The organism is Bacillus cereus group sp. MYBK139-1, assembly GCF_051916915.1.
Taxonomy (GTDB): Bacteria; Bacillota; Bacilli; order Bacillales; family Bacillaceae_G; genus Bacillus_A; species Bacillus_A pacificus.
Window position 1 is genome coordinate 57,672 of the sequence record NZ_JBQAHO010000002.1, and the last position, 113,004, is coordinate 170,675.

The window sequence follows — 113,004 nt, forward strand, 5'->3', positions numbered from 1 at the left end:
CCCTGAAATTACGCTAGAAAAAGTGTGGCTCAATTTCCCACCAGCTTACGTCTTTAGCTGTAAAAAAGAGCTAAGGAGAGCATATGCATAATGGAATTACATGAATTATTATCTTATATTGAACAATACGGTTATTGGGCTTTATTTTTCTGTTTATGGTTAGGTATTATCGGTATGCCAATTCCAGACGAAATGATCGTAATGAGTGGTGGCTTTGTCTCTTCACTAGGGATATTAAGTGGCATTCCTGCATTCTTATTAACATATTTAGGCGTTGTATCTGGGCTATCGCTAGGTTATATATTAGGGAAAATATTTGGTACAAAAGTACTTCATAAGCTAATGAAAAAGAAAAAGGCGAAATATCTTTTGAAATCTCAACAAATGGTAGAGAAATATGGTCATTATGCGTTAGTTACAAGTTACTTCATACCGGTTGTAAGACATATCGTACCGTATGTAGTTGGGATGAATAATATGTCATTTAAGATGTATGCTTTGTATTCTTATACGACAGGATTTGTTTGGACACTCGTTTACTTTGTGCTAGGTTCTTTATTTGGACAACATATTGAAAGTATTGTCGCAGTTGCGATAGAGTATGGTGTGTATTTTGGCGTAGTTGTCGTTTTGGTTGTCAGTTTGTTTTATGTAAAAAGAAGTGCAGTAGTTAGTAAATAGAGGGGCTGTTCCAAAATACATTTTTGGATGGCCTCTTTTGTTGTTTCTACTGTCAGTTTTTGTCGGTAAGTCGATATTCCTTGTCGAAACGTCGATATATTGAAAAAATCGTTGATATATTTTGAGTTGTGTTCGATATATTTGAAAAATCGTCGATATAATTTCATGTACCTAGATGTGATGCCAAATTTCTTCTACATTAAGAAAAAGTTAAGAAACTGTACGAGTTTTTATTTGCGCTAAAAGGATTAGCGACAGTTATTCCGTATGAAATTGCAGTTCCGTTATTAATTAGCATCGGTGTGTATAGTGTTATTTACATTGGTTATTATTACGTAACGATTTGTTCTTATTTTAGGATTGTTAGTAAATAAAAAATGGATTCAAACTAAAAAAGCGTAAGAGAACATAGTGTAAATGATGTTCTTTTACGCTTTTTTATCATTATTTATATCCTAAAATATGCTCAATCTCATGCAAACTTAATTTACTTGCCTTAGCAATCGTTTCAAGTGGTATACCAAGATCATACATACTTTTAATCATTTGAATTTTTCCTTGTTGAACCCCTTCTTTTCGCCCTTTTTCTATACCTTGTTCTAAGCCCTTTGCTAAGCCTTTTTCCATGCCCTTTTCCATACCCCTTTTCATACCTTCTGTCTCTGCATGGGCGAATTTTGCGGCTTCATCCATTAAAACTTTCTCCCTTGCGTCATAGGCTTGTCGGAAAGAGGAATCTTGACTCATACATTCCCACTTGTTTATTGCTTTTTGTAAAATAGGGTCTTGGTTCATAGCAATATCCTCCAATAGTTTAGTTAAGTGTTCATCGTCATTTGCTGAAAGCAATAAAAGCCAACGAACAAATGGATCTTTCCACGGGTTTACTTTTTCTTCATGCCATTGTGTTGTTAACTTTGGAATTTCTATAATGTGAATCTCTATGTCATCACTCAAGAGTTTATGTTGTTGTGTATTCCATAACGTTCCAGTTGTATGAAATTCTTTGTGATCTAAAAACATTATAAAGTTCAATAAATTAATGGTAATGGTTTTACGAAGTGCACTGTAGGGCATACCTTTTTGTAACTGAGATGTGTATAATTTTCCCCAATAATATAAACTGCGTTTCATCATATCGTGATTATTATTAAGCTGTATTTCTACATTTACTTTTGTCCCTGTGTCTAATGTTGCTGAAATGTCTAGAATTGATAATTTATCATTTGCGTGTTCTCGGTGTAAATGTGGATCTTCTAATTGTAGAGAAGCAATAGGTGACTCTAAAGACTCTTGTAACATCGCGTTTAAAAAGGCAATGAGAATATCTTCACTACCATTCGTACCAAACAATTGTTTAAATGCAAAATCAATGCGTAAATTCACTAATTGTTGGTTGAACAAAGTATGTCCTCTCCCTTATATAAAGGTGCTTCTTTCCTTCATTTTATCTAAAAATAACTAGAGGATGCAAATAGACCCTTCTGCTATTTTTGAGTAGGATTATTATAATGTCAGAGGTAAGTGTAGCTATGTTATACTCTAGTGAAATTGAAAAGTTTATATAGAGGTGAAGATGATACATATGCAAAAGGATATTTTAAAACTATTAGATAAAAAACAAAGTAACTATGAATTTCCTGCCTTTGATAATGAATATATGGATATTTCACAAGTGAAATTCTCTCTTTTCTTTAAAGATAATAAAGATTGGTTAATGGTATTTCAGGTTGTCGGTGTAGGTTCATTAGGTGTATGTAATGATATTCAAGTATATGGAGATAGAATAAACCATTCAATTGGTGATGATGGAATTTTGCAATTAAATGATGGAGATTATGAATTATTTGATGATGAAGGTAATTTTATACCGGATATTTATACCGGCAGTTTAAAAATTCGCGAGCATCATTTTGAATATCAATTTACAGAAGAAGATTATGTGAATCATGGAATAGAAGTACAAACGATAGAGTCTTATCCAACATATTTCATGCGTATGCTTGCTACTAAGGATGAAGCTCGAAAATTAGTATGGTGGGATAAAGAAGAAATTTTAGAAGAGTGCGGTTTAGAAGGTGATTGGGAAGTAGCGTATGAAACGGAAGAATGGAAACATGTTGAAGACGAAAAAGTAAGGGAAAATGAATTCTTCCAATCAGTAGCCGCTGCAATAGAGAAGAAAGATCCAAGTGTTATTGTGAATAAGAACGCTAATACACATTGGAAAAATTGGGTGGAGTTTGATTACGAAAACTCATATTAAAATATCTTTCTAATAAAAAAAGACGAGCTAAAATGTTAAAACTTTAGCTCGTCTTTTTTTATTACACAACCGCAGGATTATAAATCATCGTAAAGTGCCCTTGTAATACTTCAATATGACAAGGTGTATGCAGTGAGCTTTCTCCATCTGTATCTACTTCTTTTTCTTCTTCTGTTTCAATATGAATGGATTTCGCTTTTACGTGGAAGATGTCATTTTCGTTTGAGTCTTCAAATAGTTTCTTTCCGATATAATCTTTAAATGCTTGAATACCTGTTGATTTTACGACGAAAATATCAAGTGTTCCGTCATCACATTTTACGTTCGGAATAAAGGAAGGAATACCGCCAAGATATTCACCGTTTCCAACCATAACAAGGACAGCTTCGTCTTCATATACTTGTCCGTCGTACGTGATTTTAACTGGGAATGTTTCAGCATTTTTAACAGTTCGAATAGTGCTTAAGTAGTAACCAATTTTACCAAGCTTTGCTTTCTCTTCTGCATCGATATTGTTTGATACTTCAGATACGAGTCCAATGCCCCAGAAGTTTAAGAAGTGTTGTCCGTTTGCTTTTGCAACATCAACTGGTTTTACATGTTCCTTAGTGATAAGTTTTGCTGCTTCTGCAATGTTTTGCGGAACGCCGAGTGTGCGAGAGAAGTCATTGCAAGTTCCACCTGGAATAATTGCAAGTGTAGGTCTAGTTTCAAGAGGCGCTAAGCCATTTGTGCATTCAAATACAGTGCCGTCACCACCAAAGACGATAATTAAATCTACTTTACTAGCAAACTCTTGGCAATATTTCGTTGCATCACCTTGCTTTTTCGTATGAAGGATATGTAAGTCAGGAAAAGTAGCCGCAAGAGGTGGTACGATTTTCGCCAAATTTGTATGTAAGTCGCCTTGTCCAGCTTTTGGATTTACGATGAGGAGTACTTTTTCAAATTTTGTCTTTGTCATATTTCATCTCTCCCTGTTTTTTGTAATGGAAAGAAAGGAGCTGTTCTCATGTATTTCAGAACAGCTTCTTCCTATTTAATAGGGTACTAAGATTATCAGTTATTGTCGGTAAGTCGATATATTTAAAAAATCGCCGATATAATTTGAGTTATGGTCGATATATTTGAAAAATCGCCGATATAAATTTCATGTACTATCGATTTTTTAAGTTATACGATTATTCCGTTACAACTGAAGCGATAAATGGTAAGTTACGATATTTTTCTGCACAGTCGATACCGTAGCCAACGATAAATTCGTCTGGAATTTGGAAGCCAACATATTCAGCTTTTAAATCTACTTTACGACGCTCAGGTTTATCGAGTAACGTACAGAATTTGAGTGCCTTCGGTTTATGCATAAAGAAGTGATCTTTTAAGAAGTGAAGTGTTAAACCAGAATCGATAATGTCTTCTACGACAATTACGTTTTTTCCAGTAATATTTACATCAATATCTTTTAATAGTTTTACTTTTCCAGTTGTTTCTGTTTGATTTCCGTAGCTAGATGCAGAAATAAAGTCGATTGTCACATCGTTTTTAATGTGACGAATTAAATCAGCAGCGAATACGAAAGATCCTTTTAATACAGCGATGACTACGATTTCTTCTCCTTCAAAATCACGTTCGATTTGAAGTGCTAGTTCTTTTACTTTTTCTTGTAATTGTTCTTCAGAAATTAAAGTGTCTTTTATTTCAATATTCATTGGAGTCCTCCTACAGTGTAAAACTTGCGAACATTTCGACTGTAAAGGATAGAAAGGAAAAAGTCAAAGAAGATATAAGTTTTTTACAAAAATACCCACAAAATAGTCAGATGATATGATATACTGATTACAATAAAGAAAACGCTTCCATAAAGGGTGATTATGATGAAAAAGAAAGAGTATACAAGTGCAACATTTATAAAAGCATTACTTTTAACAATTGTTCTTGGCTTGTTAGCTTACATAATTGATGTACCAGCGATTCGAATTTCACTAATTGGAATGACTTTAGTATTAGGCGCAATTTCTCATGGTATGATGTCGCAGCTACAAGAAGCTGGACTTGATGATATGAAAGATCATATAGATAAGAAATAAGAGACCTTCACATATGCATAGTGAAGGTTTTTTTGTTTCTTACAAAAATGTAAGGTAGTTGTAAGGGAAATCGATAGTTGCATAGTAGTGTTTTGGATAAACTATGGGTGTAAGGTAAAAGGCAAGCATATTTTAGGTAAATTAAGTTTTAGGCACTCTATATGTGAAAAAGGAGTAGGAGGGCATGGAGAAACGTTGGACGACCTTTTCTTTTTTAGCAACTAGCAACACTGTAATGCTAGCTGGCGAGATGGATTTTTTGCACTTGTTTGATCGAGAAGACGATCATTCTTCTTCTAAATTTACAATGAAATGGAATAAATGGAGCGAAAGTTGTAGGTTGGAAGAAGAGGCCCCTAACGAAGAGCAAAAAATTATTTTGACAAACCCTATTAAAGCGTGGGTTGTTCAACGTCGTAAGTGTAACGTCAAAAATCACTTAAAGAAAACTGAGCCGAGACAATTAGTTATCGCTCCGGCCCGTTCTACTTCTAAATCACGCGAAAGTAACATGTAAATAATTGAGACACACACCCGAAAAAACATCGTATATATTGCGATGTTTTTTTATTTTTCTACAATGAAATCTTTAAAATGAAATCTTTAAATGAAATATATTTTATCTGCATCTTATATTTATATCTCTTGTTTATTCTAGTGATACATCCGATGCGAAGTGATGTAAAACGTATAGAAGGAGAGAAATGAAATGAAAAAGAAACTATTACCAATCTGTGCAATGGCACTTTTAACAGTAGGATATTCTTCAGTAGCAAGCGCGGATACTGGAACAGTAACGAAGGAAGAAGTGGTGCAACAGCAGCAAGATAAGGCTAAAAAAGAAGAAGCAATTAAAGTACAGCAAAAAAATGAAGAAGAGAAAAAGCAAGCAGCACAAGCACAAGAAAAAAGTGACATGGCTAAAAAAGAGGAAGCGATAAAGGCCGTGCCAAAGAGTGAGGAAGAGAAAAAGAGAATTGCACAAGAACAGTTAAAAAATGATATAGCCAAAAAAGAAGCAGCGCAAGTACAACAAACAAATGCTGCAACGAAAAAAGAAGTAGCAAAGCCAGCCGTACAAGGTGAAAAATTACCAAATACAGCATCTAATCATGTAGCAATGATGGCACTAAGTGCATGTCTTGTAGGGATAGGGACATTATTTGGTTTGAATCGTCGCAATAAAGTTAAGGCGTAAATAAAATATTGTCCTATAAAGAATGGGATAATTTCATATATTAAAAATGGTAGGTTATTCCTACCATTTTTGGCATGGAGGGATAAAACATGAAGTTACTCAATTATATCGGTATCATATTAATGGCTATAGGACTATGTATGGGATCATATTATGCTATGGAATGGTATAAAGGAAAAAGCTCTGCCGGGCAACTAACGAAAGAAGAAATAAAGAGCCTTAACAACATACAACGTAATCAAATTTCACATGAAACTCCCGTAACTTCTCAAGTGCCTTCTTCTCAAACAGAACATAAAGAAGGGGAAAAGGTTGCACTATTAAATATACCGAAAATAAAGAAGAAGTTTTCTGTATATTGGGGAGCAGATGATGCAACGCTGAAAAAAGGGGTTGGCATGTTCGTTAGTGATGTAACGACAACACCATCTGGAGGAGGTCATACGGTACTAAGTGGGCACCGGGATACTGTATTTACAGATTTAGGAGAGTTAAAAGAAAAAGACACCCTTGTTTTAGAGTATGATAATAAAACGTACACATATGAAATTCAAAAAATATGGATTACCGATGCAGATGATCGTACTGTTATTATAAAAAAAGAAGAACCAATACTAACACTGACAACTTGTTACCCATTTAATTATATAGGGGATGCGCCAGATAGATATATTATCGAGGCGAAGTTAACTGCTAGTTATTCAAAGTGAAATTATAGTTTCTGAAGGCGGGAGGGAGATACATAAGTTATGTCAAAAAATATTTTAATTGTGGAAGATGAAGATATATTACGTGAAATATTAAAAGATTATTTTTTAAGTGAGCATTATATAGTGTTTGAAGCAAGAGACGGGAAAGACGCTTTAGTTGTATTTGAGGAAGAAGAGGTTGATTTAGTTATTTTAGATATTATGTTGCCGGAACTCGATGGGTGGTCCGTTTGCCGAAGAATCCGTAAAACATCCGAGGTTCCTATCATTATGTTGACGGCACGTGTAGATGAAGATGATACGTTACTTGGATTTGAACTTGGGGCGGACGACTATGTGACGAAGCCATATAGCCCACCAATTTTATTAGCAAGAGCAAAAAGGTTGTTAGAGAGTAGAAAAGTGACAAAGCAACTTTTAGAGAATGAAGATGATACATTATCGATTCATGGTATCCATGTCCATTTTCCGTCGCGTACTGTTACGATAGATAAAACAGATATTAATTTAACACATACAGAATTTGAAATATTAGCGTACTTTATGAAAAATCAAGGGATCGTTTTAACAAGAGAGCAACTCATTTCAAGAATTTGGGGATATGAATTTGCTGGTGATGACCGAACCGTTAATAGCCATATTCGTAATTTAAGAAATAAATTAGGAGAGAAAGCAAAGTACATTACAACTGTAGTACGAACAGGTTATAAATTTGAGGGGAATGTATGAGAAAAGGGATTGTACTAAAATTATTTATCCTCACAACAGCATTATGTATGTTAATTTTAGCGACGATATTTATTGGACAAACGATATTTTTTAAACAATATTATGCGAATAGAAAAGTGGAAGATATTAAATTGAATTTAAATTCCTTCGAAAAAAATTATTTGAACTATGCAGGAAGTGTAGAAGGAATTCAGAAGCTGGAGCAAGACTTTTTAAGAGAAAATAATACGTGGATTACGACATTAGATCAGAACGGGAATTTAAAACATGCAGATGATTTTTATTTTGAGGTAACGATAAATCGTTGGCAACAAAAGAGATTTGGACAACAAATATTCAAAATTCCCCTATACAATCTCGTCAATATAGAGGAGATTGATAATAAACCATCAAATCAGTTTTTAGGCCAAGAAATTTATTTTTCTGGAGTGAAAAAAGAAGATCGTTTTATTCCATTTTCTTTCTCTCTATCTAAGGAGAATTTAAATGGATTGAATAAACCGTTAGAAAAAGCATTTAAGGAGAAGATGAAAGCAGTTGGGGAACAAGTTGGTAAAGAAAAGAGGCCGGCTGTTCAGGAACCAGCTGCTCAAGAACTAGATGCTATCATAGGCGGACGTATTACGAAAGTACAATTCCCTGATGTAAAAGGACCCATAAATCCAATTTATAAAAATACTTTATTTTTGGATAGTATAAAAGAATTTCAAACAGATGTAGTACTAAAAGAGAGTAATCAAATCGAATATTCAACAAAGACAATGGACTATGAAAAAAATGATATAAAATATAAATTATTAATCAAGCCAACAAAAGAAAAAGATGGATCAGTAACTTATATATATGCGATGGCTTCTTTACAGCCTGTAGATGAAGCTGTACAAATGGTGCAAGATTACTACATTTACATCATTGCATTTGTAGTTGTTCTTATTTTTTTAGCGTCATTCTATTATTCAAAACAAATTGCAAAGCCGTTATTAAAAATAAATGATACAACGAAGAAAATAGCACATTTAGATTTCACAGAACAAATACCGATTACTTCAAAAGATGAAATTGGTGATTTATCGAAAAATATTAATGTATTATCAAATAAACTCCATTCCCATATTGGGCAGCTAGAACAAGATATTGAAAAGGAAAGAAAATTAGAGAATACGCGGAAAGAATTCATTTCTGGTGTTTCGCATGAACTAAAAACACCGCTCAGTATTATGAAAAGCTGTATTTCTATTTTAAAAGATGGAGTAGCTGAACATAAAAAAGAGTACTATTTTGGGGCGATGGAACGAGAAGTAGATAAAATGGATACATTAATTTTGGATATGCTGGAGTTAGCTAAATTTGAGTCAGGCACATATAAAATGAAAAAGGATCCATTTTATATCGATACAGTAATGGATGATATATGTGAACACCTTTCTGTAGAAATAGAGAAAAAAGAACTTCATGTTCATAAAAATATAGGTCCATTTGAAGTAGTCGCAAATCAAGGCCGGATTGAACAGGTCATCGTGAACTTCATTACGAATGCAATACGTTATACACCAAATAAAGAAGATATTATTATTTCTACAATAGATGAAAAAGATCGGATAAAAGTATGTATTGAAAATAAAGGTACTCACATTGAAGAAGAGCAATTAGATAAAATTTGGGATCGTTTTTATCGCGTGGATGCAGCTCGTCAGCGTTCACAAGGTGGGACGGGGCTTGGGCTTGCCATTTCAAAGAATATTTTAGAACTACATGATGCTGAATATGGGGCAGAAAATACAGAAGATGGTGTGTTATTTTACTTTTATTTACCGAAAAAAGCGTAGACAATATGATCTACGCTTTTTTAAATTATTTTCATATTATCTTTACCTAATCTTTATTTTTAAGCGATATAATCTGGTTAGAAAATGAGGTTATGTAAGGAGTCGATGAACCGTGCATAGCAATTGGCTAAGTATAATGGTATTTATTTTCTTTTGTGCATTTATTGTCTTTTTAATTGATATTACGATATGAAAAAAGAGCGCTTATTAAGCGCCCTTTTTTTGTGTATTCATTTGATAAGCACTGATGCTCTTGAATAAGCGTGGTGAAGTAAGGAATAAAAATATAAGTAAAACGGTACATAAAATATAGGAACCAATCATTGTACTACCATTTACGATTAATGAATATAGCACAGCTGATTGACCTTTCGGTGCATATTGTCCCCAGAAAATAATACCGGCAATAAAGTGACAGAAATAGCGAGCAAAGCTACCGATAAATGTAGCAAGGATAATATAAGCAAGGACTTTCTTACCTTCGTTTTGTTTTGATGAAGGTTTGTCTTTACGGCTACCTAAACTGGATTGTTCTAAGTTATTTTCATTAGACGTTAAAAGTGCTTTTTGAATTGGACGATAGAATAAGCCAGCAAATCCGATAAAAGCAAAGGCAATGAAGTACTCAATGAATGCTTGAACAGGTGTTAAAATGTAAGCATCTCCCACGACAATTTGTAATAGTCCCCAAACTAAACCACCTAAGAAAGCTGATTTAAAGCCCCAGCGGTATGCAATAATAAAAATAGGAATCATAGCAAATGAAATGGAACCGCCTGTTGGAAGTTTGATTGATAATGGTAAAATGTCGATGACCAGGGCGAAGGCTGCAAGAATAGCAGATTCGATCATCGCTTGTAAATTGGTGTTACGCATGTTGTCTCCCCCTAAATCCAAGTTGTACAAAAAAGAATAGATATCATAGGAGGATACGAAATACGTAAATAAAAAAGAGGTATGTATTTCGGACGTTTGCACAATCCCTGCGTTAGCATTAACTAACAGGTTCGAAGGGTCGGAACGAAGTGTTCCCTCTCAGCGGCATGGCTCCCCCAGTGATAACGAGATTCTTTATTTGCTATTGTTTATTGTAAGCGAAATGGATGAGAATGGCAAACGAATACAGTATGACAATAATTGAAATAGAATTGTAGCGAAATGTTAATAAATATGAAGCAAAAGGGTATAGTACAAGAGAAATTGGGTGTGGTATAATTTTTTTGAAAATAATTATCATTCTCTTCTGAGGGGGAAGGTTATGAGCTTAGTAGATATTAAAATTGGAGAGAAAGTGTTAGTAAAAAGTATTCAGTCTTTAGATCAGCTATTAAAGCGTAGACTAGCTGCTTTCGGTCTTGCTGAAGGAAGCGAACTTCGCCTGAAACAGAAAGCGATGTTTAAAGGTCCTTGTACATTGGAGTGTCGTGGACAGTTAATTAGTATTCGTCATTGTGACGCGAAAATGATAAAGGTGGAATTAGCGTGAATAAGGTAGCTTTGCTAGGGAATCCGAATACAGGAAAAACATCATTATTTAATGCACTTACTGGTTCTTATGAGTATGTAGGAAACTGGAGCGGTGTAACAGTAGAAAAGAAGGTTGGTAAATTAAAAGATAAGCAAGGAACATTAATTGATTTACCAGGTGTGTATGATTTAAATCCAGTTTCGCGTGATGAAGGTGTTGTAACAAACTTTCTATTAACAGAAGAATTTCAGCATATGTTAAATATTGTAGACTCTTCGCAGTTTGAACGAAATATGCATTTAACGTTGCAATTACTTGAATTTGGTAAGCCTGTTTCAATTGGTTTAAATATGATTGATGTGGCGAAGCAAAGAGGAATTGTCATTGATGTAAAACGATTATCAGAACTATTAGGTGTAACAGTCGTTCCTGTCGTTGCAAGAAGTGGAAAAGGCTGTGAAGAACTGCTTGCGACTCTTAAAGAAAATGACAAAAAAGAGAAAAAGCCATTCCATATTTCATATGGTGTACAAATGGATGAAGGAATTGGAGAATTAATTTCTCTTTTAGAGAAAGCGAATTACGAGCATCCGAGATGGTTAGCACTTCAATTTTTAAGTAATAACGAAGTAGTAGAAAAAGAAATGAAAGCATTACCAATTTATAAGGAACTCATAGCCATTCGATCTCGCTTAGAAGGAAAACTTGATTGTACGTTAGAAGAGCACATTTACAAAACTCGTGAAGCGTATATTGAAAAGTTAAAAACAAATGTTATGAAGCATGAGAAAGAAGGAAAAATTCCTTTTTCAGAAAAAATTGATAGATTAATTACACATAAAATTTTAGGACTTCCAATCTTTTTAGCAGTTATGTTTTTTATTTTTCAGGTTACGTTTACGTGGATTGGGACACCTTTATCCGATATGTTAGATGAGTTTTTTGGTGGACAGCTTACAGATTGGGTGACAGCTGGGCTTACAAGTGTTGGAGCTTCTGATTTTATTCAAGCACTCGTTACAGAAGGTATTATTGCTGGTGTTGGTGCTGTATTAGTATTCGTTCCACAAATCTTTGCACTATTCTTTTTCATTTCATTATTAGAAGACTCAGGATATATGGCGCGAATTGCAGTTGTTATGGATCGAATTATGGAGTTCTTCGGTTTAAACGGAAAAGCATTCATTCCGATGATTATCGGTTTTGGATGTAATGTTCCAGGTATTATGGCAGCGAGAACGATTGAACAAGAAAAAGAACGTTTACTTACAGTTCTTGTAACACCGTTTATGTCTTGTTCGGCACGTTTACCTGTATATGCATTATTTGCGGGAGTATTCTTCCCTCAAAGTCAGGCAACTGTTGTATTTTCTTTATATGTAGCAGGTATTGTTCTGGCATTACTTGTTACAAAAATTATGTCTCTTACCATTTTGAAAGCGGAAAAATCTATTTTCGTTATTGAACTACCTCCTTACCGCGTGCCACAAGCGAAAACGTTATGGCTAAGTACGTGGGAGAAAGGGAAGGGATTTGTTCGTAAAGCAGGTACATTTATCTTTGGTGGTTCTGTTGTCATTTGGCTATTAAATTATGCAGGTCCATCAGGATTTGGTGTTGATATGGGAGACAGTTTCTTAGCAATGATTGGTGGATTTATCGCACCACTATTTGCACCACTGGGCTTTGGAACGTGGCAAGCTGCAGCATCCCTTTTAACAGGATTTTTAGCGAAGGAAGTGGTCGTTTCTACAATGGCCATTATTTATGCGGTGAAAGAAGATGTGCTTGGAAATGTGATGGGAGCACATTATACAGCATTATCAGCTTATGCATTTATGTTCTTTATTTTATTATATGTTCCGTGTTTAGCGACAGTAGCCGTTATTAAACGTGAAACAGGATCAGCGAAGTGGACGATTTTCTCTGTCGTGTATCCACTCGTTGTTGCTTATGTATTAACGTTCATTATATACCAAGTTGGATCCTTACTCGGATTCTAGAAGGAGATGTATTGTGATGATGGTCAATATTATAATTGGAGCTATCATTTTTGGTTATGCAGCATACACGTTAGTTCATTTTGTAAAGAGAAGTAAAAAAGGAAAATGCGCGGCATGTTCTTTAAATAAGTCATGTCAGTCGAATACTTGTAGTCCGGATATGGAGCAAATTGCCCATAAATAGAAAAAAGCTTTGCGAATTTGAATTGAACCCAAAAAGTTAGACAAATATATTAAGCAGCTAAAAAGGATTGCCCTCTGTATTGCACAGAGGGCAATCCTTTTAGTTTTGTTTTAATTCTTTTGTGATTGTAGTAATGAATATAAGTTTCTAGTTCTTGCTTAAATTGTTTCATTTACCGCTTGTATTTTATCTTTTGAAGAAAATTTAGCCATAATGAAGTGCACCCCAATTGTTAATTATGTGTCTAACAATTGGGGTGCACTTCATTACAGGCAGTCTTTTTAATCTACTTCAATATCTCGGCCTTCTGTCATCACTTTATTTCTCCAAAGCAAAAGTAATCTCCTGAATTCTGAAGTTTCTAATTTACATTGATTATTTGGTGGGCTAATGTAATAATTAATCGCGCTTGTATATTTAGGTTCAATAAATACAGCAGCAGCATTGTATTCTAGTTCATAACTAGGGTACTTTCCCTCTACGACATGGTCTAAAACTTCTATGTATTCATCCGCTTCATCTTCATCTAGGTTTTCTATAAAGTCAGATACAATAGCAATTTCTTTTGGTAAACGAATTCTTAGTCCACCAAATGGGTCACGCCAAAATTCATGTGAATAATTCATTAATACAACCTCACTATCTTCTCGTATATTTTGGATAAGCAGTGGTAATTTCTCCATTTTCAATAATCATCTTAACCTTAAATCCAGAAGAAGTTTGTCCTACGTATTTATTTGGAGCGATTTGAACACGATTGGTATATGCTTCTTTAATAGAATCAACTACCTGGACTCTATTCCAATCCTTAGGGAAAAATGCACCTCCAATTGTTAATTATGTGTCTAACAATTGGGGTGCACTTCAGCTTTTTTTATTACTTTTTAATTTTTACAAGTTGAGAAGCTTCTACACCATTTTTTCCAGGGAATTCTTTACTTGGATCTTTATCGAATTTTAATACCCCAACAGATTTTTCATCACCTTTTACATTGCTGTAAGTTGCGTTATCAACAATTGCATACATATCTGTATATGCACGGCCACTACCGATAATTATGTTGCCTTCATATCTTAATTTTGCCCCATCAAGTGTAGCATTTTCTACTTTTTCTTTAGCAAATAATACACCTTGCTCTGCTGTTACAGCTGGTAATTTATCAAGTGGTTTCGTGTCGTCTTTTTCATCAACTTTGCTAAGTAACTCTTTTTTCACTAGTTCTTCACCAGTTTTCTTATCCATAACAAGAACTTTTTTACCATCTAATGTTGTCATTTTCATTTTATAGAAGTCTTTTTCTTTCACTTCTTTTTTATTTTTATCCGTAATTTGTTGAACTTGTTCTTCTGATCCGTACAGTACAAAGCCGTTTGCTTTCTCTCCTAATAAAGAACAACCTGATAATGCTCCGAATGAAATTGCTGCTGCTAATCCGATTCCTACTAATTTTTTCATGATGATTTCTCCTTTTATATGTTTTATAGTCAATACAATTTTTGTATTAGTTTTGAAATGATGAGAAGCTTGTTTGTCGCTTCTGGTATTAGTGTATAAGAAATAGGGAGACGTAACTATCGAGTTAGCTTACAGTAACATTACAATAATGTAATTTAGTGAAAGTACATAAAAATGAGTCAATTTTGAAGAGAATTAATGAGAATATATTAGGAATACAATGTTTTGTAGGTAATGTCATATTATATTGGCTGTATTTTGGAAATAACATGTAAGGACATATTAGTTTTGTTATAATAAACACATAGGCTGTAAAAATGAATATTCTTTACTGTGAAGGGAGATTCTTAAGTTTTCCAAGTAGTGAATTTGAAATATGAGGTATATCATAGGAGGAATTTAGATGTCTGTATTTAAACGATTAAGAGATTTAACAATGTCGAATGTATATTCATTAATTGAAAAAGCGGAAGATCCAGTTAAGATGACGGATCAATATTTACGCGATATGCAAGCGGATGTACAAGAAGCTGAGAAAAGTGTAGCAGCTCAAATTGCGCTTGAGAAAAAATTCAAAATATTATTTGAAGAGCAAGAAGCACTTGTGAAAAAACGTGAAGAGCAAGCTCATATGGCTGTTCAAGCTAACAACTTAGATCTTGCGCGCCGTGCATTAGAAGAAAAACAAAATGCAGAGCAAAAGATGAATGAGTATAAAGCAAGCTATGAGCAAAACAAAGTTGCTGCTGATAATCTTCGCCTGAAGCTAGAAGAAATGCGTAAGCAATTAACAGAGCTGAAAAATAAACGTGAAACACTTGTGGCACGTGTAAATGCGGCGAAAGCACAAAAGAATATTAATCAGGCGATGTCTGGGTTTGATTCAAACTCAGCAAAAGCTGGTTTAAGCCGTATGGAAGAGAAAGCTCTTCAATTAGAGGCTGAAGCAGAAGCAAGCGGTGAAGTGTACAAAAAAGAAAAATCATTAGATGACGAATTCGCAAGCTTAAACAAAAATTCTGCTGTTGACGATGAATTAGCTCGTATTATGAAGCAGTATGAGAAATAATATAGAATAGAGACAAATGAACCGACATGTCTAAACAAATTCATGTCGGTTTTCTATTATATTTAGAGGAGGTTTTGCAATGACATGGACAAATGTATTAGCCATGCTTGTATGGACTGGAGCGAGTGCAGTACTTTTATTTGCAATTATGTGGGTTGATTCGATTTTTACAAAATACAATGATTTAAAAGAAATAAAAAATGGGAATACAGCTGTAACAACTCGTTTCGTTATGAAATTATTCGCGCAAGGGTACATTTTATCTCAATCGATAACGAAAGCAAATGACTTATGGCAAGCGCTACTTGCATCAGCAGTTTCTTTCGTTATTTTATTAGTGGTAGAAATGTTTATCGAATTTGTGTTAAAGAAAATGGCTGGTTTAGATTTAGAAGAAGGTACGAAAGAAGGCAGTGTTGCTCATGCGATGTTGGCCGGATCATTACATATTGTTGGTGCACTTATTTTAGGTGCTTGTTTATAAAGAGAGAAGGAGGGGTAGCTCATGAGTTTATTTAAACGAATTAAAAATATAATGAAAAGCCCAGAACCGCCGAAACCAGAGAAAAGTTTGTTAACGTTAGCTCCTGGCGATATGGTTGAAGTTTCATTAGTCATGTATGAATTAATTGGGAAAACGAGTATGCATTCTCGTAAAGAAATTGTTTTAACACTGCAAGACGGAAAAGATATTCGTTATTTAAAAATTGAAGACCGTGAAAATACGTATTACAAATTATATACACCAATTGATGGTCGTTTAGATTCGATTGATGAAATTCCGACGACAATTGAAATGGATGATACAGAGTACCATATGGAAGAGCAATATAACGGACGTGTTGTTGTGATGGGGAAAACACCATTCTCAGCTTCAGAGGAACAGTATGTATGGGAGTTCCAATCGGATAATCGAAAATTATTACGTATTGAATGGCAAAATGGTCGCACAATGATGTATGAGGGAGAAGCAATTATTCCTGCTGATGTACAAATTATAAGAGCAACGTAAGGGGGCGTAATCATGTCAAACCGATTGTTTACCATGATTAAATCGTTCGTGATCCCTATACTTGCTATCGTTACATTACTTGTTGTTGCTGGATATGCCTTATCAGGTTGTCAGGGCGGGCAGACAAAGTCGATTCAAGACCGTTATCCGCTTGAATCTGTCGCAAAGGAAGGTAAACAAGAATCTTACGTGTATAGGGCCGCCAATCGGTCAGTTCCTGAAGTCGCAAAGGAACTCATGAATGAAAGAGAACCGAAGCAAGCATCTAAAGAAGACGAAAATCAAATGTTCCTCGTTTATTCTGATAAGATTTATAATCTGCAAAAGGATAAAGAGAAGCCATCTGATACGTTAATTGAAATAAGTAATAAAGAGTTTGTCCGTCAAAATTACCAACCGTCCTTCCTGCAAGGATATATTATGGGTAGTATATTAAATGATATATTCGGTTCGCGAAAATCATCGTACGGTGATTATCGCGGATATAATGACCGACAAAATCATAAACCAGTTATTCCAGAGAGACCGCCTACGAAAGAAGAAAAGAAAACCCCGCCTCCAATTACGAAGGAAGGGAAAGGATCTATCATTAAGCGTGGCGATAATGTAGATTCAAAATCTTCTGTAGGAGATACAGGAAGTATTACGAAAAAAGGAAGCAGCACGCCTCCGCCTTCTACTGGAAGCAAAGGGAAAATAACGAAAACACCAGGTGGTTCGAGCGGATCAGATGTGAAGCCGAAATCATCTATTAAAACGCCGCCAAGGAATACATCTCCTCCGAAAACGAGGGTCGGTGGTTCAGGAAAGATTACGAAGAGAAGATAGTAGAGAGACCGAAAAGTGGAATTTGCTTTTCGGTCTTTTTTTGTGGGAATTAATTCCTTATAGCTGGTACAATGAATTTATAAGGAGGAGATTATTATGACTATGTATAAAAGATTTAGTGTAATTATATTCCTCGTCTTATTCTTAAGTTTATTCATTAGCACAACGATGAAATTTCAATTTGTAGTAGGTATTCTATGGATACTATGTACATGTACTCTTTTTCTGTATGTTCCGCTTCGTTTCCAACAAGAAGTGCCCTTTCAAAAATACGTGGCATGGATTAAAAGTGGAGGAAGATGGGGGGAGTAAAAATATATCAGCGATTATTGGAATATATCGACTTACCGACAAAAACTGACAACAATAACAGAAGAGGGTGTGCCAGCATATTGGCACACCCTCTTTATTCATAATGATTAATGAATATCACGTTTCTTAAAGTTACCGCCTTTTACTTCTGCTACGTCATAAACTGTAATAAAGGCGTGTGGATCGATTTCATTAATAAGTTCTTTCATTTTACTTTCTTCTAAACGGTTAATTACACAAGAGATTTCTTTGAATTTCTCTCTAGAATAACCACCGTATACTTCGTTATATGTTGCACTTCGGCCTAAACGATCGCGAATGGTTTCTACCATCAATTCAGGCTCTTTTGTAATGATTTTAAATGCTTTCGAACCACTTAAACCAACTTCAACGATATGAATCACTTTTGAAGCAATAAAGTAAGCAATTGCTGAAAGGATAGCTCCTTGAAGACCGAATACTGTTGATACGAAAATAAATACGAACATGTTTAAGAATAAAATAAGGTCACTCGTTCCAAATGGTAACTTACGAGAAAGCAATACAGCTAGCATATCGATTCCATCTAATGCCCCGCCGTTACGTAATGCTAGTCCCATACCGAAACCGATGATAATACCACCAACAACTGTAACTAATAATGTATCGCCTTCAATAATAGCTGGTATACCATGCATGACAACGGTACCTATTGCTAATGAAGCAATCCCGATAATGGAATAAATCGCAAAGCTTTTACCAATTTGCTTATATCCTAACCAAACGAAAGGAATGTTAATAATTGCGATTAGAGCTCCTAATGGCAATCCAAATAATCTCGAACTAACGATACTTAAACCAGTCACACCACCGTCTGATACGTTATTTGGAATTAATACTGCTTCTAATCCGTACGCTGTGATAAATGCCCCAATAATAATCATCAAAGCTTTTGAAGCAATTTTTAGCTTATTGGGCTTGTTTTTGATAATTTTCTCCATGTAATTTCCTCGTTTCAAACTAGTTTCTTGTTTGTTACATCATTCACACCTAAATTTTATTTTAACATTTAATTTGAAAAAATTCTCCTTTAATGGATGCATGCAGGGAATATTATGACCATATTAACTTTAAAATATTTTTGAAATGAGTATAAGAAATCCCATCCTTTCAAAGGATGGGATGCTATTAAGAAATGATAAAACTAAGCACGGATAGGAATAAAGCGAAGCCTAAAATAGTTCCACATATTTTCATATGGCGCTTACGTCCCATCACAACAATTGCAACATACTCACGAATCATTGCATTAGGCCAGTAATAAAATGCAGTTTTTGATCCGATTCCTTGGCTATTAAGACCTGCTTGTCTTGCATATATACCAGCGCGGAATAGGTGGAAGTTATTCGTTGTAAAGATACTATTATACTTACCTTCAGGCTTTAAAGAATCCATAATTTCTTTAGAGAACAACATATTTTGATATGTGTTTACAGAGCGATTTTCTTGCACTGTATGTTCAAGCGGAATTCCTTTTTCAACAGCGTACTTTTGCATCGCTTCTGCCTCTGGAAGGCCTTCATCTGGACCTTGTCCACCAGAGAAAATAATTGTTGGTGGCGTATTTACAGCGGCTTGTTTCCAGTAAAAGTCGATTGCTTTATGAATACGACTGGCAAGTAAAGGTGGTACTTTATCATTAATTAATCCGCTACCAAGAACGATAATGAAATCTTGATTACGTCTTGGTCTGTTGAATTGGTATAAAAAATACGCGCTTAAGAAGTTAGATAAGTGTATAAAGAAATATACAGTTATAAGAGAAATTCCGCTAAAAATAGGTTGCAAATGTGGTGAGAACAAACTTGCTGGACTTATAAAAGGAAGTAATATCAATAATAAAATTCCTAAAGCAGCAATAAGTGTTAAACAGTTAGTAAAACGTCTGCCTTCTCGTTTCATTAAAATTCTTGCATTCAGAAATAGCCCAAACATTAAGGCAATAATACCGAAAGGAATCATAACGATACATGCTAAAATAGGTAAGACTATTATGTAGCCTAGGATAGTGTTACTTGAGTTCCAAGAGACAAGTATACAAAACAGAAGGAAAAAACAGATAAAGGCATTAAATAAAAACCCATTTATTATTTTTCGCGGATCCTTTAAGTAAGAGATAAGAAAAATAATAAACAATATAAGAGGAATGATTCCAAAATACATAAATATAGTACACCTCAATTTGTATAAGAATTTGACATACCTTTTATATTACATGATTTTATAATTGGAAATGAAAGAAAAAGGATTTTGAATTTTCTCAATAAAATATATGGATACATATGTTACAATGTATGTAAATCGATATATTAAAAGTAAAATGGTTGAAGAGGCACTCTATGGAGTGTCTTTTCTTTTTGGTATGTAATTATGCATATTATATTTATTTTCAAGTGAAGAGGATTAAAATATAAGTGGTAGACATACTTTATAAAGCAGAATTTAATACAAACATTTCCCTCTACTTTTTGTATCTAACAATCGTATAACAATAAATAATTCTGTTTTATAGTGTCTGTTTATGGAAGGTGTCTTCTTTGAAGGCCCTTTTTTTATTTAGTATAGAATGTTTTTACTGTTTGCATAGTGGAAACTATCTATACTAAACATTAGCAATCTTCCGTATAAACATTATCAATTTACTATATATTCCAGTGGTGTTAACCTACATATGAAAGGCTTTCTTTTTCAAAATATTACCCCTAATAAATTTTTGAAGAAGTCAACTGTCTCCAAAATTGCCATTCATGCTTAGCAAAAAAGAATCCTGCAGGATTCTTTTTTGTGTTCGACAGAATATGACAAAATACATTTGAATAATTTGTTATATTGTTAAATGGTTATTATGGAAAGAGAAGGAGACTTAAGTATGAGATTTAAGAAATTAATTTTAACAGGTGCACTTGTTGCAACTACAGCATTTACTTCAATTGGAACAGCGGAGGCAAGCGCAGGTTTTAAAGATGTTCCAAACGATCATTGGTCTTATAAAGCAATTATGGATTTAGCAAATAAAAACGTTGTTGCTGGATACGGAAATGGACTTTTTGGATTTGGTGATGATGTAACGCGTGAGCAAGTTGCAGCTCTTATGTTCCGTCACTTAAAACCGACAGTAAAAGAGCAGTATAACAATCCATATAAAGATGTTACGGATCGTTCAACTATGTTTAAAAAAGAGATTCTTGCTTTAACAGAGATGGGCGTATTCGTTGGAGATAACACAGGGAGATTCAGACCGAAAGATTCGTTAACTCGTGAAGAAATGGCACAAATTTTGACAAGAGGATTCCAATTGCAAATTAGAGGGGATCATAATTTCCCGGATGTAGATAGAAATGGATGGGCGAATCCTGCGATTACTGCAATTAAATCAAATTATATTACGGCTGGCACTGGTGATGGTACATTCGCACCTAAAATGCATGTAAGTCGTGAGCAATACGTTCAGTTCTTATATAATGCAACGTTACCATTTGAAGAAAGACCAGGAGCAAAACAACCGCAACCACAACCGAAACCGGAAGTGAAACCGGAAGTAAAACCAGATCCGAAACGTTTTGCTAATTGCAAAGAAGCAAACGATGCGGGATATTATGACATTACAAGAGATAGTCCATATTATGGTAAGCACTTAGACCGTGATGGCGATGGAATTGCTTGTGAGAAAAAGAAAAAAGGTAAATAAGAAAAAGCACTCAGACTGAGTGCTTTTTCTTATGGAAACATGCTATTTTTTTAGGCGCTTTTCATAAAATGAAAGTAAGGAAATGAAAGTAGGTGACAAAATGCCGTCAGTTGTGGAAGGGGTTATTATTGAAAACTGCAATGGAACGATTAATTTAGGAGATAAATATAACGTGCAGCCGATTGAAAAAACGAAAGCGTATAATGGATCGGGATCATCAAATACAGGAATGAAAGTACAAACATTTAGTGGTATTAGTACAGCAGATGTAGGGGATAGCGACGTGAATGATCAAGGAATACAGTTTACTTTATAGAGAAATATGTAAAATTGCATAAAATGATGACCTTGCCCTGTGCTACAATCTAGCTGTGAGCTGTTAATGATTCTTCTGTATTATAGTTGTTAGATTAGAAATATAACATCTTATCGAAAATCATACGTATAAAAAAGACACTTCAAACGAAGTGTCTTTTTTCATTTTAGTGATACCCTTTAGCAGAGTCTTTATGAATTTTATTTTTAAAGATACTGTAGCTCCAAAGTTGATAGCCAATAACAATTGGTACCATAACCATCGCAACGAAGAACATAATTTTTAAGTTTAATTGACTACCAGCTGCGTTGTATAACGTTGTACTATAAGCATCATTAATACGAGATGGTAACATTCTTGGGAACATACCCGCAAAGCCAGTTGTCATAAACATTGCGATTGTTAAGCAAACGAATGTGAATGCAAGACCAATTTTGTGTTTGTACACCATAATAAGTGCGAGTACACTCATTAACATTGCAAGTACTGGAAGAATGAATAGTACCGGATATTCTGTGAAGTTTTGGAATAAATTTGTACGATTTGCAGTTGCTACATAGAAAATAGCTAAAATGATAGCAGCTGCCATTGAAAATGGTCTAGCGATTTTATAAGCACGGTCAGATACTTCACCAGTCGTTTTAATCATAACCCAAAGTGCACCAGATACGACGAATATAGCAGTGAAGAACAGACCTCCTAAAATACCGTAATGATTTAGTAAGCTAAGTAAATTTCCTTCATAGCCATTTTTTCCGATTTGTAGTCCGTAATAAAGATTAGCAAATGTAACCCCGAATAGGAAAGCAATTAAGAAACTACCAATTGCAAATGCCCATTTACAAGTTTTTTGCCAAATTGGTGAATCATCTTTATGCATGAATTCAAGTCCAGCAGCACGAGCAAATAGTGCAAGTAATACTAAGAATAACGGTGTATATAAATAACTAAACATATTTGCATATGTGACTGGGAAGGCAGCAAATGTTGCGCCACCAGCTGTAATTAACCATACTTCATTACCGCCCCAGAACGGGCCAATTGCTTCTTGTAATTGATTTCGTTCTTGTCGGTCTTTCGTAACGAAAGGAAAAATCATTCCGTTACCAAGTGCATATCCATCAAGAATAAAGTAAACTGTCCAAATCACACCCCATAAACCAAACCAGATAATCGCAAGCATATCATGAGACATGAGCTACACCTCCCTCAGTAGCAGGTTCCTCTAATGCTGCTGGTCCTTTTTTTGCGAACTTCAGCATTAAGTATACGTCTGCGATTAAAAGTAAAGTGTAGAACAAGATTAAACTAATTAATGAAAACCAAATTTGCGGGACAGATATAGGTGATACAGATTCTGCGGTACGCATTAGTTTATATACTGTCCATGGTTGACGACCTACTTCGGCAACAATCCAACCAGCATTAATTGCGATATAGGGTAGTAAAACAGACCATATTGTAATTTTTAAGTAACGTTTTGAGTTTTCTAGTTTTCCTTTTCGGTTTAAGTAGAAACCGTACCAAGTTAATGCCATAAAGAACATACCAAGTGCAACCATTAAGCGGAAGCTATAGTACACGAGGTTAACATTTGGACGATCTTCTTTTGGAATATCTTTTAAACCAACAATTTCGCCATCAAATGAATTTGTATAGAAGAAGCTTCCTAACTTTGGAATCGTTAAGAATTCAAAGTTCTTCTCGTTTTTTACATCAGGAATTTGTACAATTGAGAAGCCTTGTCCTTTTCCAGTTTCCCAAACAGCTTCCATTGCAGCACCTTTAGCAGGTTGATATTTAGCTGCTGATACACCAGATTGATGTCCCATAAACGGTGTAATTGTTGCGGCGAATAAGCCTAACATTAAGCCAAACTTAAATGATTTTTTGAAGAATTCAACTTCATTTTTACGTAATAAGTGATAGGCACTAATGGCCATAACGAAGAAAGCACCAACAATATAACAACCAACTACAGTATGAAAGAACATATTCCAAGCATATGGATTCGTAACGAGTGCCCAGAAATCATTTAATTCAGCGCGGCCGTTACGTACGACGTAGCCAACAGGTTTTTGCATAAAGCCGTTTGCTGTAATAATCCAAAGGGCGGAAATATTTGTTCCAAGTGCAACCATCCACATACAGAAGGCACGGAACTTTGGTGAAATTTTGTCTTTACCGAATAACCATATTCCCATGAAAGTAGATTCTAAGAAGAAGGCAACGAGTGCTTCGATTGCGAGAGGGGATCCGAAAATATCTCCCATATATTTGGAGTACTCAGACCAGTTTGTTCCAAATTGGAATTCCATCGTAATCCCGGTTATAATCCCCATTACGAAGTTAATTGTAAATAATTTACCCCAGAAATTTGCCATTTTGCGGTATGTTGGATTCAATGTGCGGGCGTATTGAGTCTCCATACACGCTACTAAAATAACAAGTCCGATTGTCAAAGGTACAAATAAAAAATGATAAAAAACAGTAATTGCAAATTGAAAACGACTCAGTAACAGAACGTCGGACATAATAAATATTCACTCCTTTTTTACATTATCTACAATTAGTTTATAGTGAAAATACGTTTTAAATAGGGAGGACTTGTTACAAAGCTGTGTGTATATTTTGAAAGAATTATGTCGATTATCTGAAAATATCTTATTTTTACTATAAAGCGATATCCTTTTTGTGTTTTTCATATTTTGGTACACTATTTATGTAGTGTAAACGAGAGAAAAGAGGGTTCCTTACTATGAAGTCATTAGAAGAGATTTTGCAATACAATGAGAAATTTGTTGAAGAGAAAAAGTATGAAGAGTTTGTGGCGGGGAAATTTCCAAACAAAAAGATGGTAATTATTTCTTGTATGGATACAAGACTTGTTGAACTATTGCCGAAAGCGATGAATATGCGTAACGGCGATGTGAAAATTATTAAAGTAGCAGGCGCTGTTATTTCACATCCATTTGGAAGTATTATGCGTAGTATTTTAGTCGCTGTATATGAGCTTGGTGCTGATGAAGTATGTGTAGTTGGTCACCATGATTGTGGTATGGCAAAAATTCAAGCAAGCAGTACGATTGAGAAAATGAAAGAACGCGGTATAACAGAAGAGAAATTAGATATGCTTCGTTATTCTGGAATCGATTTAGAACAATTTTTGCGCGGTTTCTCTAGTGTAGAAGAAAGTGTAGAACATAGCGTATCAGTACTTCGCAACCACCCATTACTTCCGGAAGAAGTACCTGTTCACGGTCTTGTTATCGATCCTGATACAGGAAAATTAGATTTAGTTGTGAATGGTTACGAAAATTAAGAATGTACTTTGTCATCCTTTTTATCTGGGACAGGATCAAATCCTCCTGGATGGAAAGGGTGACATTTTAATATACGCTTACAAGTAAGCCAAAAGCCTTTGAGTGCACCATGCTTTTGAAACGCCTCTAATCCGTAATGAGAACAAGTTGGATAGAAACGGCAAGTTGGTGGTGTCATCGGAGAAATGAACTTTTGATAAAAGCGTATAATCCCAATAAAAATCTGTTTCATAACGATCTCCTTTTCAGCATATTCTTAAAGTATTATAGCACGACTGTACATAATACTTTACTAATGTGCATTTCCGTTATATCATATTGGATATAACGGAATTAAATTAAAAGCGGGAGAGATGTTGTATGCCATCAGTAGAAAGCTTTGAATTAGATCATACGATTGTAAAGGCACCTTATGTAAGACATTGCGGAGTTCACAATGTAGGTAGTGACGGTATTGTAAATAAATTTGATATTCGTTTTTGCCAACCGAATAAACAAGCGATGAAACCAGATGTTATTCATACGTTAGAACATTTATTAGCATTTAATTTACGTAAATATATTGATCGTTATCCGCATTTCGATATTATCGATATTTCACCAATGGGCTGCCAAACAGGATACTACCTTGTAGTAAGCGGAACACCGACAGTTCGAGAAATCATCGATTTATTAGAACTAACATTAAAAGATGCAGTTCAAATTACAGAAATTCCAGCTGCAAATGAAACGCAATGTGGTCAAGCGAAGCTTCACGATTTAGAAGGAGCAAAACGCTTAATGAACTTCTGGTTAAGCCAAGATAAAGATGAACTTGAGAAAGTATTTGGATAAAGAAAAACTGCCTGTAAAAGGGCAGTTTTTTTGTGTCATGATAATAAATAAAATTATATCGACGATTTTTTTAATATATCGAACACAACTTGAAATATATCAACGATTTTTTTAATATATCGACTTACCGACAAAAACTGATAAAAAAATCATCCCTATTTTATTACTTGCCTGTAAATGCGAAATTGCTCAAGATTTCATTCTATACGTAGCGAAGGTAGTTTGATATGAGAACGAAGAGCGTAAGAATAGACACGAAAAAAAAAGGAATGCTCATGGATTTTCGTCCGGATATAAATTCGTTAATTCCGACAAGAATAAAGAAACAACTGAGAATAAATTGTACGTATGGGAGAAGTGAGAAATGATCGGTAATCTGGATATAAGTGCAAAGAGAGAGTATGAGAAGCGTGAGAAGCCCTAAAACAATCCGTAACCAATTAGCATGTAATGTCCCCTTAAATAGATTATTTACCGAAATATTTCTGAGAAGCTAAGAAATAAAGCACCAGATCCAGCGAGAAAAGCAAATACACCACTAGATTTTCTATCTTGTTTTATTTCTCCTAGTCCTATAGTGAAAGCCATCAATCCTAAGAAAATGAACATGTAAGGCATTATTTCTCTATTACCAGTAAAATATCCATAGAGTACTATACATAATGCAATGAGTGCAAAAGTAATCCGTAATCCTTTTAACATGTACATTCCCCCTACTATTTTATATGGCTAATGATGAGAACGATCCAGGTGAAAACTCCAGCACCAATACAAATAAATCCTGTTCCGGAATCCTTTTTCTTTATTTGTTCAATAGCAATGAGAAACATTAAAGCTCCTAATAGAAATTGTGAAAGGGGGAGAAAGGTATTTTGCCCCGTATAGAGTCCGATTGCTGACATAATAATTACAGTGAGCGCGATTCCAATGCGAAGTATACGAAACATATTATGAATTCTCCTTATTATTTTTTGTATAAGGATTATCTTCTAGTTTATCGACGGAATGTTTATAAGCGTAGCCTTTATTAATCGTCATGACGGAGAGTACTAATATGACTAGGACGATTATAATACCGATAATTAATATTTTAAACATGGAATCCCTCCTTTTCTTTATTTTACATAATTTTGTAATTGATGAAAACAATAGAAATAAAAAGGATGAAAGAAGGGTGTTACATGGAGCAGAAAAAAACATATTATATATCAATAGCAAACGGTCAAATTTCACAAGTGAAGACAGCGGATACGTATAATTTTGAGATTTCCGCGAATGATGAGGAAATTACGGAGTTAAGAGAGTACTTTGATCAAGCGTATGTAGAGGATTTAGGTTCATTTGTACGCTCCCACGTTCCATTTGTTGAGTATCATCATGATTCAAATAATGACCGATATGATGAACAACTACAAAAAGCATATAAAATGATTTACGATTTAGGAAATCATGAGACGAAAGAATTAGTCGCGCAAATGGGAATAATCAATGGATTATAATTGGATAATATTATGCAGAAAAGCGAGAATATGCTACAATTTGTGGTAGGAAAAACTTGTAACCATCTATAGGGGAGTAATGGCATGTACAAATTTAAAGATTATTACCACAACACTGTACAATTATCGTTTGAACGTTATCCATTTTCTCCTGAGCCAAAGCATGTTTGGGTTGTATGCCGGTACGGGGATCAATGGTTATTAACGCATCATTTACGTCGCGGTCTTGAATTTCCAGGTGGAAAAGTAGAACTAGGGGAAACACCGGAAGAAGCGGCAGTTCGAGAGGTTCATGAAGAAACCGGCGGCATAGTTTCTGATTTAACTTACTTAGGACAATATAAAGTATCTGGAAAAGACAAAATAATCATTAAAAACATTTATTTTGCAACAATTAGTGCGGTAGAAGAACATACGCATTACGAAGAAACGAAAGGATCTGTTTTATTAACAGACATTCCTGACAACATTAAAACGGATAGAAAATTTAGCTTTATAATGCGCGACGATGTATTGGCGCGTACGATGAAACATATAGAAGAAATCGGCTGTTTTACGAAGTGAAGTGGCCGGTTTCTTTTTTTGTGTGTAAGATTAAATGTAAATATATCTTTACATTTTAGGAGGGGGAAGATGGATAAAAGGAAAGAAACGACTGTTACTGTTTCGATGGTTAAGTTAAATATCTATTCATTACTTATAATATTTGCGTTGGCGTTTGGAATTGGTTATTTGCATATATTTCTTTCAGGCGGGGTTCAATTTGAAATTACATTACCAACTATGTTTCTTTTGATTATTGGAATGATTGTTTTCGTTTGTATTCATGAAGCGATACATCTAATAGGATTTCGTTATATCGGAGGCGTACCGTGGAGTGAACTAAAATGGGGCGTCAATTGGAAATTAGGTGTAGCATACGCTCATTCTAAAAAAGAAATTACAGTAAAGCAAATGAAGAAAGTGTTAATGTTACCGTTTCTACCGACTGGAATTTTGCCAATTGTATTGGGAGTAGTTATGAATCTGGAGCCACTCTCATTTTTAGGAATTTTACTAACAGCGAGTTGTATCGGTGACATTGCCTTATATCAAAAAGTTTCAAAGTTTCCAGATGATGCGCAAGTTAAGGATCATCCGAGTAAACCGCAGTTTACAGTATATGAGTCATAAAGGAAGAGGAGGCGTCCGGGAAACGAAGCCTCCTTTTACTATTGTCTTGTTTTTGCCTCTATCTCTAAAAACGAAAGCACCTCCAACAAATCATCCACCACACGCGAATGCTCAAAATCACCCCAAAATGAATCTCTTTTCCAAACACCAAGAATCCCTACTTGTTCAGAACTCAGTATATCATTTTCAGGATGATCCCCAACGTAAAGACATTCTTCTGCCTTCACATCTAGCTTTTTTAAAGCTCGTTCGAAAATTTCAGGATGTGGTTTTTTTATTCCTTCCGCTTCTGAAACGAGAATTGTATTTGTATACGTATGTATGTTTAGTGCGCGAAGATTGTTCATTTGAAAGTCAGTAAAGCCATTTGTGATAATCCCAATTTTAATATTTTGTTGTGTTAAACGTTGAAGTAATTCATGCATGTTTTGGAAAGGGATACAATGATGTTGGAAGTTAGTAATGTAGTCGTGCAGCAGTTGCTCTGGTGTTAAAGTAGTAATGTTGTATTCGGAAAGGAGAGTAGCATATACTTTATCCTTCCACGTGTATCCATTATTATCTAGTTCGAGAAATCGAGAACAATACTCGGATTTTTCTATGTTCATTAAATGAGAGGTAAAACGATTATATTGATCATGAATAAATTGTTCTAAAGATTGACGACGATCTAATAGTGTTCCATCTAAGTCGAATAGGACTGCCCGAATCATAGGAAACCTCCTTACAATTTTTATAATTTATTATCGCATATTCGTTAAAAAATGATTATGATATTTTTGTAGAATGTATTAATGGAGGAATGTATGAAGAGACTGTATGGCAAGTTAGTAGGGGTTATCGTTGCAATCGGCTTACTAGCAGGGTGCGAGAGTTCTATGAAGAGTGTGAAAGAAAAAGAAGTTTGTAAAACAGAAAAAGAATGCGTGGAAATAGGAGATAAGAAACTTCAAAAGGTATATGAAAAAATAGATGGATTATCTGAGCTTGAAGCAGTAGAAGATTATGAAATAGAAGAGCATGAAAGTGCAGATATGAAAAAGGCAGAGCAGAAAAAAGAAGATGATGATGAAAATTACTTTTTTTTAGCTTCTTATTATATTGATGGTGATGAAATTGTAGATCCTTATTTTGAAAAAATAGAACGGAAACGTTTAAATAAAGTATTTGCTAATGATAAAGAAGCGAAAGAAGAGGTGCTACAACAACGTCAAGATAGAGGGTATCATGAAGATTTATGGGATATGTATCGCACGCTCATTCCAGCAAAATATCGCGGGAATATAACGGAATTTAATCTAATAACGGATGGTTATGACGGTGTTGTTGCTCACGTTATGCCTAGTATAGAGAATCCGAAAGACTGGACTCTTAGCTTAGATACGCTTGATTCTGCGGTAAATATTGATGAAGTGATGAAAACATTAATTCATGAGACGGCTCACGTGTTAACGCTCGGGCATAAGCAAATACCAGTAGATGAAAACTATGTAAAGGATTTTGAAGAGGATAAAGATATTTCGACGTACCGAAGTAAATGTGGAACTCTTTTCTTACAAGAGGGATGTGCGAAGGAAAACTCTTATATTAATCAATTTTATAATTCTTTCTGGAAGCCTATTGAGCAGGAGTGGACAGAAAAGAAAGTAGAAGAAAGTGAAGAAACGCAAATTGCATTTTTTAAAGAAAAGCATGATGAGTTTGTATCACAGTATGGAACGACAAATGTAGCGGAAGATATTGCAGATACGTTTACAGCATTTATTTTACAAGATTCCAAAAAGGTGAAAGAAGGATCGGAGTTAAAGTATAAAAAAATCGCCTTTTTCTATCAATTCCCTGAGCTTGTAAAAATGAGAGCGGAAGTGTTGGCAGGATTATATGATGTTTCGAAAACGATAGAACAACAAAGTGGTAACTAATGCGAGTTATATATGTTAGCTAAGAAAACGTAAAGAATTGTAGTTCTTTACGTTTTTTAGGTTGATAAAATTGAAAATTCTGTATTTTTAACAAAAAGAAGAAGGAACTATCACTATAAAATAGAATTAGTATAAAAATGTCACAATTTAGACACAATTATAATGCGCGTGTTATAGGGACTATAAGTTTACTCTCGAGGAGGTAATGAAACGTATGAAAACGATTCTTGCTGTCGCTGGTCTCATTTGGGTAATGTCTCACGGTTTTCCGATTTTTGAAGGGGAGCAAATTCGTAGTGCATTGGATAAAAAGTTTAATGATTATCATGTGATAGATCGAAAAGATAATGTCGTTACAGTACGTGTGAAAGATTGTTTCCATACAGTTACGGTTGCGGATGGAAATGTTAAAAATGAAACAAAGATGTGTGATAAAAAGTAAAAGAAAGAAGCTGACTATAGTCTATCGCTCTAAGTCAGCTTCTTTTTCGTTTCCCAATTAGAAGTTTTTCAAATGCCTCAACAAACACATACATAAGTGTTGCGAGGACGCACGTGAGTAGTACGCTCAGTAAGACAAGTGTGAAATTAAATACTTGGAATCCGTAGCTAATTAAGTAGCCAAGGCCTTGTTTAGAGACGAGAAGTTCGCCGAATATAACACCGACCCATGATAATCCAACGTTCACTTTTAACGTTGAAATAATGGCTGGGAAAGATGCAGGGAGAACGACTTGTTTATAACATTGCCATTTATTTGCGCCAAATGTGTCCATCACTTTTATATAGTTAGAATCGACTTCTTGAAATGCGCTGTAAATAACGAGAATGGTAATGATGATGGAAATGATTACTCCCATTGCAATCGACGAAGAAATATTTGGACCGAAGATTACAATGATAATCGGACCAAGTGCTACTTTTGGCATGGCGTTTAGGACGACGAGATATGGATCGAGTACGCGGGCGAGAAGTGGTAGCCACCAAAGGAAAGTAGCGATAATAGCTCCGAGCACTGTTCCAAGAATGAAGCCTAATCCCGTTTCAAGTAATGTCGTCCATATGTGAACCCAAAGCGAGCCGTCCATCCATTTACTAAGGAAGAGATCCCAAATGCTTGAAGGAGAGCTAAAGAGTAAAGGATCAATCCACTCTTTTTTACTAGCTATCTCCCATAGTGCAAAGAAAAGAATGAGTAGTAAAAGCTGCAAAGAGCGTGCTAACCATGTGCGCCTGCGTTCTTTTTTTCGAAACTGTTCATGTAGTTGTTTTATATTATCCAAGACGCTCCAGCTCCTTCCATATATTTTGGAAGAGGGATGGGAAGTCATGGTGGTGGCGTGATTCTAACGGTGATAGGGAACGGATGCTTTCTGGGACGATAAATGTTTTTGCAATTTTTCCTGGATTCGCTTGCAGTAAATAAATACGATCACTCATCGCAATGGCTTCTTCAATATCATGTGTCACGAGTAGTGAAGTTTTCTTATATTTGTGTAGTAAGCTGAAAACGAGATCTTCTAGTTTCAATTTCGTTTGATAATCGAGCGCCGAAAAAGGTTCATCTAGCAATAAAATTTTTGGGTCGGTAGCTAACGTTCGAACGAGGGCGGCACGTTGACGCATACCACCGGATAGTTCACGAGGATATTGCTGCTCTACATCATATAGACCGACTTGCTTTAAAAGCTGTAAAGTATGTTCTTTCGTCTGTTCATCGTAAATTTTTCGTATATGAAGTCCAAGCATAATATTTTCTTCAATTGTCTTCCAAGGAAACAAGTAGTCTTGCTGTAACATATATCCCATAGATGAAGTTTTCGTTGTAATGGGCTCACCATCTAAAAAGACGATACCTTCAATTGGATCAAGAAGCCCGGCAATAATGGACAGGAGTGTCGTTTTGCCACAACCACTTGGGCCGAGTATCGAAATGAATTCGCCTTCTTCCACTTGTAAGCTCATATCTTCGAGAATCAATTTGGCATTCTCTTTTGCGAAAAAGCAGTGAGAAACGTTACGTATTTGTAAAAAACTCATACACTTCGCCTCTATTTCTTAATAACGCTTTCGGCAATTTTCGTATTGACGAGCGCTTCATGTGGAACTTCTTTTTGTAATTCGCCAGCGTCTTTCATAATCGTTTGGAGCTGTTTCCATTCTTCAGCATCTAATAGCGGATTTGTCGCATAAGAGTGTTGCTTTTTATACCGTTCAATTACTTTTACTGTAATGTCTTTTGAAGTGTCTTTAAATAACGGAGAAACGGCATCAGCAATTTCTTCTGGGCTATGAGTATCAACCCATTGTTGTGCTTTATAGAGCGCCCGTGTGAATTTTTCAGCAGCAGCTTTATCTTTCTTTAAGAAACTTTCTTTTGCCATGAACGTTGTATACGGAACAGTACCAGATTCATTTCCAAACGAAGCGACGATATAACCTTTACCTTCTTTTTCAAATATACTTGCAGTCGGTTCAAAGAGCTGTACAAATTCTCCAGTACCAGATGCAAAGGCATTTGCAATGTTAGCGAATTCGATGTTTTGGATTAAATTTGTATCTTTGTGAGGATCAATGCCATTTTTCTTTAAAACGTATTCTCCAACCATTTGTGGCATGCCGCCTTTACGCTGTCCTAAAAACGTAACACCTTTTACGTCATTCCAATTAAAAGAGTCTAATTTTTTACGCGAAACTAAAAATGTTCCATCTGTTTGTGTAAGTTGTGCGAAGTTAATGACTGGGTCCTTTGCGCCTTGTTGATGAACGTAAATAGATGTTTCAGAACCGACGAGAGCAATATCAATCCCGCCAGATAATAGGGCGGTCATCGTTTTATCTCCACCAGCTGTTGTTTGGAGGTCAACATGTAATCCTTCATCTTTAAAAAATCCTTTTTCAATCCCGACATATAACGGGGCATAGAAGAGAGAATGGGTAACTTCGCCGACTCGAACATTTTGAGTTTGTTCTTTCGTATTTTCTTTTTTACTACTGCAAGCAGCAAATGTGAAGACAGCTAGTAACATGATACAAAAAACAGCTATTAATTTTTTCACTATATAACACCTCCTAGAAGTCACTCTACAAGCATGATATGTAGGTAAGTGCCCATATGTGAGTGTAGATAGCAGGAATTTTTTTGGGGATAAAGAAGTACAAATATAAGGGGTGATAAAATGGAGTACGAATATGATGATAGCGTACATTTACATCTTGATTATTTCGGAACAGAATGCGATATGGAATCGATTGCTTATAAGCGGAAGAATGAAGACGTGTGGGATGTATATTTTAATTTTGGAGCATACGGTCTTCAGAAAGATGGGATCGAGACGGGGAAATTTATGGACGAATATGCTGGTTATTACGTTTTTTCTGTACATGCTCGTGATCTTAGTTGGGAATTTGGAAGTGCTCAATTTGAAGAGTGGGTTTTGAAAAATCATATCGTAGAAAAATCGCTGCAAAAATAAGGAGGAATTTTGTGGTCGATTTTCTTATTTTCTTGTTTATTTTTGTAGTCGGGTTTTTTATTATGCAAGTGCTCATTTACCGATTTGCAAAGAAAAACATCCAAAAATATACAAAAACAAAATGGATTCATATGTGGCTAGAGATGAATATGAAAAAGGGTCCGAGATTAGATTTTTTTGATTTTGTAGTTATTGTACTCGTATGTATCGTATGGAAAATATGGCTGTTTCCTTTTATATAATACACATGCTAATGATTTTCTCTTTTATCCCACTTTAACGGGCAGTAAGACCCCCACCTCAAAATGCAGCGAAAACAAAGAAGTTAGATGGGGGTCGGGCTGCCCATAAAAGTCCGATTGGTGAGGGCTGATAATCAGTGGGGGATGAAGAAAACCCCCACTGATTAAAGTTTCACTTTATCCTGCATTAACGGGCAGCCCGCCCCCCACCTCAAAATTCAGCGAAAGCAAAGAAGTTAGGTGGGGGCGGGTTCTTTTGTTATAGTAATAGTTGTAAAAAACTTGCAGTTATAAGTAAAATAGTGAGTAGTATTGTGAAAGATATTTTGACAAATACAGAAACACATACATACAGAATTAAAGTGTGATTACAGAATGGACAAATTGGCTGTGTGCAAAGTGTGGGGTAATAAGAAAGAGGTCGTCCACCGTTGGACGACCTCTTTCTTATTATGCTTGGTTAGTGCGGAAGAATGGAAGCTTCTGCACAATGTGAATTAATCCGTATGCAAGAATTAAGCACATAAGGGGATTAATGAAAAATCCATAGCGATTAATTGCTAAGAATAAGTTTGAGAAGATAATGTAAATAATAGAACTTGCTACTAGCATCATAACGCGTTTATGTTTAAATGAATTTAGCATGAAGCAGAAGCTGCTCAAGAATGTACCGATAATAAACACTCTATGACATAGTTGCATAAAGTTATGAATACGGTATTGGTCTACAGCAGGAGCTGTTTTGAATAATTCAATTGTTTTACCGACAGTGAACCAAGAGAACCAATAAGTGAAGTCCGTCTTAAAGCCGTTCTTAATTAATTCTTTTGCGTATGCCCCTTTGTCATCTAAGCCTTTGGCTCTCATTTCATTTACTATATTTTCATATCCAATTTTATTAAATGGATCAGCACCGGCAATTAGTGGATCAGCACCTTGGGTTGAGAATAAAATAAATTGGTTGAGTGCTAAATAGTTACGAACAACCCATGCACCAATAATAAAGAAAGGTCCGATAAACCATAACAATCCGATTCGAATGGAGTCTTTAAATCCATATGTAAATAACACAACAAGAACAGGAATGAGCATCATTGGAGCTGGATTTGGACGGAACATAAGTAAAATTGAAACGACAATTCCAAACCATATATGGAATTTCACTTTATTGTATTTCCATGCGAGAACAAATACATATACACATAACGCTAATAAGAATATGGATGGAACTTCTGTTAGCAATGTACGGAAGTATGTATAGTTACTTGGATAAATAGCATATAAAATACTTGCAACAATTCCATAAATGTTTTTTTCGAACAATTCTTTTCCTATTAAGAATACTAATAGCACTGTGCATAGGTTCATAATCATGTTAATAACAGTTGCTACGTAATAGTAAGGAATTGATGTAATATCAGAAATAATCATAGCGCCAGCTAATAGTAATGGCTGACCTGGTGTAATATATGCATTTTTCCCTGGAACTTCACTAGGTTCTAAATACACATAACCAAATACACCATGTTTTAATAGTTGTTCAGCTGTTAACGAATAGTTAAAGGCATCATTTGCACCATATGTTACTTTGACTAACTCTCCATCTAATCCTGGCTGTTTTACTAAACAAAAAACGTGCAACAGGAAAGAAAGCGCCAAAATTGCATATACCGCTTTAGGCAAACTCTTAAACTTAGTAAGCAAAAATGAGCAACTCCTTTTTTATTAATTCTTTCGTATTTTCATGTGAAATCTTTAATAGTATTAAGGATTTCCAAAACATAGTTATTATATCATAAAGTGGAATGCTGAAATTAAGTTTTTCAAGAATGAGTAATTTGTATGCCACAATTTAACTGGTGATTAAGGGAATATTAAGACAATACATTTATGATAGAAGCAAGTATGCAGACGAAATATGTCATATATGTTATTTTTATAGAAGTAGTTCTTTCGATGCGGGGGAAATTAAGACATAGAAACGAGGGAATGAATTGAAGTATGGTTCTACACTTTTTGATCTTCCAAAAAGAAATATATTAATTTCTAGCATTATAAGTAGTATGGTGACTTTATTAGTAATAACTATGCTGTTTATGATTTTAAAGGTTTTTAATTTAGACATAATGAAAGCTCATTTAAATCAAAATCTTGTTTTAATTGTTATGATGATTTTCATATGGGGCATAACATTTTATATTTCACATTTTAATAAAAAAGAGATGTCTATACTTAGGGCATCCCTACGAGTGCATTTTATATTATTTTTACTAGCTCATACAGTAGCTTTATTTTATATTGTCATGCAAGTTAATATGAGTTTCATAGAGGCAATGAATTGGATTTACTTGTATAACATGCAGTTTATATTAAGTTTTGTAGCAATTTATGCAATATACATTCTTGTTTATAATTTAATAGGCAAGGTTTTTCTAAGTATGATTTTAACGAGCTGTACGTTAGTCATTTTAGGTATTGTGAATTATTTAAAGCTTATTTTTAGAGGTGATCCGCTGTATCCTTCTGATTTCACACAAATTATGCATATGCAATCTGTTATACCGATGGTGATGGACTATTTTAGCTGGAGTTATATTTTTGTCATTATCTTAAGTATCGTGGCTTGTATTGTAGCAGGGATATATATGAGAAGGTATATTCAAAATGTAAAGATTCATCTAGGAATTAGAGCCTTATTAGTAGTAGGATCTATTTTTGTTCTATATGCGTACGGTAATTTTGCGAATACATTCATGAATAAAGTATTTCAAAAATCAGGTGTAGATTTTGTTTTGTGGGATCAAAATGAGAACTATGCTTCAAATGGTTTTGTACTTGGGTTTATTAGCAATTTAGATACAACAGTTATGGAAAAACCAAAAAATTATTCTAAAGAAAATATGCTTCAAATAGCAAACGATATAAAAAAACAATATAGTGGAAATATAGGGAGTCAAAAGAAAAAAGAGAAACCGAATATTATTTTTGTAATGAGTGAATCGTTTTGGGATCCGACGAAAGTAACTAACCTTTCTTTTAGTGAAGATCCTGTACCAAATTTGCATCATTATATAGAAAACTTTCCTGGTGGACAAACTATTTCTCCTACATTTGGGGGAAATACGGCGAACGTTGAATTTGAGGCATTAACGAGTTATTCAATGAGTTTGTTAAAGCCAGGTTCTATACCATATCAGCAGGTTATTACAAATAAGAAAGAAATTCCATCAATCCCTACGGCGTTGAAAAAAGAAGGGTATTACACAAGTGCAATTCATTCATTTGGTCGCACATTCTTTAAACGTGATGATGTATATAAGGTGTTAGGATTTGATAAGTTTAATGCAGCTGATACGATGGAAAATGTAGATATTGATGGAGATTATATTAGTGATTTAGCGATGAGTAAAGAGATAATTGCTGAGTTAGAGAAGCAAAAACAACCTACATTTATTCATGCAGTTACGATGCAAAATCATTTTCCATTTACAGAGGGCCGATTTGGTGAAAACCTAATAGAAATTAGCGGGCTAGAAAATGAAGAATCAAAGGGAGAATTAGAGACGTATACAGAAGGGTTAAGACGTTCAGATGAGGCCCTTCAATATTTAATAGAAAAACTAGATAATTTAGATAGACCTACATTATTAGTATTCTTTGGAGATCATCTTCCATCATTAGGAACAAATAAATCTTTTTATAAAGAAAATGGGTATATAACGAATGAAAAAACATCGAGTGAACGTTTAGCGATGGCGCAAACGCCGCTATTAATGTACGCAAACTTTGATATGCCAAATGATAATTTAGGTGTAGTAAGTCCAATTTATTTTTCTAATCTTATTTTTGATTATGCAGGATTAAATAAATCTTTATTTTATCAATTTTTATCGGAATTTTACAAGGAAATACCGGTGCTTAGAGATGAATTAAAAGTTGATAAAAATGGAGAAGTAATCAATGATTTAACAAAGAAACAAAAAGAAATGTTAGAGCAATATAAAATGCTCCAATATGATTTACTCGTCGGAAATCAATATAGTAAAGATATCCTCTTTAAATAAAGTGAAACTTTAATCAGTGGGGGGGTTCTTCATCCCCCACTGATTATCAGCCCTCACCAATCGGACTTTTATGAGCAGCCCGACCCCCACCTAACTTCTTTGCTTTGCTGAATTTTGAGGTGGGGGTCTTACTGCCCGTTAAAGCGGGATAAAAGAAACAAAAAGAACTTGTATAACGATACAAGTTCTTTTTTATAGTATTTAACGGGGTAACCAGACAAGCTGGGTTTAGGGAGTATTACTTGTACATTTAGTATAAATGAAAATGTAATCGTTTTATCAGTTGATTTGTGAGAAATGTGTGAATTTTAACGTTTTTGAAAACTGCGTTCCTATCGATACGATTTGGCATAGGTTTTTATGAATGTAAAAACTTTATAAGTTCTTCGTTTAATTCATCCGCTTGATCGATTGGGGAGCCGTGACCACTATTGGTGAGAGGATATAACTGAGAATTTTTAATCCGCTTTTGCGTAAGTTCAGCGCTTTTGTATGGGATAAGTTGATCGTGAATACCGTGGAATATTTTTGTTGGCACGTTAATTTTACTTAAATCTTTCGTTACATCTTCATTTGCGGCTGCTTGCAATATTTTGATGAGAGCATAGGAAGCAGACTGCATACCGAGATAAGAAAACCATTCTAACGTAGCGGATCCTAAGTTTCTATTAAAAAATGATAAAGACACATCATTTAAAAATTTAGGCAGATTAGCATACATTTGATTAATGAGAGTATCTGCTTGTTCTTTTGGGACACCATAGGGAGATTCTTGATTTTTAACGAAAGAGGGGGAAACGGCATCGACTAATACAAGTTTAGAAATACGCTGACCATTATAGCGAGACATGTACCTAATAGAAAGGGCACCGCCTACTGAGAAACCGACTAATGTAGCATTTTCGACTTGAAGTGCTTCTAGGACAATGGCGATGTCGTCTGCTAAACGATCGTATGTGTAGCCAGTCCATGGTTTATCAGATTGCCCATTTCCGCGTATATCTATAGCGATGCAGCGGAAACCGTGCTGTGGTAATACGTTGAGCTGATATTGGTACATTTGATGATTTAAAGGCCAACCGTGAACGAAGAACACGGTTTTACTACCGGGACCGGGATTAACATCTTGCACAAAAATATGCACATCTTTCTCGACGGTAACAAACATGAATGAGCCTCCTATTCCTACGCCAGTAGCGTAGGATTTCGTTCTATTAAGATACCAAGATTTCCTTCATTTTTTACCATTTATATAAAATCTCTCCCACATAATATACGTATTATTGTTTATAATTTTTATGATTACATATCGTCTGAAAGTATCAAAACGTTGGGATGATTTTCCTCAAATGTTCGATTTATCTTTGTTTGTATAAGAAAATCATTTATTATAATAAATGGTATTCTTCGAGATATTATGTTGAAGGGGTGTTGAAGTGAAAGAAAGTTTTCTGTCATATAAAGAAGAAGAAAGGAATGCCAAAATCTTTTTGTGGGTGCTATACGTCATTGTTGTTTCATACCAAATTCTCTATGCAATCGTATTAGAAAATAAATCACTAATGGATAAGGGACATAGCATACTATGGCAAGTTATTTGCGGAACAGCAATACTCGGTGTAAATGTATATTTAATAAAAAAAGAGAAAGTGAATTTTGTTAAATATGCATGTGTATTTGCATACATAGGAATAGAAATTGCTAACATACTTTCGTATATGCTTTATAATAAGGCGGCATTTGATGGGGTAAATATAATAGAAATTATTTTCATCTTCTTTGTACCTATATTTTTAAATAAAAAATATTTTGTGTTTGTACTTTCGACTATTGTAGGGAAATATGTAATTTACTTATTTGTATTAAAGGAAGTAAAAGGATTTATGTACCTCATTATGTATACACTCATATTAATAGCGGCATACATCATTTTAAATCGATTTATACAATACCTTTCAGCAGTAAAGGAAAGTATTAAGATTGCTAGTGAATCACAAAAATTAGCAGTAATCGGAAAGATGGCAGCGACAGTGGGACATGAAATTAAAAATCCACTTGCTTCATTAAAAGGATTTACGCAATTACAACGAGAGAAGCATGAAGAGGACCCTATTTATAAACAGATGATTTTTGAAATAGAAAATATGAATAATATGATAAGTGAATTGATGGAAGTTGCTACATGTAAACCCTCTATTTATAAAAAACATAATATAGGTGAAATTGCATTACAAGCAGTAGCAATTCTTCGAGAAAAAATGAATGAATCTACTGTCCAGCTTATGTCTAATATCGAAGAAAAGATAATAGAAGTTGAATGTGATGAGCGAAAAATAAGAGGGGTCTTTCTATATGTCATAAAAAATGCTCTGGAGGCGATGGAGCAAGGTGGCACATTAGAGTTACGATTAGAAAATAAAGGACAAGATTATGTAATGCTAAGTGTAATCGATAATGGTTACGGTATTAAGAAAGAAAATTTGGCTCGTGTTACAGAAGCTTTTTATACAACAAAACAAGATAAAATTGGTTTGGGACTTACGGTAGCAGATCGAATTGTCAACGAACACCTTGGTACGTTACATATTTCAAGTGAAAGAGATAAGGGAACGAGAATAGATATTATTCTTCCAAAAAAGTGTGGAAATAATGAAGTACAAGTGGGAGAAAAGCTAGGGGTTACCATATGAATAAAGACGATATATTTAAAAATGAAGAAATGAAGGCGCTGAAAATATATTTAAGTTTATTTTTCATTATATTTTTTGTATACGATCTTGCCTACGAATTTATTGTACCTTTAATAGGAGGAGAGCAAGAAGGAGTAGGACAATTTGAAGATGGTTTAGGGTTATGGCTTTATTTTCTGATGGTGGTTTTATTTTGCATTGGAATATACTTTATGAAATGGAAAAATCCATTTGCAGTAAAGTATATTATTCTAATTGGATATAATCTATTAGATTTTATCCATAATATAATGATTTACTACGGTAGTGATGCTGAGTTTGATGGTGGGAATATAGTAGAAGGATTTTTTATTTTATTTGCCCCACTTTTTGTGAATAAAAGATATTTTTGGTTAGTTCCGAGCATACTTGTTGGAAAATATGCTCTTATAGGAATCATGATTCACTCATCACTCGTTTTAATCCCGATGGCATTATATAGCGTATTTACTATCATATGTTGGATTATGTTTTTAAGGTTCCAATCTTACGTTCGTACGCTTGAGATGATGAATAAAGAAATACAACAAACAGAAAAATTAGCAACTGTTGGGAAAATGGCTACAGTTATTGGTTCCAAAATTAAAAGACCTTTAGCCAATTTAGATAAATTTGTGAATAAGCAAGCGATTAAATATCCAGAGGATAAAATATATAGTGATATTATGAAACAAGAAGTAGAACGAATTCATACAATCGCTACAGAACTTAGTGGATTTGAGAAATCTAAATCAATAGAATCAGAAGTTCATAATATAGAAGAAATTATCGCTTATGTTATTCGAGTTATGGGGAAGCCTGCTTTAAATCAAGGTGTGCACATACAAGGTATTTATAGTAAAGACATACCATCGATTACATGCGATGAAAAACGATTAAAACAAGTATTTTTTAATTTAATTAAAAATGCGATTGAAGCAATGTCAGTTGGCGGAACGATTACGATTAAAGTGACTGTAGAAGATGCAATCATTGTTCAAGTTAAGGATGAAGGTTGCGGCATTCCAAAAGACAAAATCCCGAAGCTAAATGAAGCCTTTTATACAACGAAAGAAACGGGAACAGGTTTAGGCTTAGTAGTTACAGAAAAAATTATTAAAGATCACAACGGTAAAATGAGTTTTGAAAGTGAAGTTGGGGTTGGAACGACGGTGAAGGTTGTATTGCCGATATCATGAAAAGTTATTTTAAAAAGGGAGATCACTTATTTGAGAGTGAACTCCCTTTTTTTTTGAATAAAAATTCAAAATTGTTCACACTATTAGTGCAGTATATGGAAAATAAAATCCGAAATATGGTTATTTTGCAGTGAAAGTATATAATGAACTTGTCTGTTATTTGTTAACCCGAATCTCGGGTCTTTTTTGTGGAATAAATGGTTTTAAGTGTGAGTTTATAGATCAGTGATTAGGAAAATAGAATATACAGCACTGGCAGTAATTCCAGGGTTAATATAAAGGGATATAGCATCCCCTCTTGAAACGGGATTTCCAGTTGTAATGCTAGTCCAAGTTACAGTAGCGGGACCTACTGCGGGAGTAGGATTAAATACTTGAATTTGTCCCGATCCAGTATCCGTCGGTTTAATGGAAAATACTATAGTTCCGGTAATTTTGTCTGTGGTAGTTAAAGTAATAGTAGTTAGAATGTAACTGGAAGTAGGAGCGGTGAGGTTTGTAGGGACATTCCTGCAAATATCAATCGTATAAACAGTAGCAGGTAAGTTATTTACATTTATAGAAGCCGTAAACCCAACTATACTACCAGATCCAGCAGTGACATATGGAATAACATTAGAGTCAATTCCAGGGGAGCCCGCTATACGTTGAAAACCAGCATTTGTTCCTTGAAACACAATACTTTTTGCTGAAGCACTACCAGCGGATCCAGTGGGTCCAGTACTTCCAGTGATGCCGGTGGGTCCGGTGCTTCCAGCGGGTCCAGTACTTCCAGTGATGCCAGTGGGTCCAGTGCTGCCAGTAGATCCGGTGTTACCAGCAGGTCCGGTGCTTCCAGTAGATCCGGTGATGCCAGTGGGTCCGGTGCTTCCGGTAGATCCGGTGATGCCAGTGGGTCCAGTGCTTCCGGTAGATCCGGTGTTACCAGCAGGTCCAGTGATGCCAGTAGATCCGGTGTTCCCAGTGGGTCCAGTGCTTCCGGTAGATCCGGTGATGCCAGTGGGGCCGGTGATGCCAGTAGATCCAGTGATGCCAGTGGGTCCAGTGATGCCAGTAGATCCGGTGTTACCAGAAGGTCCGGTGATGCCAGTAGATCCGGTGTTACCAGTGGGTCCAGTGCTTCCGGTAGATCCGGTGATGCCAGTGGGACCGGTGATGCCAGTAGATCCAGTGATGCCAGTGGGTCCAGTGATGCCAGTAGATCCGGTGTTACCAGAAGGTCCGGTGCTTCCAGTAGATCCGGTGCTGCCAGTGGGTCCGGTGATGCCAGTAGATCCGGTGTTTCCCGCAGGTCCAGTGTTCCCAGTGGGTCCAGTGCTGCCAGTAGATCCGGTGTTTCCGGCAGGTCCAGTGTTCCCAGTGGGTCCAGTGCTTCCGGTAGATCCGGTGTTACCAGCAGGTCCAGTGCTGCCAGTAGATCCGGTGATGCCAGTGGGTCCTGTACCCCCAGTAGCGCCGGTAGCTCCAGTGGGTCCGGTGATGCCGGTGGGTCCGGTGATGCCAGTGGGTCCAGTGATGCCAGTGGGTCCGGTGCTTCCAGTAGATCCAGTGCTTCCAGTGGGTCCAGTGCTGCCAGTAGATCCGGTGTTACCAGCAGGTCCGGTGCTTCCAGTAGATCCGGTGATGCCAGTGGGTCCGGTGCTTCCGGTAGATCCGGTGTTCCCAGTGGGTCCAGTGCTTCCGGTAGATCCGGTGTTACCAGAAGGTCCAGTGATGCCAGTGGGTCCGGTGCTTCCAGTAGATCCGGTATTCCCAGTGGATCCAGTATTCCCGGTAGGTCCGGTGCTTCCAGTAGCCCCACTTTCTACTAAGACAATATAATCTGGAGATACATTAGGAAATCCTTGAGGTGCATCCTTTTTTACAACATAGCCGCTGCTCGTATAAGTAACAACTTGTCCGGCTTTATAGTTTGGAGCGGCTGCAAGATTAAAGGCGGTAGTACTTTGTAAACCAGCTCCTGTACCCCCAGTAGCGCCGGTAGCTCCAGTGGGTCCGGTGCTGCCGGTGGGTCCGGTGCTGCCGGCGGGTCCGGTGATGCCAGTGGGTCCAGTGATGCCAGTGGATCCGGTGATGCCAGAAGGTCCAGTGATGCCGGTGGGTCCGGTGATGCCAGTGGGTCCAGTGATGCCAGTGGGTCCAGTGTTCCCGTTAGAACCACTGGGGCGTCTGCCATCGCAACTAAAACAATTACGTGGGTACATGTATGTTCTCCTTTCTATATTTTGAAAATCTAGTTTTTAAAATAGAACTACTATATGTATATTAGGAATTCTATATTTTTGTGCGGTTGATTGTATAGTGTGTTTAGATTTTAACAGTAGGGTGAAAGTGTATTGTATATCGAATTTTTTTCTATTTTAAGTTTAGTAAAAAGAGATAGCTAAATTAGCTATCTCTTTAAAAATTTATAACCACCATTTTTCCTGTGGAACCAAAGTAACATCCACTTCAAAATTCTCTTTAAACCAATCATACATCAATGTTTCTTTCACTAAATATTCAGAGGCAGAGTGTGATACACCGATGAGTGACATATTCGTTTCTTTTACGTAATCCATAATGAGCGAGTATTTCTGTTTACCGTAATCATTGTCGATATGGCAATGGATTTCCCCTGTAATATATGCTTCAGCACCTTTTGCTTCTGCTTCTTTCATGAGAGAAACGACATCGCCACATCCCGCAATAATTGCAATTTTTTTGATAGAATCATGTTGTTTACCTTCGAAGTCTGTATAAGGAATATGGAAGAGATTTTTTAGACGCTTTTGGAGTGCTTCTGTGGATGTTTCATCTATTTCACAAATAAGGCCAACTGGCTCTTGTTCGGGGCCTTCATATGCAAAGCTGTCAACTACGTGAGCATGTAAGACTTTTGCAATTGAAATGCTCGTTCCATGCGTTTGATGAATATCCATTGGTCCGTGACATGTATATATAGAAAGTTGTTTTTCTTTTATCGCTTGCAAATATTTTTCAGGTATTGGAATAAAACCACGACCTGATTTTCCAAGCGGATCACCGCATTCCATTACAAGTGGGTGGTGCATAAAAAGTAAATCACCAGATGTGGATTGTGAAATGAATGTTTCAAGAACGTCATTTGTAGGAAAAACAGCTAAAAATACTTTATTTACAGTTTCAGCTCCTCGTATCATAAGACCGTTAAATAGCTCAATAAAATTGGCTTCAAAAAAATTTTGCCATGGAAATGGGATAGGATCATATACGGCCGGGATAAATCGACTAAAGGCACTGTCTTTTCCGTATTTTTCTATTTCGAATAAATGATTGAGTGATTGTTCTATTTCTTTTAAAGTTGGCATGTTATCCTCCTTGAATTAATTAGATGTTTTTGTTTTTCATAGCAAAATAAGAAGCGGATAGAAAACAAATAAAACCTAAAATCCAACCAATAGAAGGAGTATAGGGAAATATATGGTGTAATACTATACCGCTAGAAATAAAAAAGCTACCGAGTAGACCTAGGAAGATGGGGTATCGTAGTAATTTGAGCATGAGTGATACAACCTCCTTTACTACATACATTGTATATTGTTCATAATTTTCTGTATATATATTTAAAGAAAAATGATGGTACAATATATGAAGGATACGAGAAGAGAGGATGAAGATTAGAGTATGTACGTTACTGTAACAGAAGCAGCATATAAAAAGATTGTGGATACGATTCCAAATGAAGCGAAATATATAAAGTTATTTTACGATAATGAAGGTTGCGGTTGTGTAATGAGCGGAATTATCGATTTAGTAGCTGTAGCAGAAAAAGATGAGCGCGATGTGGATATTGAATCAAGCAAGTTTAGCTTTATCGCAGATCGCACAAAGCTTGTATTTATGGATGATAAGTTAACAGTTGATTGGCATGAAGGTGGAGGGACTTTTCAACTGAAGAGCCCGAGCCAATTTTATAATCCAAATATGAAGTTACATGTTCGAGTGTAGTAAAGGAAAGGTGGTTCCAAAATGTATTTTGGAACCACTTTTTTTATTGAATAAGCTGCTATTTTTGTCGTTTTTTGTTGATAAGTCGATATATTTAAAAAATCGCTGATATAATTCGAGTTGCGCTGATATATTCGAAAAATCGCCGATATAATCGGAGTTACGCTGATATATTCAGAAAATCGCCGATATAATTTCATGTACCAAAACGTTTCATACAATACAAAGGTTTTTTCACATAATGAAATGTACATATGATTGAATTTTCTGTATAATCATATTTGCGGAGGGGATACGCATGAGAAGATGGGGAATTGAATTATTAATTTTAGCAGTCGTTATTATTTGGGGGATTAATTTTACGATTGCGAAATATGGACTTTTAGAATTTACAGCAATTGAGTTTACTGCACTTCGGATGATATCGGCGGCACCGCTTATGTTACTCCTTACATTTTTTATTGAAAAGTCGGTTTATATGGAGCGCAAGGATATACCTAGATTAATTATCGTTAGCGTTGTAGGTATTGTACTGTATCAAACGTTATTTATGGAAACTGTTAAATATACATCCGCTACCAATGCCTCTTTACTCATTTCTATTTCACCTATTTTTACAACTGTATTTGCGATTATCTTAAAACAAGAAAAGTTTTCTTCTCGAAAACTTATCGGTTCGATCATTGCCTTTTGTGGTGCAGCCTTAGTTTTAGTAGCAGGGAATTCACTTGCTAGTTCCTTTTATGGAAATGGGATTGGACTCATTACATCAATATGTTGGGGGCTTTATCCTGTTTTAGCAAGTCCATTAATTAAAAAATATTCAGCGCTACGTGTTACCGCATGGTCAGCACTAGTTGGCGCGATTCCACTCTTGCTTTTAAGTGGACCATACGTATTTATAATGCCATTTCACATTACACATGGAATAACACTATTCGCTTTACTATATTCTATTTTCTTTGTAACAGTATTTGGTTTAGTGATGTGGTATGTTGGTGTACAAAAAATTGGAGCGTCACATACGATGGTATATATGTATATAACGCCACTTGTAGCTGTTTTATTTGCAGCTGTATGGGCAAATGAATATGTATCGTTTCAACAAATAATCGGTGGAATTATTATTTTCTTCGGTTTATGGTTTGTGAAATCGGAGAAAGTAAAAGTGCATTCTACTGCAGGGGAACCTATATCAAAATAGGAAAACAGATCACCTATGATCTGCTTTCCTATTTTTTTATTTTTGGTAAGAAGATGAGAAATAAGATAGCAGTAATAAGAGGAATTAAGTTTAAAAATGGAATACGGAAGAGTGTGATAAGAATAATACCCGGAAGAAGGACACCGAGGACAGCGTAGAAAATACTATGGTTTTTCGTGTACCAATACAATGAAAGTCCAATAAGTGCAGGGATAATGAGGTGAATGAGAGCCATTAAAAAATAAATCATTAGACGCCCCCTTTATTTGTGTACTTATTACATCATATCCGTATGTTCATAGATTGATATCAATTTTTTCATAAATGGACGAAAAATGTTTGGAAAAACGTCACAAATTATGAAAATATGATGTTTAAAATCTTGTATAATATTATTTTCTAAAAACATTTAAACAACATAAACATACCGTTTATGTTGTTTTTTAATTTGAGTGAAATGGGTTTAAGTAGTATGAACTTGAAAGAGGTCTTTTGTTGGATAGATAAAAATTACTGAAGAAGAGGAGAACAGCATGATTAGTATGTCGTTAAGGTCGTTTAAAATTCAATCGTATTATATACTAGGTTTTCTTTTGCTAGGCTGGATGGTAACACCGTTTTCAGCGCATTTTTTAGGTGCAGGAATTGGACTTATTGTAAGTATGTATTGCGTTTGGCTTTTAGGGAGACGAATTGAAAAGCTTGGAGATAGTATCGTAAAGAAAACGAAAGCACCGACGCTCGGTATGTTTAATCGTTTTGCGGCTGCTATTTTGGGCGCTATTATTATGTACGAAATTGAGCACCATATGGTTATGTGGGCATTTGCAGTAGGGATTATGGGCGGTTATTTTTTAATCGTCGTTAACTTAGGTTATTATAGTATGAAAGATGAGAAAGAATTAACGAAGAGCTGAAAAACTAAAAAGAAGCGGTCAGGGCCTGTTTTAACCCCATGCGATGTGAAACGAGAGAGATGTAGTGATAGGGATATAATATATATGCTCGAAGCCGTAATTTGTATGTGTAAAAATGAATTTACCCTGGAATAAGGGATCCAGCGATGAATAGTACAATAGGAAGCGAAACTTTTCATAAAATACAGGTTTCTGCTTCCAATAAGTTAACATAAAATCACGTAATAGTATGACCTTTATGTTCTTTAAAAAAGTTGGATATAATACAAAAAACTATTCCGGTAATTAGAATAATATATTTTATTGTTTCGCTTGTATGCTCAAATACATTAACGTTAAGCATTACAAGTCCCCAAAACATTTGAATCGCTCCGTAACTGAATAAAATTTTTCCTGTACGAGAAAAATTTTTCATAGACCTCCCCCTTTCCTGTATATGTAAATTGTATCATAAAAAAATAAAAAACGAATGATTATAGAATGAATTTTCTGTGATTTATCGAGAGAAATCATAGATGAAGAGAGAAGATATAGAAAGAAGCTTACGTAAAAAACGTAAGCTTCTTTTTTATGTAAGTGTGTGTAACCGTTAAGCCGCATTGGGTTTTGTCGGTGAGTACGCGAAACTTTACGGTTATACGACACTTATTCATATGAGTAAAGGGTGATTCCAACAGAAAGTTAGCACTTAAGCGATTGGGCCGCCTAAGTTAATAATGTCTTCAGATACGCTGTCGAACTTTTTGAAGTTAGCTTTGAATTCATTTGCAAGTTCGATTGCTTTTGCTTTGTAAGCAGCTTTATCAGCCCAAGTTTGTTCAGGCATTAACACTTCGTCAGGTACACCTGGTACGTGAAGTGGAACTTCAAGACCGAAGATGTCATGTTTAGCTGTTTCAGTTTTCGCAAGTTCACCGTTTAATGCTGCTTGAATCATTGCACGAGTGTAACCTAAGTTCATACGTTTACCAACGCCGTATTCGCCACCAGTCCAGCCAGTGTTTACTAAGAATACTTTCGCATCGTGTTTCTCGATTTTTTCACCAAGCATTTCAGCATAGCGAGATGCATCAAGTGGTAAGAATGGTGAACCGAAGCAAGTTGAGAATGTTGCTTGCGGAGATGTAACACCGCGCTCTGTTCCTGCTAGTTTACTAGTGTAACCACTTAAGAAGTGGTACATAGCTTGTTCTTTTGATAACTTACTGATTGGAGGCAATACGCCAGATGCATCAGCAGTTAAGAAGATAATTGTATTTGGGTGTCCTGCAACACTTGGCAGTACGATATTGTCGATCGCATGCATAGGGTATGCAGCACGAGTATTTTCTGTTAAAGTAGTATCGTTATAGTCTGCGATACGCGTTTGGTCATTAATGATAACGTTTTCTAAAACGGATCCAAATGTGATTGCATCGAAAATTTGTGGTTCTTTCTCGTGAGAAAGGTTTACACATTTCGCGTAGCAACCGCCTTCAATATTGAATACACCGTTATCAGACCAACCGTGCTCATCATCACCGATTAATTTACGGTTTGGATCAGCAGATAATGTTGTTTTACCTGTTCCAGATAAACCGAAGAATAGTGCTACGTCGCCTTCTTCACCTACGTTTGCAGAGCAATGCATAGAAAGGATATCTTGTTCAGGTAATAAGAAGTTCATAATAGAGAAGATTGATTTTTTCATTTCTCCAGCGTATTCTGTACCGCCAATTAGTACGATACGTTTTTCGAATGAAACCATAATGAATGCTTCAGAGTTTGTACCGTCAACAGCTGGATCAGCTTTGAAATTCGGTGCAGAAACAATTGTGAACTCTGATTCATGAGTTGTTAATTCTTCTTCAGTTGGACGAATGAATAATTGATGTACAAATAGATTGTGCCATGCATATTCATTAATAACTTGAATTGGTAGGCGGTAATTGCGGTCAGCGCCTGCAAATCCTTTGAAGACGAATAACTCTTCTTTCTCTTTTAAGTATTCTAAAACTTTCGTATATAATTTATTAAAATGTTCTTCAGAAATCGGTTGGTTCACTGCTCCCCAAGCAATTTTGTCAGCAACCGATGCTTCTTTCACAATAAATTTATCTTTAGGAGAACGTCCTGTATATTTTCCAGTTGAAGCAGAAACGGCACCAGTCGAAGTTAATTTCCCTTCATTTCGCATTAATACTTTTTCCACTAATTGCGGAACACTTAGTTGAATCTGTGCATTGCTTCCGTTCAATAATTCGTGTAAACCAATTTGGACATTCACAGTACTCATATTTATATACCATCCTTTTCATTTAATGAAATATTTCTCGTAATCCCCAACAAGAGTATAACACAATTATATAAATAATGTATACTATTTATTTCTTTTTGTTTGTGTGAATGCATTATTTCCTTATTAATATTTCATTTCAGGCGCACTGAGAAAAACTTTCAGGAAAATGTGAATATTAATTGACAAATGAATATCATTTCTTTAGTATAGGTTGGGACGGATACTCTCTTATCCCGAGCTGGCGGAGGGACAGGCCCGATGAAGCCCAGCAACCTCACTTGTATTGGTAAACACAAGTGAATAGGTGCTAAAACCTGTGCGAGGCTACAGGTCTCGAACGATAAGAGCGAAGGGCAAAAAGCAGTATGCAAGTAGCAAATTAAACCTTTCCTCTCTATTATGTAGGAAAGGTTTTTCTGTATGCTTGTGTGGGAGAATAAATGTATGTCGCAATCTGTGGCAAATTAAGGATGAGTTCCGTACAATATATACAATTACTGTAGGGAGGTTTACCACATGACAAAAAAACGTCATCTGTTCACATCTGAGTCTGTAACTGAAGGACATCCAGATAAAATTTGTGACCAAATTTCTGATTCAATTTTAGATGCGATCTTATCAAAAGACGCAAATGCACGTGTAGCTTGTGAAACAACTGTAACAACTGGTTTAGTATTGGTAGCGGGGGAAATTACGACTTCTACTTACGTAGATATTCCAAAAATCGTTCGTGAAACAATTCAAGGCATTGGTTACACACGCGCAAAATACGGATTCGATGCAGAAACTTGTGCAGTTTTAACATCTATCGATGAGCAATCTGCTGACATCGCTATGGGTGTTGACCAAGCGCTAGAAGCACGCGAAGGTCAAATGACTGACGCTGAGATTGAGGCAATTGGTGCAGGAGACCAAGGTTTAATGTTTGGTTTCGCATGTAATGAAACACAAGAGTTAATGCCACTTCCAATCTCGCTTGCTCACAAATTAGCTCGCCGTTTAACTGAAGTACGTAAAGATGATACATTATCATACCTACGTCCGGATGGAAAAACGCAAGTTACAGTTGAGTATGATGAAAATGGTAAACCAGTACGTGTTGATACTATCGTAATTTCTACACAACATCACCCAGATGTTACATGGGAAGAAATCGATCGCGACTTAAAAGAGCACGTAATTAAAGCTGTAGTACCAGCAGAATTAATCGATGGAGAAACAAAATTCTTCATTAACCCAACTGGCCGCTTCGTAATTGGTGGACCACAAGGTGATGCTGGTTTAACAGGACGTAAAATCATCGTTGATACTTACGGTGGATACGCTCGCCACGGTGGCGGTGCATTCTCTGGTAAAGATGCAACAAAAGTTGACCGTTCTGCAGCATATGCAGCTCGTTATGTTGCGAAAAACATCGTAGCAGCTGGTCTTGCTGAAAAAGCAGAAGTACAACTTGCATACGCAATCGGTGTAGCACAACCAGTATCAATTTCAGTTGATACATTCGGCACTGGTAAAGTATCTGAAGACGTACTAGTAGAACTAGTTCGTAACAACTTCGATCTTCGCCCAGCTGGTATTATTAAAATGCTAGACTTACGTCGCCCAATTTACAAACAAACAGCAGCTTACGGCCACTTCGGACGTACTGATGTAGATCTATCATGGGAACGTACAGACAAAGCTGCAGCTTTAAAAGAGCAAGCTGGTCTATAATATATGAAAAAAAGCTTTGCGCGGTGAGCGCAAAGCTTTTTTTATTTATAATTACGTTGGAATAAAGCGAAGAGTTCAATGTCATGCCAAGTGCCGTTGCGAAATATAGCTTCTTTACAAGTTCCTTCATGTTGAAAACCGAGTGATTTATATAATTTAATTGCTCTATCGTTAAAAGAAAATACTCGTAAAGAAAGGCGATGTAAATTTAATTCTAAAAATGCATAATTCAATAATAAGGTGAAAGCTTCCTTCCCATAACCTTGCCCCCAGTAATCCTTTTTACCAATATCAATAATGCATTCAGCGTTTCGATTATACGAATCAATATGAATTAAAGAAGTAATACCAATTGGAAGGTTCGTAGCTTTTTCTTCAATGATATAGCTCTTAGAGTTTGGAGAATGAATAAATTGCTGGCAAAGTTTTTCTGTATCTTGTAAGGAATATTTATCAAGGTTAAGTGTAGTTGAACTCATAACGTCTATATCATTATGCCATTTATAATACGTTAGAATATCATCTTCAGAAAACTTTCGTAACTGGATACGGTTTGATTCAAACAATGTAAACACCCCTTTTGTATTTACTGGTCTTTGTTCATTATCCCAACACACGAGCTACAATAAACTTGTCCTTCTAATTCAATATATTTTTTCATATTCGTCATGCCATTCGCCGGAAATGGCATATGAATCCACGCTTTTTCATACGTTTGTATTTCTTTCCCGCATGATTTACAAAGGATTGGTTTCTTCTTGAACATATATAATCAACCTTTCATTTGACGTGCTTTACCTGCGCAAAAGGCACTGCTTATTAAAAATAGTGTCGCAAATATAATGCTCACCAATGTCGCGTATGGGATTGCTCCTTTTAAGGAAAAGCCGACTGTGATTGAAGCGATGAATAAGAGGATGAATGTTGTTGTTAATTTTTTATAAAGTTCCATAATATGTAGACCTCCGATTTATTTGGTAGTGCAATTTTAAAAACTGAATTTTAATCTGTAGAAAATACCAAAAAGTTAAAGGTTAGCTAACGATGTGAAGTCTAGGGGGACAAGAAAGGATGTTTTCATTTTCCTTTTTGTGGGTTAGTATACTTAGATTGTATCATGGTGCATTATTGGTTTCATACATAATTGTGTAAAGATATGTATGATAAAATGAAGAAAAGTTTTTAAGAAAGGAAAGATAAAAAATGAGCGTAACCGAACATAAAAAACAAGCGCCAAAAGAAGTGCGTTGTAAGATCGTGACGATTTCCGATACACGTACAGAAGAGACAGATAAGAGCGGACAACTATTACATGAATTGTTAAAAGAAGCAGGCCATACAGTGACATCTTATGAAATTGTAAAAGATGATAAAGAAAGTATTCAGCAAGCAGTTTTAGATGGTTATCATAGAGAAGATGTAGATGTTGTATTAACAAATGGCGGTACTGGCATTACGAAACGCGATGTGACGATTGAAGCAGTATCAGCGTTATTACATAAAGAAATTGTTGGATTTGGTGAGTTGTTCCGCATGATTAGTTATTTAGAAGATATCGGAAGCAGCGCAATGTTAAGTAGAGCGATTGGTGGTACAATTGGGCGCAAAGTAGTCTTCTCGATGCCAGGATCTAGCGGCGCAGTTCGTCTTGCGATGAATAAATTAATTTTACCAGAATTAGGTCATATTACATTTGAGTTGCATCGCCAATGAGTAAGTGGGCTGGAATTGTATTAGCGGGCGGTATGTCGAGTAGATTCGGTGAGCCGAAAGCATTAGCAAGCTGGCAAGGTAGTACGTTTATTGAGCATATTTTGAAATTGATGACAAGTGCGCTCCAAGAAGTTGTAGTCATTAGTCACTCCGATATAAAAGAGCGAGTAGAGCAACTCGTACAAGTTCCTGTTATAGAAGATATTCCGCATTATAAAGGAAACGGCCCACTTGCTGGAATTGTATCAGGAATGGAATACATAGAAGCAGATTGGTACGCTATTATGCCATGTGATGCGCCAAATGTTTCGCATGAGTGGTTTACCATTTTATTAGAGCAAACAAGCAATGAATATGATGCGATTGTACCTATTATTAATGGAAGAAAACAACCGTTACTTGCAGCGTACCATAACCGCGTGAAAGAAAAGATTTATGCTTTGCTTCAAGAAGAAAAAAGAAGTATGGGTCAGCTTTTATCACAATGTAATGTGAAATATATTGCTGGTGAAGATGTACAAGCGCATGCAGATTGGTTTATAAATGTGAATACGAAAGAAGAATATGTGCAGGCTCAAAAAGACCTTTCAAATGAATGAAAGGTTTTTTTGTATACAGAAATTGGGGAACAATTACTGTATAAAGGTATGTGAGTAAGTTGATTTTAAGGGGAATTCTTAAAATCACTATACAGTTAAAACACTGTATAACCATATATTAATTTTTATGGGTTTTTATTACAAGTCTGTTTAGTTATGTTTATTTTTGTTATAATGAATATAGGAATAAATTGATATTTAACCTTGTGTATTATTTACCCGATTTTAATGGGCAGTAAGACCCCCACCTCAAAATTCAGGAAAAGCAAAGAAGTTAGGTGGGGGATCAACTGCCCATAAAAGTCCGATTGGTTCAACTAATAATCAGTGGGGGATGAAGAAAACCCCCACTGATTAAAGTTTCACTTTATTTAAGTAAAGTTTACAACTGTGTAATAAACTCCCTTCGTTTTTTGAAGGGAGTTTTTCTATTTAAGCAAGTAACTCTGATTCGTTATGCTGAAGGACTTCTTCATATTGGTTAAGCAAGCCACGAAAGATCTCATCCCAGCTTTTTGATTTCGCATAAGATGAAGCTGCTATTCCCATCTGCTCCAGTTTTTCTTCATTTTGTAATAAAGAATAAATGGATGATAGAAATGCGTCCTCATTTTTGGGCGGACAAAGAACTCCCGTTTTTCCATCTGTAATAATATTTTTAACCCCGCCACTATTTGCACCGATGACAGGTGTGCCGCATGCAAGCGATTCAAGTACGACATTTCCGAATGTTTCAGTAGCTGATGGAAATACCATGATGTTAGAACAAGCATAGGCTTCAGCTAAATCCACGCCTTGTAAATAGCCAGTAAACGTGACATTTGTTTTCGGAACATCTTCACGAAGACTTGTTGCTAGAGGACCGTCTCCTGCTATAAGCCAATGAATGTCGCTTCGAGTATGTGCAGATTTAACGATAAGATTTTGCAACGTATCAATATCTTTCTCAGGAGCAATCCGTCCAACATAGGAAAGGACGTACTTCGCTGTAATATTATATTTTTTTCGGAATAGGTCTGTATTGTAAGCTGGATGAAAGAGATTGCAATCTACACCACGTCCCCATATGGAGAGGGCCTGAAAGCCTTTATGTTTTAATTGATGTAATGTTTCAGGAGAGGGTACGAAATTTTTTTGCATATGACTATGAAACCATTTTAAATAGTTCCAAAGCATATTGGAGAGAAATTCGATTTTGTAATAGCGTAAATAAGCATCGAAATCAGTATGATAAGAACCGACAACTGGTATGTTTAACTTTTTTGCATAATATAATCCACAAAGTCCCATGTTGAAAGGTGTAGCAATGTGAATCATGTCAGGTTTAAAGGAAAGAAGTTCTCGTTTAATGCGTGGAGTAGGAAAAGAAAAGCGACATTCTGGATATAATATTGTTAACGGGATACTTCTCATCTTGTTGACATTCGCTACGAAATTATCTTCAGCTGTATGCTGAGGAGCGAAAACAGAATAGGCGATTTTTTCTTTCTGAAAATATCGTGTTAACCGCTCTAACGTTTTCGCAACCCCGTTCACTTGTGGCGTAAAAGTATCGGTAAAAATGGCGACTCTCATCATATCACTCCTTTATGTGAAAAGTGGGATGAATTGATAAAAAGAGATGATGCCAGAGCAAGTGCCGAGGCACATACCGACGAATACATCAGACGGATAGTGAAGCCCTAAATAAATGCGCGAAATACCAACGCATAATGCTAACGGTAATAGGAAAATAAGTAAGCTTGGATTATAGCAAATAAATGGAATAAAGACAGAGAAAACAGCTGTTGTGTGACCAGACGGGAAAGAGTGGTCTTGTAATGGATGGACTGGATATTTTGCATCTTGAATTGTTAAATAAGGACGTTTTCGTGGATACCATCTTTTTAATATTTGCACAGGGACATGGCTAATTGCTAACGAAATAGCAGTTGCAATTGCAGCTTGGTGCAAAGTTCCATCTGCGAAAATTAAAAAGAACAGTGTGAGTGCGATGGAGAAAGTCGCGCCGCCGATATGAGTAATATTGCTGAAAAAGACGTTTAACGTTTTTTGATCAAAGTATCGGTTAATTCCTTTGAAAATGTAACATTCTATTTTATACAGTCCACTGACCTTCATGAAAATTCTCCTCCCTCGTTTACATATATATGGAGATATTAGCTTTTATTTTAATAAGATTTTGTTGAGGGAGTAATAATGTTTTGTAAAGAAAAAGTTAGATTTTATATAAAAAAGCTGCCAGTGTTATGGCAGCGGTAAAATCATTTTTGTAGTGATTTATAATATTGACCTTTTTCAACGTATTGCGTGCGAATTCGCTCCATGTCTTTACGGTCTTCCTCTGTTAATTCACGAACGACTTTCGCTGGACGACCGAAAGCTAATGTGTTTGGCGGGATTTTCTTTCCTTGTGAAACGAGGCTTCCAGCACCGATAAAGGCTCCTTCGCCAATTTCAGCACCATCTAATATAATAGATCCCATTCCAATTAAAGCATCTTTTTTAATATGACAGCTATGTAAAATAACTTGATGCCCAACTGTAACGTCATCTTCTAAAATAAGAGGATACTGTGGGCTTTGGTGGAGTGTACATTGATCTTGTACATTTACCCGGTCTCCGATGATTGTTGGTGAAACATCGCCGCGTATGACTGTATTAAACCAAATACTTGATTCCTCGCCAACGGAAACATCACCTGTAATGGTAACGTAGTCAGCGATAAAAGCACTACTCGCAATTTTCGGATTTTTTTCTTTATAAGGATATATCATGTAAAGCCTTCCTTTCCTAGAGACTAGTTTCAGTGTATCAAATTATGAAAAAGAGTGAAATGGAGGAGGTTCGTATGTGGAATTACGAAGCGGAGGAAGCAAAGGCTGTAATAGTTATTGTACACGGAGCGATGGAATATCACGGACGTTATGAAGCCGTTGCGGAAATGTGGAATCATAACGGTTACCACGTCGTGATGGGAGACCTTCCGTCACATGGAACGACTTCAAGAAATAGAGGACATATTGATTCATTTGATGAATACATAGAGGAAGTTAAATTATGGGTGAAAGAGGCAAGAAAGTATAGGTTACCTATTTTTATATTCGGTCATAGTATGGGTGGTCTTATCGTTATTCGTATGATGCAAGAAACGAAGAGAGAAGATGTAGACGGTATTATTTTAAGTTCGCCATGTTTAGGCGTATTAGCTGGACCTTCTGCACCGCTGCAAGCTGCCTCAAAAATATTAAATATTATCGCACCAAAATTGCAATTTGCAACGAATCTTACAGTGGAAATGTCAACTCGTAATCATGAAGTGAGAGATGCAATGGAGAATGATTCATTGTTCTTGCGCAAAGTATCAGTACGTTGGTATAGTGAATTGATTAAGTCTATTGAAATTGCTCATAAGAAAATAGATGATTTTCCAGACGTTCCACTCTTGCTAATGCAAGCATGTGAGGATAAACTTGTAGATAAAACACGTGTCCGTACTTGGTTTGATAATGTTAAAATAAGTGATAAGGCTTTTAAAGAATGGCCGAATTGTTATCATGAGTTATTAAATGAGTATGAGCGTGATGAAATTTTGAATTATATTCAGTCATTTACTGAAATACGCATCAATAACATAATAGAAACAAATAAGTAAATTATTTGTACATTGAATAGAGGAGATGAAGGAAGAAGTGAACGTACCGAGTAATCCCATAACGCTCATGGCGAAAGTATACCGTGATGTGTTTCCGGTTGTACACCATGAGCTAGCGATGTGGAAAGAGCGTGCCTACCATATTCCGAATGATGAGCTTCATAGTCAGGCAATCGCAAGTATTGAGCATAAAACGTTTCATTGCGAGGGCGGTGGCATTTTAGCGCTATTAGCAAATGAACACCGAGAGGAATGTATTCGTTTTATCGTAGCGTATCAAACGATCAGCGACTATTTAGATAATTTATGTGATCGCAGTACATCACTTGATCCAAATGATTTTGCCGCGTTGCATGAATCTATGTTAATGGCATTATCACCTGAAGTAGAAGGTGGCGGTAATTATTATCGCTATCGTGATGATCAAGATGATGGTGGTTATTTAGACGAACTTGTTGAAACATGCCAAGATGTTTTAAAGAAAACGAAGCACTATGACAAAATTGCTCCTATTCTTCATGAACTTGCTTGTTATTATTGTGATTTGCAAATTCATAAACATGTAAAATTAGAAGAAAGAGAACCACGATTACAAACATGGTTTGAAGCGCATAAAGAAAATTTACCGGAGATGAGTTGGTTTGAATTTTCAGCATGTGCCGGTTCTACACTTGGAATCTTCTGTCTTGTCGCATATGCCTTTCATGATGAATTACATGATGAGGATATTGCGAAAATTAGACAAGGATACTTCCCTTACGTACAAGGACTTCATATTTTACTTGATTATTTCATTGATCAGGAAGAAGACCGTATAGGTGGAGATTTAAATTTCTGTAGTTATTACGAAAACGAGCAAGTGATATTAGATCGTATGAAACATTTTGTAGAAGAAGCAGAGAAGAGCATTGGTGACTTGCCTCATGCGAAGTTTCATCGCCTTATAAGCCGAGGATTACTTGGTATTTATTTATCAGATCAAAAAGTATCAGCACAAAAGAATATGCACAAAATGGCACGGCGCATTGTAAAATACGGGGGCCTCACTTCACGATTCTTCTATTGGAACGGGAAGATGTACCGAAAGAAAACAGCGCAGTGATGAAGAAAACCACTCATGTAGAGTGGTTTTTTGTTATAATATGGTAAAGGTGGTGGCGAAATGAAGCAATTGTTTCAAAAGCTAATAGTAGATATTGTTTTTTTAATAAGTGGTAGAAAAAAAGAAAATAGTAAATAAAAAGCATTTGTACACGGTAGTACAAATGCTTTTTCATTATGAGCGTATTTTTGAAAATACATATATAAGAAGTTCAATCGCAAAAATAACTAATACAGATAGTCCAAATAAAGGCATGACAGCGCCTAGTATAACCATCATGATAAAGAAAACGATTATGCTTTTCTTATCTCTTTGCTTTGGCGGTGCTGCTAATTTTCCTTTCGGTTTTCTTGCTAACCACATTTTTATTCCGTAATAAATAAGAAGTAATAAAGATAATGTCGTTAGTAAGCATAATATTTTATTGGGCCATCCGAATAAATGACCTTCGTGAAGCGGGATACCATAAGTGAACCATTGTGCAAATAAGCCATAATCACGATAGTCTGTTTTGGAAATGAGTTCTCCGCTATATTGATCAAAGTAAGCTGTTATTTCTTCATTTGGTGCCACATCCATGCCCGTAATACCAGAACCGCTTGATTTCGAAACGGTGAATACCCCTTTCGGATCAGTTGGTAGTGAGATAACGTATGGCTTCTTTATTTCAATTCCTTTTTGTAATGTATCAACTGAAACTGCTTTCGGTTCATTTGAATTCGATTCAGGAGGTGCTTCTTTTCTAGTTGCCCACGGCAATTCTTTTACCTTCGATTCAGGCGGTGCCATATACAATTTCGGATATCCGAGTGATTCATTTGACGATGCAATTTTATAAATTTGGTTACCCATAAATCCTGACCATGGCAATCCAGATGCAACTAACAAAACGAGAGGAATTGTAAATATAATACCGATAATAGAATGACGCCGTTTTGCTTTTTCTCGCTTATTGGATGCCGGTGTGTTTTTTAATTGGCGTATACTCATGTACAACCCAGTTACAATTAAGAAGATTGTCCAACATGCCGCAAGTTCTACAGTATAGTTAACGACAGTGCCACCAACTAAAAGAGAACTATGTAATTCCCTCATAATATTGGCAAACGTTTCACTTGCGTTTTGATCCCCAACAATTTGATTATTATTATCTAAATACACATATTTTTGTTGCCCAGTATACTCATTTGCAATCGTAAGTCTCGTATTATAATCCCCATCAAACTCACTAATTTTCGCCACACTATAATGTGGATATTTTTTCTCTGTTAAGGAAATAGAATCAGCCATTGAAATAGATTCTGTTTGAGCACTCTTCCCAAAATATAAATCTTTATAGATGAAATCCTCAACCTCTTCCCGAAATAAATACCCAATTCCGCTTAGTGACAACGTAATAAGAAGCGGCGTAATAAAAAGCCCAGCATAAAAATGCCAACGCCAAAAAATGTAATGAAGCGAACGATTTACTTTCATACTTTCAGTTCCCCTAACCTTCCCTATATGAATAACTACTTATTTAATATAGCGAGATTAAGTGTGATTACTTTGAAAGAATTGTGAAGAAAGTTAAAAGTTTGTGGGATTTTTATTAAACATAAAACACATTTCAGAAGGAGTGTTTTCTATGTTTATGAAGATTTCTTTATATTTGATAAATACATCCTAACAACCGCCTCAGCAAGACATTTAGCAGAATCAATAAAATCCTCACTTGCCACCACATTCAAATCGGTACATGCGATAATTGCCGTATCAACTTCCTCTCTCAATTGTAAAACGAGCGCATTCCACAATTCGCGAGCTTCTTCAACCTCCCCAGATTTAATATAAGTAATGATTTGATTAATCATTTCCTGCCATTTTTCATCATGAATGTACTGTATATCACGTTTTGTAATCCCATCTTGATAAATCCCAGCTTGAACAGTTGCTTCTGTTGCAAGAAGAGCGACTCTTTTTACGTTTTTAGGAATTGCTTGTAACGTTTCATCGACTATATTTAAAATCGGGATAGAAAGAGATTGCTGTAATTCTTCAAAATAAAGATGCGCTGTATTACACGGCATAGCGATAAATTCTACGCCAGTACTTTCGAGTTTTTGTGCCCCTTCAATAATCGCTTTTTTCATCGCTTCGTGATCAATAGGGCGATCCATATAAAATGGTGTTGGGCACGAATAAATCATCATATGAGGAAAGTCCATATCATGCTTTGCTCCGTATATTGTTTGGCACTTTGCTACAACTGTATCGACGAATGGCCCAGTTGATTTTGGTCCCATTCCTGCTAGTATTCCGATCATTGTTTCGTCTCCTTTAATATGTAATTAAAAACGTTTTTTGCGAACGATAAACAGAAACAAGGTAAATAATAAAAATGAATATACGATAGCCCAAGCTGTGAGCCATAGCGTGTGAGTCAGTATATTATATTTGTATTGTCCAAGCATGAGAAAGCTTTCGACAGGTGGTAAAAACCATAGTAACTCTTTTTTAAACCGGATAGATGCGATCGTTATAAGTAATATGAATGTAAGGCTAAGCCAAGCGGTGCTTGCTTTTGGAATCATATTTCTAGTAAATAAAGATGCGATTGAAATTCCAAGTATAGAGAAAGACATATGAGCGAGAAATCCGACTAGAAATAAAGAAACTGTCATTTCTTCATTAAACATTTGCAAAATAATTGGGTAGATTACGGATATAAAAGATAAAACAGTACAAATGAGAAGAGCCGTAATATATTTCCCTACATATAGTGCGGAAATATTATTTGTGTGAGAAATCGTAATTTGTTCTTGTACAGGATCTTCGGTATGAAAAATTGTGAGTGTAATCCAGGCAGATAATAAATAAAGTGCGAGTGCTGTTTCTAAATATGTCGGTACAATAGGAGTCGGTTTATATGCATATACAAAAAGTAAGCTCATGAAGTACATCGCAATAGGAGGGACGTACTTATACGATTTTGTATAGTCGAGAAAGTGATAACGAATAAGAGCAAACATAATAAACCTTCTTTCGATTTAAAAGTTAGGTTGTAGCAGTGTGATAGATGCTTTTTTATGTAATAAAAACTGAAGTATGTCATTTGTATATTCTTTTTCGATGTGCAATTGAATAAAGTTTTGATTTGAATTGTGTGCAACGTGTATAAAACCGGATTGTTTTTGTAGTTCTATCGCTGAAAATGTTTCGTGAACAATTGCTTCAATATAGACTTGTTCTGCTCCTTTTTGTGCAGAGATATTTTCTGTGATTGTATGATTTGCTAACGTCACAATTCTATCAGCGAAGTTTTCTAATAGTTGTTTTTCGTGACATGTAAATAACACGGATATACCTTGTTGTTTTAATGAGAGTAAAATATGTTCTAGTTCTTGCTGAGAGTTAGAATCGAGTCCAGAAAGCGGTTCGTCTAAAATTAATAAATGTACGTCCGTAAGTAATGCTTGCATAATGCCTGTTTTTTGTTTCATACCTTTTGAAAAGTTTTGTACAACGGAATGCCTTGCATGAAGTAAATGAAACTTTTCAAGGAGCATCGGAATTTTATCTTTTACATATTTTGTTGATAAACCGTGAATGCGACCGAGATGATATAGATAATCTTCTAATGTAAAACGAATCCCTTCAGGAAAATGTTCAGGTACATAACCGATTTGTATATGTTCTTTCCTTTGAATTGTCCCTGCCGTATGTGAAATAAAGCCTGCAATTATTTTGAGTAGAGTACTTTTTCCAGTCCCGTTCCCGCCAACAATGGCGAGTGCTTCTCCTTCTGGAATGGATAAATCAATGTTGTCTAGTATAAGTGATTTGCCATACTTCTTTTGAATTCCCCTTAGTTCTACTAGCAAAGTTCTATCCTCCTATACAGTGTATATATCCATTATATAGGAGAATAACAAAAAGACGTGCAATAAGTGCACGTCTTTTTTTGTTATGTTTTGTCGATAAGTCGATATAGTGTGTCGAATCGTCGATATATTCGGAGTTACGATAGATATAATTGAAAAATCGTCGATATATTTATCGCTTCTCAATCGCCACAATAAATGGCGGGTTATTTTGTTGGTTAATGAAGCCGTAGCGCAGTACGTGTGCTTGTTTTTGGTCTAATTCTTCGGCAAATTTGAGAACAGCGTCGCGTTCTACTTGTCCTTCTGGATGTCCGTGGTAAATAACAAGGACGATGATACCTTCAGGTGCCATTACTTCTAATAGTTGTTCGATTGCCGAAATTGTTGAGTTCGGTTTTGTAACGATATGCTTGTCTCCGCCTGGAAGATAACCTAAGTTGAAAATTGCGCCTGTTACTTTTCCTTTTGCATCTTCTGGTAGTACGGATAGAAGTGTATCGTGACTATCGTGAACTAAAACAGTGCGTTCGAAAAGTTCTTTTTCTTTTAGACGAGTTGTTGAGCTTTCAATTGCCTCTTTTTGAATATCAAATCCAAATACTTTTCCGTTATCTCCAACGATTTCAGCTAGGAAGCAAGTGTCATGTCCGTTTCCTAAAGTTGCATCTACAGCATAATCGCCTTCTTTTACTGCCGTTTGCAAGAGAGTGCGAGCAAACGGTAATACACGTTCTAATTTCATTTTTGTTTCTCCTCATTTGCATATTTTCCTTGCCAGCTTCCGCGGCGTACAAATTCTGCATCGATGGAATTTAATACTTCCCATTTATTTAAGCTCCACATTGGACCAATCATTAAATCCGGTGGACCGTCACCTGTGATACGGTGCACAATTATGTCTTCTGGAATCATTTCAAGCTGGTCAACAACGAGACTTACGTAATCTTTAAGAGAAAGGAATTCTAGTTGTCCTTTTTCATATTGCTTCACCATTGGCGTTCCTTTTAATAAATGAAGTAAATGAATTTTAATTCCTTGTACATCAAGCTTCGCTACTTCACGAGCTGTTTCCATCATCATGTCGTAATCTTCAAGAGGAAGACCGTTAATAATATGAGAACAAACTCGAATGCCGTGCTTACGCAATTTATTTACGCCTTCAACGTAAGAAGGATAATCGTGAGCACGATTAATAAGATTTGCAGTACGTTCATGAACAGTTTGTAATCCGAGTTCAACCCAAAGATATGTGCGTTTATTTAAGTCCGCTAAATATTCAACGACATCGTCTGGTAAACAATCTGGACGAGTTGCGATAGAAAGACCGACAACGTCTTTTTCAGCTAGAAGCGGTTCGAATTTTTCTTTTAATACGTCAAGTGGTGCATGTGTATTTGTGTAAGCCTGAAAATAAGCGATACATTTTCCATCTTTCCACTTTGAGCGCATTTTTTCTTTCATTTCATGATATTGCGTTATAACATCATCGCGGCGATCGCCAGCGAAGTCACCAGATCCAGCAGCACTGCAAAATGTACAACCGCCATAAGCAACTGTACCGTCACGGTTCGGACAATCGAAGCCAGCATCTAATGAAACTTTAAAGATTTTTTCACCAAATTCATTTCGTAAATGGTAATTCCACGTATGATAACGTTTATTGTCGTTTGTATATGGAAAAGGGTTTTGAACCTTCATTACTTTCCCTCCTAAGCCGAGTCAAAATGAAACAAAATCCATTATAACATACTCATAAGGTTCATATGGAAGGGACACACTAAAGGGGAATTGAAGCAAGGAGGGACAATTATGGCAGAGCGTCAATCACTTGAATCGTATATTACACAAGCGGAACAAGCGGTGAAATATGCGAAAGAACAACTAAATCTTGGTATGAGACAAGAGCATTATAATACGATGGAGTATTCGGATGCGCAGTTACAATTAGAACAAGCATATAACGATTTACAAACGATGCAACAACATGCAAATGATGAGCAACGTGAGCAATTAAATAGAGCACGTATGGCAATTCGCCAATTGCAACATCAAATGATTATTACACCGCACTAATAAGGAGTGAATGTAATGGCGAAACGTTCAGATCAAAATAATCCAGAACAAAAAACGCAAAATGGACATAACGCTGAGTTTTCAAATGAACTTGATCCAGTTGTTCAAGTGAAACAGCGCAACAGTAAAAAAGGACAACCTCAAAAATCGAAACAATCAGAGTAAACCAGGTCGCAATATGACCTGGTTTTATTTTGCTATATGACAATAATGTAAGATTTCTGTAAGGTTTGTCGATAGTTGTAAGACTACATTTCCAGTAGAGTAGGGGAGGATTAACTTTTGGACAAGGAGTTGCTATATGGGGAACAATATGACAAACAAACGAATTGATGAGTTAGATTACATTCGTGGCTTCGCATTACTGGGGATTATTTTAGTAAATATTCTTGCACTACTTAACATTAAAATCCCAGATCCTAATACAGTAGATGCGAGTTATCAAAGATTTCTATACTTATTTGTAGAAGGGCGTTTCTTCTCAATCTTCTCATTCTTATTTGGAGTGGGATTCTATATCTTTATCTCTAGAGCAATTGCAAAGGGGAAAAATGGATATGTTTTATTTTTCCGCCGCTTAGTTGCACTATTTATTTTCGGTTTGATTCATCAAATGTTTCAGCCTGGGGAAGCACTAGCGTTATACGCAATTTGCGGGTTAATCGTTTTACCATTTTATAAGGCGAAAAAACAAGTGAACTTAGTCATTGGTCTTATTTTGACAATAGCTTTTAGTGTAATGGGAGTTAAAGAATTATTACCACTTGGCTTAATTTTATTAGGGCTTGCTGCAGGACAATATCGTGTATTTGAAAATCTTACGCAGAACATAAAGAAAGTCGCTATTTTTACAGGTATTATGTTTGTTTTAAGCGTAATAGCTGTATGGTATCAATATGGGCACGTTCCTGCTGAACCATTTATAAATGGGATAGTGGAAATTGAAGATGGAACAGTGGATGCTGCAAGCCAATTTTTAAAAATTGGTATTACAGTTGGACCAATTATTTCAGCTTTCTATGTTGGAGCATTAATTTTACTACTTCAATTAAAACCAGTTCAAACATTGTTAGCGCCACTGAAATATTATGGTCGTATGGCTTTAACGAATTATATCGGTCAAACTGCAATGATTTTAATCGCAGGAAGTGTATTTAACTTTGAAGGTAACTTAACGTACATGCAGACGTTATATGTATGTATCGCAATTTATGCAATTCAAATTGTGTATAGTGTGATTTGGATGAAAATCTTTAAAATGGGTCCATTAGAATGGATTTGGCGTGTTATTACGTATTGGACGGTAACACCTTTAAAGAAATAAAGAGAGAAGTGGGCTGTTCCTTTTGTGGAACAGCTTATTTTTATTGTCATTTTTCGTCGATAAGTCGATATATTTTGAAAATCGCCGATATAATTTCATTTACCAATTCAATATGTTAATAGTATTAATAGCCAAGCTTACAAGTACACCTTTGTTATATTACAAAAGTGTAAGGTAAATGTAATGTTAACAAATAGCAGTTCGCCTCTAAAAAGCGCAAAATAGGTAATGGAAAAACAAGCGTAGGAGGATATATATGACGAAACCAGTTGTAGACGTGAAAAACGTTCAAAAAGTGTACGGTAAAAAAGGTGAGAATCAATCGCACGCATTAAAAGGTGTATCATTCTCAATTCAAGAGGGTGAGTTTGTTGGGATTATGGGACCATCTGGTTCTGGTAAAACGACATTATTAAATGTAATTTCAACGCTTGATAAAGCAACGGGCGGCGTTGTTGAAATTGCGGGAACGGATATTACGAAAATGAAGCAAGGTGAGCTTTCGGATTTCCGTTCACAAAAATTAGGATTCATCTTCCAAGACTTTAACTTATTAGAGAATTTATCTATTTACGAAAACATTGCACTTCCACTTTCTCTTCAAGGTGTCTCGTCACGAAATATTGGGCCAAAAGTAGAAAAGGTAGCAGATATGTTAGGCATTTCAGCAATTCTTCAAAAGTATCCATCTGAAGTATCTGGTGGACAGAAACAACGTTCAGCAGCGGCGCGCGCACTTGTGCATGAACCTGCAATTATTTTAGGGGACGAGCCAACAGGAGCGCTTGATTCTAAAAATGCAACGAGTTTACTTGATGCGATGACAAACTTAAATAAAGATCAAGGTGTATCTATTATGATGGTTACACATGATCCGTACAGTGCAAGTTACTGTCAGCGTATTTTATTTATTCAAGATGGTGAGCTATATAAAGAAATTCATCGCGGTGGTACGCGTGAAGAGTTCTACAAAGAAATTTTAGATGTACTTGCAGACTTAGGTACACAAAAAGCGTAAGAAAGGAGGCTCCAGTATGTTATTTAAACTTTCCATGTCAGGACTGAAAAGTAAGCTGAAAGATTACATCGTCTTACTTGTCGGCCTTGTCATGTCGATTTCAATTTTTTATATGTTTCAAACGTTAGCTCTAAATAAAGCGTTTATTGAATCTAACTCGGTTATTCAATCAATTGGATTTGTATTCCAGGCAGGTTCATTTTTACTTGCTATTATAACGTTCTTCTATATTTTATATGCGAACTCTTTCTTATTATCTCTTCGTCAAAAAGAGTTTGGTATGTATATGATGTTAGGAGCAAAAAAGCATAAAGTTACATTACTTATGTTTATCGAAACGATCGTATTAGGCGCTGCATCTCTTGCGATTGGTATTACAGTAGGTGTAGGACTTGCAGAAGGTATCGGTCAGTTATTAATGAAACAATTAGAATTTGCAGGTGAAGGTTATAAAGCATTTTATCTGCCATCTATGACTGTTACTTGTATCTTCTTCTTTGCACTATTTGTATTGTCAGCAATTATGAATAGTATTAAGTTATCACGTATTTCTGTATTGCAACTTGTACATGCAGATGCACAAACAGAACGTGTTGCGGTAAAAGGAAAAATGACAGGTGTAGTTGCATTCCTTGCGGTTATTTTATTAGGTATTGGATATGCATCGATGATAAATATGGAAACGTTAAGAGAAATGGGAATCCTTATTGCATTAATTACAACAACAGCTGGTACTTACATGCTATTTGGCTCACTTCTTCCAGTCATTATTAAAAAGTTAAAAAGTAATAAAAAGCGTAGTGAAAAGGGACTTAACGCTTTTACATTTGCACAATTAAACTTCCGTATTAATAGTTTAACAAAGGTACTTGCAACAGTAGCAATGTTAGTTGCGCTTGGAGCCGGTGCAATTTCAGGTGGTATGGCATTTAAAAATAACGTTATAAAAACGGTTGATGGATTTGAAATTTATGATTCGATTATTCATAATCCTACAGCTGAAGAGAAGAAAATTTTAGATGGTATATCATTTAAAAATAAAACTGAGTATCGTTATAAAGTAGACGACAAATATATTTATTATGTAAAAGAAGATTTAGAGAAACATAAACCATTTATTCGAGATGGTGTAGGTAAGGCAAGTTTCGGTAAATATAAAGAAGTTTCAGGAGAAGCTCCAGTAGGTACAGTAGCAGGAGCAGTGCAAGATCAAAATGAAAAAGCAATGCCTGAAGAATGGGAAGAGGCATTTAGAACAATTCAACCATACTATATATACAAAGATCATGCCGTTAAAATTGTAGATCAAAAAATGTACGATACTGTAAACGGTAAAGAAGGAATTGTATTTACTGGAAAAACAGATGATTTTGTAGCATACACAAAAGAATGGAAAAAACTTGACGAGTTGCAGCTAGATAAATATAAAAATGTAAAAGCTGAACAAATGAATAGTAAATATCAAATGTATGACATGTTCTACGGAGTTGCGAGTGGAACAGTATTTATGGGATTCTTCCTTGGAATTGCATTCTTAGCAATGATGGCAAGCTGCCTAATGTTTAAAATTCTTTCTGGTGCATCAAAAGATATTACACGTTATCAAATGCTTCGTAAAATCGGTGTGCGCCGTGAATTATTAACGAAATCCATTTATAAAGAGTTATTCTTAGTCTTCTTATTCCCAGCGATTGTAGGTATCGCTCACGTATTAGTTGGTATGAATATTTTCGGATTTATTTTAGTTGATCCGTACTTCCGTATTTGGGTACCAATCGTAATTTTCGTAGTTATTTATGCGATTTATTACTTCATTACAGTTCAATTGTATAAAGGAATTGTTCTTCCGAAAGAAGATTAATAATAAAAACCGAGCAAAAACGCTCGGTTTTTATTATTTTCAGAAAAAACACTTCAATGTTACTGAAATATATAATATAATGTAAGTAAGTAACATAATATAAAAGTAGAAGCAGCTGGAAAATGAAAGGAGGAATCCGATCTGTAGAAAGAGGCTGAACTTGTATCCCCCCTATTATTCCTACCCTTACTGTATTTGCACAATTATAAATTTCCAAACCTAAAAGTATATTGTAAAAATAATGGATAATACATGGAAATCTCATAGCCTGATAAGGTAAAATGGACAACATGATGAGAAAATTACCGTTCATAAGATGAGGAGAATACATGTATGGAAGTTGTAGAGGCATTAAAAGATATAAGCCAAATTGAGGCTATGAAAAAGTATTTAAAAGAGCACTCTCAGCGAGATTATCTTTTATTTGTTATTGGAATTAACACTGGATTAAAGATTACTGAGCTACTTAGTATGAAATTTGAAGAGATATTAAATGAAGATGGAACTGTTAAAGAGTTTTATTCTCTTCCTGTGAAAGATGAAAAGTTTAAACAAGATATTTATTTAAATACAAAAGTAAAAGAAGCACTTTTAGAGTACGTACAATCTATTGATGTGAAAAGAGAAAACTACGTATTTCAATCTAATAAAACGAAAAATTCAATTACGCGTCAACAAGCGTATCGTGTAATTCATAATGCTGCTGAAGCGGTTGGGATTGTTGGAAAAATTGGAACGAACTCAATGAGAAAAACATTTGGATTTCACGCGTACAAAAGGGGAATAGCAATTGCGCTATTGCAAAAGCATTTCCATCACGCGACACCGTCAGAGACATTAAAGTATTTGGGAATCTCAAAAGATGAAGAATTTAAAACAGAGATTGATGTAGATTTGTAAAAGCCGTAACTAAAAACTTTAGGAGGCGGAAATTATGAATATTAGAGAAAGTGAATTACCGGGCATTGGATGTAAATTTGAAGTTATAACAAAAGGTAATGAAAAAATGGTTATCGTTATTCATGATGATGGCCGAAGAGAAATGTATCATTTTGATGCGGATCATGATGAGAGTATTTCAAGCATTTCTCTTCGTGATTCTGAAGCGAGACAAATTGCGGCTATATTAGGCGGAATGGTATATAGACCACAAGCGTTAGACACGATTGAGATGGCTTTTGAAGGATTATCAATTGAATGGTTTAAGGTGGAAAATCATGCACCAGTCGTACAAAAAACAATTGGTAGCTTACATGTCAGAAAAACATATAACGTAACGATTATTGCTATTTTAAAAAAGAATATGAAGAAATTCTTTAATCCAGGTCCAGACTCTATTATTGAAGCTGGCGATATGCTCGTGTTATCGGGTGAAAGACATGAAGTGAAAAGAATTATTAATGAATTGCTTTCATCAGGAGGTGATTCATAATCGATGGATACTTTAATCTTTGAAGTTGGAACTGCGTTAGTATTAGTAGCTTTTGCAGCTATCCTCGCTGCGAAGTTAAAGTTCTCGATTATTCCGTTTCTCATTATACTCGGTATGTTAGTGGGGCCTCATGCCCCCGATTTAGGACTTATCGATTTAAGGTTTATTGAAAGCGGAGAAGTTATTTCCTTCCTCGGCCGTGTTGGCGTCATATTCCTCCTATTCTATTTAGGCTTAGAATTCTCAATAAAAAAATTAATTAAATCAGGAAAATCAATTGCTTTCGGTGGGACTGTCCACATATCACTTAATTTCATATTAGGTTTGCTTTATGGCTATGTGATGGGCTTCCCCTTATTAGAGACGTTAATTATTGCTGGAATCATTACAATTTCATCGAGTGCAATTGTTGCAAAAGTAATTGTTGATTTAAGAAGATCTGGTAATAAAGAGACAGAATTAATATTAGGAATCATCATGTTTGATGATATTTTTTTAGCTGTATATTTATCAGTCGTTTCAGGGTTAGTACTCGGTGGTGCCACATCATTTGTAGGTGCTCTTACATCGGTGTTAATCGCAGTAGGGTATATGCTACTATTCTTTGTAATCGCTAGAAAAGCTACGCCGTTCTTAAATAAAATATTAGATATTTCCTCAAATGAAATTTTTATTATCGTAATATTCGCTATTTTATTCTTCGTAGCAGGGTTTTCAGAAACGATTCATGTTGCTGAGGCAATTGGAGCGTTATTGTTAGGACTCGTCTTTTCTGAAACAGAGCATAGCGATCGAATTGAGAAGCTCGTCGTCCCATTCCGTGATTTCTTTGGAGCCATATTCTTTTTCAGCTTCGGTTTAAGCATAGATCCGTTTTCGCTTGGAGGAGCAGTCTGGTTGGCATTAGGAGCAGTTTTCATTACTCTAATCGGCAATTTTACTGCTGGAATGATTGCAGGACGTAAAGCCGGGTTATCCCATAAGGTTTCTGCGAATATAGGTTTAACACTCGTATCACGCGGGGAATTTTCTATTATTGTAGCGAATATCGGCATTGCCGGTGGCTTAATGGCAGCGATTAAACCGTTCTCTGCTTTATATGTTTTAATATTGGCATCGTTAGGACCGTTATTAACGAAAGAGTCTGGGAGAATATACTCGCTACTAGATAAGGTGTTTAAATGGAGTGCGAAAGAACGTGCAAAGCGAGAAAAGGAAGTTGGATAGTATAAATAAGGGGAGGCTGCATGAACTTCATGTAATCTCCTCTTTTTTTAATTGTTACTGCTGTCGCTTTTTGTCGGTAAGTCGATATATTTTAATAATCGCTGATATATTTCGAGAATCGTCGTTATATCTTAATAATCGCCGATATATTTTCAAACACCAATCAATATAATTTCATTTACCGACAAACCATTATCTGAATTTCATCAACTATTAATCAGTTGCCTTCCTATTTAAAAACGACTACAATTTTACTGTTATAGATGAACGAAAAAATAGAATAGGAGGGGAGACTATGCCAAGGAAAGTATGGCTATTAGTAGCTGGGATGATTATTAATGTCACGGGTGCTTCTTTTTTATGGCCTTTTAATACAATTTATTTGCATGATCACCTAGGAAAATCTTTATCTGTGGCCGGAATGGTATTAATGATCAACTCGCTTACTGGTGTAATCGGAAACTTGCTCGGCGGTGTTTTATTTGATAAATGGGGCGGTTATAAATCAACTTTAGTAGGGATTGTGATTACACTCGTATCGATTTTAGGTCTTGTGTTCTTCCACGGTTGGCCTTTATACGTTGTGTGGCTAGCGTTAATCGGTTTTGGTTCTGGAATGGTCTTCCCATCGATGTATGCGATGGTTGGTACGGTTTGGCCAGAGGGCGGAAGACGAGCATTTAATGCGATGTATGTTGGACAAAACGTTGGTATTGCGATTGGAACAGCGTGTGGTGGATTAGTTGCATCGTATCGTTTTGATTATATTTTCTTAGCGAACTTTATTTTATACTTTGTTTTCTTCTTAATTGCTTTTATTGGATTCCGTGGTATGGAAGACAAGAAAGAGCCAGGAGTACCAAAAGAAGTGGAAACGAAAAAAGGTTGGTCGCTTACACCTGGATTCAAAGCACTTCTTATCGTATGTGTAGCATATGCTTTATGCTGGGTTACATACGTACAGTGGCAAGGGGCGATTGCAACACATATGCAAGAATTAAACATTAGCCTTCGTCACTATAGTTTATTATGGACGATAAACGGAGCGATGATCGTTTGTGCGCAGCCGCTAGTTAGTATGCTAATTCGCTGGATGAAGCGTTCTTTAAAACAACAAATTATGATCGGAATCATCATTTTTGCGGCTTCATTTATTGTATTAAGTCAAGCGCAGCAATTTACGATGTTCCTTGTTGCGATGGTAACATTAACAATTGGTGAGTTATTCGTATGGCCAGCAGTTCCAACGATTGCAAATATACTTGCGCCAAAAGATAAGTTAGGGTTTTATCAAGGTGTTGTAAATAGTGCGGCGACTGTAGGGAAAATGTTCGGACCGGTCGTTGGCGGAGCAATTGTTGATTTATATAATATGGAAGTATTGTTTATAGCAATCATGGTAATGCTTGTAGTAGCGCTTATCGCAACGAGCATTTATGATAAACGAGTAAAAGTAGAAGAAACAGTTGAAGAAAAAATTGCAGTTTAGTTTGACGGAACATGTTCACATGTTTTAGAATATATTTAAATAAAACAACCTTTGGAACAAGGGAGATAGCTCGGCTGTCGTAAGACGAATTCGTTAGTTATTCATAGTAACGATTAACCGAGAAGCCCCGCTTTAAGCAAGCTCTTAAGAGATTCTAAGCGAAGGGTAGTTCACTTAACTCATATTTGTAATAACAGTGAGAAGGAGTAGTAGTAATAGAAGCTGGTTTAGAGAGTTGACGGTCGGTGCAAGTCAATCCACGTTTCGTTATGAACTCGCCTTTGAGTTGCAGTTGTGAAACTAATAGTAGCAATTGCCGTTAATCCACGTTACGGATCTAAGCGAATGTATATTTGTACATTAATTTAGGGTGGTACCGCGGGAATCTATAACCTCTCGTCCCTTTCTAGGGATGAGAGGTTTTTTGTATTTTGGGCGGTGAAAATAAATAGAATTTCAAGGAGGGTATCTCATGAGCTTTAATCATCAAGAAATTGAGAAGAAGTGGCAAGGGTACTGGGAAGAGAATAAAACATTCCGTACGCCAGATGAGACAGAAAAACCAAAATTTTATGCACTAGATATGTTCCCATATCCATCAGGTGCAGGCTTACACGTAGGACATCCGGAAGGTTATACAGCAACAGATATTTTATCTCGTATGAAGCGTATGCAAGGATATAACGTTCTTCATCCAATGGGATGGGATGCATTCGGTCTTCCAGCAGAGCAATATGCACTTGATACTGGAAACAGCCCAGCTGAATTTACAGAGCATAATATTAATACATTCCGTAACCAAATTAAATCATTAGGTTTCTCTTACGATTGGGACCGTGAAGTAAATACAACAGATCCAAACTACTACAAGTGGACACAATGGATCTTCCTAAAACTATTTGAAAAAGGCTTAGCTTACGTTGATGAAGTACCTGTAAACTGGTGCCCAGCACTTGGTACAGTACTTGCAAACGAAGAAATCATTGACGGTAAGAGTGAGCGCGGTGGACATCCAGTTGAGCGTCGTCCGATGAGACAGTGGATGTTAAAAATTACAGCTTACGGAGATCGTCTATTAGAAGATCTAGATGAGCTTGATTGGCCAGAAAGCTTAAAAGATATGCAACGTAACTGGATCGGTCGTTCTGAAGGTGCAGAAGTACACTTCAACATCGACGGTACAGACGAGAAGTTCACAGTTTTCACAACGCGTCCTGATACACTATTCGGTGCAAGCTACTGTGTACTTGCTCCGGAACATGCACTTGTTGCTGATATTACAACTGCTGAACAAAAAGAAGCTGTAGAAGCTTACATTAATTCAGTAAAAATGAAGAGTGATTTAGAGCGTACAGAACTTGCGAAAGAGAAAACTGGTGTATTCACTGGTGCTTACGCAGTTAACCCAGTAAATGGTGAGAAATTACCAATCTGGATCGCTGATTACGTTCTTGCAACTTACGGAACAGGTGCTGTAATGGCAGTTCCAGCTCATGATGAGCGTGACTATGAATTCGCATCAACGTTCAATCTTCCAATGAAGGAAGTTGTAAAAGGCGGAGACATTACGAAAGAAGCATACACAGGTGATGGTGCACACGTAAACTCAGCATTCCTTGATGGTTTAAATAAAGAAGAAGCAATCGCAAAAATGATTGAATGGCTTGAAGTAACGAGCGCAGGAAATCAAAAAGTAACATACCGTCTACGTGACTGGTTATTCAGCCGTCAACGTTACTGGGGTGAGCCAATTCCAGTTATTCACTGGGAAGATGGCACAATGACAGCTGTAAAAGAAGAAGAATTACCATTAGTTCTTCCGAAAACAGACAACATCCGTCCTTCAGGTACAGGTGAATCACCACTTGCTAACATTGACGAGTGGGTAAATGTTGTTGATCCTGAGACTGGTAAAAAAGGTCGTCGTGAAACGAACACAATGCCACAATGGGCTGGTAGCTGCTGGTACTACCTACGTTACATCGATCCAAACAATAGCGAAGCACTTGTAGATCCTGAAAAAGTAAAACAATGGCTTCCAGTTGATATTTATATCGGCGGAGCAGAGCACGCTGTACTTCACTTACTATATGCTCGTTTCTGGCATAAAGTATTATACGATATCGGTGTAGTTCCAACGAAAGAGCCGTTCCAACAATTATTCAACCAAGGTATGATTCTAGGTGAAAACAACGAGAAAATGAGTAAATCAAAAGGTAACGTTGTAAACCCTGATGATATCGTAGCAAGCCACGGTGCAGATACACTTCGTCTATACGAAATGTTCATGGGACCATTAGATGCTTCAATCGCTTGGTCTGAAAATGGTCTTGACGGAGCTCGTCGTTTCCTAGACCGCGTATGGCGTCTATTCGTTCAAGATAACGGTGAATTAAGTGAGAAAATTACTGATGCACCAAATAAAGAGCTTGAAAAAGCTTACCACCAAACAGTGAAGAAAGTAACAGAAGACTATGCAGAGCTTCGCTTCAACACAGCGATTTCTCAAATGATGGTATTCATCAATGATGCATACAAAGCTGAAACACTTCCGAAAGAATATGTAGAAGGTTTCGTAAAAATGATTGCACCAGTTGCACCTCACATCGGGGAAGAGCTATGGAGCAAACTTGGATACAATGAAACAATCACATATGCAAGCTGGCCAACATTTGATGAGTCTAAACTTGTAGAAGATGAAGTTGAAATCGTTGTTCAAGTTATGGGTAAAGTTCGCGCAAAACTAACAATGAGTAAAGACGCATCAAAAGAAGAAATGGAACAACTTGCACTTGAAGCAATTCAAGACCAAATTGAAGGGAAAACAGTTCGTAAAGTAATTGTAGTTCCTGGAAAACTTGTTAACGTTGTTGCAAACTAATTCATTCTAAAAAAAAGCTCAGAGTATGTATACTCTGAGCTTTTTTTGTGTAGAAAATAATCTCTGGATTACCTTAGTGTAAGTTTTCAATTATTCTATTACGTACAAATAAAAGAGCGGAATTCCCATACAGACAAACACCTATTTTTCTATAGGAAATATGATAAAAAAGGTAGGCTAAATTGAGTAGAAGAGGTGAAAGGAATGAAAGGGATGGACAATAATGCACCACATGGTTTTTTCGGAGGTGGTTCGGATAGTTATGAACAAATGATGTTAATGGGAGGAGCTGGCCAACAAGGATACGGTGGTATTCCGAGCTGGATGGGCGGAGGAGCAGGAGGTTTTCCGACATCGGTAGCTGGTATGCAAACTGGAATGCCCACATTAATGGGGGGCTTTTCGACATCAGGGGCTGGAATGCCTACAGTAACAGGAGGCTTTCCAACATCAGTAGCTGGCGTACAGACAGGAATTCCAGTAGGGGTACCAACTACATTCCCATCTTTCGTTGGAGGAGTACAAACAGGATTTCCTGTACCTGGAGTAGGTGTTGTGGCAGGAGGAGTAGGTGGTTATCCGCAAACTGTTCATGGTCATCATGTACATCACCAAGGCCAACACGGCCACCATGTACATCATCATCACCAAGGTCAGCACGGTCATCATGGTCATCACCATCACCAAGGTCAGCACGGTCATCATGGTCATCATCATCACCAAGGCCAACACGGCCACCATGTACACCACCACCAAGGTCAACACGGTCATCATCATCAACAACAAGTACATCACCACGGTCAACACCACATTCATCCGCAAGCTGTTCTTTATCAAACACATCAAGGCCACCAGCACGGTCACCATAGTCAGCATCACCATCAAGGTCAGCACGGTCACCATAGTCATCAGCATCACCATCAAGGTCAGCACGGTCACCATGGCCAGCATCACCATCAAGGTCAGCACGGTCACCATGGCCAGCATCACCATCAAGGTCAGCACGGTCATCATGGCCAACAAGGTCATCAAGGTCATCAAGGTCAACAACACCAACAACACCAACAATATCAACAGTATCAACAACAACAATCTTCTCCTTGGACAGGTGGAATTGGGGCAGGAGGAGCAGGGGCAGCAGCAGGAGCGGCTAGCATTAGTGGAGCAGCAGGACACGCGGGACACGTGGGTCATTAATGAATGGCAGAAAAAAAGACATAATAAAAAACTGCTAGGAAATCCTAGCAGTTTTTTTCAGCTTCTTGGCGTTGACGTTCGATTTCAGCACGAAGTTGTGGTTCTGGTGCTTGCCAGCCTTCAGGTTTTAGAATTTTGCCGTCGCCTTCGCGGAATCTTGGTTTCCCATCAGGGAATAGTTTTGCCATGTTTGCATTATTTACAATTTCGAATCCTTTATCAGGACGTACGCCCATTTCGGCAAACGTTCCGAATGCAAAGTAAATAAGGTCAATTAGTGCATCATATTGATCTTCAACAGTCGTTGCTTCTAGAAATTCTTCTAGCTCTTCTTGCATAAAACTCGCACGGATTTTTGCGCGTTCTTCTGTTAATTTTGTTGGAGTATTTGTCACAGGATGTCCGAATACTTCATGCATTTTCGCAACAAGTTCGTACCCTTTATCTAGACCTTTTTCGTTTGTCATGTTGTTTCATCCTTTCTCGCTTAGTGCCGAATCTCATTGTAACATAAGGTGATTATGAAATGAAAAGAACATCTTATAGAAAATAAGATGCTCGCCTGTTATTCTTCTTTCTTAATTAAAATGGATAAAATAAGATCGATGCCAAATATACCAACGAGTAACATTGGTATAACGACAAGTAAATAACGTGTGAAGGAAACATTTTTTAAGTATGTATGAGCAAATAAAAAGACGCCGAGAAATAAAATACCATTTAAAATAGGCTTTACTAATTTTTTAGACATAAGCTCCCCCATAAATATCTTCTCTCTCTATCTAAAATAAAAACTCCTCTTTCCGTTGTATCATGCTGGAGAGAGGAGTTCAATCATTTCTCATTCAATTACACCAGAATTTGTAATATTTACGGTGTATTTTATAGTAACCGGAACATCTTTGTACATTTGTCTCCACTCTTCTAATTTGAATGGGCGATAATGTTGCTTATATTTAGCACCTAGCCCGAGAGGATCGACGCCTAAAGACTTAAGTTGCTTAATTAACTTAGCAGCTTGTTTATCTAATTGTTTTTGGATGTTTTTTTCAATGTTTTTTGTGTTCTTGTTATTTTCTAAGTTAATTTGCTTCGATAGTTCTTGAATACGTGCATCAAGATGAACGTGAATGAAAAAAGAAGGCTTCCCGTTTTTAATTTTTATATCGTAAGTTGGAACAGAACGAATATTATTAATCATTACGTACGCGGAATCCGTTTTGAATTCATGTGAATCTAATTTATGTTTCTCTAATAGTCCTTTAAAGATGAACATATCTTTTTCTGCGATTTTCCCGATATATTTATCCTTTTTAAAAAGACCAATTCCGTTGATTTTTATTTTATCACCATGCTTCTTTAGAATGGGAATATAGTAGTCTTGCCCTTCTTGATAATAACGGAATGCTCCTACATGCAGATTATCTGTTGGTAAAGGACCGGTCTCCATATTATGTTCTAACAACTTTTTTATATAAATTGCAACGTTGTATGAAGTCGAATATTTGCCTTTTAAAAGTTCAGTACCATTCCCCTCTAATAAACCAACATATAAAGCGTTCCCTATGTTTACATCTCGAAGTAATGTATCGAATGAAGTAGACATTCCTGTTTTGGCAAGTCTTATCGTATATAGAGCGACACGCATTTGCCCACTAGCAAAAGGTTGAGAAGACTCTAAAGATGTGTTTGCTTTTACTTGTTTTACCGCATTTGCAGTTCCTTCAAAAACTTGAACTTTATTTCCCTTTTTTTGAACCGGACAAACGAATGTTACTTTTACTTTATTATCTTTTGCTGCATCAAAAACTGTTCCTTGAATCAGCTGTACATCGTCGATAATATTTTTTTGTAAACATCCAGTTAGACTGAATAATGTTATACAAGAAATAAGTATTAATTTGCTTGTGCTTTTGATTTTTTCCATTTTCTTTTCACCCACACAATAATAAATAGAATTGGGATGTATACATAAATGAGCCAAAAACTAACCTTTGATACATTACTAATAAAGTTATTAATATCTTGTCTGTTTGTTAAAAGTTGTGAAACAATGAGAGTGATAAAGATAAAAGCGATTAAAACACCCCTTTGTTTTACACGGAATATTTCGTGAGTTGCTCTCATTGACGCCCATAAAGGGAGGATAAAACTTGAAATAATAACGAGTGCATAGCCTGAAATTGCAATATATTCGAGTCTTTCTATAAATGGTAATTGAATGACTTGGGTCATAGAAAGTTGTGCCCATATCGTTTTTAACAATTGTTTTTCACTAAAAAATGCAAAGGCTAAAAGGGTGCTAAATAAATATAGAAGATTTGAAAATAGTGCTCCAAGCTGAGCGTATTTATGAGATTGCATAGGCTTTTTCACAAATGGATATACCATGAGGTAAATCTCAAAACCGGTCATACTGTAGATTGACAGTTGAGCGGATTTTAAAATGTCTGAAAAAGAATGTGTGAATATAGGTAGTAAATTATCCCAATGTGAATATTTCAAAACGAATAAGCTTAGAAATAAATATCCTAATGTACCACCAACAGAGATGACGCAAATACCGGTAATGACACGAAATCCAGAAGAGATAATGTAATAGCTAACTAAGCACAAAAAGAGTGTTAACATAAAGGTGGAAGCGGTAGGAAACATCCATACTTGAATAATTTCGACATACGTTCGAATAACCGAAATACTGACGATTAAAAAATAAGCTGCAAAGATGATATTAAAGACATTCCCTATCCACTTTCCAAACGTTTGCCTTTGTAAATCAATTAAATTTCCATTTGTTTCTTTTAATAAAAAATACATCATCCATATAAGGAGATGGATACAGAGTCCTGTGATTAGAACGCCCATCCATCCGTCGTATCCAGCGGCCTTTGCGATGATTCGAGCGAAGCCGAGAACGCCAGCACCGAACTGTGCACCGTGAATTAAGAAGAAAACGAAGATAGGAGATATTTGATATTTTTCTTGAACTTTACTCATCGAATGCACCTCATTTCTTAATCATCAAAGTCCGATCTATGTTTTGTTGAAATTCCTTTCGCTGCTTTTTTTACATGTTGTGGTCTTGCTTGTACATCTCTTGTATCAATCATTGTTAAAGGGAAACGAATCCAAGAATCTTTAACAGATTGTTGTCTTGTTGGGTAGAACAAAGCGTATGGCTTGCGTAAAGAAGTAAGTCTAAATAGATGCGTAAATAAGAAGATAAATCCAAGAGAAATCCCGAAAAGTCCTCCTATTTCTGCAAATATGAGAAATGGGAAGCGTAGTAATCGAACCGCATTACCCATTTTATAAATAGGTGTAATAAAGGAAGCGAGTGCTGATAAGGCAACGATAATTAATAAAATATTACTCGTTAAACCAGCTTGTACAGATGCTTGCCCGATTACGATACCGCCTACAATACCGAGCGTTTGACCAACTTTCATCGGTAACCTCGCGCCAGCTTCCCTCAGTAAGTCGATTGCAAGTTCTAAAAAGAGTGCTTCAATTAAAGGCGGGAATGGTACTTGTGCTCTTGATAAAATTAAAGTTTCAAGTAAATCACTTGGAATGAGTTCATAATGATAATTTAAAACTGCAACGTATAACGGTGTAGCACAAATTGAAAATAGAACGGCAATTAATCTTAAAATCCTTGAAAATGTAGCGTACATCCAGGAGACGTTGTAGTCTTCTGGTGAAATAAAAAAATCGAAATAGGATACAGGTGTTAGTAAAACACTTGGAGAACCGTCCACAAAAATAGCGATTTTACCATCGATTAGTGCTTTTGTAACTCTATCAGTGCGTTCTGTATTGATATAGAGAGGGAAAATCGATTTTTCTCCCATCAATTCTTGTATATAAGCGCTATCATTAATTTGATCATATTCAAGAGCACGTAAAGACTCCTCTAGAAAATCAACATTATCTTTTTCAGCGAGGTTGTCTAAATACATCATGACAACTTTTGTTTTGGAAAACTCACCGATAATCATCTCTTTTGTTTGTAAATCTAAAACAGGAAGACGTTTTCGTACTAAATTTATGTTTGTATCAATATCCTCTACAAAACCTTCTTGCGGACCAATAACAGTCGATTCGTTTAAAGGAGGAGTTGGCGCACGATAATTATCAATTGCAATATTTGCGAGCATACATTTTTGATCTTGTTGATTTACTTGAACAATCGCATGCCCTTTTAAAACCATGTCTTCAATTTTTTGTAAATCGTTCGTAATTGTAATGCCGCTCATCGGAATATGTTCCTTCAGCTCTTCTAGTGATGCATTAGGTCGTTCTAAAAGAGTGGGCATTAAATATTTTTGTAATTTCTCTCCATCAAGCGAAGGACGATAGTAAGAAATCCAATAAGGCATCGTTTCGTCGTCGGATGTATGATAATTCACAAAATCACTAGACTTTTTCAGCTTCTCTATTAAATTTTGTAGAGAATGGATACGGTCTTTTTCTGGTTTCGTAAAATCATAAATACTATTACCTTTAGAGTTTTGCTGCTGTTGCCCTTGATCTGAGTTGTTTTGTTTAGAGTGTTGTTGTTGATTCTGCTCCGAGTTGTCTTGCTTAGAGTGTTGCTGTTGCCCTTGCTCCGAGCTGTTTTGTTTAGAGTTTTGCTGTTTATCTTGATCAGAGTTGTCTTGTTTAGAGTTTTGTTGTTTACCTTGATCAGAGTTGTCTTGTTTAGAGTTTTGTTGTTTACTTTGATCAGAGTTGTCTTGTTTAGAGTTTTGCTGTTTACCTTGATCAGAGTTGTCTTGTTTAGAGTTTTGTTGTTTACTTTGATCAGAGTTGTCTTGTTTAGAGTTTTGTTGTTTATCTTGATCTGAGTCGCCTTGCTTAGAATCTTGCTGTTTACCCTGATTTGATTCGTCTTGTTTAGAATTTTGCTGCTTATCTCGCTGATTTGATTCGTCTTGCTTAGCGTGTTGTTGTTTATTTTGATCACGGTCATCTTGTTCAGAGTGTTGCTGTTTCTCTTGAGCCGAATGATCTTGCTTAGAGCGTTGTTGTTGATCCTGGTTGGATTCATTTTGCTTAGTATGTTGTTGCTGACCTTGAGAAGACTCCTTGTGTCCCTCTTTTTTTTGCTCGCCATTGTTATCTTTATTATGCTTCATACTTCTAGTCAGTTTTTTGTTATCATCCTCTTGATTGTTAGCGTGTTGCTCCGAGTTATCTGCTTCATTTTTCTCTGTTGTATTTGATTTTTTTTTCTTACGTAGCCAATTCCAAATCATATGTATGCCCTCTTTAATTGTGTAATATAGTGCTATTTTGTGGCTAATTTTGTATATTATTCATTTATTTATGAAAAGAAGGAGGAGATTGGTTTGCATAGAAAAAATCCTTTAGTAAGCAGTACATACTATGACGAGAAGAGGGAGAGTCTGTGCAAATTGTAAAAAAGGAGAAATTTATTTTAAAGGAGTTTACATTTGAAAATGGTAGGACAATTCCTGTTCAAATGGGGTATGAGACTTATGGTACTTTAAATAGAGAAAGGTCAAATGCGATTTTGGTTTGTCATTATTTTAGTGCAACTAGTCACGCAGCAGGAAAATATACAGCGCATGATGAGGAGTCTGGCTGGTGGGATGGTTTAATTGGACCGGGAAAAGCAATTGATACAAATAAATACTTCGTTATATGCACTGATAATCTTTGTAATGTGCAGGTGAAGAACCCTTATGTAATTACAACGGGACCGAAATCGATTAATCCGAAAACTGGAGATGAATATGCGATGGACTTTCCGGTTTTTACATTTCTTGATGTAGCTCGTATGCAATATGAGTTAATAAAAGATATGGGAATCGCAAGGCTACATGCTGTAATGGGACCGTCAGCTGGCGGGATGATTGCGCAGCAATGGGCTGTTCATTATCCTCATATGGTAGAGCGGATGATTGGTGTTATTACGAACCCGCAAAATCCAATTATTACGTCGGTAAATGTAGCGCAAAATGCAATTGAGGCTATCGAGCTGGATCCAAGTTGGAATGGCGGAAAATATGGAGAAGAGCAGCCAATGAAGGGGCTTCATTTAGCGAATAGAATGATGTTTATGAACGCATTTGATGAGCAGTTTTACGAAACGACATTTCCTCGTAATAGTATAGAGAAAGAGCCTTATGAAACATTTTCTGCATTAACATCATTTGAGAAAGAAATTAACAAAGTGATAAATAGAAGTATAGCTTTAGTAGATGCAAATTCATGGATGTATACTGCGAAAGCAGTTTTATTACATGATATTGCGCATGGATTTTCGTCTTTAGAAGAGGCACTGTCTAATATAGAAGCTAATGTACTTATGATTCCGTGTAAACAAGATTTGCTTCAGCCGCCACGTTATAATTATAAAATGGTAGACATGTTGCAAAAACAAGGGAAGTATGCGGAAGTGTATGAGATAGAAAGTATAAATGGACATATGGCGGGAGCATTTGATATTCATTTATTTGAAAAGAAAGTTTATGAATTTTTAAATCGGAAAGTGTCTAGTTTTGTGTAGAAAATAAATGATGTGAAAAAGGTGCAATGTATGTAGTAGGCACCTTTTATTACATGATTTGTAGGCGGAAAATATATGTGGCAATTGCTATACCGAAGAATGCGATACTAAGCAATAGAAATAAGAATGACATTTCTTGTGGTGATTTTATCTTTCTATTATTTTTCATACTAAGTGCAATAATTGCAGCGATTAAGAAAATGATGCCCATAATGAAAAGGAAAAGTGTCATTTTCATTGGCTCCTTTCATAAAACAAGTATATTGAGGATACAATGCAAGGGTTATGTTTGTAAAGAATAAGTTTTGCGAGAAAATTGAGAAATAAATTTTCCATTCTTTGCGTTCTTTCTTCCGCATGCTAAAATTGATGAGGAATGATTATTTAAAGAGAAAACTAAAGGTTTTATTGTATATAAGGAGGAACAACATATGACAGAAGTTAAAACAATTACTACAGAAGAAGTGCAAGAGCGTTTAGAAAACGGAGAAACGTTATTTTTAGTAGACGTAAGGGAAGATGAAGAAGTAGCGGCAGGAAAAATTCCAGAAGCTGTACATATTAAAATGGGCGATATCCCAAATAAAGTAGATTTCTTTGATAAAGAGAATGAATATATCTTTATTTGTCGTTCGGGAATGCGCAGTGAAAATGTCTGCCATTATTTAAATGAGCAAGGATTTAAAACAGTGAACATGGTAGGCGGCATGCTTCAATATGAAGGAGAAACGAAATAAGTAGTTTAAAAAACTTGAAACGAGTCTGTTTCAAGTTTTTTTCTTTTGCATACAGTGTACAAAAGGGGGATAGGTAAATGGGGATTAATATGCGTAAAGTAAAAATTATTAACAATACAGGAGCCGTTAATGTTGGCGACTGTTATAATATCGCGCCTTTTGCTGTATCGAAAGCTTATGCGGGTGCTGGAGGGTCAAGTGCGGCTATTTTTTTAAATGGGAAAAGACAGCCAGAAGCGGTAATTCGAACATCAGTATTTCTTCCACCATTATCAACGAGTACACGTACGTTGGGTTAGTAAAGGAAAGGTAGAGTGTTAGTATGCCAGCACATATAAAAGAGTTTGTTATTGTGAATAACACTGGGAATATATTTACAGGTGATAATTTGAGTGATACGTCATTTACTGCTTCGAAATCGTATAGTGGTTCAATGGGATGTACTTGGATTGACGTTGTTACAGTAATAGGGACGGAGACGAAGCTTTGTTTACAGCCGGGTGATTCGGTGACGACAACATATACAAGAGGCACCCCTGCTGGTACTGTAACAGGAACAAATATGGGGCAAAGTGTAAATGCATCGGGTATAGCACAAGCTGTCCCTAATACAGATAATATGGATTCAGTTGCTGGACTCCCTTAAGGAATTAAGGGAGTTTTTATTATTTAAAATAAAAATAGTCTTTGAGATTATTTTTGTAAATACATATTAAGAAGAGGTTTGTAATGTAAAAAAGATGGTGTGTAGGTGGTGAAAGTATGAAAGAGCGCGATAAACAAAATTCATTAAACTCTAATTTCAGAATCTCACCAAATCTTATTGGACCTACCTTTCCTCCTGTTCCAACGGGATTTACTGGTATTGGGATTACTGGTCCAACCGGTCCACAAGGCCCGACAGGACCTCAAGGGCCAAGGGGGTTACAAGGTCCAATGGGAGAGATGGGCCCGACAGGACCTCAAGGAGTACAAGGAATTCAAGGACCCGTTGGGTCAATAGGTGCAACGGGACCAGAAGGACAGCAGGGGCCACAAGGATTAAGGGGACCACAGGGAGAAACTGGAGCGACAGGACCTCAAGGAGTGCAAGGATTGCAAGGTCCAGCTGGTCCAACCGGAGCGACAGGAGCACAAGGTATACAAGGTATACAGGGATTACAAGGGCCCATTGGAGCTACCGGGCCAGAGGGACCACAAGGAATCCAAGGAGTGCAAGGATTACCTGGGGCAACTGGTCCACAAGGAATACAAGGGGCACAAGGAATGCAAGGGCTACAAGGGCCGAGTGGAAATACAGGGGCAACCGGAGCGACTGGTCAGGGGATAACAGGTCCGACTGGAGTAACAGGTCCGACAGGGATTACTGGCCCGTCAGGAGGACCTCCTGGTCCGACGGGGCCAACTGGTGCGACAGGTCCGGGCGGTGGACCGAGTGGAAGTACAGGAGCAACAGGAGCAACGGGAAATACTGGGGCTACAGGAAGTACGGGGGTAACAGGAGCGACGGGAAGTACAGGTCCGACTGGAAGCACGGGAGCACAGGGCTTGCAAGGAATACAAGGGATTCAAGGGCCAATTGGGCCAACTGGTCCAGAAGGTCCGCAGGGTATTCAAGGGATTCCTGGTCCGACGGGAGTAACTGGTGAACAAGGAATACAAGGAGTTCAGGGTATTCAAGGAGTAACGGGAGCAACAGGGGATCAAGGTCCACAAGGTATACAGGGGGCTATAGGGCCACAAGGGGCAACAGGGGCCACAGGAGATCAAGGTCCACAAGGAATACAAGGAGTACCAGGGCCATCAGGAGCAACAGGCCCACAGGGAGTTCAAGGGCTACAAGGTCCGATGGGTGATATAGGACCGACAGGTCCAGAAGGCCCAGAGGGACTTCAGGGCCCGCAAGGAATACAAGGTGTGCCAGGGCCAGTTGGAGCGACGGGTCCAGAGGGTCCTCAGGGGATACAAGGCATTCAAGGACCTGTAGGAGTAACAGGCCCACAAGGTCCACAAGGAATTCAGGGAATACAAGGTGTGCAGGGGATAACGGGAGCAACTGGAGTACAAGGAGCAACTGGAATTCAAGGGATACAAGGGGAAATAGGAGCAACAGGTCCAGAGGGGCCCCAAGGAGTGCAAGGTGCTCAAGGGGGGATTGGTCCAACCGGTCCGATGGGCCCCCAAGGAGTGCAAGGAGTACAAGGAATACAAGGAGCGACGGGCGCACAAGGAGTGCAAGGTCCACAAGGAATACAAGGAATACAAGGTCCGACTGGGGCAACAGGAGATACGGGAGCAACAGGTGCGACAGGGGAAGGCACTACAGGCCCAACAGGAGTAACAGGTCCAACAGGGATAACAGGCCCATCTGGAGGACCAGCCGGACCGACCGGCCCAACGGGGCCATCAGGTCCGGCGGGAGTAACAGGTCCATCTGGTGGACCACCTGGCCCAACAGGAGCAACTGGAGCGACAGGAGTAACAGGAGATACTGGGGCAACAGGCTCAACTGGAGTGACAGGAGCGACGGGAGAAACGGGAGCAACCGGAGGGACGGGTTTACAAGGTCCGCAAGGAATCCAAGGAGTGCAAGGAGAGATAGGTCCGACGGGTCCCCAAGGTGTTCAAGGTCCGCAAGGAATTCAAGGAGTAACGGGGGCCACAGGAGATCAAGGTCCGCAAGGGGTTCAAGGCCCACAAGGCGACATAGGTCCAACCGGCCCACAAGGAATTCAAGGCCCACAAGGTTCTCAAGGAATCCAAGGAGCGACAGGGGGAACGGGAGCACAAGGCCCACAGGGAATCCAAGGTCCGCAAGGTGACGTAGGTCCGACTGGGCCACAAGGTCCAACTGGAATTCAAGGGATACAAGGAGAGATAGGTCCAACCGGTCCAGAAGGCCCAGAGGGACTTCAGGGTCCGCAAGGAATACAAGGTGTTCAAGGGCCAGTTGGAGCAACGGGTCCAGAGGGTCCTCAGGGGATACAAGGCATTCAAGGAGTGCAAGGAGCAACAGGCTCACAAGGTCCACAAGGAATTCAGGGAATCCAAGGTGTGCAAGGGATAACGGGAGCAACTGGAGCACAAGGAGCAACTGGAATTCAAGGGATACAAGGGGAAATAGGAGCAACAGGTCCAGAGGGCCCACAAGGAGTGCAAGGAGTACAAGGAGAGATAGGTCCAACCGGTCCAATGGGTCCCCAAGGAGTGCAAGGAGTGCAAGGAATTCAAGGAGCGACGGGCGCCCAAGGAGTGCAAGGTCCACAAGGGATTCAAGGAATACAAGGTCCGACGGGGGCAACAGGAGATACGGGAGCAACCGGAGCGACAGGGGAAGGCACTACAGGCCCAACAGGAGTAACCGGTCCAACAGGGGTAACAGGCCCATCTGGAGGACCAGCCGGACCGACCGGCCCAACGGGGCCATCAGGTCCGGCGGGAGTAACAGGTCCATCTGGTGGACCACCTGGCCCGACAGGAGCAACCGGAGCGACAGGAGTAACAGGAGATACCGGGGCGACAGGAGCAACTGGAGTGACAGGAGCGACAGGAGCAACGGGAGCAACCGGAGTGACGGGTTTACAGGGACCGCAAGGAATACAAGGTGTTCAAGGAGAGATAGGTCCAACCGGTCCGCAGGGTATTCAAGGTCCCCAAGGAATCCAAGGAGTAACGGGGGCTACAGGAGCACAAGGTCCACAAGGAATTCAAGGCCCACAAGGCGACATAGGTCCAACTGGCCCACAAGGAATTCAAGGTCCACAAGGCCCTCAAGGAATCCAAGGAGCGACGGGGGCCACAGGAGCACAAGGTCCACAGGGAATCCAAGGTCCGCAAGGTGACATAGGTCCGACCGGCCCACAAGGCCCACAAGGAATTCAAGGCCCGCAAGGAATTCAAGGTCCAACGGGAGCTACAGGAGCAACCGGAGCGACAGGTCTCCAAGGAATTCAAGGCCCCCAAGGAATTCAAGGCCCGCAAGGAATTCAAGGCCCGCAAGGAATTCAAGGTCCAACGGGAGCTACAGGGGCAACCGGAGCGACAGGTCCCCAAGGAATTCAAGGCCCGCAAGGAATTCAAGGTCCAACGGGAGCTACAGGGGCAACCGGAGCGACAGGTCCCCAAGGAATTCAAGGCCCGCAAGGAATTCAAGGTCCAACGGGAGCTACAGGGGCAACCGGAACGACAGGTCCCCAAGGAATTCAAGGCCCGCAAGGAATTCAAGGTCCAACGGGAGCTACAGGGGCAACCGGAGCAACAGGTTCACAAGGTCCAACTGGAGATACAGGTCCAACCGGAGCTGGAGCCACTGGAGCGACTGGGGCGACTGGAGTTAGTACAACTGCAACGTATGCATTTGCGAATAATACATCTGGAACCGCTATTTCCGTTTTATTAGGTGGCACGAATATTCCGTTACCAAACAATCAAAATATTGGACCGGGAATAACTGTTAGTGGTGGGAATACTGTATTTACAGTTGCAAGTGCAGGGAATTATTATATAGCTTATACAATTAATCTAACGGCAGGATTACTTGTAAGTTCTCGTATAACTGTAAATGGCAGTCCGCTTGCGGGAACGATAAACGCTCCGACAGTTGCTACTGGTTCATTTAGTGCAACAATCATTGCTAATTTGCCTGCTGGAGCTGCTATTAGTCTGCAGTTATTTGGATTAGTTACAATCGCTACATTATCTACGGCAACGCCAGGAGCTACTTTAACTATTATTAGATTAAGTTAATAGGAAGAAAACCTTGGGGCTTTTTATGCTTCAAGGTTTTTATTTGTTAGAGCAAAAACATCGCAGTTCGAAAATATATTATAATAGAATGAAAAGAGAGAAATTTGGCAGAAAGGGAGGGTGGCGATGCAGGAGATGGTTACAGATTTTTTTGGACGCCCACTTCAAGATTTGCGTATATCTGTCATTGATCGTTGCAATTTTAGATGTACATATTGTATGCCAGCGGAAGTGTTTGGGCCAGATTATGCTTTTTTGAAAGATGAGTTTTTACTGACGTTTGATGAAATTGAGCGATTGGCAAGATTATTTGTTAGTATCGGTGTACGAAAAATTAGACTTACTGGTGGCGAGCCACTACTTCGTAAAGATGTAACAAAACTTATTGCACGTCTCGTAAAAATTGACGGGCTATTAGATATAGGGTTAACGACCAATGCAATTCATTTAACGAAACAAGCAAAAGTATTAAAAGAAGCTGGATTACATAGAGTAAATGTTAGTTTGGATGCAATAGATGATGATGTATTTAAGGCTATTAATGGCCGGAATATTAATACGAAACCTGTTATAAAGGGAATTATGGCTGCAAAAGAGGCCGGGCTTGATATAAAGGTAAATATGGTTGTAAAAAAAGGGATGAATGATCATCAAGTACTTCCAATGGCTACGTATTTTAAAGAGCAAGGAATCTCGCTTAGGTTTATTGAGTTTATGGATGTTGGTAGTACAAATGGATGGAACTTTGATCAAGTCGTTACGAAACGAGAGCTAATTGAGATGATTCATCGCGTGTATCCGCTTGAGCCAGCTGAAGCGCATTATTTTGGTGAAGTTGCAAAGCGATATCGTTACGTTGGAACAAATACTGAAGTCGGTTTTATTACTTCTGTTTCTGAGTCCTTTTGTTCCTCTTGTACGAGAGCGAGAATTTCAGCAGATGGAAAGTTTTATACTTGCTTATTCGCGACAGAGGGACTCGACCTAAGGGAACTTCTTAGAGGAAATCTTTCGGATGAGGAGTTAGTAAGCGTTATACAAGATGTATGGATGAATAGAAAAGATAGGTATTCAGATGAACGGACGGAAGAAAGTGCAAAAAATCGTCCGAAAATTGAAATGTCTTATATAGGAGGATAAGGAAGGAGGCTATCGTATGCAGGAGCGATATTCAAGGCAAATATTATTTTCTGGTGTTGGAGAAGAAGGGCAGAGAAAAATTAGAGAGAAGCATGTGCTTATTATTGGTGCGGGAGCTCTTGGTGCAGCAAATGCAGAAGCGATTGTTAGAGCAGGTGTTGGAAAAATAACAATTGCGGATCGTGATTATGTAGAGTGGAGCAATTTACAAAGGCAACAATTATATACAGAAGAAGACGCAACGCAGTATAAACCGAAGGCGGTAGCTGCGGCAGAGCATTTAAAAGCGATTAATTCTGAGGTGGAAATAAATCCGGTTGTAACGGATGTAACAGTGCAAGAAATGGAAGAGCTAGTGAATGGTGTAGATTTAATATTAGATGCGACAGATAATTTTGAAACGCGACTTCTTATTAATGATATTTCACAAAAGTATAATATTCCGTGGATATATGGTGGTTGTGTCGGAAGCTATGGCGTAACATATACAATTGTACCAGGAAAAACACCGTGTTTTCGCTGTTTAATGGAGCATCCGGCGAGCGGGGCAACATGTGATACGGCTGGTATTATACAGCCGGCAGTACAATTAGTAGTTGCGCATCAAATAACGGAAGCGCTGAAAATATTAGTAGAAGACTATGGGGCACTTCGCGAAACGATGTTATCGTTTGATCTCTGGAATAATCAACAGATGGCATTTAAAGTGAATAGGCAGAAAAAAGAAACGTGTTTATCTTGCGGAAGATTACGTACATATCCGAGTTTAACATTTGAAGCACAAACGAAAACAGAAGTGTTATGTGGACGAAATACAGTACAAATCCGTCCAGGTATGCGGAATGAATTTAATTTAGAAGAAATTAAAAAGCGCTTACAAAGAAGTGTAGATGTAAAAGCTACTCCGTATTTAGTATCTTTTCTAGTAGAAGAATTTCGTTTTGTTTTATTTACAGATGGCAGAGCATTTATTCATGGGACGAATGATATAAATGTAGCAAAACGTTTATATGCAAGATATATAGGTTGAACCTAAAGGGAAATCCTTTAGGTTCAACAGGGAGAAGGTTAAGACTTTCTCGCATAATCTCCACTTTTTCCACCTGTTTTTTCAAGTAAGTACGTTTCGCCAATAATCATACCTTTATCAACAGCCTTACACATATCGTACACAGTAAGAGCGGTAGCGGAAGCAGCTGTTAAAGCTTCCATCTCAACACCGGTGCTACCTTCTGTTTTAACTTTTACTTCAATCAGTAATCGATATTGTTCATCGGATTGTTTCCAATCGAAAGAAACGTCAACACCTTTTAATAATAAAGGATGGCACATTGGGATAATGTCAGAAGTGCGTTTTGCAGCCATAATACCAGCGATTTGTGCAACTGCTAATACGTCACCTTTCCCAATTTCATTATGAGAGATTTTATCGTAAATTTCTTTTGTAACGACAATGCTAGAGCACGCAATTGCTGTTCGAACGGTTGCTTTTTTGTCGCTTATATCAACCATTTTCGCGCGTCCTTGGTCATTAAAGTGTGTGAATGAAGACATGGAATTCCTCCTTGAAGTAATTTCTATTTAATATATAAAGTGTAATCGAGATAAAAAAAATTGCAAATATGGGGTGAGAAACGATGGTAGAAAAACGAATTCCGATTCAAGTTGCTGAGGCAGTAGAGAGAGTAATGGAATACGCGAAAATTGGTGAAGTAGAAGAGATTTCTATTACGGAAAGTTACGGGAGAATTCTTGGGGAGGATGTTGTCTCTGATCATGACGTTCCTCATTTTGATCGTTCTCCTTACGATGGTTTCGCAATTCGAGCGGAAGATACGAAAGAAGCAAATCAAGAGAATGCAATTGAGTTTGAAGTAATAGGAGAAATTGGAGCGGGGTCTGTTTTTCTAGATGCAGTAGGATCTTTTCAGGCGGTTCGTATTATGACAGGAGCAGCTATTCCAGCAGATTGTAATGCAGTCGTAATGCTAGAGCTGACGGAAGGTTTTGAGAAGGACGGAAAAACATATATGAAGTTAAAGCGTCCGTTTCATAGTGGTGACAATGTGTCATTTAAAGGAGAAGATATAAAGCAAAATCAAGTTCTCGTTCAGAAAGGTGTTGCAATCAATCCAGGTGTTGCGGCCTTATTAGCGACGTTTGGATATAGTACTGTGAAAGTTGTAAAACAGCCTGTTGTTGGTATTGTGACGACAGGAAGTGAATTGTTAGAAGTACATGAGTCGTTACAGCCGGGGAAAATTAGAAATAGTAACTCTTATATGATTGCTGCTCAAATTATGAAAGCCGGAGGTAAAGTTCGGTATTATGGCCAACTTGCCGACGAGTTGGATGCATGTTTTACAGCTGTTCAATCAGCGATGGATGAAGTTGATATTTTAATTACGACAGGCGGTGTGTCGGTAGGAGATTATGACTACTTGCCAGCTATTTATGAAAGATTACAAGCGAATGTACTCTTTAATAAAATAGCGATGAGACCAGGAAGTGTAACGACCGTAGCTGAAGTTGATGGAAAGTTACTTTTCGGTTTATCAGGGAATCCATCAGCTTGTTACGTAGGATTTGAGCTATTTGTGCATCCGGTTATAAAAACATATTTGTATGCGAAAGAACCTCATGTATATAGAGCAGACGCTATTTTACAAAAGGATTTTCCAAAGCCGAATCCGTTTACTCGTTTTGTAAGAGCAAAGGTGACAATCGTGGACGGGGCATTACAAGCGATGCCAGTCGGTTTAGATAAATCGAGTGCGGTATCTTCACTTGCAGATGCGAATGCTTTTATTGTGTTGCCTGGAGGAACAAGAGGCTTTGAGGCAGGGATGAAAGTGTCTGTATTATTGTTAGAGCACGCTGAGGGATGTGATTGGCCATGGGCAAAGCCCCTTCAATCTTACAAATAGTAGGGTATCAAAATAGCGGGAAAACAACACTTGTTGAGAAAGTAGTGTATGCATTAGCTGAACAAAACATGAAAGTTGCTACCATTAAACATCACGGGCACGGAGGGTTTCCAGAAGTAGCGCAAAAAGATAGTGAAAGGCACCGAAAGGCTGGTGCTGTTGTTAGTAGTGTAGAAGGTGCTGGATTCCTTTCGCTTTCGTCATTAAGAGAAAACTGGTCTTTGCAAGAAATTATTCGCTTATATGAGTTTTTCGAAGTAGATACAATTGTAATTGAGGGCTATAAAAAAGAGAGCTATCCGAAAGTAGTGTTACTTCGTTCTGCGGAAGACGTTGAACTTTTACATAAAGTAGAGAATATAGTAGCAGTTATTACGTGGTATGATGCTCCTGCAAACTTACGAGAAGAATATAAAGTATTTCATATAACAGAAGAAGAATTGTATATAGATTGGTTTGTACAAACGGTAAGGAGAAAGAAACAGTAAACAAAAACATAGACAAAAGTAGGCATATATAATAAAAAGTACTTATGAAACAATATAAACCGAAAGAATTTTCAGAAATGCTTCTTAATGTTTCTGTTAAGACATTACGAAGGTGGGACAATCAAGGTGCTTTAACTGCTTACCGAAACCCAAAAGGAAGAAGATACTATACAGAAGAACAGTATAAGGAATATATGGGTATTCAAGAAGAACTTGTTCAGGATTTAATATCTATCATTCATGTATTTAGCTGTAGAATATATGGGTTGAGAAAATACAAAAAGAAAATGTCGGAGGATGAAGACTTATGAAAAGAGCATATTTAATAGAAATCAAACCGACAACTGAACAAATTAGTAAAATCCGTCAAACTATTGGGGTGTGTCGATATGTATATAACCTGTATATCTCTAAAAATAAAGAGGTATATGAGTCGGAGGGGAAATTTCTTAGTGGTTATGACTTTTCCAAATGGTTAAACAACATTCATACAAAAGAGTGTGACTAGTGGATTAAAGAAGTGTCGAGCAAAGCGGTAAAGCAAGCGATTATGAATGGAGATAAAGCTTTTAAGCGGTTTTTTAAAGGTTTATCTAAGTTTCCACGATATAAAAAAAAAGAAGAAGCAAGATGTGAAGTGCTACTTTCCGAAAAACAACAAAACAGATTGGACAGTAGAAAGACATAGAGTAAAAGTCCCTACAATTGGTTGGATAAGGTTAAAAGAGTATGGATATATTTCAAAAAATACAACTGTAAAAAGTGGTACAGTATATCAAAGAGCAGGAAGATACTATGTGTCTATACTCTGTGAAGTGAAAGAAGTAAAACCAAATGCAACTCTCAATGCAGTAGGTCTAGGAATTGATTTGGGAATTAAAGACTTCGCTGTACGTAGCGATGGAAAAACTCACAAAAATATAAATAAAACAGTACAAGTAAAAAAGATAGAAAAACGGTTAAAACGTGAACAACGCTCTTTATCACGCAAATTTGAAAATATAAGAAAGAGAGGTGAACAACCTGTTACTAATAAAAGAGCGAATATAAACAAAAATATTCTTAGGGTGCAACAACTACATGCTAGGCTAGCAAATATTCGATTAGCGTATGTAAAGTCTATTGTAAATGATGTGGTGAAAACCAAGCCAACGTTTATTACAGTAGAAGATTTGAATGTGAAAGGTATGATGAAGAACAAACATCTATCTAAAGCTGTAGCGCAACAATGTTTTTATGCTTTTAAAACATGGTTATCAACGAAATGTAGGGAATATGGAATTGAACTACGGCAAGTGGACAGATTCTATCCATCTTCTAAAATATGTTCATGTTGCGGTCAAAAAAAGTCGGATTTAAAGCTGTCTGACCGAGTATATACATGTGATTGTGGAAATGTAATGGATAGAGATTTGAATGCGTCAATCAACCTTTTACAAGCAAAAAAATATACAATACTAACGTAAATAGGTTGTATATATGTACGGTGGGCTACATCGGAATTTACGCCTGTGGAGTGTCACAGCAAACTGTAGTAGCAAGTGATTAGCGAGGCAGGGCACGTAGAAGCGGGAATACTCTAAGAATATACATTTGTCTATATTTTTAGTAGCAGTGCGAAATGACAAATACGTATTATGAAGTAATTGATACAGAAATTTTGGTTGAAGAGGTAGCGAAGAGAGTAATTCGCCGCGAATGTGGTGCTGTTACAACATTTATTGGAACGGTTAGAGAGTTTACGAAAGGGCGTCGTACATTATACTTAGAATATGTCGCTTATAAAACGATGGCAGAAAAGATGCTAGAGAAAATCGGATCAGAAGTGAAGGAGAAATGGCCAGGTACACACGTTGCGATTACACATCGCATCGGTACACTGCAAATTTCTGATATCGCGGTTGTTGTGGCTGTTTCAACGCCGCATCGTAAAGCGGCTTATGAAGCAAATGAATATATTATGGAACGCATAAAACAAATTGTTCCGATTTGGAAAAAGGAGTTTTGGGAAGATGGAGATTCTTGGATCGGCGATCAATTAGAAAAAACGCCATATCCGGCGGGAGAGCCTGGGAAGGAGCTATAAGTATGATTCGAGTATTGTTATTTGCGAACTTGCAAGAAGAAGTAGGAAGAAGTGAATTACAAATAGAGAAAGAAAATATTACGGTTGCAGAGTTAAAAGATATTGTTGCAACTGAATATAATGTACCAGTATCGGCACCAATTATGGTTGCGATTAATGAAGAATATGCAAATGAAGATGATACGATTCAATCTGGTGATGTTGTTGCACTTATTCCACCAGTGAGCGGTGGTTAATATTGGATTTATTAAAACGACTTTCCTACATAGGGAAAGTCGTTTTTTTATGGCAGTTTTGAGAACACTAATGTATAGAACAAGGAGGGAACTATGAAAAAAATATGTGCAGTTATGACAATGCTATTATGTGTGGCTTTTTTCTCTTCTCCAAGTGATTCTTTCGCGAAAGAATCAAGAGAACAACTTTTAGAGAGTGCATTATCGAATAGGTACTATTCAGTTATTAGGCAAGTGACAGAAGATCAATATGAATGTGCTTCAGTTATAAATATAAAGCGTCTCGGCAAAAACGGTGAGTTCGTTCCTAGGTTTGAAATTACGCTACAATTTCTTACGTTCCAAGGTGCGCATAATCCGCCGAATGATAAAGTTACACTTACTTTGGAGGATCATTTAGATCACGTAAAGATAAAGAAAGTGGAGCGGGAAAAGAATGTTTCTGGTGCTATTGCAGAAAAGGTTTGTGAACGTCAAAAAGAAAAAATAAAAGCTCACTCTACTGATTCAGAGTGATAACCTATGACATTTAGTAAAGAAAGGTAATGAGCGATGGATATATTTTTAGCGATTTTACCAGCTATATTTTGGGGAAGTATTGTGCTATTTAACGTGAAACTGGGCGGAGGGCCTTATAGCCAAACGCTCGGTACAACGTTTGGCGCACTTATTTTCTCAATTGTTGTTTATATTTTTATGAAACCAGTATTGACTCCTACTGTTATCGGAGTAGGGATTGTGTCAGGTTTATTTTGGGCTCTCGGTCAGGCGAATCAATTAAAAAGTATTGATTTAATGGGCGTTTCGAGGACGATGCCGATTTCAACAGGACTTCAATTAGTTGCGACAACTTTATTTGGAGTCATCGTATTTCATGAGTGGTCCACAACAATATCAGTCGTCCTTGGTGTATTAGCTCTCGTTTGTATTATTATCGGTGTTATTTTAACATCTCTTCAAAGTGAAGAAGAAAAGAATGCAGAGCAAGCGGGCAATTTTAAAAGGGGCATTATCATTTTATTGATTTCAACAGTCGGTTATTTAGTTTACGTAGTAGTGATTAGACTGTTTAACGTAGATGGTTGGTCAGCTTTGTTGCCACAAGCAGTTGGTATGGTGTTAGGAGGGATTTTGCTTACTTTTAAACATCATCCATTTAATAAATATGCAATACGAAATATTATTCCAGGATTAATTTGGGCAGCTGGAAATATGTTTTTATTCATTTCGCAACCGCGTGTCGGAGTGGCAACAAGTTTCTCGCTATCGCAAATGGGAATTATTATTTCGACGCTTGGCGGGATTCTTATATTAGGTGAAAGAAAAACGAAACGCCAATTAACAGGGATTGTTGTCGGTATCGTTTTTATTATCGCAGCTGGAATTATGTTAGGGATAGCGAAAAGTTAAAGGGGGTATTGGAATGTATAGTGACTTAGAAGGAAAGGTTGTCGTTATTACAGGATCAGCAACTGGTCTTGGAAGAGCGATGGGAGTAAGGTTTGCAAGGGAGAAAGCGAAAGTAGTGATTAACTATCGCTCACGAGAATCAGAAGCGAATGATGTGTTAGAAGAAATAAAAAAGGTAGGCGGAGAAGCTATTGCTGTAAAAGGTGATGTAACGGTCGAATCAGATGTGGTAAATCTCATTCAATCTGCTGTAAAAGAGTTTGGTACGCTTGACGTTATGATTAATAATGCGGGGATAGAAAATGCGGTACCATCGCATGAAATGCCGCTTGAAGATTGGAATAGGGTAATTAACACAAATTTAACAGGTGCTTTTTTAGGAAGCCGTGAAGCGATTAAATATTTTGTAGAACATGATATTAAAGGATCTGTCATTAATATGTCTAGTGTTCATGAGAAAATTCCGTGGCCCTTATTCGTACACTATGCAGCAAGTAAGGGCGGTATTAAACTGATGACAGAAACGTTAGCGATGGAATATGCGCCAAAAGGTATTCGAGTAAATAATATAGGACCAGGTGCAATTAATACGCCGATCAATGCAGAAAAGTTTGCTGATCCTAAAAAACGTGCTGACGTAGAAAGTATGATACCGATGGGCTACATTGGAAAACCAGAAGAAATTGCAGCGGTAGCAACTTGGCTCGCTTCTTCAGAGGCGAGTTATGTAACTGGAATTACGCTATTTGCAGATGGTGGAATGACGTTATATCCATCGTTTCAAGCTGGGCGTGGGTAATAGAAAAGGACGAAGAGGTAATGCTCTTCGTCCTTTTTTACAAAAAAAAATAGCGGCCAGCTATTTTAAATTTAGTGATTAATTGTGTCTTGAAGATATTCTGTTGCTTGATGTTCAGAAACATTTTGTACGAGTGCAACTTCACTAATCATCATTTTTCGGGCGTTATCTAGCATTTGTTTTTCGCTCGCATTTAAAGCTCTCTCTTTATTGCGGCGAAGTAAATCTCGAACAACTTCTGCACTATCTTGCAGATTGCCGTTTTTCATTTTTTCCATATTCATTGTATATCTTTGTTTCCAGGAAAGTGATGTATCTGATTCCCCGTTTTGAAATTCAAGAAGTATATCATTTAACGTACCTTTATCTACGATATAACGAATACCTGATTTTTGTAATTGATCCATCGGAAGCATTACTTGCATATCTTTACTAATGATACGTATCACACAATATTGACGTGTTGTTCCTAATATTTCTTTCTCTTCAATGGCTTCGATGACTCCTGCGCCGTTCATTGGATAAACGATTTTATCACCAATTTGAAACAAATCATCCACCTCCATATGTGGTAACCATCTTTAATGATAGCATAAGTGAACGAAAATGTCAAATTTTATATAATACCATAATAATTATATTTGAGTCAATAAGTAAAAGCTCCTTTTATATATTTTTTTGCTTTTACTTATTGATGATTTTATTAGAAAAATAGTACAGGCGGAGAAAGGAGGCATATCCACTTATTTTTAAGCATAAAATGTAAAATCGCTAATACAATATACCTAAATCCGTTCTTTGCAAAGGAGGGAGAGAAGGTGGGGCGCACAATAAAAATTGATATTACAAATAAAGTTGTAGCTAAATTTAGGCCAGATTATTTGGAATTATATACGAGTAAATTTATGATAGGTAAGTTTTATGTCTATACTGAAGGTAAAGAATATGTGTTAGAAGACGGATATATATATGAAGACGGAAAGTTTTATCGCATCATAGATACGCACCGTGGCAATAATCAAGCGGCGGAGGGCTGCGATCTAGGATGGTGTTAACATGATTCGTGTGAAAGTGTTTGATGAAAGTCACGAAAAAGACTTAGAAGACGCTGTAAATGTTTTTTTGAAAAAAATTGATGATAGTAACTTTGTAGATATTAAGTACCAAGTAGGTGTTTCTATTAATGATGACGAAAACCAAATTTATTGTTTTTCAGCAATGATCGTTTATAAAACATAAAAAAGAGCTGGGTGAGCCAGCTCTTTTTTATGTTTTATGTTGGGACAACATGTGTCGGTAATACGTTCATAATAGATTGGGTTGTGCCTAATTTCTTCGTCGTTAAAAGAGGCTCCCCTGTCTGATGATTTTGGGCATCTTTACACATACCAAGGTGATAACGATCACCTAAAAATGGATCAATATAAAAACCGTTTTTGAATACTTTATCATTCGGATGTTTTTCATGGTGAATGTCAGAGCAGTTAATGCAATAGAACATAGCGTTCAACCCCTTTTTATTTTTGTTTGAAAAAAGTGAGTCGGTAGTCATTTCGCTCCTAAGGAAATGTTGAGGAGAAGAGAAATAACTACCTACTCAAATGGTGGGCATATTCCTTCTGATTTTTCATATCTCGCGTAGTGTCCCTGAGGGAAGGAGGAGAGACGAAATACGCACGATATACGTAAGGCGCTTCTTCCAAGATGAATGATGGAGTTTCATGTTGAGAGAAGTTTTTATTTTTTGTTGCCTTTGTAAGTATATTATGAGGGAATGTTCAGAGGGTGTTTGTCCTGTTGAAAAAATGTTGAGAATTTCTCAACAGTAAAAAAGAGTTAGCGTTGACATGAAACTAAAAGGTGTTATATTATCAAAGTGTAACCAAAAGGTGTTATATTTGATTGCCGAATAAAGGAGAATGAAAATGGAACAACAAAATACATTAACTGACATTAAACAAACGATCGTTTTTAACGCGTCTATTCAAAAGGTGTGGAATGTAGTATCAACTGCAGAAGGGATTGCCTCATGGTTTATGCCAAATGATTTCGTATTAGAGGTAGGACATGAATTTCATGTACAATCACCATTTGGACCATCACCATGTAAAGTATTAGAAATCGATGAGCCAAATCACCTATCTTTTTCATGGGATACAGATGGCTGGGTTGTTTCATTTCATCTGAAAGACCTAGGAGATAATAAAACAGAATTTACGTTAATTCACGGCGGCTGGAAACACCCTGATGAAATTCTTCCGAAAGCGAATGCGAAGAGCTCTATTATTCGCGATAGAATGAGCGGAGGCTGGGTAGCGATTGTAAATGAAAAACTGAAAAAGGTTGTCGAAGGCTAAGTGGCCTCATCAGCAGCGAAATATGATGTGTTTCAAGCAATTGCTGATCCAACCCGCCGAGAAGTAATACGGTTATTAAGTGATAAAGAGTTACCGATTTCCAAAATAACGGATCATTTTCCGATGAGTCGTACTGCGGTTGTAAAGCACCTTCATATTCTTTCAGAAGCGAATTTAGTAAGCGGAAGAAAAAGCGGAAGAGAGAAGATATACCGCTTGCATCCAGAACCATTAGAGGAATTACAACAGTGGCTCTCGTATTATGAACGTTTTTGGGATAATAAATTGTCCATGTTGAAACATATTGTGGAGAATGAAGAGTAAAAAAGGATGACCGAAATGGTCATCCTCTTTTATTGCTCACTTGTTTGTGTAGCTGGCTTTAATAAAAGCCAAGCGATAATTAATGTACATACTGCTAATACGAAAGTGCTCATATAAATGACGTGTACACTTGATGCTAATGCGGATTGCGATTCAGTTACTATGTTTGTTGTAGTACCTCCATGTCCGCCAGATACAAGATCAAGGTTTTTAATACCACGTGCGTGAATCATCGTATTGAAGATTGTACCGAATATTGCAGCACCTAATGTTTGGCTAAATGTATTAATAAATGTGTTTAAACCAACGGCTGTTCCGCGTGTATGAGCTGGTACGGCTGCTTGAATTGTTACCATGTAGATCGGTGTCACAAGCCCCATTCCTAAGCCGAATAATCCGACTGCTACATAAATAAGGAACGATGGTGAGTTTGTTGATAATGTAAATAATAAGAACGTAGCGACTGATAAAATGCTAGCCCCAAGTAAAATGATTTGTTTCGTTTTTAATTTTCCTACTAAGTTACCAGAGAAAATAGCGCCAAATGTCCACATAACAGGGATTGGCATTAAAATAAGTCCAGCTTCTGTCGCATTTTTTCCTAATACACCTTGGCTCCAAATTGGAAGGTACATCGTAATACTAATAATCATTGCGCCAGCAATAAGCGTTAATATATTAATCGTAGATAATGTACGGTTAGAGAAAAGTGCTAGCGGAATTAATGGTTCCGGAGACTTTTTCTCGATGAATAAGAAAATAATGAATGAAACGACGGCGAAGATTAATAGGCCGATAATTGTTATGTCTCCCCAGTTTTGCTTACTGCTACCTGTTAATAACGCGTATAGTAGAGCAATCGTACTTAATGAGAAGACTGTTGCACCAAGATAGTCGATATGGTGTTTAGCAGGCTTAATAGATTCTTTGTAGTAAATGGCAATCATTAAGCAGGCAATAATTCCAAATGGAACGTTTAAGAAGAAAATATAACGCCAAGAAAGAGAATCAACTAAAAATCCACCTACTAACGGTCCGATAACACCAGATACACCCCAAACAGCACTCATCCAGCCTTGTGCTTTTGCGCGGTCTTTCGCTTCGCTATATAAGTCTCCAATAATCGTCATTGTGATCGGCATAACAGCACCAGCACCGATACCTTGAAGCGCACGGAAGAAGATTAATTGTTCCATCGATGTAACGACACCGCAAAGTGCAGAACCGATTAAAAAGATTGTAGCTCCAATGAGTAAAACTTTTTTACGGCCGAATAAATCAGCAAGTTTTCCATATATTGGAGTTGAAACCGCTGTAGCAAGCATGTAAATCGCATAAACCCAGCTAACAAGTTCAACGCCGGATAAATCACTCGTTATACGAGGGATTGCTGTACTAACAATCGTTCCTTCTACCGCAGAAAGAAACGTCATTAGCATTAAAGACATCATGACTTTTTTTCTCATATGTTTTCCCCTTACCCTTTTTCAAATATTCAACAATATAAAATATAAAGGTACTAAGGTAAATAAAGCAACAAAAAAGCAATGGAAAGTTAGCTGGAGCGTATATTTGTCGTTTTTTGTCGGTAAGTCGATATATTTGAAAAATCGCCGATATAAGTTGCAGAATCGCTGATATATTTGAAAAATCGCCGATATAAGTAGTAGAATCGCCGATATAATTTCATGTACCTATAAAAAAAGAAACAGGAATCCCTGTTTCTTTTTTTAATACTTCATTTTTGCGTTTTCTCCAGCTGTTGTTCCAGCAATTCTACCAGTAACAAGGGCAGATGTAATGTTATAACCACCAGTATAACCGTGAATATCAAGAACTTCTCCGCAGAAATATAAGCCGTTCGTAAATTTAGAAGACATTTCTTTCGGATTAATTTCTTTAACGGATACACCGCCGCCAGTAACGAATGCTTTTTCAATTGACTGCGTACCATTTACATTCACAGTAAATTCTTTAAAGTCTTTCACAAGTGCACGAATCTTTTCGTGAGAAACTTGTCCAGCTTGCTCGCTGCCATCAATTTCATTTTTTTCTAATAAGAATAGGAAGTAACGTTCAGGAACATAACCTTTTAACACGTTTTTAATTCCTTTTTTCGGATCTTCTTTCATTTGTTTCAGCATGCGCTGGAATAGTTGCTCGCTATTTTCTTCTGGCAACGCATCAATGCTCATTTGCACTGTCTTCGTTTTGAACTTTTTCAGTGCTTTTACAACGAATTGACTACAGCGAAGGGCAGCAGGACCAGATAAGCCGAAATGAGTGAAGAGCATGTCCATTTTGTGAGAAATGATAGCTTTTCCTTTCGGGTTTAATACGCTTAAGTTTACGTCTCGTAAAGCGAGTCCTTGTAGTGAACGGTCTTGAATAAATGGTTCGTTTGAAAGGATTGGTACTTCTGTTGGGAATAATTCTGTAATTGTATGACCAGCTTTTTCTGCCCAAGCATATCCGTCTCCAGTAGAACCAGTTTGCGGAACTGATTTTCCGCCGACAGCGATAACGACGTGGTTTGTTTCTAACACTTCGCCAGTCTTTAGTACAACTGCTTTCGTTTGACCGTTTTCATATTCAATCGTTTCAACAGGTGTATTCGTACGCATCTTTACACCTAAATCTTTTAATCGTGTTAAAAGTGCGTCTACTACCGATTGCGCTTTATTTGAAACAGGGAACATGCGGCCATGATCCTCTTCTTTCAGTTTTACACCGAGATTTTCGAAGAATGTAATAATATCTTCATTATTAAAAATAGAAAAAGCGCTGTATAAGAAGCGGCCATTTCCTGGTATATGTTTAACGATCTCATCAAGTGGTAGACGGTTCGTTACGTTACAGCGACCGCCACCAGAAATTGCAAGTTTACGCCCTAGTTTATTTCCTTTATCAAGAAGTAAGACGCTTGCGCCTTCTTCTGCAGCACCGATTGCAGCCATTAGCCCAGAAGGCCCGCCGCCGATGACAATAACATCATAATGCATAATATATCGACCTCATTTTCTACATTTCCTGCCTAAAAGAATAGCATGTTTTCCCTTAAAAGAAAAATAGAGTGAAGTACTGCTTAAGGAGAGAATTGTGGTACAATACAAAAGTTAGAGTTCAGCACTATCCTGCTGTTTGTGGGCCATAGGACTAAAACCTTAAGCGTTAGGGGAAGTCTAATAGTTCTCGAATGCTCGAATAGTTCAATTTATTATAGTTTCACTTTACCCCGCATTAACGGGCAGTAAGACTCCCACCTTAAAGTTTGCTTAGGTCAAAGAAGTAGGTGGGAGATTAACTGCCCCTAAATGCCCGATTGGTTCAACTAATAATCAGTGGGGAAGAACACCCCACTGATTAAAGTTTCACTTTATGTAGATGTAGGAGGATTTTTGTATGTCCGATTCGAAATTTCTGCGCGGAACGCTTATCGTTACGTTAGGGACATTTTTAGTGAAGTTCTTAGGCATGATTTACGTCTTTCCGTTTCATGCATTAGTAGGGACAGAAGGCGGAACGCTCTATACATATGGATATATTCCATATACAATCTTTTTAAGTATTGCAACGGCAGGGGTGCCGCTTGCTGTTTCAAAATTCGTTTCCAAATATAATGCGCTTGGCGATTATAAAACGAGCCGGAGAATGTTCCGCTCGGGAATGGTTATGATGATAGTAACAGGAGTTCTTTCATTCCTAGTACTGTACATGACGGCGCCGTTGTTTGCAGAAGCAATGCTTGGTAAACAAAGTGTACACAGTAATATAGGAGAAGTTACGACGATTATTCGTCTTGTAAGTTTTGCGCTTATTGTTGTACCGGCAGCAAGTTTAATTCGTGGTTATTTCCAAGGTCACCAGTCGATGGGACCAACTACTGTTTCGCAAATTATTGAACAAATTATTCGTATCGTCTTTTTATTAGCGGGTAGTTTTATCGTTATTAAAGTACTTGGTGGTACAGTTGCAACAGCAGTTGGGGTAGCGACATTTGCTGCGTTCGTTTCAGCAGTTGGAGCGCTCGGTGTACTCATTTGGTACTGGCTAAAACGTAAAAAACATTTGGATCAATATTTAATTGAACAAACTGTACCAGAATCGACAGTGAGTACTGTTCAATTATTTAAAGAATTATTTGCATATGCGATTCCTTACGTTGTAATTGGGTTAACAATTCCTTTATATCAACAAATTGATACATTGACATTTAACTCAATTATGCAAGCAATTGGCCAAGGTGATATTGCAGAGCGAGCACTCGGTATTTTCACAATGTGGACGCATAAATTAATTATGATTCCTGTATCACTTGCGACGGCGTTTAGTTTAACACTTGTACCAGCGATTACAAAATCATTTACTGAAAAGCAATACCGTTATTTAAAGTTACAAATTACACAAACATTCCAGGCAAATATGTTCTTAACATTGCCAGCGGTTGTCGGTATTTCATCACTTGCCTATCCGATTTATACTGCATTTTACGATTCAGATCCATTAGGTGGACAAGTATTAATGTGGTATGCACCGGTTGCGTTGTTATTTGCTTTATTTACAGTAACAGCGGCAATTCTGCAAGGTATTAACCAACAAAAGCATGCGATTATCGCACTTATAATGGGTGTTATTTTGAAATTTGTATGTAACGTAATCTTTATTCGTTATTTCGGTACAGTAGGGGCGATTCTAGCAACAGCTGTTGGTTTCCTAGCTTCTGTTTGGTACACAAATCGACAAATTAAAAAATACGCACACTATTCATTCGGTGTTGTATATAAGAGAACGTTCCAAATTGCAGTATTAACACTTGTAATGGTCGTTACTGTGAAATTATCACAATGGATTCTATCCTTCATGATTTCGCCTGATGGCCGAATGGGTGCTCTTATTACGGTTGCGATTTGTGCAAGTATTGGTGGTCTTGTTTACGGATTGTTAGCAATTCGCACAGGAGTACTTGAAAGAGTATTTGGCGGAGAAGCGTTAGAGAAGATCCAACGTAAACTTGGCAATAGATTCAAAATAAAGTTGAAATCAAAAGGGGCGTAATTACGTCCCCTTTTCTATGATAAATAAAGAAGGTGAAAAACGTGAGATTAGATAAATTATTAGCAAATATGGGATATGGAAGTAGAAAAGAAGTAAAGAAATTATTGAAAGACGGCGTTGTAAAAATTGATGGCATATCAGTGAAAGATGCAAAGGTTCATGTAAATGTAGAAGAACAAGAAGTTATGATTCACGGTGAAGTTGTGGAATATAAAGAGTTTGTTTACTTAATGATGCATAAACCACAAGGCGTTATTTCAGCGACAGAAGATGATAATCATGAAACGGTAATAGATTTATTAGAGTTAGAAGATGCGATTTTTAATCCGTTCCCAGTTGGAAGACTTGATATTGATACAGAAGGTTTCTTATTAATAACAAATGACGGAAAGTTATCACATCAATTGTTATCTCCGAAAAAGCATGTGCCGAAAAAATATTATGCACACGTTGCAGGAGTAGTAACAGAAGAGGATGTAAAAGAGTTTGCTAAAGGTGTTATTTTAGATGATGGCTATGAAACAAAGCCAGGTGCACTTACAATATTAAAAAGCGATGATATTTCTGAAATCGAGCTTGTCATTACAGAAGGAAAGTTCCATCAAGTAAAGCGTATGTTTGAAGCGGTAGGGAAAAAAGTAGTCTACCTAAAGAGAACAGAGATGGGACCGTTAGTGTTAGATGAAGAGCTAGAACTTGGACAATACCGTGAGCTAACAGATGAAGAAGTAGAGATGTTAAAAACATATCAAGTAGATACTGAGAAATAGTGCTATTTTTAGGCGCAGAAAAGACCCCTTTCTAATGAGTTAGAAAGGGGTATGTATTTATTTACATACAATTATTTTTCGTTATGAGGTCATTCTCACTTTCTTTCCTGTTGTTGTCCACTTACCGCGGCAAGGGCTATACACGAGTTCATTAAACTGCAACACATTTAGATCACGTTGTATCGTTCGCGGTGTGATCCCGAACTCATCTACAAGGTCTTTCGTCGTTACCGTTCCGTTTTCATTGATGTACATATAAATTGATTTAATGCGTGTTAGCATACGAGTAGTTGTAGGTTTCAAGAGAAAACCACTCCTCTACTAGTTTTTTTGACCCCATTCAGGAAAGAAGGTCGTTACTACCATTGTACTCTACATGATAAAATTCATGCTTTAATCTACTTAAATTTTACAGAAATTTAACAAATATTCATATAGAAAAATATTGGTAGTTGACATTGTATATATGGTCAGTCAACTAACACATAAAATTCTACGTAAAACGCCAAATTCCTGCAAATTTTTTTGAAAAAACAAAAGAAAAACTAATGAGAAATATCTGAAATATTACAATTGTTCGGTATTTAGTTTTCGTGTATGGCATAAGAGATTTCGGTTTGTTATGATGAAAGAAACAATATAGTGAAGGATGGATGCGTGATGTCAGCAATTAATTGGACAGAAGAAGTTGCAAAACGAAAAGATGATTTAATTCGTGATACACAACAATTTTTACAAATTAAAAGTGTGTGGGAAGAAGAGTCAGCGAAAGAGGGCGCACCATTCGGTGAAGGTGTAGAAAAAGCTTTATCTTTCATGTTACATAAAGGAGAAACGGAAGGTTTTACTTCTAAAAATTTAGAAGGGTATGCAGGTCATCTTGAAATGGGACAAGGAGAAGAATTAGTAGGTATTCTTTGTCACGTTGACGTTGTACCAGAAGGCGATGGCTGGACGACTCCTGCATATAGTGCAGATATTCGTGATGGAAAGATTTTTGCACGTGGTGCAATTGACGATAAAGGCCCAACGATGGCAGCTTACTATGCGATGAAAATTGTGAAAGAATTAGGATTACCTCTTTCAAAACGCGTTCGTATGATTTTAGGAACAGATGAGGAAAGTAATTGGAAATGTGTAGATCACTACTTTAAAAACGAAGAAATGCCAACAATCGGTTTTGCGCCAGACGCGGACTTTCCAATTATTAATGCAGAAAAAGGAATTTCTGATATACAAGTTGTGCAAAATGGTAGTGAAGAGAAGAAAGGTACATATGAACTTGTTTCATTTGAGTCAGGTCGCCGTTTAAATATGGTTCCTGATTTTGCAGAAGCGGTTGTTACAGGAGAGGATGTAAGTGCACTTACAGTAGCATATGAAGAGTATTTACAAACTGCTAAAAAAATAGGTGAAGCAATTGTAGAAGGTAATACAGTAACGTTGCAAATTAAAGGAATTTCAGCTCACGGATCTACTCCAGAGAAGGGCGAGAATGCAGGTTTATTACTGGCAAACTTCTTAACGAAAGTTGCTCTTGATGGAAAAGGGGCTTCGTTTGCAACATTTGCAGCAGAAACATTTATTGGTGATATTTATGGTGAAAAGGCTACTATCGCTTATAAAGATGAGGTTAGTGGTCCATTAACAGTGAATGTTGGTCGCCTTTCTTATACGAAAGAGAATGGTGGTAATTTAGGATTAAACGTACGTTACCCAGTTACAACTAACTTTGAAGAAATGATTGCAAAGTTAAAAGAATATGTGGGTACTCATGGATTTGAAGTGGCGGATTATTCGAACTCTCGCCCGCATCATGTTGATAAAGAACACGTATTAATTCGTACGTTGCAGCGCGTATATGAAGAACAAACAGGTGAAAAAGCAGAACTATTAGCAATTGGCGGTGGTACTTACGCTCGTTCGTTAAAAGCTGGTGTTGCATTTGGCCCATTGTTCCCTGGAAAAGAAGAACTTGCACATCAAAAAGATGAGTATATTGAAATTGAAGACTTATTAAAGGCAACAGCAATTTATGCGCAAGCAATTTATGAATTAGCGAAGTAATGGATATATAAATAATAAAAGACCGTCCCGATACATACTTTGGGACGGTTTTCTATTACGTACCGTTTGTTGGTAAGCAGATGTTCCTTGTCGAAATGTAGATATCATTTCATCTATTAACGCGACCTGAACTTGGTTAGACTTGTAGGGAAGTTGGATTCTTTTTAATGGAATGAGATAAGAAAGAAAAGCAACAATAGAAAGAAGGAGAAGATGTACATGGAACTGCATTATTTTGTCGCAATTACGTTACCAAATCATATAAAAGAAGTGCTGTCTAACTATAAAGAGGAAATGCAAGAGGAATTACCATTTCGTTCATGGGTACATAAAGAAGACTATCATATTACCCTTTCGTTTTTAGGTAGTGCGACAGAGGAACAATTAGAAGGAATAAAGAATGGATTACAAGCACTTATAGAAATGGAAGAACTATTGTTCACATTACAAGGATTTTCAACGTTTGGTATGGAAGACAGGCCGCGTATTTTTTGGGCAAAGGTAAGCGAAAATCAAGATTTGTTTCAATTGCAAAAGCAAGTACACGTTATGTGTGAAGAGAATGGATTTTCTTTAGAAACGCGCCCGTATCATCCGCATATTACTGTTGCCCGTAAATGGGTAGGAGAAGAAAAGTTTGATTTAGAACATATAAAGGAAGTGCCTGAAATATCATTTCAAGCGGATACGATTACTTTATACGAATCTCATGTAAAGGAGACATCGAAATATAAAGCAATTGCTGAAATAAAATTACAAAAATAGAATGTATGAAAACGTTTTTTATACAGGTGAATATACTATAAAGAACAATGTGTTACTGTATAGGGCTTCGTTGATAAGAAAAGCCTTATCATTTGCAGCTCGTTTCATTTTAACTTTAAGAATGATGGTGATTTTTTTATGTTGAAAGTAAAACGTCCATTTGATGCCTATTTAGATGAAATGAATAAAATTACAATTTTGCTCCCACATGCGTATGGAACAAGTCGGACATTTCGTTTGCAAGAAGGAAGTAACGTGAAAGATCTACCGATTGCTCATACAATTGCGCTTCCGGATGCAACGAAGTATGAGTGCTTTATAGAAGAGCCGCTAGATGTGGGGAAGTATTATACAGTACGAGATGAACGGAATGAAGAAACAGATTTACAAATAGGTGCTGTCATAAGAACAGCGATTTTCGATGAAAAGTATTATTACGAAGGTACAGATTTAGGGGCAGTGCACCAAAAGGAAGCAACTACATTTAAAGTATGGGCTCCAACTGCGAGGCTTGCGAAAGTACGAATTTATAAAAATGATAAAGAATATACAGATTACGAAATGTACAGAGAAGAAAATGGAGTTTGGGCTCATACATTGCACGGTGATTTAGCAGGGGAAAAGTATACATTTCTTGTTTGTATAAATTTAATATGGAACGAAGCTGTGGATCCTTATGCAAAATCAGTGACTGTAAATGGGAAGTACGGCGTTGTTATTGATTTGGAAAAGACGAATGTAGCAAAGCGAGGGCAATTACCACCATTACAAGCAATGACAGATGCCATATTGTATGAACTGCATATTCGTGATGCTACTATTCATCCGGGCAGTGGAGTGAGTAAAAAAGGAACATATAAGGGACTAATGGAAGAAGGAACGACAGGGCGAAATGGGACGTTAACAGGTTTGTCTCATATAAAAGATTTGGGTGTTACACATGTTGAACTATTACCTTTATATTGTTTCGGTGGTGTAGATGAGGCAAACCCTTCCTCTGCATATAATTGGGGTTACAATCCATTATATTACAATGCGCCAACGGGATTTTATGCTACAAATCCCTCTGACCCGTATAACAGGATCGTAGAGTGTAAACAGCTGATTGAAACATTTCATGAGCATGGCATTAGGGTGATTATAGATGTTGTATATAATCATGTGTATGAAAGAGAGCTCTCATCATTTGAAAAGCTTGTCCCAGGATATTATTTTCGTCATGGTGAAAATGGTATGCCTTCTAATGGGACGGGAGTCGGAAATGACATAGCATCTGAACGGAAAATGATGAGGAAATTCATTGTAGAGTCTATTTTATATTGGCTTACGGAGTACAATGTTGATGGATTCCGGTTCGACTTAATGGGAATTTTAGATGTTGATACAATAAATATAATAGAAAAAGAAGTGCGAAATATAAAGCGAGATGCACTGCTATTAGGAGAAGGATGGGATCTACAAACACCACTTCCTCCAGAGGAAAAGGCAACGTTAAATAATGCAAAGAAAATGCCGCATATTGCGCAATTTAATGATCAATTTCGTGATGGGATAAAAGGGAGTACCTTTCATATAAATAAACGTGGTTTTGCATTTGGTGGGTATGTAGACTGTAATCATTTGCAATATATTGCATCAGGAAGCCTTTTGAGTATGAAAGAAACAGGTTTGTTTCTAGAGCCTGTGCAAAGCATAAACTATGTAGAATGCCATGACAATATGACGATGTGGGATAAACTCATGCGCAGTAATGAAGAGTCGGAAGAGGTTTTGAAAAAACGTCACGTGCTAGCAACTGCAATGGTGATTCTGTCGCAAGGCATCCCTTTCTTACATGCTGGGCAAGAGTTTTATCGTACGAAGCAAGGGAATGAAAATAGTTATAATGCAAATGATGAAATTAATCAATTAGATTGGGATCGAAAAGAGAAAGAGATAGAGACCGTTAACTATATAAAAGGTTTAATTGCGATTCGTAAAGAGCACGGAGCATTCCGATTACAAAATGCAGACCTAATAAAAAAGCACATGACCTTTTTGCAAACATCTCCAGAAGTACTTGCACATCATTTAGAGCACGTAGAGTCGTTTGGACCGTGGAAAGAGATTGTCGTTTTATTTAATAGCAGTTTGGAAGCAAAAACGGTGCAACTTCCGAAAGAAGAAATGTGGCATGTGTTAGTAAACGAAAAGCTAGCGAAAATAGAGCCAATTTCTTCATTTAGAGGAAAGGAACTTAGGCTCGCTCCGATTAGCACGTATATATTGACGATAATGTGACAAATCGCTACTTGACGATGAGAATGTAATAAATGTAGAATTGACAAAGGTGACGATTTTGATAAGTTGTCATTCTATAGCTGGTTTTGTAAAATAAAATAGAGAATTTTTGGCTTATGCCAAGTTTTCTTTTCATTTACAGTAAAATATATGAATCCACAACATGTGTAGAAATGTTGCGGTTTTTCTTTTCATAACTATAAAAGATAAGGATTTGTTAACGGGTAATGAATATGGAATGGTTGGAACAATTATTAGGAAAAGAGTGGAGTCTTGTACCGGCTGGTGGAGTAACGGGCGATGCATATATTGCGCAAAACGGACAACAGAAGTTATTTTTAAAGCGGAATACATCGCCCTTTTTAGCGGTATTGTCAGCAGAAGGAATTGTTCCAAAATTACTTTGGACAAGAAGGGTAACGAACGGTGATGTAATTTCTGCTCAA

Annotated in this window: 127 protein-coding genes, 4 pseudogenes, 2 riboswitches and 1 other annotated feature (2 of these 134 running past the window's edge); of the genes and pseudogenes, 79 read left to right on the forward strand and 52 right to left on the reverse strand. The window is 36.9% G+C overall.

All coding sequences use genetic code 11. From position 1 onward, the window contains the following. From ACTFRS_RS11300 to ACTFRS_RS11310, 3 genes and pseudogenes are all read left to right on the forward strand, one after another. Positions 1–91, forward strand: the 3' end of a protein-coding gene (locus ACTFRS_RS11300) for a class I SAM-dependent methyltransferase (protein ID WP_001176076.1). It extends 488 nt beyond the left edge of the window; only the last 91 of its 579 coding nucleotides appear in the window; its start codon lies beyond the left edge, outside the window; its stop codon occupies positions 89–91. Continuing rightward, the gene (locus tag ACTFRS_RS11305; RefSeq protein WP_139869560.1) at positions 91–681 is read left to right on the forward strand and encodes a DedA family protein; all 591 of its coding nucleotides are present in this window, start codon (positions 91–93) and stop codon (positions 679–681) included. The genes ACTFRS_RS11300 and ACTFRS_RS11305 overlap by 1 nt, the downstream gene beginning before the upstream one ends. A 230-nt stretch (positions 682–911) precedes the next feature. Then, positions 912–1,055 (forward strand): annotated as a pseudogene (locus ACTFRS_RS11310) (FtsX-like permease family protein); the annotation flags it as partial. A 70-nt stretch (positions 1,056–1,125) separates the two neighbouring features. On the opposite strand, the gene ACTFRS_RS11315 reads toward ACTFRS_RS11310, so the two are convergent. After that, positions 1,126–2,085, reverse strand: coding sequence for an Rpn family recombination-promoting nuclease/putative transposase (locus ACTFRS_RS11315; protein ID WP_440025397.1), 960 nt, complete (start codon positions 2,083–2,085; stop codon positions 1,126–1,128). Positions 2,086–2,266: 181 nt separating this feature from the next. On the opposite strand from ACTFRS_RS11315, the gene ACTFRS_RS11320 reads away from it, so the two are divergent. Then, on the forward strand, positions 2,267–2,947 hold the full coding sequence (locus ACTFRS_RS11320; protein WP_440025396.1) for a DUF7003 family protein: 681 nt from the start codon (positions 2,267–2,269) through the stop codon (positions 2,945–2,947). 61 nt (positions 2,948–3,008) lie between these two features. Here ACTFRS_RS11320 and ACTFRS_RS11325 read toward each other — a convergent pair whose 3' ends face one another. Further along, positions 3,009–3,911, reverse strand: a complete 903-nt coding sequence (locus ACTFRS_RS11325) for a diacylglycerol/lipid kinase family protein (RefSeq protein ID WP_046648685.1) — start codon at positions 3,909–3,911, stop codon at positions 3,009–3,011. Positions 3,912–4,128: 217 nt separating this feature from the next. Beyond that, positions 4,129–4,656 (reverse strand): hypoxanthine phosphoribosyltransferase, encoded by a 528-nt coding sequence (gene hpt, locus ACTFRS_RS11330; RefSeq protein ID WP_001019304.1) that lies wholly within the window; start codon positions 4,654–4,656, stop codon positions 4,129–4,131. A 162-nt stretch (positions 4,657–4,818) separates the two neighbouring features. Here hpt and ACTFRS_RS11335 point away from each other — a divergent pair, with 162 nt between their 5' ends. The 6 genes from ACTFRS_RS11335 (at position 4,819) to ACTFRS_RS11360 (ending at position 9,497) form a co-directional block, all read left to right on the forward strand. Next, complete coding sequence (locus ACTFRS_RS11335; protein ID WP_029141217.1) at positions 4,819–5,034, forward strand: hypothetical protein; 216 nt, start codon at positions 4,819–4,821, stop codon at positions 5,032–5,034. 184 nt (positions 5,035–5,218) lie between these two features. Continuing rightward, positions 5,219–5,551: a hypothetical protein gene (locus ACTFRS_RS11340; protein ID WP_000415599.1), complete on the forward strand. Its 333-nt coding sequence runs from the start codon at positions 5,219–5,221 to the stop codon at positions 5,549–5,551. Positions 5,552–5,743: 192 nt separating this feature from the next. Next, entirely contained in the window at positions 5,744–6,232 is a 489-nt protein-coding gene (locus tag ACTFRS_RS11345; RefSeq protein ID WP_440025394.1) for an LPXTG cell wall anchor domain-containing protein, read from the forward strand. Positions 6,233–6,321: 89 nt separating this feature from the next. Next, the gene (locus ACTFRS_RS11350; RefSeq protein WP_139869565.1) at positions 6,322–6,942 is read left to right on the forward strand and encodes a class D sortase; all 621 of its coding nucleotides are present in this window, start codon (positions 6,322–6,324) and stop codon (positions 6,940–6,942) included. 39 nt (positions 6,943–6,981) lie between these two features. Then, the gene (locus ACTFRS_RS11355; RefSeq protein ID WP_440025391.1) at positions 6,982–7,671 is read left to right on the forward strand and encodes a response regulator transcription factor; all 690 of its coding nucleotides are present in this window, start codon (positions 6,982–6,984) and stop codon (positions 7,669–7,671) included. Then, positions 7,668–9,497: a sensor histidine kinase gene (locus ACTFRS_RS11360; RefSeq protein ID WP_440025389.1), complete on the forward strand. Its 1,830-nt coding sequence runs from the start codon at positions 7,668–7,670 to the stop codon at positions 9,495–9,497. The genes ACTFRS_RS11355 and ACTFRS_RS11360 overlap by 4 nt, the downstream gene beginning before the upstream one ends. A gap of 207 nt (positions 9,498–9,704) precedes the next feature. Here the strand turns inward: ACTFRS_RS11360 and thiT are convergent, their stop codons facing one another. Continuing rightward, a complete protein-coding gene (gene thiT / locus ACTFRS_RS11365; protein ID WP_139869568.1) occupies positions 9,705–10,373 on the reverse strand; it encodes an energy-coupled thiamine transporter ThiT in 669 nt (222 codons plus the stop codon). Positions 10,374–10,459: 86 nt separating this feature from the next. Next, positions 10,460–10,561, reverse strand: a riboswitch (TPP riboswitch). Between the two features lie 194 nt (positions 10,562–10,755). Between thiT and ACTFRS_RS11370 the strand changes: the two genes are divergently transcribed. Genes ACTFRS_RS11370 through ACTFRS_RS11380 form a run of 3 tightly spaced genes read left to right on the forward strand, consistent with a single transcriptional unit; the run spans position 10,756 to position 13,152 of the window. After that, entirely contained in the window at positions 10,756–10,983 is a 228-nt protein-coding gene (locus ACTFRS_RS11370) for a FeoA family protein (RefSeq protein WP_000060512.1), read from the forward strand. Beyond that, complete coding sequence (gene feoB / locus ACTFRS_RS11375) at positions 10,980–12,968, forward strand: ferrous iron transport protein B (RefSeq protein ID WP_440025387.1); 1,989 nt, start codon at positions 10,980–10,982, stop codon at positions 12,966–12,968. Before ACTFRS_RS11370 ends, feoB begins: the two co-directional genes overlap by 4 nt. 16 nt (positions 12,969–12,984) lie before the next feature. Further along, the gene (locus tag ACTFRS_RS11380) at positions 12,985–13,152 is read left to right on the forward strand and encodes a FeoB-associated Cys-rich membrane protein (RefSeq protein ID WP_000989581.1); all 168 of its coding nucleotides are present in this window, start codon (positions 12,985–12,987) and stop codon (positions 13,150–13,152) included. Positions 13,153–13,201: 49 nt separating this feature from the next. Here the strand turns inward: ACTFRS_RS11380 and ACTFRS_RS11385 are convergent. The 4 genes and pseudogenes from ACTFRS_RS11385 to ACTFRS_RS11400 all read right to left on the reverse strand — a co-directional run. Next, positions 13,202–13,324 (reverse strand): annotated as a pseudogene (locus ACTFRS_RS11385) (IS3 family transposase); the annotation flags it as partial. A gap of 109 nt (positions 13,325–13,433) precedes the next feature. Further along, a complete protein-coding gene (locus tag ACTFRS_RS11390; protein WP_001109640.1) occupies positions 13,434–13,778 on the reverse strand; it encodes a hypothetical protein in 345 nt (114 codons plus the stop codon). A 13-nt stretch (positions 13,779–13,791) separates the two neighbouring features. Beyond that, positions 13,792–13,983 (reverse strand): EndoU domain-containing protein, encoded by a 192-nt coding sequence (locus ACTFRS_RS11395; protein ID WP_440048714.1) that lies wholly within the window; start codon positions 13,981–13,983, stop codon positions 13,792–13,794. 46 nt (positions 13,984–14,029) lie between these two features. After that, positions 14,030–14,608: a lipoprotein BA_5634 family protein gene (locus ACTFRS_RS11400; RefSeq protein ID WP_440025385.1), complete on the reverse strand. Its 579-nt coding sequence runs from the start codon at positions 14,606–14,608 to the stop codon at positions 14,030–14,032. A gap of 403 nt (positions 14,609–15,011) precedes the next feature. On the opposite strand from ACTFRS_RS11400, the gene ACTFRS_RS11405 reads away from it, so the two are divergent. The 5 genes from ACTFRS_RS11405 (at position 15,012) to ACTFRS_RS11425 (ending at position 17,829) form a co-directional block, all read left to right on the forward strand. Next, entirely contained in the window at positions 15,012–15,677 is a 666-nt protein-coding gene (locus tag ACTFRS_RS11405) for a PspA/IM30 family protein (protein ID WP_000110282.1), read from the forward strand. A 79-nt stretch (positions 15,678–15,756) separates the two neighbouring features. After that, entirely contained in the window at positions 15,757–16,161 is a 405-nt protein-coding gene (locus ACTFRS_RS11410) for a DUF350 domain-containing protein (protein ID WP_000220322.1), read from the forward strand. Positions 16,162–16,182: 21 nt separating this feature from the next. Next, a complete protein-coding gene (locus ACTFRS_RS11415; RefSeq protein WP_000051759.1) occupies positions 16,183–16,689 on the forward strand; it encodes a DUF4178 domain-containing protein in 507 nt (168 codons plus the stop codon). A 12-nt stretch (positions 16,690–16,701) separates the two neighbouring features. Next, positions 16,702–17,517 carry a DUF4247 domain-containing protein gene (locus ACTFRS_RS11420; RefSeq protein WP_000071211.1) on the forward strand — a complete coding sequence of 272 codons (816 nt, stop codon included), beginning with the start codon at positions 16,702–16,704 and terminating at the stop codon, positions 17,515–17,517. 96 nt (positions 17,518–17,613) lie between these two features. Continuing rightward, positions 17,614–17,829, forward strand: a complete 216-nt coding sequence (locus ACTFRS_RS11425) for a hypothetical protein (RefSeq protein WP_440025383.1) — start codon at positions 17,614–17,616, stop codon at positions 17,827–17,829. Between the two features lie 107 nt (positions 17,830–17,936). Here ACTFRS_RS11425 and ACTFRS_RS11430 read toward each other — a convergent pair whose 3' ends face one another. Beyond that, complete coding sequence (locus ACTFRS_RS11430; RefSeq protein ID WP_000411239.1) at positions 17,937–18,809, reverse strand: YitT family protein; 873 nt, start codon at positions 18,807–18,809, stop codon at positions 17,937–17,939. A gap of 187 nt (positions 18,810–18,996) precedes the next feature. Next, the gene (locus ACTFRS_RS11435; protein ID WP_139869571.1) at positions 18,997–20,031 is read right to left on the reverse strand and encodes a YdcF family protein; all 1,035 of its coding nucleotides are present in this window, start codon (positions 20,029–20,031) and stop codon (positions 18,997–18,999) included. 706 nt (positions 20,032–20,737) lie between these two features. Here ACTFRS_RS11435 and ACTFRS_RS11440 point away from each other — a divergent pair. Continuing rightward, positions 20,738–21,556, forward strand: coding sequence for an S-layer homology domain-containing protein (locus ACTFRS_RS11440; RefSeq protein WP_440025381.1), 819 nt, complete (start codon positions 20,738–20,740; stop codon positions 21,554–21,556). Positions 21,557–21,638: 82 nt separating this feature from the next. Next, entirely contained in the window at positions 21,639–21,872 is a 234-nt protein-coding gene (locus tag ACTFRS_RS11445) for a spore germination protein (RefSeq protein ID WP_011040784.1), read from the forward strand. Between the two features lie 166 nt (positions 21,873–22,038). Here the strand turns inward: ACTFRS_RS11445 and cydB are convergent, their stop codons facing one another. Together cydB and cydA are read right to left on the reverse strand one after the other, a co-directional pair. Beyond that, a complete protein-coding gene (cydB, locus tag ACTFRS_RS11450; protein WP_000017662.1) occupies positions 22,039–23,067 on the reverse strand; it encodes a cytochrome d ubiquinol oxidase subunit II in 1,029 nt (342 codons plus the stop codon). Then, positions 23,057–24,406 (reverse strand): cytochrome ubiquinol oxidase subunit I, encoded by a 1,350-nt coding sequence (gene cydA, locus ACTFRS_RS11455; protein WP_440025379.1) that lies wholly within the window; start codon positions 24,404–24,406, stop codon positions 23,057–23,059. Before cydA ends, cydB begins: the two co-directional genes overlap by 11 nt. A 224-nt stretch (positions 24,407–24,630) precedes the next feature. Here cydA and ACTFRS_RS11460 point away from each other — a divergent pair, with 224 nt between their 5' ends. Further along, complete coding sequence (locus ACTFRS_RS11460; protein ID WP_000838160.1) at positions 24,631–25,194, forward strand: beta-class carbonic anhydrase; 564 nt, start codon at positions 24,631–24,633, stop codon at positions 25,192–25,194. Here ACTFRS_RS11460 and yidD read toward each other — a convergent pair. Further along, positions 25,191–25,427 carry a membrane protein insertion efficiency factor YidD gene (gene yidD / locus ACTFRS_RS11465; RefSeq protein ID WP_000809333.1) on the reverse strand — a complete coding sequence of 79 codons (237 nt, stop codon included), beginning with the start codon at positions 25,425–25,427 and terminating at the stop codon, positions 25,191–25,193. The genes ACTFRS_RS11460 and yidD overlap by 4 nt on opposite strands. A gap of 128 nt (positions 25,428–25,555) precedes the next feature. Here yidD and luxS point away from each other — a divergent pair, with 128 nt between their 5' ends. Further along, positions 25,556–26,029, forward strand: coding sequence for an S-ribosylhomocysteine lyase LuxS (luxS, locus tag ACTFRS_RS11470; RefSeq protein ID WP_001141369.1), 474 nt, complete (start codon positions 25,556–25,558; stop codon positions 26,027–26,029). 471 nt (positions 26,030–26,500) lie between these two features. Here luxS and ACTFRS_RS11475 read toward each other — a convergent pair whose 3' ends face one another. Genes ACTFRS_RS11475 through ytzI form a run of 3 tightly spaced genes read right to left on the reverse strand, consistent with a single transcriptional unit; the run spans position 26,501 to position 27,127 of the window. Next, positions 26,501–26,731, reverse strand: a complete 231-nt coding sequence (locus ACTFRS_RS11475; RefSeq protein ID WP_440025377.1) for a YczI family protein — start codon at positions 26,729–26,731, stop codon at positions 26,501–26,503. A 14-nt stretch (positions 26,732–26,745) separates the two neighbouring features. After that, on the reverse strand, positions 26,746–26,976 hold the full coding sequence (locus tag ACTFRS_RS11480) for a DUF3953 domain-containing protein (protein ID WP_000488456.1): 231 nt from the start codon (positions 26,974–26,976) through the stop codon (positions 26,746–26,748). Position 26,977: 1 nt separating this feature from the next. Next, the gene (gene ytzI, locus ACTFRS_RS11485; protein ID WP_000472798.1) at positions 26,978–27,127 is read right to left on the reverse strand and encodes a YtzI protein; all 150 of its coding nucleotides are present in this window, start codon (positions 27,125–27,127) and stop codon (positions 26,978–26,980) included. Positions 27,128–27,210: 83 nt separating this feature from the next. Here ytzI and ACTFRS_RS11490 point away from each other — a divergent pair, with 83 nt between their 5' ends. The 3 genes from ACTFRS_RS11490 (at position 27,211) to ACTFRS_RS11500 (ending at position 28,701) form a co-directional block, all read left to right on the forward strand. Continuing rightward, positions 27,211–27,528 (forward strand): hypothetical protein, encoded by a 318-nt coding sequence (locus ACTFRS_RS11490; protein WP_000435818.1) that lies wholly within the window; start codon positions 27,211–27,213, stop codon positions 27,526–27,528. Positions 27,529–27,612: 84 nt separating this feature from the next. Next, on the forward strand, positions 27,613–28,092 hold the full coding sequence (mutTA, locus tag ACTFRS_RS11495; protein WP_000276386.1) for an antimutator 8-oxo-(dGTP/GTP)ase: 480 nt from the start codon (positions 27,613–27,615) through the stop codon (positions 28,090–28,092). A 69-nt stretch (positions 28,093–28,161) separates the two neighbouring features. Further along, the gene (locus ACTFRS_RS11500; protein WP_440025374.1) at positions 28,162–28,701 is read left to right on the forward strand and encodes a DUF3267 domain-containing protein; all 540 of its coding nucleotides are present in this window, start codon (positions 28,162–28,164) and stop codon (positions 28,699–28,701) included. 38 nt (positions 28,702–28,739) lie between these two features. Here the strand turns inward: ACTFRS_RS11500 and ACTFRS_RS11505 are convergent, their stop codons facing one another. Then, a complete protein-coding gene (locus tag ACTFRS_RS11505) occupies positions 28,740–29,414 on the reverse strand; it encodes an HAD family hydrolase (protein WP_440025372.1) in 675 nt (224 codons plus the stop codon). A 93-nt stretch (positions 29,415–29,507) separates the two neighbouring features. Between ACTFRS_RS11505 and ACTFRS_RS11510 the strand changes: the two genes are divergently transcribed. After that, complete coding sequence (locus tag ACTFRS_RS11510; protein ID WP_440025371.1) at positions 29,508–30,623, forward strand: recombinase family protein; 1,116 nt, start codon at positions 29,508–29,510, stop codon at positions 30,621–30,623. A gap of 214 nt (positions 30,624–30,837) precedes the next feature. Continuing rightward, complete coding sequence (locus ACTFRS_RS11515) at positions 30,838–31,065, forward strand: hypothetical protein (RefSeq protein ID WP_000849109.1); 228 nt, start codon at positions 30,838–30,840, stop codon at positions 31,063–31,065. A 34-nt stretch (positions 31,066–31,099) separates the two neighbouring features. On the opposite strand, the gene ACTFRS_RS11520 is transcribed toward ACTFRS_RS11515, so the two are convergent. From ACTFRS_RS11520 to ACTFRS_RS11530, 3 genes are read right to left on the reverse strand one after another with little or no spacing between them, the layout of a single operon-like run. Beyond that, positions 31,100–31,906, reverse strand: coding sequence for an ABC transporter permease (locus tag ACTFRS_RS11520; protein WP_440025369.1), 807 nt, complete (start codon positions 31,904–31,906; stop codon positions 31,100–31,102). Beyond that, on the reverse strand, positions 31,899–32,663 hold the full coding sequence (locus ACTFRS_RS11525) for an ABC transporter ATP-binding protein (RefSeq protein WP_440025367.1): 765 nt from the start codon (positions 32,661–32,663) through the stop codon (positions 31,899–31,901). Before ACTFRS_RS11525 ends, ACTFRS_RS11520 begins: the two co-directional genes overlap by 8 nt. A gap of 11 nt (positions 32,664–32,674) precedes the next feature. After that, entirely contained in the window at positions 32,675–33,682 is a 1,008-nt protein-coding gene (locus ACTFRS_RS11530) for an ABC transporter substrate-binding protein (RefSeq protein ID WP_440025366.1), read from the reverse strand. Positions 33,683–33,802: 120 nt separating this feature from the next. On the opposite strand from ACTFRS_RS11530, the gene ACTFRS_RS11535 reads away from it, so the two are divergent. The 3 genes and pseudogenes from ACTFRS_RS11535 to ACTFRS_RS11545 form a co-directional block, all read left to right on the forward strand. Continuing rightward, on the forward strand, positions 33,803–34,099 hold the full coding sequence (locus ACTFRS_RS11535; RefSeq protein WP_000455572.1) for a DUF3986 family protein: 297 nt from the start codon (positions 33,803–33,805) through the stop codon (positions 34,097–34,099). Positions 34,100–34,110: 11 nt separating this feature from the next. After that, on the forward strand, positions 34,111–34,341 hold the full coding sequence (locus ACTFRS_RS11540) for a hypothetical protein (protein WP_000227427.1): 231 nt from the start codon (positions 34,111–34,113) through the stop codon (positions 34,339–34,341). 293 nt (positions 34,342–34,634) lie between these two features. Beyond that, positions 34,635–34,709: pseudogene (locus tag ACTFRS_RS11545) on the forward strand (YwbE family protein); the annotation flags it as partial. An 82-nt stretch (positions 34,710–34,791) separates the two neighbouring features. Here the strand turns inward: ACTFRS_RS11545 and ACTFRS_RS11550 are convergent. Further along, positions 34,792–36,045 (reverse strand): glycosyltransferase family 39 protein, encoded by a 1,254-nt coding sequence (locus tag ACTFRS_RS11550; RefSeq protein WP_000956217.1) that lies wholly within the window; start codon positions 36,043–36,045, stop codon positions 34,792–34,794. A 290-nt stretch (positions 36,046–36,335) separates the two neighbouring features. On the opposite strand from ACTFRS_RS11550, the gene ACTFRS_RS11555 reads away from it, so the two are divergent. Beyond that, positions 36,336–38,405 carry an LTA synthase family protein gene (locus ACTFRS_RS11555; protein WP_440025363.1) on the forward strand — a complete coding sequence of 690 codons (2,070 nt, stop codon included), beginning with the start codon at positions 36,336–36,338 and terminating at the stop codon, positions 38,403–38,405. Between the two features lie 358 nt (positions 38,406–38,763). Here ACTFRS_RS11555 and ACTFRS_RS11560 read toward each other — a convergent pair whose 3' ends face one another. Continuing rightward, the gene (locus ACTFRS_RS11560) at positions 38,764–39,573 is read right to left on the reverse strand and encodes an alpha/beta fold hydrolase (protein WP_440025361.1); all 810 of its coding nucleotides are present in this window, start codon (positions 39,571–39,573) and stop codon (positions 38,764–38,766) included. 268 nt (positions 39,574–39,841) lie between these two features. Here ACTFRS_RS11560 and ACTFRS_RS11565 point away from each other — a divergent pair, with 268 nt between their 5' ends. Together ACTFRS_RS11565 and ACTFRS_RS11570 are read left to right on the forward strand one after the other, a co-directional pair. Continuing rightward, positions 39,842–41,095, forward strand: a complete 1,254-nt coding sequence (locus tag ACTFRS_RS11565) for an ATP-binding protein (protein ID WP_440025360.1) — start codon at positions 39,842–39,844, stop codon at positions 41,093–41,095. Next, the gene (locus ACTFRS_RS11570) at positions 41,092–42,312 is read left to right on the forward strand and encodes an ATP-binding protein (RefSeq protein ID WP_440025358.1); all 1,221 of its coding nucleotides are present in this window, start codon (positions 41,092–41,094) and stop codon (positions 42,310–42,312) included. The genes ACTFRS_RS11565 and ACTFRS_RS11570 overlap by 4 nt, the downstream gene beginning before the upstream one ends. A 215-nt stretch (positions 42,313–42,527) precedes the next feature. Here the strand turns inward: ACTFRS_RS11570 and ACTFRS_RS11575 are convergent, their stop codons facing one another. Beyond that, positions 42,528–44,441, reverse strand: a complete 1,914-nt coding sequence (locus ACTFRS_RS11575; protein WP_440048715.1) for a collagen-like triple helix repeat-containing protein — start codon at positions 44,439–44,441, stop codon at positions 42,528–42,530. Here ACTFRS_RS11575 and ACTFRS_RS11580 point away from each other — a divergent pair. Continuing rightward, positions 44,404–44,541, forward strand: coding sequence for a hypothetical protein (locus tag ACTFRS_RS11580; protein WP_218976263.1), 138 nt, complete (start codon positions 44,404–44,406; stop codon positions 44,539–44,541). The genes ACTFRS_RS11575 and ACTFRS_RS11580 overlap by 38 nt on opposite strands. Positions 44,542–44,720: 179 nt before the next feature. Here the strand turns inward: ACTFRS_RS11580 and ACTFRS_RS11585 are convergent, their stop codons facing one another. Next, entirely contained in the window at positions 44,721–45,641 is a 921-nt protein-coding gene (locus tag ACTFRS_RS11585) for a Nif3-like dinuclear metal center hexameric protein (protein WP_001142607.1), read from the reverse strand. 19 nt (positions 45,642–45,660) lie between these two features. Next, a complete protein-coding gene (locus ACTFRS_RS11590; protein ID WP_074567776.1) occupies positions 45,661–45,864 on the reverse strand; it encodes a hypothetical protein in 204 nt (67 codons plus the stop codon). A gap of 93 nt (positions 45,865–45,957) precedes the next feature. On the opposite strand from ACTFRS_RS11590, the gene ACTFRS_RS11595 reads away from it, so the two are divergent. Further along, positions 45,958–46,281: an iron-sulfur cluster biosynthesis family protein gene (locus ACTFRS_RS11595; RefSeq protein WP_000289576.1), complete on the forward strand. Its 324-nt coding sequence runs from the start codon at positions 45,958–45,960 to the stop codon at positions 46,279–46,281. Positions 46,282–46,579: 298 nt separating this feature from the next. Beyond that, entirely contained in the window at positions 46,580–47,485 is a 906-nt protein-coding gene (locus tag ACTFRS_RS11600; RefSeq protein ID WP_001255401.1) for a DMT family transporter, read from the forward strand. Positions 47,486–47,513: 28 nt separating this feature from the next. Here the strand turns inward: ACTFRS_RS11600 and ACTFRS_RS11605 are convergent, their stop codons facing one another. Beyond that, entirely contained in the window at positions 47,514–47,735 is a 222-nt protein-coding gene (locus ACTFRS_RS11605) for a hypothetical protein (RefSeq protein WP_000639042.1), read from the reverse strand. 283 nt (positions 47,736–48,018) lie between these two features. Here ACTFRS_RS11605 and ACTFRS_RS11610 point away from each other — a divergent pair, with 283 nt between their 5' ends. Continuing rightward, a complete protein-coding gene (locus ACTFRS_RS11610; protein ID WP_000624921.1) occupies positions 48,019–48,402 on the forward strand; it encodes an ATP synthase subunit I in 384 nt (127 codons plus the stop codon). Between the two features lie 217 nt (positions 48,403–48,619). Here ACTFRS_RS11610 and ACTFRS_RS11615 read toward each other — a convergent pair whose 3' ends face one another. Together ACTFRS_RS11615 and pckA are read right to left on the reverse strand one after the other, a co-directional pair. Beyond that, on the reverse strand, positions 48,620–48,817 hold the full coding sequence (locus tag ACTFRS_RS11615) for a hypothetical protein (protein ID WP_242294568.1): 198 nt from the start codon (positions 48,815–48,817) through the stop codon (positions 48,620–48,622). A gap of 273 nt (positions 48,818–49,090) precedes the next feature. After that, positions 49,091–50,677, reverse strand: coding sequence for a phosphoenolpyruvate carboxykinase (ATP) (gene pckA / locus ACTFRS_RS11620; protein ID WP_000108802.1), 1,587 nt, complete (start codon positions 50,675–50,677; stop codon positions 49,091–49,093). A 228-nt stretch (positions 50,678–50,905) separates the two neighbouring features. Further along, positions 50,906–51,027: riboswitch (SAM riboswitch) on the forward strand. A 169-nt stretch (positions 51,028–51,196) separates the two neighbouring features. Here pckA and metK point away from each other — a divergent pair. Continuing rightward, positions 51,197–52,396: a methionine adenosyltransferase gene (metK, locus tag ACTFRS_RS11625; RefSeq protein ID WP_000163115.1), complete on the forward strand. Its 1,200-nt coding sequence runs from the start codon at positions 51,197–51,199 to the stop codon at positions 52,394–52,396. A gap of 41 nt (positions 52,397–52,437) precedes the next feature. Here the strand turns inward: metK and ACTFRS_RS11630 are convergent, their stop codons facing one another. The 3 genes from ACTFRS_RS11630 to ACTFRS_RS11640 are packed head-to-tail and all read right to left on the reverse strand — an operon-like array spanning position 52,438 to position 53,348. Continuing rightward, positions 52,438–52,962, reverse strand: coding sequence for a GNAT family N-acetyltransferase (locus ACTFRS_RS11630; protein ID WP_087954022.1), 525 nt, complete (start codon positions 52,960–52,962; stop codon positions 52,438–52,440). Between the two features lie 20 nt (positions 52,963–52,982). Continuing rightward, positions 52,983–53,162, reverse strand: coding sequence for a hypothetical protein (locus tag ACTFRS_RS11635; RefSeq protein WP_139869795.1), 180 nt, complete (start codon positions 53,160–53,162; stop codon positions 52,983–52,985). A 6-nt stretch (positions 53,163–53,168) separates the two neighbouring features. Then, the gene (locus ACTFRS_RS11640; RefSeq protein ID WP_073530106.1) at positions 53,169–53,348 is read right to left on the reverse strand and encodes a hypothetical protein; all 180 of its coding nucleotides are present in this window, start codon (positions 53,346–53,348) and stop codon (positions 53,169–53,171) included. A gap of 251 nt (positions 53,349–53,599) precedes the next feature. Here ACTFRS_RS11640 and ACTFRS_RS11645 point away from each other — a divergent pair, with 251 nt between their 5' ends. Further along, entirely contained in the window at positions 53,600–54,109 is a 510-nt protein-coding gene (locus ACTFRS_RS11645; RefSeq protein ID WP_000117138.1) for a MogA/MoaB family molybdenum cofactor biosynthesis protein, read from the forward strand. Beyond that, positions 54,106–54,708 carry a molybdenum cofactor guanylyltransferase gene (locus ACTFRS_RS11650; protein ID WP_242294566.1) on the forward strand — a complete coding sequence of 201 codons (603 nt, stop codon included), beginning with the start codon at positions 54,106–54,108 and terminating at the stop codon, positions 54,706–54,708. The genes ACTFRS_RS11645 and ACTFRS_RS11650 overlap by 4 nt, the downstream gene beginning before the upstream one ends. A gap of 432 nt (positions 54,709–55,140) precedes the next feature. Here the strand turns inward: ACTFRS_RS11650 and ACTFRS_RS11655 are convergent, their stop codons facing one another. From ACTFRS_RS11655 to ACTFRS_RS11665, 3 genes are all read right to left on the reverse strand, one after another. Next, positions 55,141–56,283 (reverse strand): glycosyltransferase family 4 protein, encoded by a 1,143-nt coding sequence (locus ACTFRS_RS11655; protein ID WP_139869797.1) that lies wholly within the window; start codon positions 56,281–56,283, stop codon positions 55,141–55,143. A 12-nt stretch (positions 56,284–56,295) separates the two neighbouring features. Continuing rightward, positions 56,296–56,829, reverse strand: coding sequence for a phosphatase PAP2 family protein (locus ACTFRS_RS11660; protein ID WP_016718724.1), 534 nt, complete (start codon positions 56,827–56,829; stop codon positions 56,296–56,298). Between the two features lie 143 nt (positions 56,830–56,972). Further along, the gene (locus tag ACTFRS_RS11665) at positions 56,973–57,485 is read right to left on the reverse strand and encodes a gamma carbonic anhydrase (RefSeq protein ID WP_000640209.1); all 513 of its coding nucleotides are present in this window, start codon (positions 57,483–57,485) and stop codon (positions 56,973–56,975) included. A gap of 74 nt (positions 57,486–57,559) precedes the next feature. Here ACTFRS_RS11665 and ACTFRS_RS11670 point away from each other — a divergent pair, with 74 nt between their 5' ends. Further along, on the forward strand, positions 57,560–58,363 hold the full coding sequence (locus ACTFRS_RS11670; RefSeq protein ID WP_000267430.1) for an alpha/beta hydrolase: 804 nt from the start codon (positions 57,560–57,562) through the stop codon (positions 58,361–58,363). Between the two features lie 37 nt (positions 58,364–58,400). After that, complete coding sequence (locus ACTFRS_RS11675; protein WP_001102457.1) at positions 58,401–59,465, forward strand: tetraprenyl-beta-curcumene synthase family protein; 1,065 nt, start codon at positions 58,401–58,403, stop codon at positions 59,463–59,465. Between the two features lie 174 nt (positions 59,466–59,639). On the opposite strand, the gene ACTFRS_RS11680 is transcribed toward ACTFRS_RS11675, so the two are convergent. From ACTFRS_RS11680 to ACTFRS_RS11705, 6 genes are all read right to left on the reverse strand, one after another. Beyond that, entirely contained in the window at positions 59,640–60,941 is a 1,302-nt protein-coding gene (locus tag ACTFRS_RS11680; protein WP_242294565.1) for a PepSY-associated TM helix domain-containing protein, read from the reverse strand. 155 nt (positions 60,942–61,096) lie between these two features. Further along, positions 61,097–61,771, reverse strand: coding sequence for an aspartate/glutamate racemase family protein (locus ACTFRS_RS11685; protein WP_139869799.1), 675 nt, complete (start codon positions 61,769–61,771; stop codon positions 61,097–61,099). A 24-nt stretch (positions 61,772–61,795) separates the two neighbouring features. Continuing rightward, a complete protein-coding gene (locus ACTFRS_RS11690; RefSeq protein ID WP_139869800.1) occupies positions 61,796–62,476 on the reverse strand; it encodes an ABC transporter permease in 681 nt (226 codons plus the stop codon). 18 nt (positions 62,477–62,494) lie between these two features. After that, positions 62,495–63,328, reverse strand: coding sequence for an ABC transporter ATP-binding protein (locus ACTFRS_RS11695; protein WP_139869801.1), 834 nt, complete (start codon positions 63,326–63,328; stop codon positions 62,495–62,497). A 172-nt stretch (positions 63,329–63,500) separates the two neighbouring features. Beyond that, entirely contained in the window at positions 63,501–64,073 is a 573-nt protein-coding gene (locus ACTFRS_RS11700; RefSeq protein WP_000764489.1) for a class I SAM-dependent methyltransferase, read from the reverse strand. Continuing rightward, on the reverse strand, positions 64,070–65,029 hold the full coding sequence (locus ACTFRS_RS11705; protein ID WP_139869803.1) for a TIGR01212 family radical SAM protein: 960 nt from the start codon (positions 65,027–65,029) through the stop codon (positions 64,070–64,072). The genes ACTFRS_RS11700 and ACTFRS_RS11705 overlap by 4 nt, the downstream gene beginning before the upstream one ends. Positions 65,030–65,140: 111 nt before the next feature. Here ACTFRS_RS11705 and ACTFRS_RS11710 point away from each other — a divergent pair, with 111 nt between their 5' ends. The 11 genes from ACTFRS_RS11710 (at position 65,141) to ACTFRS_RS11760 (ending at position 77,833) form a co-directional block, all read left to right on the forward strand. Beyond that, a complete protein-coding gene (locus ACTFRS_RS11710) occupies positions 65,141–65,404 on the forward strand; it encodes a YtzC family protein (protein WP_440025350.1) in 264 nt (87 codons plus the stop codon). Between the two features lie 15 nt (positions 65,405–65,419). Beyond that, positions 65,420–65,569, forward strand: coding sequence for a hypothetical protein (locus tag ACTFRS_RS11715; protein ID WP_001129344.1), 150 nt, complete (start codon positions 65,420–65,422; stop codon positions 65,567–65,569). A 136-nt stretch (positions 65,570–65,705) separates the two neighbouring features. Next, entirely contained in the window at positions 65,706–66,728 is a 1,023-nt protein-coding gene (locus ACTFRS_RS11720; RefSeq protein WP_242294564.1) for a DUF418 domain-containing protein, read from the forward strand. Positions 66,729–66,984: 256 nt separating this feature from the next. Then, positions 66,985–67,746 (forward strand): ABC transporter ATP-binding protein, encoded by a 762-nt coding sequence (locus ACTFRS_RS11725; RefSeq protein ID WP_000165846.1) that lies wholly within the window; start codon positions 66,985–66,987, stop codon positions 67,744–67,746. Between the two features lie 16 nt (positions 67,747–67,762). Continuing rightward, positions 67,763–69,607 carry an FtsX-like permease family protein gene (locus ACTFRS_RS11730; RefSeq protein ID WP_242294563.1) on the forward strand — a complete coding sequence of 615 codons (1,845 nt, stop codon included), beginning with the start codon at positions 67,763–67,765 and terminating at the stop codon, positions 69,605–69,607. Between the two features lie 333 nt (positions 69,608–69,940). Then, positions 69,941–70,507, forward strand: a complete 567-nt coding sequence (locus tag ACTFRS_RS11735) for a tyrosine-type recombinase/integrase (protein ID WP_000454214.1) — start codon at positions 69,941–69,943, stop codon at positions 70,505–70,507. Between the two features lie 34 nt (positions 70,508–70,541). After that, entirely contained in the window at positions 70,542–71,039 is a 498-nt protein-coding gene (locus tag ACTFRS_RS11740) for a cation:proton antiporter regulatory subunit (protein ID WP_001026046.1), read from the forward strand. Between the two features lie 3 nt (positions 71,040–71,042). Continuing rightward, positions 71,043–72,266, forward strand: a complete 1,224-nt coding sequence (locus ACTFRS_RS11745; RefSeq protein ID WP_440025347.1) for a cation:proton antiporter — start codon at positions 71,043–71,045, stop codon at positions 72,264–72,266. Between the two features lie 295 nt (positions 72,267–72,561). After that, positions 72,562–73,755 carry an MDR family MFS transporter gene (locus tag ACTFRS_RS11750; protein ID WP_242270060.1) on the forward strand — a complete coding sequence of 398 codons (1,194 nt, stop codon included), beginning with the start codon at positions 72,562–72,564 and terminating at the stop codon, positions 73,753–73,755. A gap of 187 nt (positions 73,756–73,942) precedes the next feature. After that, positions 73,943–74,162 (forward strand) — a binding site (T-box leader). A 65-nt stretch (positions 74,163–74,227) separates the two neighbouring features. Continuing rightward, complete coding sequence (leuS, locus tag ACTFRS_RS11755; RefSeq protein ID WP_139869805.1) at positions 74,228–76,636, forward strand: leucine--tRNA ligase; 2,409 nt, start codon at positions 74,228–74,230, stop codon at positions 76,634–76,636. Between the two features lie 204 nt (positions 76,637–76,840). Next, the gene (locus ACTFRS_RS11760) at positions 76,841–77,833 is read left to right on the forward strand and encodes a hypothetical protein (RefSeq protein WP_440025345.1); all 993 of its coding nucleotides are present in this window, start codon (positions 76,841–76,843) and stop codon (positions 77,831–77,833) included. A gap of 44 nt (positions 77,834–77,877) precedes the next feature. On the opposite strand, the gene ACTFRS_RS11765 is transcribed toward ACTFRS_RS11760, so the two are convergent. The 5 genes from ACTFRS_RS11765 to ACTFRS_RS11785 form a co-directional block, all read right to left on the reverse strand. Continuing rightward, positions 77,878–78,300, reverse strand: coding sequence for a hypothetical protein (locus ACTFRS_RS11765; RefSeq protein ID WP_000180554.1), 423 nt, complete (start codon positions 78,298–78,300; stop codon positions 77,878–77,880). Between the two features lie 98 nt (positions 78,301–78,398). Then, positions 78,399–78,584, reverse strand: coding sequence for a hypothetical protein (locus tag ACTFRS_RS11770; protein ID WP_000038779.1), 186 nt, complete (start codon positions 78,582–78,584; stop codon positions 78,399–78,401). Between the two features lie 90 nt (positions 78,585–78,674). Next, the gene (gene gerHC, locus ACTFRS_RS11775; protein ID WP_440025343.1) at positions 78,675–79,760 is read right to left on the reverse strand and encodes a spore germination protein GerHC; all 1,086 of its coding nucleotides are present in this window, start codon (positions 79,758–79,760) and stop codon (positions 78,675–78,677) included. Further along, positions 79,730–80,830 (reverse strand): spore germination protein, encoded by a 1,101-nt coding sequence (locus ACTFRS_RS11780; RefSeq protein ID WP_087954045.1) that lies wholly within the window; start codon positions 80,828–80,830, stop codon positions 79,730–79,732. Before ACTFRS_RS11780 ends, gerHC begins: the two co-directional genes overlap by 31 nt. 17 nt (positions 80,831–80,847) lie before the next feature. Continuing rightward, positions 80,848–83,094, reverse strand: a complete 2,247-nt coding sequence (locus ACTFRS_RS11785; protein WP_440025340.1) for a spore germination protein — start codon at positions 83,092–83,094, stop codon at positions 80,848–80,850. 152 nt (positions 83,095–83,246) lie between these two features. On the opposite strand from ACTFRS_RS11785, the gene ACTFRS_RS11790 reads away from it, so the two are divergent. Then, a complete protein-coding gene (locus ACTFRS_RS11790) occupies positions 83,247–84,371 on the forward strand; it encodes an alpha/beta fold hydrolase (protein ID WP_431085399.1) in 1,125 nt (374 codons plus the stop codon). 49 nt (positions 84,372–84,420) lie between these two features. On the opposite strand, the gene ACTFRS_RS11795 is transcribed toward ACTFRS_RS11790, so the two are convergent. Beyond that, entirely contained in the window at positions 84,421–84,603 is a 183-nt protein-coding gene (locus tag ACTFRS_RS11795; RefSeq protein WP_000171883.1) for a hypothetical protein, read from the reverse strand. Between the two features lie 199 nt (positions 84,604–84,802). On the opposite strand from ACTFRS_RS11795, the gene ACTFRS_RS11800 reads away from it, so the two are divergent. From ACTFRS_RS11800 to ACTFRS_RS11825, 6 genes are all read left to right on the forward strand, one after another. Further along, entirely contained in the window at positions 84,803–85,108 is a 306-nt protein-coding gene (locus tag ACTFRS_RS11800) for a rhodanese-like domain-containing protein (protein ID WP_000141212.1), read from the forward strand. A 77-nt stretch (positions 85,109–85,185) separates the two neighbouring features. After that, positions 85,186–85,407, forward strand: coding sequence for a spore germination protein (locus ACTFRS_RS11805; RefSeq protein WP_139866396.1), 222 nt, complete (start codon positions 85,186–85,188; stop codon positions 85,405–85,407). Between the two features lie 23 nt (positions 85,408–85,430). Beyond that, positions 85,431–85,754, forward strand: a complete 324-nt coding sequence (locus ACTFRS_RS11810; RefSeq protein ID WP_001110853.1) for a hypothetical protein — start codon at positions 85,431–85,433, stop codon at positions 85,752–85,754. Positions 85,755–85,870: 116 nt separating this feature from the next. Next, a complete protein-coding gene (locus tag ACTFRS_RS11815) occupies positions 85,871–89,854 on the forward strand; it encodes a BclA-related collagen-like exosporium protein (protein WP_440048713.1) in 3,984 nt (1,327 codons plus the stop codon). 126 nt (positions 89,855–89,980) lie between these two features. After that, positions 89,981–90,994, forward strand: a complete 1,014-nt coding sequence (gene moaA, locus ACTFRS_RS11820) for a GTP 3',8-cyclase MoaA (protein WP_139866398.1) — start codon at positions 89,981–89,983, stop codon at positions 90,992–90,994. Positions 90,995–91,010: 16 nt separating this feature from the next. Continuing rightward, positions 91,011–92,024 carry a molybdopterin-synthase adenylyltransferase MoeB gene (locus ACTFRS_RS11825; RefSeq protein WP_001158095.1) on the forward strand — a complete coding sequence of 338 codons (1,014 nt, stop codon included), beginning with the start codon at positions 91,011–91,013 and terminating at the stop codon, positions 92,022–92,024. 38 nt (positions 92,025–92,062) lie between these two features. Here the strand turns inward: ACTFRS_RS11825 and moaC are convergent, their stop codons facing one another. Continuing rightward, entirely contained in the window at positions 92,063–92,548 is a 486-nt protein-coding gene (moaC, locus tag ACTFRS_RS11830; protein ID WP_000094140.1) for a cyclic pyranopterin monophosphate synthase MoaC, read from the reverse strand. A gap of 83 nt (positions 92,549–92,631) precedes the next feature. On the opposite strand from moaC, the gene moeA reads away from it, so the two are divergent. The 9 genes and pseudogenes from moeA (at position 92,632) to ACTFRS_RS11875 (ending at position 98,940) form a co-directional block, all read left to right on the forward strand. Next, entirely contained in the window at positions 92,632–93,921 is a 1,290-nt protein-coding gene (gene moeA / locus ACTFRS_RS11835; RefSeq protein WP_016718704.1) for a molybdopterin molybdotransferase MoeA, read from the forward strand. Next, the gene (gene mobB / locus ACTFRS_RS11840) at positions 93,891–94,409 is read left to right on the forward strand and encodes a molybdopterin-guanine dinucleotide biosynthesis protein B (RefSeq protein WP_139866399.1); all 519 of its coding nucleotides are present in this window, start codon (positions 93,891–93,893) and stop codon (positions 94,407–94,409) included. The genes moeA and mobB overlap by 31 nt, the downstream gene beginning before the upstream one ends. Positions 94,410–94,453: 44 nt before the next feature. Beyond that, positions 94,454–94,720, forward strand: a complete 267-nt coding sequence (locus ACTFRS_RS11845; protein ID WP_000816197.1) for a MerR family transcriptional regulator — start codon at positions 94,454–94,456, stop codon at positions 94,718–94,720. Continuing rightward, positions 94,717–95,875 (forward strand): annotated as a pseudogene (locus ACTFRS_RS11850) (RNA-guided endonuclease InsQ/TnpB family protein). Before ACTFRS_RS11845 ends, ACTFRS_RS11850 begins: the two are co-directional and overlap by 4 nt. Before the next feature lie 155 nt (positions 95,876–96,030). Beyond that, a complete protein-coding gene (gene moaE, locus ACTFRS_RS11855) occupies positions 96,031–96,495 on the forward strand; it encodes a molybdopterin synthase catalytic subunit MoaE (protein WP_000185927.1) in 465 nt (154 codons plus the stop codon). Positions 96,496–96,497: 2 nt separating this feature from the next. Then, complete coding sequence (gene moaD, locus ACTFRS_RS11860; protein ID WP_242294806.1) at positions 96,498–96,731, forward strand: molybdopterin converting factor subunit 1; 234 nt, start codon at positions 96,498–96,500, stop codon at positions 96,729–96,731. A 93-nt stretch (positions 96,732–96,824) separates the two neighbouring features. Next, a complete protein-coding gene (locus tag ACTFRS_RS11865; protein WP_440024946.1) occupies positions 96,825–97,247 on the forward strand; it encodes a DUF3888 domain-containing protein in 423 nt (140 codons plus the stop codon). 36 nt (positions 97,248–97,283) lie between these two features. Continuing rightward, a complete protein-coding gene (glcU, locus tag ACTFRS_RS11870) occupies positions 97,284–98,141 on the forward strand; it encodes a glucose uptake protein GlcU (protein ID WP_000350851.1) in 858 nt (285 codons plus the stop codon). Positions 98,142–98,154: 13 nt separating this feature from the next. Next, on the forward strand, positions 98,155–98,940 hold the full coding sequence (locus tag ACTFRS_RS11875) for a glucose 1-dehydrogenase (protein ID WP_138320943.1): 786 nt from the start codon (positions 98,155–98,157) through the stop codon (positions 98,938–98,940). Between the two features lie 71 nt (positions 98,941–99,011). On the opposite strand, the gene ACTFRS_RS11880 is transcribed toward ACTFRS_RS11875, so the two are convergent. Beyond that, a complete protein-coding gene (locus ACTFRS_RS11880; protein ID WP_080776417.1) occupies positions 99,012–99,506 on the reverse strand; it encodes a CarD family transcriptional regulator in 495 nt (164 codons plus the stop codon). A 252-nt stretch (positions 99,507–99,758) separates the two neighbouring features. On the opposite strand from ACTFRS_RS11880, the gene ACTFRS_RS11885 reads away from it, so the two are divergent. Continuing rightward, positions 99,759–99,995, forward strand: coding sequence for a DUF2553 family protein (locus tag ACTFRS_RS11885; RefSeq protein ID WP_000533799.1), 237 nt, complete (start codon positions 99,759–99,761; stop codon positions 99,993–99,995). A 1-nt stretch (position 99,996) separates the two neighbouring features. Beyond that, positions 99,997–100,179, forward strand: a complete 183-nt coding sequence (locus tag ACTFRS_RS11890; protein WP_000621752.1) for a sporulation protein Cse60 — start codon at positions 99,997–99,999, stop codon at positions 100,177–100,179. A gap of 34 nt (positions 100,180–100,213) precedes the next feature. On the opposite strand, the gene ACTFRS_RS11895 is transcribed toward ACTFRS_RS11890, so the two are convergent. Beyond that, a complete protein-coding gene (locus ACTFRS_RS11895; RefSeq protein WP_048551376.1) occupies positions 100,214–100,441 on the reverse strand; it encodes a DUF3973 domain-containing protein in 228 nt (75 codons plus the stop codon). 424 nt (positions 100,442–100,865) lie between these two features. Here ACTFRS_RS11895 and ACTFRS_RS11900 point away from each other — a divergent pair, with 424 nt between their 5' ends. Together ACTFRS_RS11900 and ACTFRS_RS11905 are read left to right on the forward strand one after the other, a co-directional pair. Then, a complete protein-coding gene (locus tag ACTFRS_RS11900) occupies positions 100,866–101,297 on the forward strand; it encodes an SRPBCC family protein (RefSeq protein WP_000437775.1) in 432 nt (143 codons plus the stop codon). Then, the gene (locus tag ACTFRS_RS11905; RefSeq protein ID WP_087954060.1) at positions 101,298–101,621 is read left to right on the forward strand and encodes an ArsR/SmtB family transcription factor; all 324 of its coding nucleotides are present in this window, start codon (positions 101,298–101,300) and stop codon (positions 101,619–101,621) included. 29 nt (positions 101,622–101,650) lie between these two features. On the opposite strand, the gene ACTFRS_RS11910 is transcribed toward ACTFRS_RS11905, so the two are convergent. Together ACTFRS_RS11910 and ACTFRS_RS11915 are read right to left on the reverse strand one after the other, a co-directional pair. Then, the gene (locus tag ACTFRS_RS11910; protein WP_242269729.1) at positions 101,651–103,087 is read right to left on the reverse strand and encodes an MDR family MFS transporter; all 1,437 of its coding nucleotides are present in this window, start codon (positions 103,085–103,087) and stop codon (positions 101,651–101,653) included. A 264-nt stretch (positions 103,088–103,351) separates the two neighbouring features. Then, a complete protein-coding gene (locus tag ACTFRS_RS11915) occupies positions 103,352–104,623 on the reverse strand; it encodes an NAD(P)/FAD-dependent oxidoreductase (RefSeq protein WP_029440169.1) in 1,272 nt (423 codons plus the stop codon). A gap of 400 nt (positions 104,624–105,023) precedes the next feature. On the opposite strand from ACTFRS_RS11915, the gene ACTFRS_RS11920 reads away from it, so the two are divergent. Both ACTFRS_RS11920 and ACTFRS_RS11925 read left to right on the forward strand, forming a co-directional pair. Then, positions 105,024–106,676, forward strand: coding sequence for a putative polysaccharide biosynthesis protein (locus tag ACTFRS_RS11920; protein ID WP_242294857.1), 1,653 nt, complete (start codon positions 105,024–105,026; stop codon positions 106,674–106,676). A gap of 41 nt (positions 106,677–106,717) precedes the next feature. After that, complete coding sequence (locus ACTFRS_RS11925) at positions 106,718–107,446, forward strand: pseudouridine synthase (protein WP_001234935.1); 729 nt, start codon at positions 106,718–106,720, stop codon at positions 107,444–107,446. 81 nt (positions 107,447–107,527) lie between these two features. Here the strand turns inward: ACTFRS_RS11925 and ACTFRS_RS11930 are convergent, their stop codons facing one another. Continuing rightward, on the reverse strand, positions 107,528–107,749 hold the full coding sequence (locus ACTFRS_RS11930) for a DeoR family transcriptional regulator (protein ID WP_000805512.1): 222 nt from the start codon (positions 107,747–107,749) through the stop codon (positions 107,528–107,530). Between the two features lie 357 nt (positions 107,750–108,106). Between ACTFRS_RS11930 and pepV the strand changes: the two genes are divergently transcribed. The 4 genes from pepV to ACTFRS_RS11950 form a co-directional block, all read left to right on the forward strand. Next, positions 108,107–109,513, forward strand: a complete 1,407-nt coding sequence (pepV, locus tag ACTFRS_RS11935) for a dipeptidase PepV (protein WP_242269731.1) — start codon at positions 108,107–108,109, stop codon at positions 109,511–109,513. A gap of 219 nt (positions 109,514–109,732) precedes the next feature. Further along, complete coding sequence (gene thpR, locus ACTFRS_RS11940; protein WP_440024940.1) at positions 109,733–110,278, forward strand: RNA 2',3'-cyclic phosphodiesterase; 546 nt, start codon at positions 109,733–109,735, stop codon at positions 110,276–110,278. Positions 110,279–110,416: 138 nt separating this feature from the next. After that, entirely contained in the window at positions 110,417–112,558 is a 2,142-nt protein-coding gene (gene pulA / locus ACTFRS_RS11945) for a type I pullulanase (RefSeq protein ID WP_242294858.1), read from the forward strand. 227 nt (positions 112,559–112,785) lie between these two features. After that, positions 112,786–113,004: the beginning of a phosphotransferase family protein gene (locus ACTFRS_RS11950; RefSeq protein WP_001055736.1), read on the forward strand. Its footprint extends 579 nt past the window's final position; only the first 219 of its 798 coding nucleotides appear in the window; its start codon is at positions 112,786–112,788; its stop codon lies beyond the right edge, outside the window.

Coding starts and splice junctions, on each gene's coding strand:
- ACTFRS_RS11305 (WP_139869560.1), top strand. CDS start 91: ATGGAATTACATGAATTATTATCTTATATTGAACAATACGGTTATTGG.
- ACTFRS_RS11320 (WP_440025396.1), top strand. CDS start 2,267: ATGCAAAAGGATATTTTAAAACTATTAGATAAAAAACAAAGTAACTAT.
- ACTFRS_RS11325 (WP_046648685.1), bottom strand. CDS start 3,911: ATGACAAAGACAAAATTTGAAAAAGTACTCCTCATCGTAAATCCAAAA.
- hpt (WP_001019304.1), bottom strand. CDS start 4,656: ATGAATATTGAAATAAAAGACACTTTAATTTCTGAAGAACAATTACAA.
- ACTFRS_RS11335 (WP_029141217.1), top strand. CDS start 4,819: ATGATGAAAAAGAAAGAGTATACAAGTGCAACATTTATAAAAGCATTA.
- ACTFRS_RS11340 (WP_000415599.1), top strand. CDS start 5,219: ATGGAGAAACGTTGGACGACCTTTTCTTTTTTAGCAACTAGCAACACT.
- ACTFRS_RS11345 (WP_440025394.1), top strand. CDS start 5,744: ATGAAAAAGAAACTATTACCAATCTGTGCAATGGCACTTTTAACAGTA.
- ACTFRS_RS11350 (WP_139869565.1), top strand. CDS start 6,322: ATGAAGTTACTCAATTATATCGGTATCATATTAATGGCTATAGGACTA.
- ACTFRS_RS11355 (WP_440025391.1), top strand. CDS start 6,982: ATGTCAAAAAATATTTTAATTGTGGAAGATGAAGATATATTACGTGAA.
- ACTFRS_RS11360 (WP_440025389.1), top strand. CDS start 7,668: ATGAGAAAAGGGATTGTACTAAAATTATTTATCCTCACAACAGCATTA.
- thiT (WP_139869568.1), bottom strand. CDS start 10,373: ATGCGTAACACCAATTTACAAGCGATGATCGAATCTGCTATTCTTGCA.
- ACTFRS_RS11370 (WP_000060512.1), top strand. CDS start 10,756: ATGAGCTTAGTAGATATTAAAATTGGAGAGAAAGTGTTAGTAAAAAGT.
- ACTFRS_RS11380 (WP_000989581.1), top strand. CDS start 12,985: ATGATGGTCAATATTATAATTGGAGCTATCATTTTTGGTTATGCAGCA.
- ACTFRS_RS11390 (WP_001109640.1), bottom strand. CDS start 13,778: ATGAATTATTCACATGAATTTTGGCGTGACCCATTTGGTGGACTAAGA.
- ACTFRS_RS11400 (WP_440025385.1), bottom strand. CDS start 14,608: ATGAAAAAATTAGTAGGAATCGGATTAGCAGCAGCAATTTCATTCGGA.
- ACTFRS_RS11405 (WP_000110282.1), top strand. CDS start 15,012: ATGTCTGTATTTAAACGATTAAGAGATTTAACAATGTCGAATGTATAT.
- ACTFRS_RS11410 (WP_000220322.1), top strand. CDS start 15,757: ATGACATGGACAAATGTATTAGCCATGCTTGTATGGACTGGAGCGAGT.
- ACTFRS_RS11415 (WP_000051759.1), top strand. CDS start 16,183: ATGAGTTTATTTAAACGAATTAAAAATATAATGAAAAGCCCAGAACCG.
- ACTFRS_RS11420 (WP_000071211.1), top strand. CDS start 16,702: ATGTCAAACCGATTGTTTACCATGATTAAATCGTTCGTGATCCCTATA.
- ACTFRS_RS11425 (WP_440025383.1), top strand. CDS start 17,614: ATGACTATGTATAAAAGATTTAGTGTAATTATATTCCTCGTCTTATTC.
- ACTFRS_RS11430 (WP_000411239.1), bottom strand. CDS start 18,809: ATGGAGAAAATTATCAAAAACAAGCCCAATAAGCTAAAAATTGCTTCA.
- ACTFRS_RS11435 (WP_139869571.1), bottom strand. CDS start 20,031: ATGTATTTTGGAATCATTCCTCTTATATTGTTTATTATTTTTCTTATC.
- ACTFRS_RS11440 (WP_440025381.1), top strand. CDS start 20,738: ATGAGATTTAAGAAATTAATTTTAACAGGTGCACTTGTTGCAACTACA.
- ACTFRS_RS11445 (WP_011040784.1), top strand. CDS start 21,639: ATGAAAGTAGGTGACAAAATGCCGTCAGTTGTGGAAGGGGTTATTATT.
- cydB (WP_000017662.1), bottom strand. CDS start 23,067: ATGTCTCATGATATGCTTGCGATTATCTGGTTTGGTTTATGGGGTGTG.
- cydA (WP_440025379.1), bottom strand. CDS start 24,406: ATGTCCGACGTTCTGTTACTGAGTCGTTTTCAATTTGCAATTACTGTT.
- ACTFRS_RS11460 (WP_000838160.1), top strand. CDS start 24,631: ATGAAGTCATTAGAAGAGATTTTGCAATACAATGAGAAATTTGTTGAA.
- yidD (WP_000809333.1), bottom strand. CDS start 25,427: ATGAAACAGATTTTTATTGGGATTATACGCTTTTATCAAAAGTTCATT.
- luxS (WP_001141369.1), top strand. CDS start 25,556: ATGCCATCAGTAGAAAGCTTTGAATTAGATCATACGATTGTAAAGGCA.
- ACTFRS_RS11475 (WP_440025377.1), bottom strand. CDS start 26,731: ATGTTAAAAGGATTACGGATTACTTTTGCACTCATTGCATTATGTATA.
- ACTFRS_RS11480 (WP_000488456.1), bottom strand. CDS start 26,976: ATGTTTCGTATACTTCGCATTGGAATCGCGCTCACTGTAATTATTATG.
- ytzI (WP_000472798.1), bottom strand. CDS start 27,127: ATGTTTAAAATATTAATTATCGGTATTATAATCGTCCTAGTCATATTA.
- ACTFRS_RS11490 (WP_000435818.1), top strand. CDS start 27,211: ATGGAGCAGAAAAAAACATATTATATATCAATAGCAAACGGTCAAATT.
- mutTA (WP_000276386.1), top strand. CDS start 27,613: ATGTACAAATTTAAAGATTATTACCACAACACTGTACAATTATCGTTT.
- ACTFRS_RS11500 (WP_440025374.1), top strand. CDS start 28,162: ATGGATAAAAGGAAAGAAACGACTGTTACTGTTTCGATGGTTAAGTTA.
- ACTFRS_RS11505 (WP_440025372.1), bottom strand. CDS start 29,414: ATGATTCGGGCAGTCCTATTCGACTTAGATGGAACACTATTAGATCGT.
- ACTFRS_RS11510 (WP_440025371.1), top strand. CDS start 29,508: ATGAAGAGACTGTATGGCAAGTTAGTAGGGGTTATCGTTGCAATCGGC.
- ACTFRS_RS11515 (WP_000849109.1), top strand. CDS start 30,838: ATGAAAACGATTCTTGCTGTCGCTGGTCTCATTTGGGTAATGTCTCAC.
- ACTFRS_RS11525 (WP_440025367.1), bottom strand. CDS start 32,663: ATGAGTTTTTTACAAATACGTAACGTTTCTCACTGCTTTTTCGCAAAA.
- ACTFRS_RS11535 (WP_000455572.1), top strand. CDS start 33,803: ATGGAGTACGAATATGATGATAGCGTACATTTACATCTTGATTATTTC.
- ACTFRS_RS11560 (WP_440025361.1), bottom strand. CDS start 39,573: ATGTTTGTTACCGTCGAGAAAGATGTGCATATTTTTGTGCAAGATGTT.
- ACTFRS_RS11570 (WP_440025358.1), top strand. CDS start 41,092: ATGAATAAAGACGATATATTTAAAAATGAAGAAATGAAGGCGCTGAAA.
- ACTFRS_RS11580 (WP_218976263.1), top strand. CDS start 44,404: ATGCCGGTGGGTCCGGTGATGCCAGTGGGTCCAGTGATGCCAGTGGGT.
- ACTFRS_RS11585 (WP_001142607.1), bottom strand. CDS start 45,641: ATGCCAACTTTAAAAGAAATAGAACAATCACTCAATCATTTATTCGAA.
- ACTFRS_RS11590 (WP_074567776.1), bottom strand. CDS start 45,864: ATGTATGTAGTAAAGGAGGTTGTATCACTCATGCTCAAATTACTACGA.
- ACTFRS_RS11595 (WP_000289576.1), top strand. CDS start 45,958: ATGTACGTTACTGTAACAGAAGCAGCATATAAAAAGATTGTGGATACG.
- ACTFRS_RS11600 (WP_001255401.1), top strand. CDS start 46,580: ATGAGAAGATGGGGAATTGAATTATTAATTTTAGCAGTCGTTATTATT.
- ACTFRS_RS11605 (WP_000639042.1), bottom strand. CDS start 47,735: ATGATTTATTTTTTAATGGCTCTCATTCACCTCATTATCCCTGCACTT.
- ACTFRS_RS11610 (WP_000624921.1), top strand. CDS start 48,019: ATGATTAGTATGTCGTTAAGGTCGTTTAAAATTCAATCGTATTATATA.
- ACTFRS_RS11615 (WP_242294568.1), bottom strand. CDS start 48,817: ATGAAAAATTTTTCTCGTACAGGAAAAATTTTATTCAGTTACGGAGCG.
- pckA (WP_000108802.1), bottom strand. CDS start 50,677: ATGAGTACTGTGAATGTCCAAATTGGTTTACACGAATTATTGAACGGA.
- metK (WP_000163115.1), top strand. CDS start 51,197: ATGACAAAAAAACGTCATCTGTTCACATCTGAGTCTGTAACTGAAGGA.
- ACTFRS_RS11635 (WP_139869795.1), bottom strand. CDS start 53,162: ATGTTCAAGAAGAAACCAATCCTTTGTAAATCATGCGGGAAAGAAATA.
- ACTFRS_RS11640 (WP_073530106.1), bottom strand. CDS start 53,348: ATGGAACTTTATAAAAAATTAACAACAACATTCATCCTCTTATTCATC.
- ACTFRS_RS11645 (WP_000117138.1), top strand. CDS start 53,600: ATGAGCGTAACCGAACATAAAAAACAAGCGCCAAAAGAAGTGCGTTGT.
- ACTFRS_RS11650 (WP_242294566.1), top strand. CDS start 54,106: ATGAGTAAGTGGGCTGGAATTGTATTAGCGGGCGGTATGTCGAGTAGA.
- ACTFRS_RS11655 (WP_139869797.1), bottom strand. CDS start 56,283: ATGAGAGTCGCCATTTTTACCGATACTTTTACGCCACAAGTGAACGGG.
- ACTFRS_RS11660 (WP_016718724.1), bottom strand. CDS start 56,829: ATGAAGGTCAGTGGACTGTATAAAATAGAATGTTACATTTTCAAAGGA.
- ACTFRS_RS11665 (WP_000640209.1), bottom strand. CDS start 57,485: ATGATATATCCTTATAAAGAAAAAAATCCGAAAATTGCGAGTAGTGCT.
- ACTFRS_RS11670 (WP_000267430.1), top strand. CDS start 57,560: ATGTGGAATTACGAAGCGGAGGAAGCAAAGGCTGTAATAGTTATTGTA.
- ACTFRS_RS11680 (WP_242294565.1), bottom strand. CDS start 60,941: ATGAAAGTAAATCGTTCGCTTCATTACATTTTTTGGCGTTGGCATTTT.
- ACTFRS_RS11685 (WP_139869799.1), bottom strand. CDS start 61,771: ATGATCGGAATACTAGCAGGAATGGGACCAAAATCAACTGGGCCATTC.
- ACTFRS_RS11690 (WP_139869800.1), bottom strand. CDS start 62,476: ATGTTTGCTCTTATTCGTTATCACTTTCTCGACTATACAAAATCGTAT.
- ACTFRS_RS11700 (WP_000764489.1), bottom strand. CDS start 64,073: ATGAAATTAGAACGTGTATTACCGTTTGCTCGCACTCTCTTGCAAACG.
- ACTFRS_RS11705 (WP_139869803.1), bottom strand. CDS start 65,029: ATGAAGGTTCAAAACCCTTTTCCATATACAAACGACAATAAACGTTAT.
- ACTFRS_RS11710 (WP_440025350.1), top strand. CDS start 65,141: ATGGCAGAGCGTCAATCACTTGAATCGTATATTACACAAGCGGAACAA.
- ACTFRS_RS11715 (WP_001129344.1), top strand. CDS start 65,420: ATGGCGAAACGTTCAGATCAAAATAATCCAGAACAAAAAACGCAAAAT.
- ACTFRS_RS11720 (WP_242294564.1), top strand. CDS start 65,706: ATGGGGAACAATATGACAAACAAACGAATTGATGAGTTAGATTACATT.
- ACTFRS_RS11725 (WP_000165846.1), top strand. CDS start 66,985: ATGACGAAACCAGTTGTAGACGTGAAAAACGTTCAAAAAGTGTACGGT.
- ACTFRS_RS11730 (WP_242294563.1), top strand. CDS start 67,763: ATGTTATTTAAACTTTCCATGTCAGGACTGAAAAGTAAGCTGAAAGAT.
- ACTFRS_RS11735 (WP_000454214.1), top strand. CDS start 69,941: ATGGAAGTTGTAGAGGCATTAAAAGATATAAGCCAAATTGAGGCTATG.
- ACTFRS_RS11740 (WP_001026046.1), top strand. CDS start 70,542: ATGAATATTAGAGAAAGTGAATTACCGGGCATTGGATGTAAATTTGAA.
- ACTFRS_RS11745 (WP_440025347.1), top strand. CDS start 71,043: ATGGATACTTTAATCTTTGAAGTTGGAACTGCGTTAGTATTAGTAGCT.
- ACTFRS_RS11750 (WP_242270060.1), top strand. CDS start 72,562: ATGCCAAGGAAAGTATGGCTATTAGTAGCTGGGATGATTATTAATGTC.
- leuS (WP_139869805.1), top strand. CDS start 74,228: ATGAGCTTTAATCATCAAGAAATTGAGAAGAAGTGGCAAGGGTACTGG.
- ACTFRS_RS11760 (WP_440025345.1), top strand. CDS start 76,841: ATGAAAGGGATGGACAATAATGCACCACATGGTTTTTTCGGAGGTGGT.
- ACTFRS_RS11765 (WP_000180554.1), bottom strand. CDS start 78,300: ATGACAAACGAAAAAGGTCTAGATAAAGGGTACGAACTTGTTGCGAAA.
- ACTFRS_RS11770 (WP_000038779.1), bottom strand. CDS start 78,584: ATGTCTAAAAAATTAGTAAAGCCTATTTTAAATGGTATTTTATTTCTC.
- gerHC (WP_440025343.1), bottom strand. CDS start 79,760: ATGGAAAAAATCAAAAGCACAAGCAAATTAATACTTATTTCTTGTATA.
- ACTFRS_RS11780 (WP_087954045.1), bottom strand. CDS start 80,830: ATGAGTAAAGTTCAAGAAAAATATCAAATATCTCCTATCTTCGTTTTC.
- ACTFRS_RS11785 (WP_440025340.1), bottom strand. CDS start 83,094: ATGATTTGGAATTGGCTACGTAAGAAAAAAAAATCAAATACAACAGAG.
- ACTFRS_RS11795 (WP_000171883.1), bottom strand. CDS start 84,603: ATGACACTTTTCCTTTTCATTATGGGCATCATTTTCTTAATCGCTGCA.
- ACTFRS_RS11800 (WP_000141212.1), top strand. CDS start 84,803: ATGACAGAAGTTAAAACAATTACTACAGAAGAAGTGCAAGAGCGTTTA.
- ACTFRS_RS11805 (WP_139866396.1), top strand. CDS start 85,186: ATGGGGATTAATATGCGTAAAGTAAAAATTATTAACAATACAGGAGCC.
- ACTFRS_RS11810 (WP_001110853.1), top strand. CDS start 85,431: ATGCCAGCACATATAAAAGAGTTTGTTATTGTGAATAACACTGGGAAT.
- ACTFRS_RS11815 (WP_440048713.1), top strand. CDS start 85,871: ATGAAAGAGCGCGATAAACAAAATTCATTAAACTCTAATTTCAGAATC.
- moaA (WP_139866398.1), top strand. CDS start 89,981: ATGCAGGAGATGGTTACAGATTTTTTTGGACGCCCACTTCAAGATTTG.
- ACTFRS_RS11825 (WP_001158095.1), top strand. CDS start 91,011: ATGCAGGAGCGATATTCAAGGCAAATATTATTTTCTGGTGTTGGAGAA.
- moaC (WP_000094140.1), bottom strand. CDS start 92,548: ATGTCTTCATTCACACACTTTAATGACCAAGGACGCGCGAAAATGGTT.
- moeA (WP_016718704.1), top strand. CDS start 92,632: ATGGTAGAAAAACGAATTCCGATTCAAGTTGCTGAGGCAGTAGAGAGA.
- mobB (WP_139866399.1), top strand. CDS start 93,891: ATGGGCAAAGCCCCTTCAATCTTACAAATAGTAGGGTATCAAAATAGC.
- ACTFRS_RS11845 (WP_000816197.1), top strand. CDS start 94,454: ATGAAACAATATAAACCGAAAGAATTTTCAGAAATGCTTCTTAATGTT.
- moaE (WP_000185927.1), top strand. CDS start 96,031: ATGACAAATACGTATTATGAAGTAATTGATACAGAAATTTTGGTTGAA.
- moaD (WP_242294806.1), top strand. CDS start 96,498: ATGATTCGAGTATTGTTATTTGCGAACTTGCAAGAAGAAGTAGGAAGA.
- ACTFRS_RS11865 (WP_440024946.1), top strand. CDS start 96,825: ATGAAAAAAATATGTGCAGTTATGACAATGCTATTATGTGTGGCTTTT.
- glcU (WP_000350851.1), top strand. CDS start 97,284: ATGGATATATTTTTAGCGATTTTACCAGCTATATTTTGGGGAAGTATT.
- ACTFRS_RS11875 (WP_138320943.1), top strand. CDS start 98,155: ATGTATAGTGACTTAGAAGGAAAGGTTGTCGTTATTACAGGATCAGCA.
- ACTFRS_RS11880 (WP_080776417.1), bottom strand. CDS start 99,506: ATGGAGGTGGATGATTTGTTTCAAATTGGTGATAAAATCGTTTATCCA.
- ACTFRS_RS11890 (WP_000621752.1), top strand. CDS start 99,997: ATGATTCGTGTGAAAGTGTTTGATGAAAGTCACGAAAAAGACTTAGAA.
- ACTFRS_RS11895 (WP_048551376.1), bottom strand. CDS start 100,441: ATGTTCTATTGCATTAACTGCTCTGACATTCACCATGAAAAACATCCG.
- ACTFRS_RS11900 (WP_000437775.1), top strand. CDS start 100,866: ATGGAACAACAAAATACATTAACTGACATTAAACAAACGATCGTTTTT.
- ACTFRS_RS11910 (WP_242269729.1), bottom strand. CDS start 103,087: ATGAGAAAAAAAGTCATGATGTCTTTAATGCTAATGACGTTTCTTTCT.
- ACTFRS_RS11915 (WP_029440169.1), bottom strand. CDS start 104,623: ATGCATTATGATGTTATTGTCATCGGCGGCGGGCCTTCTGGGCTAATG.
- ACTFRS_RS11920 (WP_242294857.1), top strand. CDS start 105,024: ATGTCCGATTCGAAATTTCTGCGCGGAACGCTTATCGTTACGTTAGGG.
- pepV (WP_242269731.1), top strand. CDS start 108,107: ATGTCAGCAATTAATTGGACAGAAGAAGTTGCAAAACGAAAAGATGAT.
- thpR (WP_440024940.1), top strand. CDS start 109,733: ATGGAACTGCATTATTTTGTCGCAATTACGTTACCAAATCATATAAAA.
- pulA (WP_242294858.1), top strand. CDS start 110,417: ATGTTGAAAGTAAAACGTCCATTTGATGCCTATTTAGATGAAATGAAT.